Raw genomic sequence first — 113,835 nt, 5'->3', positions numbered from 1 at the left:
AGCCTTCGATCGAGGCATCGACGAAGCGCTGGACGACATCCGGCTTACTGTCGATCATCGCTTGCGTGGTGGTGATCATCGTCGAATAGGGAGAGTAGCCGTTGTCTGCGAGCAGGAAGACTTTCGGTTCGAATCCGGCCTGCTTCTGGATCTCGTAGGGTTCCGAGGTAAGGTAGCCCTGCTGCGCCGAATCCTTGTCGGCAAGGAAGGGCGCCGGGCTGAAATTATACGGCTTGTACTGCTCGTCCCTGAAGCCTTTGAAGTTCGCCTTCATCCACTCGAAATAGGTGAGATAGCCGTCCTTGCCGAGGAACAGCGTCTTGAGCTTCGCGAGATCTTCGAATTTCTCGATGCCGGCATCGGGATGTGCGATCAGCACCTGCGGATCCTTCTGGAAGATCGCCGCGACATCGACGAGCGGAATACCCTGCTCGACGGCCGAAATCTCGCCCTGCGGTCCACCCATGTAGAAATCGATTTTGCCGGAGATCAGAAGCGCGCTGTTGGCGGCGTTCGGGCCGCCCTGGACGATGGTGACGTCAAGGCCGTGTTTGGCATAGGTACCGTCGGCGACCGCCTGGTAGAAGCCGCCATGCTCGGCCTGCGCCAGCCAGTTGGTGCCATAGGTGACCTTGTCGGCCGCCTGAGCGGACGCGATGGAGGCAATCATGCCGCCAAGCGCGCCCAATGCGGAAAAGACCCTGTTCTTCTTTGTCATGGGCATGATCGACGTTCCCCTTCTGAGTTCGCAGCCGTCGCGGCGACGTTCGATTTTCTTCATAGGAGCCGTTGCTTTGCTCTTTGAAAAGCATCAAATTTCGTGCGCAATGATGCCTTTTCGGCATCTCACCGAAAGCTTGTGCCTAATTTACGCTGCGTGCCTGATTTTTGTGCGACGGGGTTCTGATGCTGCACTCAAGAAAACTTCTCTATATCAACGAGATTGCGCGTTCGGGCTCGATCCGCAAGGCGGCGGCACGGCTGAACGTGGCGTCTTCGGCGATCAATCGGCAGATCCTCGCGCTGGAGGAGGAAATGGGCGCGCCGCTCTTCGAGCGTCTGCCACGCGGCCTGCGCCTGACGGCCGCCGGCGAACTCTGCATCGAACATATTCGCGAGGTGCTGAAGAATTACGAGCGGCTGGAGGGGCGCATCCGCAGCCTGAAGATGCAGCAGGCGGGCAAGGTGCGGCTGGTGACAACGGTTGGCCTTGCTGCAGGGCCGCTCCCCGAAATCATCGCGCGGTTCCAGTCGGAGCATCCGCGCGTCTTCATGCAATTGCGCAACGACGCCGGCACGATGACGGTCAACCCGGTGCTTTCAGGTGAGGTGGATATCGGCCTCGGCTTCAATATTCCGGCAACGCCCGGCATCCGCACCCTCGGCAATTTCGACATTCCAATAGGCGTGGTTCTGCCGCCCGGTCACCATCTGATCGGTCCCGGCCCGATCAACCTGGCCGATATCGTCCAGGAGCGCCTCGTGCTGGCGCAGCAAGGGACCAGCCTGCGCGACGTGATTAATCTGGCCCTGGCGCGCCTCGACGTGCATGTCGAACCGGTGCTCGAAACCAATGCCTCGGAGATGCTGAAGAAGCTGGTCAGAACGGGGGCGGGGCTGACGATCCTGAACCCGCTCGATGTCATCACTGAATGCCGGCAGGGTGAACTGGTCTTCCGGCCGATCGCCGAGCCGCATGCGCGCCACCAGCCGATGAAGCTCTTTGCCCGCGCCCGCGCGCCGCTCGATTCCGCCACCAGCCTGTTCGTCGAGTACCTCCTGGCCGAACTGGCCGGACTCGTGCAGGAGCTGCAGGCCAAGGGTCACATTCCGGCCTATGCTTCCGCCGCGATGTGAGCCAATGCTCGGGACAAGGTCCTACTTCGAGTAGAGATTGGAAAGCGGGTAACGCTTCAGGTCATAGAGCAGCTCTATGAAGCCCTTGACCTGATGGCGGCAAATTGCTTCGCCCTTTTCGGCGGTCCCGAGCGAGGCGTCGCCGACCACGCCGTTGGGATTGAGATCGTGCGCGATCCAGGCGAGCGAATGCGGCGGCAGCGGCTGAATGTAATTCGATTGCTCCCGCATCCATTCCGCCTTGGAGGTGAAATTCTGCGCCTTCTCCATCCGCACCAGATCAGGTCGGAAATGCAGCATCAGCGACGTTTCCACCTCGCCGCCATGGATGCCGTATTTCAGCTCATGCTCGCCGATCATACCCTCGGGGTGGCCGAAGCGGCCCCATTGCGTGGAGACGACGGCCATCGCATAGCGCACACGCAGCTCGCGCGCCACGATGCTCATAATATCGACATTGCCGCCATGCGAGTTGACGATCACCATCTTGCGGATGCCGGCTTCGGCAACCTTTGCGCCGATCGCGGTCCAGACCGGAATGAGCAGTTCGGCGCCGAGCGACAAGGTTCCCGGGCCGTAGATATGTTCATTGGCCTTGCCGATTTCCTGTGTCGGCAGCACCAGACAATCGAGATCGATGGGCTTCTGCTTGCGCAACTCGACGAGCATGCCATTGGCGATAGCCACGTCGGTAGCGACAGGTAGATGCGGCCCGTGCTGCTCGGTCGAGGCGATCGGCAGAACGGCGATGGTGGTGTCGGGAGACAAGCCGGCGAAGTCGTCGCTGGCCAATTCGTTCCAGTAAAATGGCAGTGTCATTGCCGTTCGCCTCTCATTGCCGTTCGAGACTGTGAGTAGGGAATAACGCTACCTGCGAAAAGCATCAATTTGCGGCCGCACCGATGCCTTTTTGCGGATGATGGAGCAACGGCCCCGTCGAGGGCGCCTCTTGGCCGCAATGTCTCCGCGAATGTCTTGCCGAAACCATTGCGCAAGCGCGTCCGCAATGGTTCTCTGGCGCTTCTTCTATCACAACGCTCTCCGGTGATTCCCGATGTTCGATATCTTATGGCGCGGTCTGGCGATCGGCGCCGGCGCAACCATCCTCATGGACCTCTGGGCGATCGTGCTCACGAAGGTCTTCGGCCAGACGCCGCCGAACTGGGCGCCGGTCGGCCGCTGGTTCTGGCATCTCGGCCGCGGCAAGGTCTTTCATGAGAACATCGCCGATGCCGAGCCCTATGCTGGTGAATTAGCACTCGGCTGGTTCAGCCACTACGCCGTCGGCATTCTCTATGGCGTGATCTTCGCGCTCATCATGGGAGAGGGATGGTTGGCAGCCCCGACATTTCTTCCCGCCTGGATTTTCGGCATCATCACAGTCGGGGCAGGGTGGTTCCTGCTGCAGCCGGGCCTCGGCCTCGGCTGGGCTGCGTCCAAGCATCCGAAGCCGATGAAGGTCCGGTGTTTCAATCTGCTGGCGCATACGGTGTTTGCATTAGGACTTTATGGTACGGCGTTGATTCTGCGCTGAGATCGCCAAGACCCCTCCCCAACCCCTCCCCACAAGGGGGAGGGGCTAAGATGCCGCACCGCTTCACATAACCTCTGCCGTAGCAATCGTAGAACGGTAACAGCCCGGCACGACATCTTCTTTTAGGTCACTACCGGACACCGCAGCTTAGTCCCTCCCCCTTGTGGGGAGGGGTTGGGGAGGGGTTTTCAACTTCGTCTCACCGCGCCGCCCAATTCGCACCGCGCCGGAAGATCGTCTTCATCTCCGGCACCTCGAACTCCTTGGCCTGGTGGCCAAGTGAGGAGTAGAAGACGCGGCCCTTGCCGTATTTGCGCTTCCAGACGACGGGCATGACGACGCCGTCGATCCAGTAGGCGTGTTCGCCGGTAAACCGGGTCGTCGCCAGCACCTCGTTCGAGGGGTCGACATGCATGTAATATTGCTCTGACCTATAGGGGAAATCGGCAATCCCCTCCATCAGCGGATCGTCGGGTCGGGTGATGTTGACGGTATAGTCGATGATGTTGCCGGGATGGGCCACCCACTGGCCGCCGATGATGAATTGGTAGTCGACGGAGTCGCGGAAGGCATCGCCCGCGCCACCGTGATAGCCGGCGATACCGACACCGCTTTCGATTGCGGCGGCGAGGTTCTTGACCTCTTCCTTTTCGATCTTCGACATCGTCATGATCGGCACCACGAGGCTGAGATCGTGGACCGAAGGGTCGGCGAGCGCCTCGGTGCCGTGTTCGAGATAGACCTTGAAGCCGTCTTCCTCGAGCATGATCTTGATGATTTCGGCGCATTCCTGCGGCTCATGCCCGCTCCAGCCACCCCAGACGATCAGTGCTTCACGCATTCTCTTTCCTCCTGAAATTATTTCGCCAGCCGTCCGTCGACGATCGAATCGGACAAGGGGGCAGGGCGTTCGACCGCCGTTGATATCGTCACCGTCCGGCCGGTCTCGGACGCTATGTGGAAGGCTTCCATGATTTCGAGCACATGCAGCGCCAGGTCGCCGTTGGCGCGGTGCGGACGGTTGGAGCGGATCGCATGCGCCATGTCGGCGACGCCGAGCGAGCGGAAATTGCCTTCGGCATAGGGCGCGGTGACCGGCTGGTCCTCGAAGGCACCGCCCTTCTTCATATATTCGACCGGGCCGGCAAACTTGTTGGGGTCGGGCACGATGAGCGTGCCCTCGGTTCCGTAGACTTCGAGCGGCACATGCTTGTGGCCGGCGACATCGAAGCTCATGGCGATCTGGACGACGGCGCCGTTGGCAAAAGCCATCATGCCGGCGACATGGGTCGGTACATGCACAGGAATGCGCTCGCCGTTGCGCGGCTCGCTGGTAATCAGCCGTTCGGCCCGCGGCGTCGTCGCAAAGCCGGCGACCTGGGATACCGGCCCGAGAAGATTGACGAGATCGGTGATGTAATAGGGACCCATGTCGAGCATCGGCCCACCGCCGACTTCGTAATAGAAGGCCGGATTCGGATGCCAGCGCTCATGGCCTGGGCACATGAAGCTTGCCGAGCCCCCGACCGGCTGGCCGATGACGCCCTGGTCGATCAAGGCCCGGGCCGTCTGGTGGCCGCCGCCGAGGAAGGTGTCAGGCGCCGCGCCGATGCGCAGATTTCGGCCGCGCGCCGCCTCGGCCAATTTTTTCCCTTCCGCGAAATTAATCCCGAGCGGCTTTTCCGAATAGGTATGTTTGCCGGCCTCCAGCGCCTGCATCGCCACGGCGACATGGGCCTTCGGGATGGTCAGATTGACGATGATCTCGACCTTGGGATCGGCGAAAAGCTCTTCGACGGATTTGACGGGCATGTTGAATTCGGCAGCTTTTGCCTCTGCCAGTTCCCGGTTGAGATCGGCGACGCCGCGAATGTCGAGAATTGGGAAGGATGCCATCGCTGTGAGATAGGCGCCCGAAATATTACCGCATCCGATGATGCCGATACCGACCTTGTCCATGAATTCCTCCATTGATCTTGAGTGCGCGCTCCTCAGAGCGCCGGCCCTGTGGTGCTCCAGGGTGATTCGTAGAGTTCGTAGAGCGCCACGGCTGCGGCACCCTGCGCCCAGAAATCATCGCTCGAATCGTCGAAGACGAGTTCGCTGACCCCCTTCAGCGAGGGCGGGATGGCGAGCGCATAGGCGTCGCGCAGGCTGTTCAAAAACGGTTCGCCGAGCGCCAGGCTGGAGCCGACCAGAATGACGCGCGGCGGCGCAAACAGCGTGACGATGTTGGCGATGGTCAAGCCGACTGCCTCGCCGGCGCGCATGGCAGCGCCGATCAGCCGATCGTCATCAGCCTTGATCAGAGCTTGGGCATGGGTCATGCCGCGCCCGAGGCGGATCGCTTCGGCAAAACGCCCATCGGCCTGCTGTTCGCCGAGGATCGCGCTTTCGCCGGCCTGGCTGAAAAGCCGCACGATGCCGTTCGGTCCCATGCCGAGCACGAGGTCGCCGAGATTATGGCTGAGGCCGCCGGCGCCGCGGAACAGGCGGTTGCCGTGCAACACGCCAAGCCCCAGCGTCTGTTCCAGCGAAATCAACACCATATCCTCGAGATCCCTGGCTCTTCCGAACCAGTGATGGCCGAGCGTGATGGCATGGGCGTCGCTCTCGACGATGGTCGGCGTCGACAGCCGCGTCGACATCTCGGCGGCGAAATCGACATTGGTGTCGCGAAAGATCGGGCTGCTTCTGATGTAGCCGGTGCGGTGCTCGACGACGCCGGGAAAGCCGAGGCAGATGCTGTCGACATCTTCCAGCGACAGGCCGGCATCGACGACGCAGCGCCTGACCCCGTCCTCGACCAGATCGGCAATGACGCCGATCGGCTGCCGGTCGATGCGGATCGGCAAAGCCAGCTTCGACAGCACGTCGCCGCGAAAATTGGTGACGACGAACACCATGCGGCTGGCGGCGATCTTGCCACCCACGACGCGGGCGGCGTCGGGATTGAGCTCCAGCGCCACGCGCGGCCGGCCACGCACCGCCTCATTGCGGATATCGCCTTCATGCCGCGGCAGGATGAGCCCGTCATCGAGCAGCGAGGCGGTGATGGCCGAGACGGTTGTCGTCGAAAGTTCGGTCCGCTCGCTGATTTCGATGCGCGAGATCGGACCATGGCGCCTGATGGTGTCGAGCACGTTCAAGCGATTGATCGCGCGCATCAATTCTGGATCTGCAGTCTTCATGAAAATGTGCCGGCAGTCGTTTGGTTGGGCGGAAGCCAACATTTATAACGGGTTACGAATTAAATAGCAGGCAACTCCGCAGGGCTGTCAAGCGAATTTGGTAAAAATTAACGTATCGGGTTGACATCCGGCGCGAGGTCCGTTGAATTAATCCGCATAGGGGAAAAATTGTGAGGATAGGTCCCCTGGGAGGAAAATCATGAATTTCATGCTGAAGAACGCCGCTTTCGGCGGCAGGCGCATCGTATCCGTGGCCGCGGCAGCCGGCATGTTGCTGGCCGGAGCAGGGGCCGCCTCGGCGACGACGGTGGTCAAGTGGCTGCATCTTGAAACCGATCCGAAGAACGTCGCCGCCTGGGAAGAAATCGTCAAGAAATACGAAGCTCAGCATCCCGACGTCGACATCCAGATGCAGTTTCTCGAAAACGAGGCCTTCAAGGCCAAGCTTCCCACGCTGCTGCAGTCCGACGACGTACCGGATTTCTTTTTCAGCTGGGGCGGTGGCGTCCTGAAGCAGCAGTCCGAGACCGGCGCGCTGCAGGATGTGACGGCAGCCCTCGATGCTGATGGCGGCAAGCTGCGCAAGGCCTATACGCCGGCCTCGGTCGACGGCCTGACCTTCGACGGCAAAACCTGGGCGATCCCCTACAAGGTCGGCCTGGTCAGCTTCTTCTATAACAAGGCCTTGTTTGCCAAGGCCGGGGTCAAGGCCGAGGACATCAAGACCTGGGCTGATTTTCTTGAGGCGGTGAAGAAGATCAAGGCGGCCGGTATCGTACCGATCGCCGGCGGCGGGGGCGAGAAATGGCCGATCCACTTCTACTGGAGCTATCTCGTCATGCGTGAGGGCGGCCAGAAGGTCTTCGATGCGGCCAAGAAGGGCGAGGGCGAAGGCTTCCTCGATCCGGCCATCATCAAGGCCGGAGAAGATCTCGCCGAGCTCGGCAAGCTCGAACCGTTCCAGCCGGGCTATCTCGGCACGACCTGGCCACAGACGCTCGGCGTTTTCGGCGACGGCAAGGCGGCAATGATTCTCGGCTTTGAAGCGACCGAGGCCAACCAGCGCAAGAATGCCGGGGACGGCAAGGGGCTTTCATCCGACAATATCGGCCGTTTCGTCTTCCCGACGGTCGAAGGCGGCGCCGGCAAGCCGACCGATACGCTCGGCGGCCTGAACGGCTGGGCGCTCACCAAGAACGCCTCCAAGGAAGCGATCGATTTCCTCGCTTTCCTGACGAATGCGGAAAACGAGCGCGCAATGGCCAAATCAGGCATGCTCCTGCCTGTTGCCGTCGGCGCCGATGACGGCGTCGTCAATCCGCTGCTGGCCGAATCGGCCAAACAGCTTGCCGGTTCGACCTGGCATCAGAACTTCTTCGACCAGGATCTCGGTGCGGCCGTCGGCCGTGTCGTCAACGACGTCTCGGTGGAAATCGTCTCCGGACAGATGAACTCCAAGGACGGCGCCCAGATGATCCAGGACGCTTTCGAACTGGAACAATAACCAGCGCCGCAGAACCATCCGGCGCTCCTGCCAATCGGGAGCGCCGGCATCGCTGCCGACGAAATGCGAAAGCAGGAACCATGGCCAATATCTCAGTCTTATCGACACCGAGCGCCGCAAGGCCGGCAAGACGAGCCGCAAACCGGAAGAGCTCGGTCGCCCACGACCGGCTGACGGTGCTGTTGCTGTTTCTGCCGCCGGCGCTGCTGCTCTTCACGCTCTTCGTGATCATGCCGATGGGCGAGGCGGCCTGGTACAGCCTCTATAAGTGGAACGGTTACGGCACGCCGACGGAGTTCATCGCACTCCGCAATTTCCAGGTCCTGTTCCGCAACGCGGCGTTTACCCAGGCGCTGGTCAATAACGGCCTGATCATCATCATCTCGATCTGCATCCAGGTGCCGCTCGCCATCTGGCTGGCCACCATGCTGGCGCACCGCATTCCCGGTGTCGTCGCTTACCGCCTGATCTTCTTCCTGCCCTATGTGCTGGCGGATGTTGCCGCAGGCCTCATCTGGCGCTTCGTCTATGACGGCGACTACGGCCTGTTTGCCGCCGTTTCCAACTTCTTCGGCTTCGCCAATCCTTATGTGCTCGCCGACAAGGACGTGGCGATCTATGCCATCCTCGGGGTTATCGTCTGGAAGTATTTCGGCTTCCACATGATGCTGTTCATCGCCGGCCTGCAATCGGTCGACAAGAGCGTGCTGGAGGCGGCCGAGATCGACGGCGCCACCGGCTGGCAGAAATTCCGCTACGTCACGCTGCCGCTCCTCGGCTCCACCCTGCGCCTTTCAATCTTCTTCGCCGTCGTCGGCTCCCTGCAGCTCTTCGACATGATCATGCCGCTGACCGGCGGCGGGCCGTCGAACTCGACGCAGACGATGGTCACCTTCCTCTATACCTACGGTGTCATGCGCATGCAGGTGGGTCTGGGCAGCGCCGTCGGCGTGGTGCTGTTCATCATCTGCGTGACACTCGCCTTCGGTTACAAAAGGATCTTCATGCGCCATGACTGATATGAGCTCTTCCATCCGCATGAGGACATCCACCCGCATCTATCTCTACGTATCGCTGAGCCTGATCGCCGCGATCGTACTGGTGCCGCTGCTGACGACGGCGCTCGGCGGCTTCAAGACGCTGGGGGATCTCCGCACCAATCCCTTCGGCCTGCCGACCGAATGGCAATGGGCGAACTACACCGACATCCTCTTCGGCGAGCGCTATTGGCTGCAGATCGGCAATTCGCTCGTCATTGCGGCGCTGACCGTGCTCTTGACGCTGATCGTCTCGTCGATGGCGGCCTTCGCCTTTGCCCATGTCCGCTTCTTCGGCTCGTCCTTCCTGCTCAATTATTTCCTGCTCGGCCTGATGTTTCCGGCCGCCACCGCGATCCTGCCGCTGTTCATCCGCATTCGTGATCTCGGCCTGCTCAATACCTATTGGGGTGTGGTGCTGCCACAGGTCGCCTTCGGCCTCGGCATGAGCATTCTTTTGTTCAGGAACTATTTCCGCAATCTTCCGGAAGAATTGTTTCAGGCGGCCTTCGTCGACGGTTGCGGTTATCTCAGGTTCTTCTGGCATATCTCGCTGCCGCTCTCCCGGCCGATCGTCGCCACGGTCAGCATCATTTCCTTCGTCGGCAGTTGGAACAGCTACATCCTGCCGCTGATCATGCTGAACTCGGAATCCAAATATCCCTGGCCGCTCGGCATCATGGTCTATCGCGGCGAATTCGGCACGGAATGGCAGTTGGTGCTGGCCTTCATCACGCTGACCATCCTTCCCACCATCATCGTCTTCTTCGTCGCCCAGAGACACATCATCGCCGGATTGACCGCCGGCGCGGTGAAGTCCTGAGCCGAACCATTGGAGTGCAAGCATGGCATCCGTTGAATTGAACGACATCCGCAAGACCTATGGCGCCGTCGACGTCATCCATGGCATCTCGCTGCATATCGAGGACGGCGAATTCGTCGCCTTGGTCGGGCCGTCCGGCTGCGGAAAATCGACGCTGCTGCGAATGATCGCCGGCCTCGAGGAGATTACCGACGGCGAGATCGCCATCGGCGGCAATGTCGTCAACGCCATGACGCCGCGCGAGCGCAACATCGCCATGGTCTTCCAGTCCTATGCGCTCTATCCGCACATGACCGTCGCCGAAAACATGGGTTTCAATCTGAAGCTCGCCGGCGTTGCCAAAGCGGAGATCGAGGCCCGCGTCACTGAAGCCGCCCGTATGCTCGACCTCGCCAAGCTGCTCGACCGCAAGCCCGCCCAGCTTTCCGGCGGCCAGCGCCAGCGCGTCGCCATGGGCCGCGCCATCGTCCGCAACCCGGCCGTCTTCCTGTTCGATGAGCCGCTCTCCAACCTTGATGCGAAACTGCGCGTGCAGATGCGCTCGGAGATCAAGACACTGCACCAGAAGGTCCGGACGACCTCGATCTATGTCACCCACGACCAGATCGAGGCGATGACGCTCGCCGACCGCATCGTTGTGCTCAATCACGGCAAGGTGGAGCAGCAGGGAACACCGCTCGAACTCTATCGGAAGCCGGCCAATCTCTTCGTCGCCGCCTTCATCGGATCGCCGGCGATGAATATGCTGGAGGGCACAGTGGACGGTGAAAACGGCGAACCCGCCGCCCGCCTCGAAGACGGCACGGCGATCCGCATCGCGCCCGACCGCAAGGTCAAATCAGGTCAGGCCGTCACCATCGGCCTGCGCCCCGAACATCTGGTTCCCGGCATATCGGGCGGCACACCGCTTGCCGGCCGAACCATGCTGGTGGAACCGACGGGCGCCCAGACCCATGTGGTCTTCGACCTTGCCGGGCAGCAGGTAACGGCGATCGTCGACGGCGAATATCCCGCCCGCTACGGCGCCGTGTTCGAGGCCAGTATCGCCAGCGACCAGGTGCACATTTTCGATCGTGGGACTGGTGTGGCGCTGTAGGTGAGGGCGATAGGGCTGCGACATTTTCAGCCTGGGAGATTGCCGACATCAGCCCCTCATCCGCCTGCCGGCACCTTCTCCCCGCTCGCGGGGAGAAGGGATATGCCGCACCGGCTTCCTCTATCTCGACGTTGCTTTTGGCACGTCCCCTCTCCCCGTTTTTACGGGGAGAGGGTTAGGGTGAGGGGCACCAACCGGCGCGAACATCTCCGCTTTTATTCCGCCGCAATCCGTTCGACGCCGTTGGCCTGGACGATCTTTTCCAGGAGCGCCAGCTCTTCCTGGGTGAGATCCGTCAAAGGCGGGCGCACAGGTCCGGGATTCTGCCCGAGCACTCGCAAACCGGCCTTGATAATCGAGACGGCATAGCCCTTCTTGCGATTGCGCAGGGCGACGAAGGGGAAGAAGAAGCTCTTCAGGATCTCGTCGACGGTCGCCTGATCGCCGCTGCGCAAGGCGCCGTAAAAACGCTGGGCGAGCGCCGGGACGAAGTTGAAGACGGCCGAGGAATAGGTCGTTACGCCGGCGGCGAAATAGGCTTGGGCATAGACCTCGTGGGTCGGCATGCCGCCGACATAGACGAGACGGTCGCCAAGCCGCGTTGTGATCTCGATGACCTTGTCGACATCGCCGACGCCATCCTTGAAGCCGATCAGGTTCGGGCATTCCTCGGCAAGCCGCGCGATGCTGTCGGCGGTCAGGATGGCATTGTCGCGGTTGTAGACGATGACGCCGATGCCGACCGATTGGCAGACCGCCTTGACATGGGCGATCAGGCCGGCCTGTTCGGCAAACATCAGATAGGGCGGCAGAAGCAGCAATCCGTCGGCGCCGGCCTTCTCGGCCGCCTGTGCGATCTCGATGGCAAGCGACGTGCCGTAGCCGGTTCCCGAGATGATTGGCGTCTTGCCGGCCGAGGCCTTGGCGGCTTTGACGACCGCAGGGATCTCGCTCGGATTGAGGGAGAAGAATTCGCCGGTGCCGCCGGCGGCGAAGAGGGCTGCAGCGTCGTAACCGGCAAGCCACTCGACATGGCGGCGATACTTCGCTTCGTCGAATTTCAGCTGATCGTCGAAATGCGTGACCGGAAACGAGAGCAGACCACTGCCGACGGCCTTCTTCAATTCAATCGGGTTCATCATCAAGTCCTATTCCTTACGTGTTGAAAATCGTGTCAGGCGTTCTCGAGCACTTGCAGAAGTGCCGCGATGTAGCCGTAGCAGAAGGCAAATGCGGTGGCGGATGGATCCTGGCCGCTGACGGTCGGCACATGGTCGGGCATCAGCATGTATTTGTAGCCGACTTCCTTGTAGATCCTGGCCGAGCGGACCATGTCCATGTCGCCCTCGTCGGGAAAGGTCTCCATGAAGGACAGCTTGCCGCCGCGAATATTGCGGAAGTGGACGTTGAAGATCTTGTTGCGCTCACCGAACCAGCGAATGATGTCGTCGATCTCTTCGCGCGGATTTTCGAGCATCTCGCCGACCGAGCCCTGGCAGAAATTGAGGCCGTGATAGGGGTTTTCGCGCATCTGCACGAATTTCTTCAGCCCTTCCACCGTTCCCAGCACGCGCGTGACGCCGCGATAGCCGGGCGGCGTATAGGGGTCGTGCGGATGGCAGGCGAGCCGGACGCGATTGCTTTCGGCGACCGGCACGACCCGTTCGAGGAAATAATCGATCCGTTCCCAGTTTTCGTCCTCTGAGAGCACGCCGGCAAGGCCGGGGGCTGCCTGCTGATCCGTCTTCTCCCAGCGGAAGCTCGCATTCATCGAGCCGCCGCGTCCCGGTTCGTCCGGCGTGCGCGGAATGCCGATCAGGTTGAGATTGTATTTGACCGCCGGAACGCCGGCCGCCGCGACATCCTCGATCATCTGGCAGACCGCATCGATCTGCCGGTCACGCTCAGGCCCGGCAAGCAGGATGTCGGGATAGGAGGCCTTCTCGATCGGCTGCGAGGGCAGGGGCAGCTGGATCATGTCGAGGATCAGGCCAAAGCTCTCGACCTTGTCGCGATGGCGTTCGATATCGGCAAGCGTCCAGCTGCTCGGCTTTCCCGGCGGATCGGCGCTGATATGCTTCACCCCCAATTGCGCGAAGATCCGATAATCGTCATCGCCGCGCGCCGCCACCTGTGTTCCAAGATACATCAGAGACCTCTCCAAATTCAATAATGTCATATGACATAATATGAATTTTTGAGGGTGTCGAGCCCTATTGCTGTTCGGCAAGCATGCGATAGCGACGTTGGCTCGCCATCAGATGCGCGCGCATCGCCTGGCGGGCACGGTCGGGGTCCTGATCGGCGATCGCCGCCAGGATGTCCACATGTTCGGCATAGACCTTCTGCAGATACTCGCGGTCATTGGCCTCCGGCAGCGTCGGAAACTGCCCGCGGGGAATGGCGCGCGGGCCGAAATGACGGAGAACATCGACATAGAACCGGTTGTTGGTGGCCGCGGCGATCGCCATGTGAAAGGCATAATCCGCCTCGACGGTCTGCTGTCCCGTCTCGATCAGTTGCGCCATTCTTCGGTTTGCCTCGCGGATCGCCGCTTCTTGCTCAGCCGTGCGGCGATAAGCGGCAATCGCTGCCGCTTCACCCTCGGTAGCCATGCGAAACTCCAGCAATTCCAAGGTTTCCGGAATGCTTTTGATTTCCACCGGCGTCAGCGACATGACCGAATGAACCTTCGGATCCGCGACGAACACGCCTTTGCCCTGGATTGGCCGGACAAAACCCGCAGCCCTTAAATCCGCGATGGCCTCGCGCACCACGGTGCGGCTGACGCCGAAGGTCGATTCGAGCTGCGGCTCGGTCGGCAGCTGGTCGCCGACGCGCAATTTCCCCGTCTCGATTTGCGCGCGCAATTGATCGATGACCTGCTGCGCCAGTCTTTGCCGACCACGGCCAAGTGTCGTCATTCTCGTTTCCCCAGTTCCTTTGCCTCACGTCTTCCGCACGGGTCTTGCAAATCATATCGGAGTTCGATAGATCATAATACGACATACGGACGACATAATATGTCTCTTATAGTAATCCAGGGAGGAGTTACAATGAAGCATTTTTCGAAAGGCATGTTCGTCGGCGCCGTTATCGGCGCGCTGATGATCGCTGCGCCGCTCTCGCACGCCGCCACCCCTAGGGATCAGCTGGTGATCGGGACGTCACTGGCGCAGGTCCTGTCGCTCGATCCGCATCAGGCGACCGAGGGCAAGGCCGTCGAGATCATGTCGAACCTCTACGACCGCCTGGTCAACAGCACGCCGGATGGCAAGATCGTGCCGCAGCTGGCCGAAAGCTGGAAGGTCGACGACAAGGGCATCACTTTCACGCTGCGCCAGGCCAATTTCGCCTCCGGCAATCCGGTGACGGCGAAGGACGTCGTCTATTCGATCGGGCGGCTTCTGAAGCTCGACCAGGCCGCTGCGGCGAACCTCAAGCGCGTCGGCTACGACAAGACCAATGTCGACAAGCTCGTTACGGCAGTCGACGACAAGACCGTGCGCATCGACTTTTCCGGCCAGGTGACGGCCGAGATGCTGCTCTACCGGCTCGCGGCATCGACCACCAGCATTGTCGACAGCGTCGAAGTGCAGAAGCATGTCGCAGACAACGACTGGGGAAATGCCTGGATGCGCACGCACTCGGCCGGCTCCGGTCCGTTCACCCTGAACCGCTGGTCTCCCAACGAGCTGGTGATCCTGGATGCCAACAAGGATTATGTGGCCGGCGCGCCAAAGATGAAGCGCGTCATCGTTCGGCATGTTCCGGAAAGCCAGGTCGAGCGGTTGATGCTCGATCGCGGTGACATCGATATCGCCAGCGCCCTGACTGCGGCCGATCTCGCGACCTTCGAGGACAAGCAGGGCTTTACGATTCAACGTATTCCGACAGGCGGCTTCTACGTGCTGTCGATGAATGCCGGCAACCAGTACCTGTCCAATCCGAAGGTGCGCGAGGCGATTGCCTATGGCATCGACTATAAGGGCATCGAGAAGACGATCATGGGGCCCTACGGGCGGGCGAGAAACGTCCCGGTTCCGGAGAATTTCGAATCTGCGATCCCGAACCCCGACTGGCATCTCGACGTCGAAAAGTCCAAGCAGTTGTTGGCCGAAGCAGGGTTCAAGGACGGCTTCTCGCTGACTCTGAAGACGATCGCCCAGACGCCGCGCATCGATCTTGCCACGGCCATCCAGGCATCGCTTGCCCAGGTCGGCATCAAGGTCGACATCCAGCAGGGCAACGGCTCGGAAATCATCGCCGCCCATCGCGCCAGGGATTTCGATCTGCTGATCCCGCAGACCAGCGCCTACATGCCGAACGTGCTCGGCTCGATGGAGCAGTTCTCCTCCAATCCCGACAACTCGAAGGAAGCCAACAATGCCGGCAATTTCGTCTGGCGCTCGGCCTGGGACATCCCGGAGCTGACGGCTCTGACGGCCAAGGCATCGATGGAACCGGACGCCAAGAAGCGCGGCGAGCTCTATGTCGAAATGCAGAAGATGTTCGTGGAACAGAAGCCGGCGGTGCTGCCGATGTTCGAGCGCTTCGAGCCGATCGTCCTGTCGACCAAGGTGCAGGGATATGTAGGGCATCCGACCCAGCTGACGCGTCTCGAGAACGTCACGAAGTCTGAAGCTCAGTAATACTCCCGAGGCAGCCGATCATGAAGGAACTCTCTGTAGCCGAATTTGGCCGACGCCTGGCGCATCTGCTCGTCAGCCTGTTCATCCTCCTCTGTGTGACCTTCGTGATCGGCCGCGTCCTGCCCACGGATCCCGTGGGCGCGATCGTCGGCGAACTCGCCGATCCCGCCGCCTATGCGGCGATGCGGACGCGTCTGGGGCTCGATCTGCCGATCTATCAGCAGTTCTTCCTCTATCTGAACGGGCTCGCCCATGGTGATTTCGGCACGGCCGTGCTCACCGGCAATCCTGTCTCCTCGGACCTCGCTCAGGCCTTTCCGGCCACGTTCGAACTTGCGACGCTGGCGGTGATCATCTCGACCTTCGTCGGCGTCCCGCTCGGCCTGGTCGCGGCGCTGTTTCGCGACAGCCTGATCGACAAGGTCGCCCGCGTGGTCGCCCTCGTCGGTCATTCGATCCCGGTGTTCTGGTTCGGCATCGTCGGCCTCGTCATCTTCTATGCCGGCCTGAACTGGGTCGGCGGGCCAGGCAGGATCGATGTGTTTTACGAAGGTCTGGTCACGCCGCAGACCGGGCTGCTGCTGGTCGATAGCCTCCTGCAGGGCGAGACGGAAATCTTCTGGAATGCGCTCGGCCACATAATCCTTCCGGCCATCATCCTCGCTTATGCCGCGATGGCCTACATTACCCGCATGACTCGCAGCTTCACGCTCGAGCAGTTGAGCCAGGATTACGTCATTGCGGCCCGCGCCAAGGGTGTGAGCCCCTTCGGCACGATCTGGCGCCATGTCCTGCCGAACATCGCCGTGCAGCTGATCACCATCCTCGCCATTTCCTATGGCGGATTGCTCGAAGGCGCCGTCGTGACCGAGATCGTCTTTTCCTGGCCGGGCATCGGCCAATACATGACGAATGCGCTGATGATCGGCGACATGAACGCCATCGTGGCCGGCACCATCATTGTGGGATTCATTTTCATGCTGTTGAACTTCCTCGCCGACGTCGCCTACGCCATATTTGATCCGCGCATGCGGGAGGCGGCGTGATGAGCCCCAGCCCGATGAGCAACGTTATCCGCAGCGAGATCCGGATTCGTCCGCCGAGCGTGCCGAGCCGTATGGCGGCGTCGTTTGCCCGTGCCGGCCGCAAGCTGGCTGCCGAGCCGCTCGGCCTTGCCGGCTTCGTCATCCTCGGCCTGCTTTGCCTGATCGCGATCTTCGCGCCGTTATTGGCGCCTTATGACCCGGTCATCCAATCGCTTGGCGACGCCCTGCAGCCGCCGAGCCTGGCGCATCCGGCCGGCACCGACGAGTTCGGCCGCGACATTCTGAGCCGCCTCATCTTCGGCACGCGCATCACCATTCAGACCGTGCTGTCGATCTCCCTCATCGTCGGGCCGATCGGCCTGTTGATCGGCGTCGTCGCCGGCTTCTTCGGCGGGCGCACCGATGCGCTCTTGATGCGCGCCACCGATATCGTTCTGTCCTTCCCGTCGCTGATCCTGGCGCTCGCCTTTGCGGCAGCACTCGGCGCCGGCCTGACCACAGCCATCATCGCGATCTCACTCACCGCCTGGCCACCGATCGCCCGGCTGGCGCGCGCGGAGGCGCTTGTCGTCAGAAACGCCGATTACGTGGTCGCCGCCCGCCTTTACGGGGCTTCGCCGATCCGCATCCTGCTCCTCTATATCGCCCCCATGTGCATTCCGTCGGTCATCGTGCGCCTGACGCTCAACATGGCGGGCATCATCCTGACGGCGGCCTCGCTCGGCTTTCTCGGCCTTGGCGCCCAGCCGCCGGCACCGGAATGGGGCGCGATGATTTCCAACGGCCGCAAATTCATGCTCGATTATTGGTGGGTCGCCGTCATGCCCGGTGTCGCCATCCTGCTGACCAGCCTTGCCTTCAACATCGCCGGAGATGCTCTGCGTGACATTCTGGATCCCCGCCATGCAAGATCGTGATTTGCAGCCCGTTCTTTCGGTCAAGGAGTTGAGCGTCCGTTTCGGGCGAGGGGCCGTGCCCGCCGTTTCTAATGTCAGTTTCGATGTCGGCCGCGAACGGGTCGGGATCGTCGGAGAATCCGGTTCTGGCAAATCGACGACGGGGCGGGCGATCATGCGCCTTTTACCGCCGGCCGCGGTCGTCACCGCCGAACGTCTGGATCTCGGCGGCGATCCGCTGTTGGCAAAAAGCGAGCGGCAGATGGGCGCGCTGCGCGGCAAGGACATCGCGCTGATCATGCAGGATCCGCGCTATTCCTTGAATCCGGTGCTATCGATCGGCAAGCAGATCGCCGAGGCCGCCCGCCTTCATCTCGGCCTGCGCGGCAAGCCGGCGCAGGATGCGGCGCGAGCCATGCTGGAGCGGGTGCGCATCACCGATCCCGAGCGGGTCATGGCGCTTTATCCCCACCAGATCTCGGGCGGCATGGGCCAGCGCGTGATGATCGCCATGATGCTGCTGGCGCGGCCGAAGCTCGTCGTCGCCGACGAACCGACCTCGGCGCTCGATGTCAGCGTTCGCAAGGACGTGCTGCTGCTGCTCGATGAGTTGGTGCGTGAAAACAATTCGGGCCTGCTGCTGATCAGCCACGACATCCGCATGGTGGCGGCCTTCTGCGAGCGTATCATCGTCATGTATGCCGGACGGATCATCGAAACCCTGACCAGTCTCGAAGAGGCCCGTCATCCCTATACGCGCGGTCTGATAGCAGCGCTGCCCGATCCGAAAAACCCGGTTCGCCGGCTTGCCGTTCTCGATAGGGCGAAACTCGATCTGGAGGCGGCGCAATGATCAATGTCCGTGACCTCGATGTTGTCTTCACCTCGGGCAAATCAAGCAACCATGTCGTCAAGGGCATCAGTTTTCAGGTGGGCCAGGGCGAGACGCTTGGCATTGTCGGCGAATCCGGCTGCGGCAAATCGACGGTGCTGCGCTGCCTCGCCGGCATGGAGGCCGGTTGGACCGGTCAGATCGAGCTTCGCGGCAAGCCGATCGGCAAGAAGCGCTCCCGCGAGGAACTGACCTCAGCCCAGATGGTGTTTCAGGATCCTTACGGATCCCTGCATCCGCGCCACCGCATCGGCACCGCGCTTGCCGAACCGTTGCGCGCCATGCGCCATTACGACATCTGGTCGAAGGTCGAAAGGGCGTTGATCCAGGTGGGCCTGCCGGCAAGCTTCGCCAACCGTTTCCCGCACGAGCTTTCCGGCGGCCAGCGGCAGCGCGTGGCGATCGCCCGGGCGCTGATCCTGTCGCCGCCGATCCTGCTGCTCGATGAGCCGACATCGGCGCTCGACGTTTCCGTCCAGGCCGAAATCCTCAACCTGCTTGCCGATCAGCGTGAGGAGAAGGGGCTGACCTATCTGCTCGTCAGTCACGATCTCGCGGTCATCGCCCATATGTGCGACCGGGTGCTGATTATGAAAAACGGCGGCTTCGTCGACGAACTCACAAAGGCGGATCTGCAGGCCGGCACGACGCATGATGCCTATGCGCAGGAGCTGTTCGAGGCGAGCTTCATGGAGGCTTGACGGGTCGTTGCGCAGCCGAGCCTCAGGCTGGGCTGCAATAGCGTGCGAAAGCCTCGAGGAAATGGCGCATCTCCTCCTGATGCCGGGGCGCGGAAACATGCTCGGCAATTTCTTCCGGGGAAAGCTTCATCAGATGGAGGCGAAGAAAGAGCTGCTCGTTGAAGCGCTCGCTCAGCGTGGCGAGAACGGTGCGAAGCTGCTGCAGCATGTCATCGCCGCGATGCGACGCGTGCGCAAGCACGATCGGTTTGCCGATCACTTCGTTGCGGGAGACGAGCCAGTCGATGGCGTTCTTCAGCCCGCCGGGGATTGACCTGATATATTCGGGACTCGCCAGGATCAGTCCATCCGCGTCCGCGATCGCCTTTGCAAGAGCCGCCACTTCGGAAGGAGGCTCGGGACTTTCGAGATCGGGCGAGAAGACCGGGAGCTCGCCAACACGATCATAGACCGAGAGCGTATGCGCCGGCCCGGCAGCCGACTGGAGGGCATATAGCATGGCCGTATTGGTCGAGGCTCTGCGGGCGCTTCCGGATATCGCCAGAAATTTCATGACCGGCCTAACCTCATGTGATTGGCTTAATGTGATCCGCGGCAACCGGATGGCGGACGGCTGCGACGCTGCCTCTTTCGACGACATGGCATGCAAGCTCGACACGGCGGCGCGGCAAGGCAAGGCCGAGCATCATGTCGCGCAAGAGGTCGAGCGCGGTGGCGCCGAGTTCGCGCATCGGGATGTGCACCGTCGACAGCGGCGGATTGAGAAAGGCCGATTGCGGCAGGTCGTCTATGCCCATGACGGAGACATCCTGCGGCACGGCATAACCCATCGCCTGCAATCCGCGCACGGCGCCGTTGGCGAGACTGTCGCCCGCCGTCAGAACGGCGGTGAAGCAAAGACCCTTGTCGCCGACGAGACGGGTGATCGCCTCGGCGCCGAGTTCCGGCAACCAGTCATCAACCTCGAGCACCAGGTCGGCATCGGCCGTCAGCCCATGATGCTGCAGCGCGTCGCGCCAGCCCTCCAGGCGCCGCTCGATCGTCCGCCGTCCCGGCCGCAGCATGAACAGGATACGTTGATGCCCGGCCTTGATCAGCCGCTCGGCGGCAATGAAGGCGGCCGAGCGGTTGCAGGGCGTCACACTCGAGAGCCGCATATAGGGATCGTCGCTGTTGACGAGCACGACGGGCTTTCCGAGATCGGAGGCGGCCGCCAGCATATCCTCTTCGTCAACCGTCAGGATCAGCATGCCGCCGAAGCCCGCATCATTGCGCATCTCGGCGACAACGCGGGCTTCATCGGCCTTGTCGGCGACCGGGCGCATGGCGAGCTCGATGCCAAGGGCAGACGCGCGCGCGTTCAATCCTTCGAGCACGTGGAGCGTGAACTGGTTGCGGACATAGTCGATCATTGCCGCGCCGGAGGCGACGAGCATGACCTTCTTGCCGGCGACACTCGCCGGCAGCGCGTAGCTGACAGCGCTTGCCGTTTCCAACACCAGCTTGCGGATCTCGGGCCTGACGCCCTTTTCGCCGGCGAGCGCGCGCGACACCGTGCTGATCGATACGCCGCATCGGGCGGCGATGTCGTCGAGGCGCGTGCGCCTGCCCTTTTTCTGCTCCGCGGTCATCACATCTCCTCGCTCCCTCGTGAAGTATGCAAAAATCTTTCAGATTGCGCAAATGGAATGGCTATGCACAATTGAGGTGTCAGCGACAGGCGGCAGAGCAGGGAGGCTTTGAAGATGCGGTTTGACGGCAAGTCCATGCGTCGGCATTTTGCCCGGCGTGTTAAAGCTCAAGCGGGCTGAAGCATGGCCGCCGAAGAGTCTTATCTCCGCCGCAAGACCGCGAAACAAGGCCCGATCGTCTACTGGCAGCTCGGCCATCTCTCGCAGGCGCGCTACGACGTCGCCGATCGGTCGATGGAAGGCAAGATGGATCCGTTTTTCTTCGTCACTAAGACGAAGAATTTCATCCCGCATGAATATCCCTGCCGCACCGAATTCAAGGCATCCTTTTCCGGCCGAAGACCGCAGCCGGCGACCGAATTCGAGGCCGTCCGCTGGTGGCTTCCCTTTTCATCGCCGCGCGTCGATCTCTCCGGCTTCTGGTTTCGTCCGACGCGCATCGGCTGCTGGGCGCGCACCTTCCTCGATGCGCAGTCGGCGGGACCAGCCACGCTGCGCCTGACGACCTGCGGTGGCGCCGTCCTCTTCGTCAATGAGGCCGAGCAGGGCTTCATGGCGCCTTACCAGCGCAATCTGGAAGCCCAGCAGATTTTCGAGGTCGAGCTTTCCAAGGGTCTCAACGAGATCCGCGTTTATTTCGACGATCTCGCCGAACGCGACGCCCGCTTCTATTTCCAGCTGGATTATTTCGAAGGGCCGGAGGTCGAAACATCGGTGCCTGTTCCGATCGCCGCCAGTGAGGCGGACGGGCTGGAGGCAATCCTCGAAGGCATGCGCTTCGATCGCACCGCCTATCTCGGCGAAAACGTGACGATCCTGTTTCCCGCGCCGCTGCCGGTGGCGCTGAGCTGTCATGTCGAGATCGAAGGCGACTTCATGTCGGTCGAGCGCTTCGATTATGAATTCGCGCTGGAAGCGGGGGCGACGAAGCTGGAACTCGGCCCCTCGGCTGATATGCCCGCCGATTTCCGCCATTTCCGCATCACGTTCAAAACAGGCAAACTTTCGCTCGGCCGCACGCTCGGCGTCGAGATCTGCCATCCCCAGCGCCAGGGGCTAGCGCCCGCCGCGCTCGAGGCTCGCGTCGCAGAGGCGCTTGCCGAGGTCGCCGCCCATTCCGAGCCCGATACCGTTTGCGCCTTCGCGCGCTTGGCTTTGGGGCAGGGCGGCGAGGACACCGAGGCGATGATTTCGGCGATGCTGCCTGTTATCGAGGATTGTCACGACTGCGCCGATTTCGTGCTGGTGCCGCTGCTGTTTGCCTATACGCGCTGGAGCAATCTGCTGTCGCAGGATCTGCGGCAGAGAATCGAGCGCGCCGTTCTCAGCTATCGCTACTGGATGGACGAGCCCGGCAATGACGTTCAGTGGTATTTTTCGGAAAATCACGCGCTGCTCTTCCACACCGCCGCCTATCTCGGCGGAAGGCTGTTCCCCGATGCCGTCTTCGTCCGTTCCGGCCGCACCGGCGCCGAGCAGATGAGGGTCGGCGAAGAGCGGGTCCGCGCCTGGCTCGATCATTTCGAGCGCTGGGAAATGGCCGAATGGAATTCTGTTCCCTATTTCCCGATCGACCTCAAAGGGCTGACGGCGCTTGCTGCCTGCGCCCCGGATGAAGCTATCCGCAACCGCGCCAATGCCAGCATCGTCCGCCTGATGGAAATTGTCGCCCGCTCGGCCCATCACGGCATGCTGACCGGCAGCCAGGGCCGCTCCTACGAACACACGCTGCGCCCCGGCCGCTCGGTCGAGTTGTCGGCCATCGCCCGGCTGCTCTGGGGCCGCGGCTGGTACGGCCGGCGCGTCCATGCGCTGCCGCAGCTTGCCGTCTGCATCCGCGATCACGGGCTGCGTTTCCCGGAAGCGCTGGCGACGATCGCGGCGCATGACACCGACGACGCGCAGGAATGGACCTTTTCCCAGGGCGAGAACCGTTTTGCCGCCCTCTACCACTATAAGACCCGCGATACCGCGCTCGGCACCATCGCCCATTATCGCCCCGGCGCCTGGGGTTATCAGGAGACGGTGCTGCATCTGCGTTTGGGCGAGCGGCCGGAAGCGCAGATCTGGATCAACCATCCCGGCGAAACCATCCAGTTCGGCTACGGCCGGCCCAGTTTCTGGGGCGGCTGCGGAACGCTGCCGCGCGTCCATCAATATCGTGACCTCGCCATTCTCGATTTCGACATCCACGAGGGCCAGCCGGATTTCACCCATGCCTGGTTTCCGCTCGAAGCCTTCGACGAGACGGCGGTCGGCAGCAATCTGGCGCTTGCCCGTTCCGGCAACGGTCTGGCGATGCTGATCGGTAGCGGACCGCTCGAACCGGTGAAACACGGCCCGACGACGGATGTCGAGCTGCGCCTGGCCGGCCGCAACGGCCGCTGGATCGTCCGCCTCTCCGATCTCGGGCGAGAGGACGGCCTCGACGGCATGCGGGCGCGTTTCGCCACGCTTGCCGCCCGCCGCGTCAATGAGGGCGCCTTGATCATCGACGACCCAGACTATGGTCAGGTCGTCTTCGAAGAGGACGGTACCGTGCGCGCCGAAGGCCGTATTCTCAAGCCGTCGGACTGGTCAGTACGGGGAGACGCGGTACATCTTGAGATAGCGGGCAGGCAGCAGCGGCGCGCTGCCTCTTAAATGATATGTCCGGACAGGTGGAGGACCTGGCCGGATGCAGAAGTTCATCGGTCAAGAGGAGGAGACTATGACCAGAATGAAATCGATCGGCGCGGCTTTTGCTGCGGTTCTCTTGAGTTCCGTCGCCGCCCACGCCGGCGACGTGCGCATCATGTGGTATTCCGACGGCGGCGAAGGCGAGGTGATCAAGGATCTGCTGGCGCGTTTCTCCAAGGCCAATCCCGATGTCAACGTCATCCTCGATGAAGTCTCCTATGACGTCGTCAAGGAACAGCTGCCGGTGCAGCTGGAAGCCGGGAAGGGGCCCGATATCGCCCGCGTCACCAATCTGAAGGCGCAAGCGCAGCACTGGCTCGATCTCCGCCCGCTTCTCGCCGATGCGAAATATTGGGACGAGAATTTCGGCGCCCAGGCCGATTGGATGCGTCCCGACGGCTCGAACGCCATCACCGGCTTCATGACGCAGCTGACGCTCACCGGCGGCTTCGTCAACAAGACGCTGTTCGAGCAAGCCGGCGTCGAAATTCCCGGCCCGAAAGCCACCTGGGACGATTGGGCAGCGGCGGCCAGGAAGGTCGCCGACAGCCAGAAGGTCTTCGCCATGGCGATCGACCGCTCGGGCCACCGCGTCTCCGGCCCCAATATCTCCTATGGCGCCAACTATATCGCCGCCGACGGCAAGCCGGCGCCGATCGATCAGGGCGCCAAGGAATTCCTCAGCCGCTTCGTCAAATGGAACGAGGACGGCACCGTCAACAAGGACGTCTGGGTAAGCGCCGCCGGCAGTACCTATCGCGCTGCCGCCGAAGACTTCATCAATGGCGGTCTTGCCTATTATTATTCCGGCAGCTGGCAGGTTTCGGGCTTCGCGCAGAAGATCGGCGACAGTTTCGACTGGATCATGGCCGGGAGCCCCTGCGGCACGGTGGCCTGCACCGGCATGCAGGGTGGCGCCGGTCTCGTCGCCGTCAAATACACCAAGAACCCGAAGGACGTCGCCAAGGTGATGGACTACCTGGCAAGCGCCGACGTGCAGAAGGAATTTGCCGAGCGCAGCCTGTTCATTCCGGCGCATAAGGGCGTAGCCGCCGGCCAGGTGGACTTCAAGACCGATAATCCGCATGTGAAGGCGGCGCTGAAGGCCTTCGTCGAATCGGCCGGCCAGACAGCCGCTCCGGCGATGAAGCTGCCGGGCTGGAAGTGGTCGGACGCCTATTACAGCGCCATCGTTGCCCGCATCAGCCAGGTGATCGCCGGCGAAATGAAGCTCGACGACGCCTATGCCCGCATCGACGAGGACATCAAGGCCAAGGTCGGCGGCAACTGACGGAAGAGCGGATGACGGACGGGACAGTTTCTTCCGAACCGCCGGCGAAAGCCGGTCTGCGGCAGGCGCTCCTTGCGCCTGTCAGGCTCGCCATGGGGATCGTCGATATCCCGATGCGCGCCTGGCAGAAGCTGACGGGGCTGAATGGCATGGCGGGCGTCTTTCTGGCGCCCAACATGCTGATCTTTTCCATCTTCGTGCTCCTGCCGCTGGTCATCAACTTCATCTATTCGACGACGAGCGGCGGCGCCATTTTCCTGCCGAACAGGACCTATGTCGGCGCCGAGCAGTACCGCATCCTCTTTGATTGCCGCTCCTATCTCGACCCCTCGACTTGTGCTGCCGACACCTTCTGGGCCGCCGTGCGCAACACCGCCGTCTTCGTCGTCTTCCAGGTCTCGGCAATGCTGGTCGCGGCACTCGCAACGGCTTTGATCCTCAACCGCGAGCTTTCCAATCGCGGCTTCTGGCGCGCCGTCTTCTTCTTTCCGGTGCTGCTGTCCCCCGTGGTCGTTGGCCTGATCTGGAAATGGATCCTGCAGCGTGAAGGCCTGTTGAACTATGCGCTGAGCCCTTTCGGCTTCGAACCCTTCTCCTGGCTCAGCGATCGTTTCTGGGCCTTCTTCTTCGCCGTCTTCGTGTCGGTCTGGGCGCATATGGGCTTTTACGCGCTGATCCTGCTCGCCGGCCTGCAGGCGATCCCGAGGGATCTCTATGAGGCGGCGGCGATGGACAAGGCCAGCCCCACCCGTGTCTTCCGGCGCATCACCCTGCCGCTCTTAATGCCGAACCTCATCGTCGTCCTGGTTCTGGCGCTGATCCGCGCCGTGCAGATCTTCGACGAGGTTTTCGTGCTCACCGGCGGCGGGCCCGGCACCAGCACCATGTACATTACCCAGTTTATTTACGAGACCGGCTTTGCCAGTTCGCTGCGCAATCCCGGCCTGGCCTCGGCCGCCTCGATCCTGATGGGCATCGTGCTCGTCATCCTGACGCTGGTTCAGCTCGCCGCAAGCAGCCGCAACGAGAAGAAGGGCAAACGTCTATGAGCGCCGTCGCCACCTTCCTGCTTCGCCGCCGCGGCCGCGGCTGGCACTGGACCGACGTCGTCACCTGGATCTGGCTGATCTCAGGCGTCATCCTGATGTTCGGCCCGGCCATCTGGCTGGTCTTCTCCTCCTTCAAGACGCCGGCGGCGCTCGCCGAGTTCCCGCCGTCCGTCCTGCCCTATGTCACCGAGCAGGCCGTGGTGCCGGGCTACGACAAGCCTTTGCCGCTCTATAATGTGACGATGCCGGATGGCAGCACCCACGTGCTCGCCGAAGTCCGCCGCATCGGCATCATGGGTCAGATGGTCGATCCGAAACAGCCTGGCGAAATCGTCAAGGTCAACATCAAGGACCGCACGCCGGTCCGTGAGGTCGAATTCGCCGCGAATAACTACACCGAGCCTTTCCAGCGCTTCGACTTCTTCCTGTTCCTGCGCAACTCCGTCTTCGTAACGGTCGTGGCGACGGCCATTACCCTGCTCGTCAATTCCATGGCCGCCTTCGCGCTGTCGAAATACCAGTTTCCCGGCCGCACCGCCGTCATGCTGATGATCCTAGCGACGCTGATGGTGCCGCTCTCGGTGATCGTCGTGCCGCTCTATTCGGTCATCGGCAGCTTGAACCTCTTCGACAGCCTCTGGGGCGTCATCCTGCCGACTGTCGCCACGCCGACGGGCGTTTTCCTATTGCGCCAATACATGCTGACGATCCCCGATGAACTGATCGATGCGGCGCGCATGGACAAGGCCAGCGAATGGCAGATCTACTGGCGCATCATCCTGCCGCTGTCGGCCCCGGCGCTGGCGGTGCTGGCGATCTTCTCGGTGGTCTGGCGCTGGAACGACTTCCTCTGGCCGCTGATCGTGCTGTCGCGCAAGGAACTCTACACGCTGCAGGTCGGCCTCAATGTCTATGCCGGCGAGCTCAATGTGCAGTGGCACTATATTCTCGCCATGACCGTCGTCTCGATGATCCCCGTCGTGCTGATCTTCGTCTTCCTGCAGCGCTTCATCACGACTGGTATCGCCGGCTCGGGGCTGAAATAATATGAAACAGGAGAGTGCATGAGCGGACTCGAGCTCAGGAACATCGTCAAGAATTTCGGCGCCGTCGAGGTCATCCGCGATGTCTCGCTTGAGGTGAATGACGGCGAGTTCGTCGCTTTCGTCGGCCCGTCCGGGTGTGGAAAATCGACTTTGCTGCGCCTGATCGCCGGTCTCGACAAGCCCACCGGCGGCAGTATCGCCATCGACGGCAAGGACGTCACCGCAATCGGTGCGGCCGACCGCGGCCTTGCCATGGTCTTCCAGTCCTATGCTCTTTATCCGCATATGAGCGTGCGCGAAAACCTTGCCTTCGGCTTGGAGAACACCAAGGTGGCCAAGGCCGAGATCGAAGCGCGCATCGCTGACGCCGCCCGCATGCTGGAGATCGAGCCTTTCTTGCAGCGCCGCCCCGGGCAGCTCTCCGGCGGCCAGCGCCAGCGCGTCGCGATCGGCCGCGCCATCGTGCGCCGGCCGGATGCCTTCCTGCTCGACGAGCCGCTCTCCAATCTCGATGCCGAGCTTCGGGTGAGCATGCGCGCCGAACTCGCCGCCCTGCATGCCCGCCTGAAGGCAACGATGATCTACGTTACCCACGATCAGGTCGAGGCGATGACGCTCGCAAACCGAATCGTCGTGCTGAGAGGCGGCAGGATCGAACAAGTTGGGACGCCGCTGGAACTCTACAACAAACCGGCCAACCGCTTCGTCGCCGGCTTTATCGGCGCGCCGCACATGAATTTTCTGGAAGCCTCGATCGTCGGCCACGATGGCAGTTTCACGCAAGTCGAAACCGTCGGCGGCCATCGTCTTTCCGTCCTTGCCAGGGAGGCGCGCCCGACGGGCGAGAGGGTCAGCATCGGCATCCGGCCACAGCACATCAGCCTCGCCGATGCCGCCGCCGCAGGCAGGCTGGACACGCGGATCACCCTTGTCGAAGAGCTGGGTTCTGAAACCGTCGTCCACACCGAAACCGCCGGCAAGAGGTTGATCGCCGTCTTTGCCGGCCAGCAGCAGATGAAATCGGGAGACAGCCTGCCGCTCCATCTCGACCCCGCTGTGCTGCACCTCTTCGGTGAGGACGGCCGGCGTTTGTCTTGAAACAAAAAGCCCGCGCCGGAATGGAGGCGCGGGCCGAGTTTCATGTCATGAAAGCCTTAGTGGCTGTTCTTGTGGCTTTGTTGACCAGCCTTTACATGCTGCTCATGGCTGCCGCCGCGGGTTCCGCTGGACTGCGCGTCGCGACCGCCTGAAGAGGCGCTGCGGGTATTGGAGTCGTTCTTGTGACTCTGCTGCCCAGCCTTGACGTGCTGTTCGTGGGTTCCACCTTGGTTTGCCATTCGGTTTCTCCTTGGTTTTGAACTGAGGCCACGTCGACCTCGAGTTCACAACCTCGCTCCGGCGCATGCGTTCCGCATTTTAATATTTCGTGATCTCGCCGGAGAGAGGAGGATGAGGAAGCGGACCGGGCGGGTAGGGAGCTCGCCTGCCATTTCGTTGGCCACCGGGAGAAAGCGGAAAAATCCCGATGTTCTCTAGCGGCCCGCAGCCTCGCTTCGAAAACCGTCTCTCGGCAAAAAAGGTTCCAGGAAAATCAGCCGCATCCGCTTCGGTTGATGGCCCTGCCGAGGCCGCTCGAGTCTTTTCAAATAGATGGGCCGCTCTAACTTACAGGGAAGCTGATGAAAGGAGAAAACCATGACCGACGCACCGAAAACGGCGACCCCGGCGCGAAGAGTGTTGCGTGGCCGCCCCTACAGCATGAGCGAATTTGCCAGAAAATACCGGTTGGACGACAAGGAGGCCAAGCGCCTCTATGACAAGTTTGGCCCCTCCGCCACCGAGCTCGACCTGTTGATGGCGGCAAAGCGCCGTCCGCCGCGGCTCCCCACCAAGCTCGACTCCTGACGGCCGTCCATGAGGATCAGAACGGGAAGCTGCCTTTGCGGAGCGGTCGCCTATCGAGTGGAAGGCGAGCCGCTTCGCGTCGGCCTCTGCCACTGCGCCGATTGCCGGAAATCGAGTGGTTCCGCCTTCGTCTTCTTCGCGCTCTGGCCTCGATCGGCTTTCTCCCATAGCGGCGAAATTGCCACTTTCGCCGGCCGCAGCTTCTGCCCCGCCTGCGGCAGCAGGCTTTTCTGCCTGCAGGAGGCGACGGTGGAAATCCGCCTCGGCTCGCTCGACAGCCCGCCAACGGATCTTGAGCCGAGCCATGAAGTCTGGATCAAGCGGCGCGAAGCCTGGCTGCATCCGCTGCCGGATGCCGAGCAATATGCCGAGGATGCCGATTGACCGTCGGCAATTGTTGCCTGTCAGGAGTGCGAAAACGCTACGGATTTTTGCGCAATGGGCTCTGCCGTGCGGAAACTTGAGTTTTCTTACCAATATTTCATTTCACCTGTCCGCAATTCCGTGCCAGTTCGGCGGCAACGCTAATTCCCGGTTCATCTGCGGTGTGATTATTTCATTGCAGGCCGATGCGGCCACTGACTGATCGAGGATGACATGAACAAGATCGTAAGCGACGAAACCGGAGCAAAGGCCGGCACGACGCCCGACCTCGCAGCGGTTCTTGCCGCGTCGGCAAGGCAGAACAAGCGGGGCCGCTGGCGCGGGCGTCTGCTCGTTCTGCTGATCCTCCTCGCTGCCGCTGCCGCTTACTTCTACATCGGCCGCGGGCAAAGCGAGGTGAGCTACACCACGCAGCCGGCAAAACGCGGTGACCTGACGGTGCTCGTCACCGCCACCGGTTCGGTGCAGCCGACCGAGCAGGTGGATATATCGAGCGAACTTTCCGGCACCGTCCGCGATGTCAACGTCGATTATAACAGCACGATCAAGGCCGGCGACGTACTGGCGCTGCTCGACACCAACAAGCTCGAGGCGGATGTGAAGAGCTCGCGCGCCAAGGTCAATTCGGCCAAGGCGAACGTCGCCAAGGCCAATGCCGATCTCGAATCGGCAAGCACCTCGCTCGAGCGGCTGAAGAGCCTGGTCAGGAGCAATGTCTCCACCCAGCAGAGCCTCGACGACGCCACCTACAAATATGATTCCGCCGTCGCCGCCAAACAGATCAACGAAGCCGAGGTTCTGGCCTCGGAGGCCGACCTGCAGCTTGCCGAGGTCAATCTCGCCAAGGCAAAGATCGTCTCACCGATCGATGGCGTGATTCTCACCCGTTCCGTCAATCCGGGCGCCACCGTCGCCGCCTCGCTTTCGGCGCCCATTCTCTTCACCATCGCCGGCGATCTGAAAAAGATGGAGCTGCAGGTCGATGTCGACGAAGCCGATGTTGGCAAGATCGCCGTCGGCCAGAAGGCGAAGTTTACCGTCGATGCCTATCCCGACCGGTCGTTCCCCGCCGAGATCGAGCAGATCCGCTTCGCCTCCGAAGTGGTCAACAACGTGGTGACCTACAAGGCGGTGCTCTCGGTTGACAATGCCGACCTGCTGCTGCGCCCCGGCATGACGGCGACCGCCGACATCACCGTCGAGGCCGTCAAGGATACGCTGATGGTGCCGAACGCCGCGCTGCGTTATGCCCCGCCGCAGGCGGAACGGCGCGGCCGCGGCATTCTCGGGATCTTCGGGCCGCCACGCCGGCGCGGCGGCAGTTCCGGTGAGGTGCTGACGGGAGCGCAGCGCCGCGTCTGGGTGCTGCGCAGCGGCCGCGCCGCGCCCGTCGTCATCCAGGTCGGCTCGTCCGACGGCCAGTTCACGCAGGTGATTTCAGGCGAGATCAAGGAAAACGACCCCCTGGTGACCGACGCCACGGTGCGGACGAACTAGGCGGAGAGATGGATGACAAACCCGCCGCTGATCGAATTCAAGAAGGTCTCGAAGATCTATGGCGCGGGCGAGGCCGCAATCCGTGCGCTCGACCATGTCGATCTGGCGATCGATGCCCATGAATTCGTCGCGATCATGGGGCCGTCTGGCTCCGGCAAGTCGACGGCGATGAACATTCTCGGCTGCCTCGATGTGCCGACATCGGGCGATTACATCTTCCAGGGCATCCCGACCAGCGGCTTCGACCGTGGTCAGCTGACGCTGTTGCGCCGCCACATGCTGGGCTTCGTCTTCCAAGGCTTCAACCTTCTGTCGCGCACCTCGGCGGCCGAGAATGTCGAACTGCCGCTGATCTATCGCGGCATGGCGGTGCGCGAACGGCGCGAACGGGCGCGCGAGGCACTGGCGCTGGTTGGCCTGTCCGGCCGCGAGCATCACAAGACGCAGGAGCTGTCAGGCGGCCAGCAGCAGCGCGTCGCCATCGCCCGCGCCATCGTCACCGAGCCGGCACTGCTGCTCGCCGACGAGCCGACGGGCAATCTCGATACGAAGACCAGCGTCGAAATCATGGATCTGATGACGCGATTGAATCGCGAGCAGGGCATCACCATCGTCATGGTCACGCACGAGCCCGATATCGCCGCCTATGCCGAGCGGCTGCTGCGCTTCGTCGACGGCAAGCTGGAGACTGAGCTGGAGCATCGGAGGAGGGCGGATCATGTTCTTTGAGACGCTGAAGCTCGCGCTGCGCGCCATCAGCCGCAACATGCTGCGTTCGTTCCTCACCGTTCTTGGCGTCGTCATCGGCGTTGCCGCCGTCATCGCGCTGGTGACGATCGGCAACGGCACGACCGCCCAGGTCTCGACCGAATTGTCGCGGCTCGGCACCAACATGCTGTTCGTCCGTCCCGGCCAGTTCGGCCCCGGCCGGGCGAGTTCCGAGGCCAAACGTTTCAGCGTCAAGGATGTCGCCGCCATCCGCGACCAGATCGGCGGCTTGAGAGCGGTAGCGCCGCTCAACCAGTCGACGGCAACGGTGATTTTTGGCGGTCAGAACCATTCGACCAGTGTCTACGGCACCACCAACGACTACTTCGTCGCGCAGGACTGGAACCTGGCGCTCGGCCGCACTTTTACCCCCGCCGAGGAGCGCGGCCAGTCCCGCTGCATCATCGGCGAGACGGTGCGCTCGCAGCTCTTCGGCGCCGCCGACCCGCTCGGTCAGCAGATCCGCGTCGGCAAGGTTTCGTGCCCGGTCATCGGGGTGCTCGCCAGGCGCGGCCAGTCCGGCATGGGCACCGACCAGGACGACGTGGTCATCATGCCGGTCAAGGTGTTCCAGCGGCGTATCAGCGGCAACAGCAACGTGCCGCAGATCATCATTTCGGCGCGGGACGGTGTGTCCACGGCCAAGGTGCAGGCCGACGTCGAAAATCTGCTGCGTGAGCGCCGCAAGATCATTCCCGGCCGGCAGGACGATTTCAACGTCAACGATATGACGCAGATCGCCGAGGCGATGACCGGCACGACGACGCTCCTGACTGGCCTGCTCGGCGCCGTCGCCGCCATCAGCCTGCTCGTCGGCGGCATCGGCATCATGAACATCATGCTGGTCTCCGTCACCGAGCGAACCCGCGAAATCGGCATCCGTCTGGCGATCGGCGCGCTCGAAAACCAGGTGCTCACCCAGTTCCTCGTCGAGGCGGTGGCCCTCTCACTCTTCGGCGGCATCACCGGCATCGTGCTCGGCCTGAGCCTCGGTCTGGTGGCGGTCACCCTCCTGAAAGTGCCGTTCGTCTTCAGCCCGATGATGGTCGCCGTCGCTTTCCTCTTCTCCGCCGCGATCGGCATGATCTTCGGCTATTTTCCGGCGAGACGGGCAGCACAGCTCAATCCGATCGAGGCGTTGCGGCACGAGTGAAAGAAGTCGCCGGCATTGGTAATTGCAACTAGCGGCTGCGCCTTCGCCGCAGGTTCGACAGCCGGGCGATCACAAGCACACGGCCATTGATCAGAGCCGGGACAATGCCGGGTGATTGCGCAGCTACAGCGACGCGAGGGCGCTTGCCATGCGTGCCAGCGCTCCTTCGAGGACTGAGCGCGGACAGCCGACATTTAATCGGATGAACCCTTCTCCACCCGGCCCATAGACGCGTCCGTCGTAAAGGTTGACCCCCGCCTGTTCGACAAAGAATCGATGGACGCCTTCCACCTTTGCATCCAACTCTCGCGCGTCGAGCCAAATCAAATATGATGCATCCGGTCGCATAGGCGTGATGCCGGGGAGATCGCTCGCCGCTCTGCGCGATACGAGATCGACATTGTCGCGAACGTAGCGTGTAAGGCTGTCGAGCCACTGATCGCCGGAGCTATAGGCGACTTCAAGAGCCAGCCGCCCGAAATAGTTGGCGTTCAGCATGAACGATGCTTGCATGACCTGGAACAGCTCCTCGCGGCGTTCCGGGTCGGCGACGGACAGGGTAGCCGCAGGCACACCGGCGAGGTTGAATGTCTTGGTCGGTGCTGTGCAGATGAAGGATTTTGCCGCCGCGGCATCGCCGATCGAGGAGAATACGATATGAGGCCGGTCGTTCAGTCGAATATCGCAATGAATTTCGTCGGAGATCACCAGAATGCCGTAGCGCTCGCAGATGGCGTCGAGGCTGGTCAGTTCCTCGCGTGTCCAGGCCTTGCCAGCAGGGTTGTGCGGATTGCACAATAGGAGTGCGCGGGCACCATTTGCGGCTTGCCGTTCAAAATCCTCCAGGTCGAGCTCGTAGGCGCCGTCCGCAAGCCTCAGGCGATTGATGAGCAGGCGCCTGCCATTGGCACGGACGACTTGAAAATAGGGGGAATAGACCGGAGCTTGAACAATGACCCCGTCACCGGGTTGCGTGAAGGTCCGCAAAATAGCAGCGACGGAGGGCATGATTGCCGGCGCGGGGAGCAGCGTCTCGATATCCACGCTCCAGCCGTGGCGGCGCTGGAACCACGACCTTACGATCTCATAGTGGCGCGGATCACGCTTCGTATAGCCATAGATTCCATGATCGACGGCCTCGCGCAGGCGTGCGATCACCGGTTCCGGCGCACGAAAGTCCATGTCGGCCGTCCAGAGCGATAGCAGGCCGCTGCCGTCGACACGGGGAGAGAACTCGTCCCATTGATTGGCCCATTTCGCGGAACCGAATTGGCTGCGATCATGGACAATGTCAAAATTCGACTCCTCGGCGCCCAGTTTCCTGGTCGCCGGTGCACGGGATTGTGTCATCGGTCAGATCCTAATGGTCATGTTGGCGCAGGCAGCGCATCGGAAGAGCGGGGACGATCACCTCAGAATTTGTCGCAGGAACTGCCGTGCTCGGTCGGAACGAGGACTCCGGAAGAATTCATCTGGAGTGGCCATCTCGACAATTTGCCCCTGATCCATAAACACGACACGATCGGCGACCTCGCGGGCGAAACCCATTTCGTGCGTCACACAGAGCATTGTCATGCCTTCTGTTGCGAGCGAGGTCATAGTATCGAGGACTTCCTTGACCATCTCAGGATCGAGCGCCGAGGTCGGCTCGTCGAACAGCATGACCTTTTTGGCCTCGCGGTTTGGCGCGTACTTTGGATTATTCAACATCGACACTTCCTATGATTTGTGGCCGCGCGCGAGGTGACGTTCCACCGACATGGAATACCGAGACATCCCGAAGCAGAAGGCCCAGTAGACAATCGCGGCAAACAGGTAACCGGTTGACGAGATGGTGGGACCCGCCCAGGTCGGATCGACACGGGCGGTTTCGACCGCCCGCAGAAAATCTGCTATGCCGACGATTGCGACGAGCGTCGTGTCCTTGAACAGTCCAATGAACGTCGAAACGATGCCGGGAATCACAATCGTGAGCGCTTGAGGCAAGATGATAAGCCTCATCATCGTGAAGTATCTGACACCCAGAGCCTGAGCCCCTTCATATTGCCCGTTGGGGATAGCCTGCAGCCCGGCACGAATCACTTCCGCCATGTAAGCCGCCGAGAAGAGGGCAGTGCCGATCATTGGGCGCAAAAGCCTGTCCGGCGTAAACGCCTCAGGCACAAACAAAGGCATCATGAAGTTCGCCATGAAGAGTACGGTGATAAAAGGTACGCCTCGGACAACCTCGATGTAAAAGACGCAAGCGGCCTTGATGATTGGGAGTTCGGACCGTCTGCCGAGTGCGAGAACGATACCAAGCGGCAGCGAAAACACGATTCCTACGACGGACATCAAGAGCGTGATCATCATTCCGCCCCAAAGCGTGGTGTCGATGACCGGTAGACCAATCGTTTCCACGCCACGAAGCAGCGCAAACGCCACAATGGGATAAATGCCGAAAAACAGCAGCGCGGCTATGTTGCGGCGCGGGGCGCTCCGCCATAGGAGCCAGCCGATCAAGGCGGCACCGATCAGCTGCGTTAGGTCGACGCGCCAGCGCTCTGTCGGCGGATATGCCCCGTACCGCAGATAGCTCAGCTTCGCGCCGATAAAGGACCAGCATGCGCCGTCGGGATTGGCACGACAGACTTCGCTGTCACCGCTCCACACCGCCTTTACCAGCGCAAAGCTCAGGAATTGCGAAACGAGCCACACTGCCAGCCCGGTGAAGCACACGGTCAAAAGGCAGGAGAAAGGACTCGAAAACAGGTTCTTTCGCGCCCAGGTCACGGGGCCGGGCTGGATGTCCGGTGGAGGCGGGACCGAGGGAAGATAGTCGTATCGATATGTAGCCGGTGCATGAAGAGTGTCGTTCATCTCATCTCTCCACGAGCGCAAAACTCTGGTTGAAGGCGTTCATGGCGGCCGACGTGATCAAGGAGATGACGAGATAGACCGCGAGCGTTATGGCCATCACCTGCACCGCCGCCCCCGTTTGATTGAGTACCGATCCCGCAAAAACCTGAACGAGATCGGGATAACCAATGAAAACGGCAAGCGATGAGTTTTTGATCAAGTTCAGATATTGACTGGTCAGAGGCGGGATGATGATCCGCAAAGCCTGCGGGACTACGACCAAGCGCAAGGTTTTGCCCTGAGGGAGACCGAGTGCGTGGGCCGCTTCTGTCTGTCCTCTGGAAACAGCTTGAATGCCTCCGCGGACGATTTCAGCGATAAATGATGCCGTGTAAACAGAAAGACCGATGAGCAGGGCCGCGAATTCAGGGTAGACCTGTTGGCCGCCGCGGAAGTTGAAACCCCTCAATTCAGGATAGGTGAAGGTCCAGGGACTGCCCACTGCTGAATAAGCAAGCAGCGGCGGCCCGATGAGGGAGAAGATGGTGACCAGGAGGACTGGAAGCTGCTTGCCGGTTCGCTTCTGAAAGGCTCGGGCATAGACTGCGAATGCAACAGCGACAGCCACCCCGGCAAGGATTGCCACCGCGAAGCAGCCGGCTCCCGCCAGAAATTCAACCGTGGGCATTATGATTCCGCGATTGTTGAGGTAGATTCCCCCTGGAAGGGAGATCGATGCCTTTGGAGCGGGCAGCGGCTTGAGGACTGCGTTGTACCAGAACAGAAGCTGAAGCAGCAGCGGGATATTTCGAATGACTTCGATATAGGAGGTCGCAACCTTGGCTGCTATCCAGTTTCTTGAAAGGCGTGAAATGCCGATCAGGAAACCGATGATCGTGGCAAGCACGATACCGAGTGCGCTGACCAGGAGCGTGTTCGCAACACCCACCCAAAAGGCCTGTCCATAGGTTGACAGGGTGTCGTAGGGGATGAGGGTCTGATTGATCTGGAAACCTGACGTATGCGTCCAAAAATCAAAAGTAAGAGGAATGCCACGCCGTTTCATGTTCGAAACAGTTTGGGTTGCAATCGCTGCGATGACCACAACCAGACTTGCAGCCAATGCGGCTTGGTAGGCGATTCCGCGAATCCTTCTGTCATAGATCGAGAAGGTGCTGCGCACAGGCGCAGGCTGAGCCATGTCAACCATTCGTTCCTCTCAACTAGGAAGAGGCCGCCGCTTCTCGTGGCGGCCTCGGTCTATCAGCGGATGGGAGGTGCGTATTGAAGGCCGCCGGCGCTCCAGAGCGCATTCACACCGCGTTCTATCCTCAAGGGAGACTCCTTGCCGATCGAACGCTCAAAAATCTCGGAATAGTTGCCAACCTGCTTGATGATGTCCTGAGACCATGTCGCTCCGAGCCCGACATCCTTGCCGAAGCTTCCTTCCACGCCCAAGAGGCGGCGGATATTTGGATCACCGGAGTTCTTCATCTCGTCGACATTCTTCGAGGTGACGCCGAACTCTTCAGCAGCGAGCATGACATTGAGCGTCCACTTGGCAATGTTCAGCCACTGGTCGTCACCTTGGCGAACTGCAGGCCCCAGCGGCTCCTTCGAAATGATTTCGGGGAGCACAATGTTTTCGTCGGGCTTCGCCATACGGATACGCGCGGCGTTCAGGCTCGAAGTGTCTGCTGAGAAAACGTCGCAGCGCCCTTCTTCGTAGGCCTTGATAACGGCCTCTTCGTCCGCAAAACCAACGGCGCTATAAGTCATCCCGTTGGTGCGGAAATAGTCGGCGAGGTTCAATTCGGCAGTGGTCCCCTGCGACACACAGATCGATGCGCCGTCAAGAGCCTTGGCAGATTGAATATTCTCCGACTTGCGAACCATAAAGCCTTGGCCGTCGTAGAAGTAGGTGCCGGCGAAGATGATGCCGAGGGAGGTGTCGCGCGATGATGTCCACGTCGCATTATGGGCCAGGATGTCGATCTCGCCGGACTGCAGTGCAGTGAATCGATCCTTGGCGTTGAGCGGGATGAACTTGACCTTCGTGGCGTCGCCGAGCACGCCAGCAGCCACGGCACGACAGTAATCGACGACGAAGCCTGTCCACTTTCCGTCATTGTCAGGGACACTGAAGCCCGCCGTTGCCGGATTCGTCCCGCATGTGAGGACGCCTTTTGCCTTGACCTCGTCCAAGGTCCCCGCCCAGACAGGGCATGCATAAACGGCGATTGCCGCACCCAGAACGCCAGCCATTAATTTCTGCATAATAAGATCCCCTTTTTTGATTTCTGCAAAAGAGGGTGGCCGGCTGACGGTTAATCGTCAAATTAATTGTCATCATCCGGTTTATGAGAAAAATTCATGTACCGTTGGGCAGTAGAACTCGCGGACTGTGCGTCAAAGCCGAGCCTTCTCGTCGCTCACGCGACAATGTTCCTTGCCAAAATGACTTCGTTTTTTCTGATTTGAGCGGCATGATACAATTCAGTTATCAGCCGGCGCAGCCAGAGGGTCCCCTGATCGGTGACCATCTGCCGATGAATGACGAGGCTCGCGCTGACAGAAGTGATGGGAATGGGCGGCGAGAGGAGTGTCACCTCGCTTGTGCCATCAAGCATTTGAAAAATGCCGTCGCCGCAATGGGTAATCAGATCCGTCCCTCTCAATGCCCAAGGCATTACCAGGTAATTCGAAATGGTCGCGACGACCTTCCGCCGTAGGCCACGCTCTCCGAGTGCTCCATCGGCCAAACCCTCGGACAGCCCATCAGCGGAAATTTGAAGGTGAGATGCCGAAAGATATCTGTCCAAACTCAAGGCGCTCCTGGCGATTTCGCTGCCGCTCCAAACGGCGCAGAGTATCCTATCCTGCCCTAGTTCTGTCTTCGTCAGGTTGGGGTCGTCCTTCAGCCTTGCGCCCGTCAGAGTGCAGTCGACCTGTCGGAAATAATCTGCGCTTTCAGCTTCAGCCCGGTTGGCGGGTATGACATTTAGGGTGGCCTGTGGCGCCTGCTTGGAGAATTCCCGAATGAGACCAGGGATGAAAATCATTGCATGATAATCGGTCAGTCCCACGCGAAAGTTTCGTGTGGTTGTCAAAGGGTTGAAAACCCTGTAGCGCCCGATCGCCGCGCGGATTTTTCCGAGAGCTTCAGATAAGTCTCCGATAAGCTCTAATGCGCGAGGCGTGGGCCTCATCAATGCACCGTCGCGCGTAAACAGCTCGTCTTTGAAAATAATACGCAACTTCGCCAGTGAGTGGCTGACAGCGGATTGGGTCCGCCCCAAATGATCAGCGGCGCGCGTAACGCTTCTTTCCTGCATTAGCACATCAAATACGCGCAGAAGGTTTAGGTCGATGTCGTCGGGAGACATTGCGAGCTCCATGAAACTAACTCATGAACCTCATAGGACCATTTCGCGCTGTGCATGGCAATCGTCAAAGGACGGGGTTGCAATTCCGTTTCGCTGAGCAGAGCAACGATTTCTGGGGCACTCAATCCCGAGATACGCAAATCGTTATTCGCATACGGTATCAGTATGACTTGCCCTGCGTTTTTCAGCATGCGAGAAGTTGATATACCAGTCGCGCAGCGGATTTTCGGCATGCAGACCTCACAGAGTCATCTCGCCTATCTTGCGCTGGAACATCTGATCGTCACGCTGGCGCTGAAGCCTGGCGCGCCCGTCACCGAAAAGCAGCTGATCGATTTGGCCGGTCATGGACGGACGCCGGTGCGTGAGGCGATCCAGAAACTCGCCTGGCAGGGGCTCATCCTGGTGAAGCCGCGCGTCGGGCTGCAGGTTGCCGAGATCGCGCCGCAGGATCATGGCGATGTCATGCAGGTGCGCCGTGAGCTTGAGCCGATCGCAGCAAGCCTGGTTGCCGAACACGCGACGGATGAACAGCGCCAGCGCCTCGGCGATTGTGCCGATGCAATGGAAAAATGCGCTGCCACCGGCGATCTCACCGGCTTCTTCGCCGCCGACAAGACCTTTGACGAGATCCTCGAGGATGCCTGTCCGAATGGCTTCATAACGGCCGCGCTCGGCCCGGTGCAGACGCATTCGCGTCGCCTCTGGTATTCCACCGCAAGCCCTGAACGAATGGACCGCGCCATCGCGCTGCATGTAGCCGTCATTCGGCCCATCCAGCGGGGCAGACCGGATCAGGCGCATGCGGCAATGGCGGCACTGATCGACTATCTCGCCCGCAAATAAAAACGGCTCCGTTTCCGGAGCCGCTTCAAATCTGCTTGTCGCAAAAAAAACGTCAGCCGACGAAGGCCCGTTCGATGACGAATTCGGCGGGCTTGCTGTTGGCGCCCTCATTGAGGCCGGCCTTCTCCAGCAGTTCCTTGGTATCCTTCAGCATGGCCGAGGAGCCGCAGATCATGCCGCGGTCGATTGCCGGATCGAGGGGCGGCACGCCGAGATCGGTAAACAGCTTGCCCGACGAGATCAGGTCGGTGATGCGGCCGCGATATTCGAAATCCTCGCGCGTGACGGTCGCATAATGGCGCAGCTTGTCGCCGACCACTTCCTTCAGCAGTTCATCATTCTGGATCTCGTGCACGAGGTCGAAGCCGTATTTCAGCTCGGCGACATCGCGGGTTGTGTGGGTGAGGATGACTTCCTCGAACTTCTCATAGGTCTCGGGATCGCGGATCAGGCTGGCGAAAGGCGCGACGCCCGTTCCCGTCGAGAACATGTAGAGGCGACGGCCCGGCGTCAGCGCATCAAGCACCAGCGTGCCCGTCGGCTTCTTGCGCATCAGCACCTGATCGCCGGGCTTGATCGCCTGCAGATGCGAGGTCAGCGGGCCGTCCGGCACCTTGATCGAGAAGAATTCCAGCTCCTCGGCCCAGGCGGGGCTGGCGATCGAATAGGCGCGGAAGACCGGCTTGCCCTCGACCATCAGCCCGATCATCGCGAATTCGCCGGAACGGAAACGGAAGCCCTGCGGCCGGGTCATCGTGAAGCGGAAGAGCCGGTCGGTGTAATGCGTCACGCTGAGCACCGTCTCGGCATAGACGCCGGCGGGGATGGACGAGGCGAAGTCTTCGGTCTTTGCAGGCGCGTTCATTTCGGTAGCGGATCCCGTATTCGTCGGATGAACTGTCGGATTGGGAGCGAGATATTACAAATCCGGCCGGAATTAAAGGCATTCCATTCCACGCGACGCTTCAGAAGGGAAATATGCATGTCCTTGTCAGGATTCAATGACGAGCGGGGAATGTCTTATTTCCTGCTGGCGAAGCCGGGCAAAGGATGCATATTAGAGCGGCGGACCGCAGCCGAATGCTGATTTTCGGCAAAAGCGGTGCGACAACAAAGACCTACGGCGCCGAACCCAACCCGATTCAGGAACAGGGTCCGGTTATGATGGCGAAAAAACACGCTTGCCGGGGCGAGCGCGACAGGCGGTCGGGGGACTATGAAGATTTTCAACTACAAGCGCGTTCCTTACGCCGAGATGCGCGCTTTTTCCGTTCATATCCTGACGGCGTCCGGCTCGTTCCTTGCCTTTCTCGGCGTCGTCGCCGCTGCCGAGCATCGCTTTATCGACATGTTCTGGTGGCTGGGGCTGGCGCTTCTGGTCGACGGCATCGATGGGCCGATCGCCCGCAAGGTGCGCGTAAAGGAAGTCCTGCCGAACTGGTCGGGCGATACGCTCGACAATATCATCGATTACGTCACCTATGTGCTGCTGCCGGCTTTCGCCCTCTATCAGAGCGGCATGATCGGCGAGCCTTGGTCCTTCGTCGCAGCCGGCATGATCGTCGTCTCCAGCGCCATCTATTATGCCGATATGGGCATGAAGACCGACGAGTATTTTTTCTCCGGCTTTCCCGTCGTCTGGAACATGATCGTCTTCACGCTGTTCGTCATCGATGCCAGCGCCACGACGGCGCTCGCCGTCGTGACGATTTCGGTAGTGCTGACCTTCCTGCCGATCAATTTCCTGCATCCTGTCCGGGTGAAGAGGCTGCGCCCGCTCAATCTCGGCGTCTTTTTCCTGTGGTCGGCGCTCGGCGTCTATTCGCTGCTGATGCATTTCGAGATGCCGCAATGGGCTCTCGTTCTCTTCATCGTGACCGGGCTCTATCTTTACGTCATCGGCGCGGTGCTGCAATTCTTCCCCTCCCTTGGACGCGAAGCTTAGGACAGGCAACATGACGAAGACGCATGCGGTTTCATTCTCGCAGACGGGCGGACCTGATGTTTTCGAATATGTCGAGATCGATCTTCCGCCACCGGCGGCGGGCGAGGTGCAGATCCGGCAGGCGGCGATCGGCCTCAACTTCATCGATGTCTACTTCCGCAACGGCTCCTATAAGGTGCCGCAGCTTCCCTTCGTCACCGGCAAGGAGGGCGCCGGAACCGTGACGGCGGTCGGCCCCGGCGTTAGCGATTTCAGGCTCGGCGACAGGGTCGCCTATGCCAGCGCCGACGGCGCCTATAGCGTCGAGCGCAATATCGAGGCGCGCCATCTGGTGCATGTGCCTGATGGCATCGAGCTCGAAACGGCGGCGGCGATGATGCTGAAAGGCATGACCGCCGAATATCTCCTGAACCGCACCTTCAAGGTCGGCCCCGGCACCGTCCTTCTGTTCCATGCCGCAGCCGGCGGAGTCGGTCTGATCGCCGGCCAATGGGCAAAGGCGCTCGGCGCCACGGTCATCGGCACGGCGGGCTCAGAGGACAAGGTCAAGCTGGCACTCGCCCATGGCTACGACCATGTGATCAACTACAAGAGCGAAGACTTCGTCGGCCGCGTCCGCGAGATAACGGGCGGCAAGGGTGTCGATGTCGTCTATGATTCGATCGGTCGGGATACTTTTCCACAGTCCCTCGATTGCCTGAAGACGCGCGGCCTTTTTGCCTCCTTCGGCCAATCTTCCGGGCCGATCGAGAATTTCACCCTCGCCATGCTGGCCCAGAAAGGGTCGCTCTTTGCGACGCGCCCGACGCTCTTCACCTATATCGCCACGCGTCAGGAATTGGACGATAGTGCAAAGGCGCTATTTGATGTTGTGCAAAGCAACAAAGTGCGTATCAATGTCAACCAAACCTATCCGCTGCGTGAGGTTGGGCGAGCTCACGCGGATCTGGAAGCAAGAAGAACAACAGGAACGACGCTGCTGATTCCATGAGATCCGAACGGACCGGTCGGCAGAAGAAATGAGGGGAACGTGTCTGCATTGAATGTGCCGGATCCCGGTGCGTTGTTGTCCGTCCAGAAGCTGACGAAGTTTTTCGGTGGCTTTGCCGCCTGCAATGACATCGATCTCGAAATTGCGCCGGGCGAAATTCATGCGCTTCTCGGCGAAAATGGCGCAGGCAAGTCCACCTTGGTCAAGATGCTATTCGGTGTTCTCGAGCCGACGCATGGGCAGATCCTGTGGGAAGGAAGCCCTGTCGTCATCGCCTCTCCGGGCGAAGCCCGCAAGCACGGCATCGGCATGGTTTTTCAGCATTTCTCGCTGTTCGAGGCCCTGACAGTGGCCGAAAACATCGCGCTGTCGCTCGATGACGCCATTCCGATCGATCGGATCGCCGCGGAGTCGAGGGCGCTGTCGGTCGCCTACGGCCTGCCGCTCGATCCGCATGCCCATGTCGCCGATCTCTCCGTCGGCGAGCGCCAGCGCATCGAGATCGTCCGGGCGCTGCTGCAGAATCCGAAGCTGATCATTCTCGACGAACCGACCTCTGTGCTGACGCCGCAAGAGGCCGACAGGCTGTTCGAGACGCTGTTCAAGCTGCGGGCGGAGGGCCGTTCGGTTCTCTATATCAGCCATCGCCTGGAGGAGGTGCAGCGCATCTGCGATCGCGCCACCGTGCTGCGCCATGGCCGGGTGACCGGCGCCTGCGATCCCAGGCGGGAAACGCCGGCCTCGCTCGCCCGCATGATGGTCGGCAGCGAAGTGGCGATTGTCACCCATCCCGAGCGCAGCGACAGGGGCGAGGTGCAGCTTGCCGTTGCCAACCTGTCGGTTTCCGCGCGCACGCCCTTCGCCATGCCGCTGCGCGACATCTCCATGACGGTGCGTTCGGGCGAAATCCTCGCGATTGCCGGGGTCGCCGGCAACGGCCAGAGCGAGCTGTTCGACGCGCTGTCGGGCGAGTATCCGGTTGCCTCCGCCGAAGCGATTATCATCCGCAAGAAGCCCGTGGGCACTCAGGGCATTACCGCCCGCCGCCTGCTCGGCGCCGGTTTCGTGCCGGAGGAGCGGCACGGGCACGCTGCCGTTTCCACCATGAAGCTGTCCGATAATCTGGTGCTGGCCCGCAGCCAGTCGGATCGCAAAGCCTTTCTGGGCGTGCTCGGCATCATCAGGCAAGGCGCGGTAAAGTCTGCGGCGCGGCGCATTTCCGAAGCAATGGATGTCCGCAAGAGTAGTGATGATCCCGCCGCCGGCTCACTCTCCGGCGGCAATCTGCAGAAATTCATCGTCGGCCGCGAGCTCGACCGCCAGCCGGCCGTCCTCGTCGTCAACCAGCCGACCTGGGGCGTCGATGCGGGAGCCGCAAGTCGCATCCGCCAGGCGCTCGTAGATCTTGCAAAAGCCGGCTCCGCCGTCGTCGTCATCAGCCAGGATCTCGACGAAATCTTCGAAGTGGCAACCGATATCGCCGTCATCTCCGAGGGGCGCCTTTCCCGGCCCTATCCGGCCGGCGACCTCACCCGCGAAAAGATCGGCCTGCTGATGGGCGGCCTGCATGAAGGCAGCTCGGCCGCGGAGACTGCCCATGCGCATTGAACTGGAAAAACGTCCCGACGTCTCGAAGCTCTTCGCTTTCGTCTCGCCGCTCCTGGCACTTGCCCTGACGCTCGCCTTCGGCGCCATCATGTTCGCCATGCTCGGCAAAGACCCCGTCGAGGCGCTCGATGCATTCTTCGTCGAGCCGCTGCTCGAGGTCTGGTCGCTGCACGAGCTGGCGATCAAGGCAGCACCGCTGATCCTGATCGCCGTCGGCCTTGCCGTCAGTTACCGCTCGAACAATTGGAACATCGGCGCCGAGGGGCAGTTCACCATCGGCGCCATCACCGGCTCCTATCTGCCGATCGTCTTCTACGACTGGCATTCGCCTCTCGTCCTGCCGTTGATGCTGCTGCTCGGCGCGCTCGGCGGCGCGCTTTTTGCCGCCATTCCGGCGCTGTTGAAGGCGCATTTCAACACGAATGAGATCCTGACGTCGCTGATGCTGGTCTATGTCGCCCAGCTTTTCCTCGACTGGCTGGTCCGGGGCGCCTGGCGCGATCCGAAGGGATTCAACTTTCCTGTTTCGCGCGATTTCGCGCCGGAGGCGGTGCTGCCGGCGATCTGGGAAGAATCGGGCCGCGCTCATTGGGCCTTCATCGTCGCCATCATCGCGGCGATCGGCGTCTGGTTCATGCTGCGCTTTACGTTGAAAGGTTTCGAGGTCGTCGTCCTCGGCCAGTCGGAGCGGGCAGGGCGCTTTGCCGGCTTCTCGTCGAAGAAGATGATCTGGTTTAGTTTCCTCTTCTCGGGCGCGCTTGCCGGCCTTGCCGGAATCTCTGAGGTCTCCGGTTCGATCGGCCACCTGCAGCCCGCCATTTCGCCGGGCTACGGCTTCACCGCTATCATCGTCGCCTTCCTCGGCCGGCTCAATCCGCTCGGCATCATCGCGTCTGGCCTGGTGCTGGCGCTGACCTATCTCGGCGGCGAAGCGGCGCAGCTGTCGCTCGGCGTCTCCGACAAGGTCACCCGCGTCTTCCAGGGCCTGCTGCTCTTCTTCGTGCTCTCCTGCGATACGCTGATCTACTACAAAATCCGCATCGTCTGGTCGCGGATCAGGAGTGTGGGGGCATGAGCATTTTCGAAGCCATTCTGCTGACGGTCATCACCGCCTCGACGCCGCTCGTCATCGCCGCGCTCGGCGAACTGGTAGCGGAGCGCTCCGGCGTTCTCAATCTCGGCGTCGAAGGCATGATGATCATGGGCGCGGTCGCCGCTTTTGCCGGCGCGCAAGCGTCGGGCTCGCCCTATGTCGGGATCATCTGCGGCATAGCGGCCGGCGCGCTGTTCTCGCTGCTGTTTGCTTTCCTGACGCTGACGCTGGTGGCCAATCAGGTGGCGACGGGACTGGCGCTCACCCTTCTCGGCCTCGGTGCATCCGGCATGCTCGGCGAGCCCTATGTCAGCGTTCCCGGCATTCGCCTCGACGAGATCGTCATTCCCGTCCTGTCGGATATCCCTGTGATCGGCCATGTTCTGTTCAGGCAGGATCTGATCTTCTACCTGTCGATTGCGCTCGTGATCGGCGTCAGCTGGTTCCTGTTCCACAGCCGGGCCGGGCTGAAACTGAGAGCGATCGGCGACAGTCATACTTCGGCCCATGCGCTCGGCATCGGTGTCATCCGCACGCGCTACCTAGCGGTGATGTTCGGTGGCGCCTGCGCCGGTCTTGCCGGCGCGCAGCTCTCGCTCGTCTACACGCCGCAATGGGCGGAGAATATGTCGGCTGGCCGCGGCTGGATCACCCTGGCGCTTGTCGTTTTCGCCTCCTGGCGGCCATGGCGGGTTTTTGCCGGCGGGTACCTCTTCGGCGCGGTCACCATCCTGCAGCTGCACGCGCAGGCCTTCGGTCTCGGCATTCCCGCGCAGTTCCTTTCGATGCTGCCCTATGCCGCGACTATTGTGGTTCTCATCATCATTTCTCATAATCGGCGCACGACGTTGATCAACACGCCCGCGTCGCTCGGAAAAGCCTTCGTGCCGGAGCGATAAAGCAACAAGATCAAAGACGGGTTCCGCAATAACTTCAAACCAACAGGGGTTACTATGAAGAAGTTAGCAATCACACTCGCCGCCTCGGCTGCTGCCGTGATCGGCATTTCCTCCGCCGCTCAGGCCGCGGACAAGACGAAGGTCTGCTTCGTCTATGTCGGTTCGCACACCGATGGCGGTTATTCGCAGGCCCACGACCTCGGGCGCCAGCAGGTCCAGGCAGAATTCGGCGACAAGATCGAAACGCCTTATCTCGAAAACGTTCCGGAAGGCCCGGACGCCGAGCGCGCCATCGAGCGCCTTGCCCGCTCCGGCTGCAAGCTGATCTTCACGACCTCCTTCGGTTTCATGGATGCGACAGTGAAGGTCGCCGCCAAGTTCCCGAAGGTCAAGTTCGAGCATGGCACCGGCTACAAGACCGGCCCGAATCTCGCGACCTACAATTCGCGATTCTATGAAGGCCGCTACATCCTCGGCCAGATCGCCGCCAAGACCTCGAAGAATCACGGCGCGGCCTACATCGCCTCCTTCCCGATTCCCGAAGTGGTGATGGGCATCAACTCCTTCGAGCAGGGCGCCAAGTCGGTCGATCCGAGCTTCAAGCTGAAGGTCATCTGGGTCAATACCTGGTTCGACCCCGGCAAGGAAGCCGATGCGGCCAAGGCGATGGTCGACCAGGGCGTCGACGTCTTGACGCAGCACACTGACACGACAGCGCCGATGCAGGTGGCCGAGGAACGCGGCATCCATGCCTTCGGTCAGGCGTCCGACATGATCGCAGCCGGCCCGAAGGCGCAGCTGACGGCGATCGTCGACACCTGGGGCGCCTACTACTCCAAACGTGTGCACGCGCTGCTGGACGGCACCTGGAAATCCGAACAGAGTTGGGACGGCCTAAAGGACGGCATCCTGAAGATGGCGCCCTACACCAACATGCCTGACGACGTGAAGAAGATGGCCGAGGAAACCGAAGCCAAGATCAAATCGGGCGAGCTGCATCCCTTCACCGGCCCGATCAACAAGCAGGACGGCACGCCTTGGCTGAAGGCCGGCGAGAAGGCCGATGACGGTACGCTGCTCGGCATGAACTTCTACGTCGAAGGCGTCGACGACAAGCTGCCGGCGCAATAATCGCTTATCGGTTTTGCAGATGCGAAGGGCGCTCGTTGGGGCGCCCTTTTTTCTTCTCAAACGTTAAAAAAAGCGATTTACAAAAGTAATACTATATGATTTTTTGACCCTGCGCCGCGAAGGAGCGGCATTGGGAGGATATCATGAAATTGAAGACTGCACTTTTGAGTGCCACGATTTTGGCTGCCTGCATGTTCGGTTCGGCTTCGGCCGGCGGCTTGACGGTCGGCTTCTCGCAGATCGGCTCGGAGTCGGGCTGGCGTGCGGCTGAAACCACCGTCACCAAGGAACAGGCCAAGAAGCGCGGCATCGATCTGAAGTTTGCCGATGCGCAGCAGAAGCAGGAAAACCAGATCAAGGCTTTGCGCTCCTTCATTGCTCAGGGCGTCGACGCCATTCTGATCGCACCGGTTGTCGAAACCGGCTGGGACGACGTTCTGAAGGAAGCCAAGGAAGCCAAGATCCCGGTCATCCTTCTCGACCGCACCATCAAGGCTCCGGACGATCTGTACCTGACCGCTGTTACGTCGGACCTCGTTCATGAAGGCAAGGTCGCAGGCGACTTCCTGGTGAAGACCGTCGGCGATAAGAAGTGCAACGTCGTCGAACTGCAGGGCACGACCGGCTCGTCGCCGGCCATCGCCCGCAAGAAGGGTTTCGAAGAAGCTCTTGCCGGCCACGACAACCTCAAGATCGTTCGCAGCCAGACCGGTGACTTCACCCGCACCAAGGGCAAGGAAGTCATGGAAAGCTTCCTGAAGGCCGAGAACGGCGGCAAGGATATCTGCGCTCTTTATGCCCATAACGACGATATGGCCGTCGGCGCCATCCAGGCGATCAAGGAAGCCGGCCTGAAGCCCGGTAAGGATATCCTCGTCGTCTCCATCGACGCCGTTCCGGATATCTTCAAGGCGATGTCCGAAGGCGAGTCCAATGCCACCGTCGAGCTGACGCCGAACATGGCTGGTCCGGCCTTCGACGCGCTCGATGCCTATCTGAAGGACAAGAAGGCTCCGCCGAAGTGGATCCAGACCGAGTCCAAGCTCTACACGCCTTCCGACGAGCCCATGAAAGTCTACGAAGAGAAGAAGGGTCAGGGCTACTGATTTGAACCTGGAACCGCACTGGCCCATAATGGGCCGGTGCGGAATTGCCGGTGCCGGATCGGGCGTTATGCCCGGTCTTGGCGCGGGCGCACGGCGCAATATCAGGACACAGCAGCCCTCATGGTTCACAATAACGAGAATATTCTCGCAGCCTCGGCCATATCCAAGTTTTTTCCCGGCGCCGTCGCCTTGGACAAGGTTGATTTCACGCTGCGCCGCGGTGAGGTTCATGCGCTTCTCGGCGAGAACGGCGCCGGAAAATCGACGCTGATCAAGTGCATCACCGGCGCCTATCATCGCGACGGCGGCAGCCTGGTGCTCGACGGCCAGGAAATCAATCCGGCCAACACGCTCGCCGCCCAGAAGCTGGGCATCGGCACCGTCTATCAGGAGGTCAACCTCCTCACCAATCTGAGTGTCGCCGAAAACCTCTTTCTCGGACGTCAGCCGCGGCGGTTCGGCATGACCGACGTGCGCGCGATGATTCGCAAGGCGCGCGAACTGCTCACCGGCTACGGCATCGATATTGACGTCACCGCCGAACTCGGACGTTTCTCCGTCGCCGTCCAGCAGGTCGTCGCCATCGCCCGTGCCGTCGATCTCTCCGGCAAGGTGCTGATATTGGACGAGCCGACGGCAAGCCTGGACAACCAGGAAGTGGCGCTGCTCTTCCGCATCATCGAGGACCTGAAAAGGCGCGGCCTCGGCATCGTTTTCATCACCCATTTCCTCGAGCAGGTTTATGCGATCAGTGATCGCATCACCGTGCTGCGCAACGGCAAGCTCGTCGGCACCCGCTACGCTGCCGAGTTGCCGCGCCAGGGCCTGATCGCCATGATGCTCGGCCGCGAGCTCGCCCAGGCCGAAGAGACGGTCGGCGAACGCAGCATTGTAGCCGGCGAGATCCGGTACCGTTTTTCCGGCTACGGCAAACGCGGCAAGGTCAAGCCCTTCGATCTCGATGTCCGCGCCGGTGAGGTGGTCGGCGTGGCCGGTCTGCTCGGTTCCGGGCGCACCGAAACCGCCGAATTGCTTTTCGGCGTCGAACATGCCGATAGCGGCAGTGCGACGATCGACGGCCAGCCGGTGACCCTTTCCAGCCCGCGCGCCGCGATCGAGAAGGGTTTTGGCTTCTGCCCCGAGGACCGCAAGACCGATGGCATCGTCGGCGACCTGTCGATCCGGGAAAACATCGCGCTGGCGCTGCAGGCTCGCCGCGGCTGGACCCGGCCGCTGTCGCGCGCCGAGCAGAATGCGCTCGCCGACCGTTATATCAAGGCGCTCGACATCCGCACCACCGACCGGGAAAAGCCGATCCGGCTGCTCTCCGGCGGCAATCAGCAGAAGGCGATTCTGGCCCGCTGGCTGGCAACCAACCCCAAGTTTCTCATCCTCGACGAGCCAACCCGCGGCATCGATGTCGGCGCCCATGCGGAGATCATTCGGCTCATCGAACAGCTCTGCGCCGAAGGCATGTCATTGATCGTAATTTCCTCGGAACTTGAAGAGCTTGTCGCCTATAGTTCACGTGTTATCGTACTTCGCGACAGGCAGCATATCGCCGAATTGACGGGCGAGCGCATCACCGCAGCCGGTATCGTCGATGCCATCGCCGCCGCCGAGCACAAGAAGGAGGATGCATGAAGTCCTCCCGCTATGCGCTGGCCTATCGCCTGGCGCCGCAATTGATCGCGCTCGTTGTCATTCTTCTGTTGAATTTCATAACGTCGCCGCAGTTTTTTAATGTTGTTGTTCAAAACGGCCGCCTCTATGGCAGCCTGATCGACGTGCTCAATCGCGGCGCGCCGGTGGCTTTGTTGGCGATCGGCATGACGCTAGTGATTGCCACCAAGGGCATCGACCTCTCTGTCGGCGCGGTCATCGCCATTTGCGGCGCCGTCGCTGCATCGTCGATCGTGTCCGGAAATTCAGTCGCTTACACAATTCTCCTGACGTTGATGATCGGGCTTGCCTGCGGTGTCTGGAACGGTTTCCTGGTGGCGATCCTCAACATCCAGCCGATCATCGCCACGCTGGTGCTGATGGTCGCCGGCCGCGGCATCGCCCAGCTCATCACCGAAGGCGCGATCCTGACGTTCAACGATGACGGCCTGATCTTCTTCGGCAGCGGCTCGATGGCCCTCCTGCCGATGCCGGTCGTCATCTGGCTGCTCGTCGGCCTGCTCGTCATCCTGCTCGTTCGCCGCACGGCGCTCGGCATGCTGCTCGAGGCTGTCGGCATCAACCGCCGCGCCAGCACCCTCTCCGGCATTCAAACGCCGGTGCTGCTGATGGCCGTCTATATGCTGAGCGGACTCTGCGCCTCGATCGCCGGCATCATCGTCGCGGCCGACATCAAGGGTGCCGATGCCAACAATGCCGGTCTCTGGCTGGAGCTTGATGCCATCCTCGCCGTCGTCGTCGGCGGCAACTCGCTGCTTGGCGGAAGATTCAGTATTGTTGGGTCGCTGATCGGCGCGATGATCATCCAGGCGGTCAACACCGGCATCCTGTCCTCCGGATTTCCGCCTGAGTTCAACCTGATCATCAAGGCGGTCATCATCATCGTGATCCTCGTCATTCAGTCGCCGGCGGTGCAATCGCTCGCCATCTTCGCCAGCCGCCGGCAGGGCGGAAGGGAGTAGCCGAAATGAACTCCAAATATCTGCCGCTGCTCGCGACTATCGTCATCTTCGTGCTCGCCTATGCCGGCTGCACGCTGCAATATCCGAACATGCTGTCGACGCGCGTCATCGGCAATCTTCTGACCGATAATGCCTTTCTCGGCATCGCCGCCGTCGGCATGACCTTCGTCATCATCTCCGGTGGCATCGATCTGTCGATCGGTTCGGTCATCGCCTTCACCGGCGTCTTCCTCGCGGTGATCCTGCAGAACACTTCGATCCATCCGCTGCTTGCCTTCGCGCTGGTCCTCGTCATCACCACCGCCTTCGGCGCCATCATGGGCGCGATCATCCACTACCTCGAAATGCCGGCCTTCATCGTTACACTTGCCGGCATGTTCCTGGCGCGCGGTATCGCCTTCGTGCTCTCGATCGACAGCATTCCGATCAACCACGACTATTATTCGACGCTGACGAGCCTCTATTGGCGGCTGCCCGGCGGCGGGCGGCTGACGCTGATCGGCGCCGTCATGCTTCTGGTCTTTGCCGCCGGTATCTTCATCGCCCACCGTACCCGCTTCGGCACCAACGTCTATGCCCTCGGCGGCGGGCCGCAGACGGCGCGGCTGATGGGGGTGCCGGTCGGCCGCACCACGATCCAGATCTACGCATTGTCGGGTTTTCTCGCCGGTCTATCCGGAATCGTTTTTTCGCTGTACACATCTGCCGGATATTCTCTTGCGGCAGTCGGCGTCGAACTTGACGCCATCGCTGCGGTGGTCATTGGGGGGACGCTGCTGACCGGAGGAGCGGGATTCGTGGCGGGAACCTTGATCGGTATTCTGATCCAGGGACTCATTCAGACCTACATCACCTTCGACGGCACGCTGTCGAGCTGGTGGACGAAGATTCTGATCGGCCTGCTGCTGTTTGCATTCATCCTGATGCAGAAGGCGATCCTGTTCCTTTCCAGCCTGAACAAGAGGTATGCCTGAGGGGGGCGGGTCCTTTGCGCAACAAATTCATCGAGACACGCAAGACAGGGCGCCGAACCCGGACGAGCCATGCACAGGTGGTCGACGAGCTCGGCAAGGCGATTGTCGCCGGCACCTATCCGGTCGGTTCGATCCTGCCGGGCGATACGGAACTGGCGCAGCGCTTCAAGGTATCGCGCACAGTCTTGCGTGAAACGATGAAGACGCTCGCCGCCAAGGGCATGGTCGTCGCCAAGGCGCGAGTCGGCACGCGGGTGACCGAGAAGAATCTCTGGAACATGTTCGACAGCGAAATCATCGCCTGGCACTTCGACAATGGCGTGACCGAAGAATTCCTGCTGCAGCTTTACGATATCCGCCTTGCCGTCGAACCCTTCGCCGCCGGCCTGGTCGCCGAGCGTGCCAGTGCCGAGGAAATCGAGACGCTGCGCGAACTGGCACAGGAGATGGCGGCGAGCGGGCATACGGCCGATAGTCTGGCGCTCGCGGACCTGCGCTTTCACCTGGCGATCGCCGAAGCCTCGCACAATCCCTTCATGCGCACCCTCGGCAGCCTCATCGAAGCGGCCCTGGTCGGCATGTTCCGCATCAGCACGCCGCCCTCCGAAAATGGGTTCGCCAATATCGCCGATACCCATATGCGCATCGTCGATGCCATCGTTTCCGGCGACAGCGCCGCGGCGCGGCGTGCGATGGAAGTCGTCATCGTCGACGGCCGCGATCACGTGCACGAAGCCTTCGCGGCCCACGGCTCTCCTGTTGTCCTGGGGCCGATTTCGCCCGCGATCTAACCCTGAAATGGATTTCCGATTTCAGGATTATGCAGTATGAGGCAGAAAAGCCGCCTCATCGCGCGGATTCGCGGAGCAGATCATGGAACGTACTTGTCTTGCCGTCATCCTTGCCGCCGGTGACAGCACGCGGATGAAAGCATCGAAATCGAAGGTGCTGCATCCGGTCGCCAGCCGTCCGATGATCGCCCATGTGGTCGAGGCGGTCGCCTCTGCCGGCATCTCCTCCGTCGCCCTCGTCGTCGGCCGCAATGCCGAGGAGGTGGCAAAGGCCGCAAGCATCGGCGGCGTCGGCATCGAAGCCTATCTGCAGCAGGAACGCCTCGGCACCGGCCATGCGGTGCTGGCAGCGCGCGAGGCCATCGCCAGGGGCTATGACGACATCCTCGTTACCTATGGCGACGTGCCGCTGCAGACCGACGGGCCGCTCAAGGCCGCCCGCCAGGGACTCGCCGAAGGCAGCGACGTGGTCGTCATCGGGTTCCATACCGATCGGCCGACCGGCTATGGCCGGCTGCTCGTCAAGGACGGCGAACTCATAGCCATCCGAGAGGAGAAGGACGCCACCGACGCCGAACGCGCTGTGACCTGGTGCAACAGCGGACTGATGGCGATCAACGGCCGCAAGGCGCTCGATCTTCTCTCACGCATCGGCAACGCCAATGCCAAGGGCGAATTCTATCTCACCGATCTCGTCGAGATCGCCCGTTCGCTCGGCGGCCGCGTCACTGCCGTCGACGCGCCTGAGATCGAGATGACCGGCTGCAACAACCGTGCCGAACTCGCCGTCATCGAACGCTTCTGGCAGGAACGTCGCCGCCGCGAGATGATGTTATCAGGCGTTACGATGATTGCGCCGGAAACGGTGTTCCTCTCCTATGACACCGTCATCGGCCAGGATGCGCTGATCGAGCCGAACGTCGTCTTCGGCCCCGGCGCGGTGATCGAAAGCGGCGCCATCATTCATGCCTTCTCGCATATCGAAGGGGCCCATGTCAGCGAAGGCGCCACCGTCGGCCCCTTTGCGCGGTTGCGGCCGGGTGCCGATCTCGCCAACGGATCGAAGGTCGGCAATTTCTGCGAGGTCAAGAACGGCCGGATCGGCGAGGGCGCCAAGGTCAACCATCTCACCTATATCGGCGATGCGGTTGTGGGTGCCGGCAGCAATATCGGCGCCGGCACGATCACCTGCAATTATGACGGGGTCAACAAGAGCGAAACGGTTATCGGCGAAAACGCCTTCATCGGCTCCAACTCCTCGCTGGTCGCGCCGGTGACGATCGGCGACGGCGCCTATATCGCCTCCGGCAGCGTCATCACCGTCGACGTGCCGGCCGATGCGCTGGCGCTCGGACGCGCCCGTCAGGAGATCAAGCCCGGCCGCGCGACGCTGTTGCGCGAGCGCGCGCTCGCCATCAAAGCGGCAAAAAAGGCCAAGGCTTGAGGCCGCTTTCCGTAACCGGCGGAAATTGAAAGTGACCGCCGAGGCGATTGAGAAATAAGCGAAAATCGTTAGGACTGGCCTCGTTGTCAGAGGCTCATGGGGATATTGCATGTGCGGAATTGTGGGGATCGTCGGAACTCAGCCAGTTGCCGGGCGCCTAGTCGATGCGCTGAAGCGCCTGGAATATCGCGGCTATGATTCTGCCGGTGTCGCCACCATCCACGAGGGCGTGATGGATCGCCGCCGCGCCGAGGGCAAGCTCTTCAATTTGGAAAAGCGCCTCGACGCCGAGCCGTTGCCCGGCACAGTCGGTATTGCCCATACGCGCTGGGCAACACACGGCGTGCCGAACGAGACCAATGCCCATCCGCATTTCGTTGAAGGCGTGGCCGTCGTTCATAACGGCATCATTGAAAACTTCTCCGAGCTTCGCGACGAATTGAGCGAAGCGGGCGCGATTTTCGAAACCCAGACCGATACCGAGGTCGTCGCCCAGCTGATGGCGAAATATCTGCGCGAAGGCCTGGAGCCGCGCGCCGCCATGCTGAAGATGCTGAACCGGGTGACCGGCGCCTATGCACTGGCGGTCATGCTCAAGGCCGATCCTGGCACGATCATGGCCGCCCGTTCCGGCCCGCCGCTTGCCGTCGGCTATGGCCGCGGCGAGATGTTCCTCGGCTCGGACGCGATCGCGCTTTCGCCCTTCACCAACGAGATCACCTATCTGGCCGATGGCGATTGCGCCGTCATCACGCGCGACAGCGTTGCCGTGCTCGACTTTGCCGGAAAGCCGGTCAAACGCGCCCGCCAGATCTCGCAGGCGACCGCCTATGTCGTCGACAAGGGCAATCACCGCCATTTCATGGAAAAGGAAATCTACGAGCAGCCGGAGGTGATCTCCCACGCGCTCAGCCACTACGTCGACTTCGCCGAGAACACGATCGGCGCCAATGCCGCCGCAATCGATTTCAAGGCAGTGAGCGGCTTGGCGATTTCGGCTTGCGGCACCGCCTATCTCGCCGGCCTTGTCGGCAAATACTGGTTCGAGCGGTATGCCCGGCTGCCCGTTGAGATCGACGTCGCCTCCGAATTCCGCTACCGCGAAATGCCGCTCTCGCCATCGCAGGCCGCACTCTTCATCTCCCAGTCCGGCGAGACCGCCGATACGCTGGCATCGCTGCGCTATTGCCGCGACAACGGATTGAAGATCGGCGCCGTCGTCAATGTTCGCGAATCGACGATCGCCCGCGAATCCGACGCGGTCTTCCCGATCATGGCCGGTCCCGAAATCGGCGTCGCCTCGACCAAGGCCTTCACTTGCCAGCTCGCCGTGCTGGCATCGCTGGCGATCGGCGCCGGCAAGGCGCGCGGCACGGTGAGTGTCGAGGAGGAGAGGGCGCTGGTGCGCCATCTCGCCGAGATGCCGCGCATCATGAGCCGGGTGCTGAACCTCATCCAGCCGCAGATGGAAAGCCTGTCGCGCGAACTGTCGAAATGCAGGGATGTGCTCTATCTCGGCCGCGGCACCAGCTTCCCGCTCGCCATGGAAGGGGCGCTGAAGCTCAAGGAAATTTCCTATATCCACGCGGAAGGCTATGCTGCCGGCGAATTGAAGCACGGGCCGATCGCGCTGATCGACGAGAACATGCCTGTCATCGTCATTGCCCCCTACGACCGCTTCTTCGAAAAGACCGTCTCCAATATGCAGGAGGTCGCAGCGCGCGGTGGCCGCATCATTTTCATCACCGACGAAGCCGGTGCGGCGGCCTCGAAACTGCCGACCATGGCGACGATCATCCTGCCTGTCGTCGACGAAATTATCGCGCCGATGATCTTTTCGCTGCCGATCCAGCTGCTCGCCTATCACACCGCCGTCTTCATGGGCACCGACGTCGATCAGCCCCGCAATCTGGCGAAATCCGTGACTGTGGAGTAAGCCGGCAAGGTCGAATCCGGCGCCGAAACATATTGTGCGGCGCCTGGAATTCTGGCAATTTTACCATATGGACAAGGGGGAAGGGCCGGCGTTCCGGCCCGTCCAGGACTGAGATGGAGTTCATCAGGAAACGATGGCCGACAACGCCCCCAGAATGCCGGTAGCGACCCGGCTGAGGAACAATTTTCTCGCAGGCCTGATCATCTGCGCGCCGATTGCGATTACCATCTGGCTGACCTGGACCTTCATCCACTGGTCGGACAGCTGGGTCAGGCCCTATATCCCGGCGCGCTGGAATCCGGAAAGCTATCTTAATTTCGCTATTCCCGGTTTCGGCCTGCTGACTGCCGTCGTGCTGATCACCGTCGTCGGCTTTCTCGGCAAGAACCTCATCGGCCAGAGCATCGTCGGTTTCGGCGAATCGGTCGTCCAGCGCATGCCGCTGGTGCGCACGATCTACAGAAGCGTGAAGCAGATTTTCGAAACGGTGCTGAAGGAGCAGTCGAACTCCTTCAAAAAAGTTGGCCTCATCGAATATCCAAGTCCCGGCCTCTGGGCGCTGGTCTTCGTCGCCACCGACGCCAAGGGCGAAATCGCGTCTAAGTTTAATGCGATGGGTCAGGATATGGTCGCTGTCTTCCTGCCGCCGACGCCGGTGCCGACCGCCGGTTTCCTCGTCTTCGTACCGCGCGAGAAGATCGTCGTGCTCGACATGTCGCCGGAAGACGCCGCCAAGTTCCTGATTTCGGGCGGTCTCGTGGCGCCTGGAACCCCTCCGCCTGAGCCGAAACCGAAGCATCTGCCGCGGCCGAAGCCAGTGGCGATTTCCAAGGCCGATTAACCCGCCCTCAGGAAACGGATCGCCTCATCGCGGCGGAAGAGATAGAGCAGGGTGCGGATCGCCTGTCCTCTTTCGCTGGTCAGTTCCGGATCGCGCTCGATCAGATAGGCCGCATCCTTGCGGGCGATCTCGAGCAGATCGGCATGCGCCTCGAGGCTGGCGATGCGGAAGCCCGGCGTGCCGGATTGACGGGTGCCGAGCAATTCGCCTTCGCCGCGCAGCTTCAGGTCTTCCTCGGCAATGCGGAAACCATCTTCGGTCTCCCGCATGATCGACAGTCTGGCGTGACCGGTCTCGCCGAGCGGCCCTTTGTAAAGCAGGATGCAGGTCGAGGCCTCGTCGCCACGCCCGACGCGGCCGCGCAGCTGATGCAGCTGAGCCAAGCCGAAACGCTCGGCATGTTCGATCACCATGATCGTCGCATCCGGCACGTCGACGCCGACCTCGACGACGGTGGTGGCGACGAGAAGGCGGGTCTCGCCGTTCTTGAACGCCATCATCGCCGCATCCTTCTCCGCGCCGCTCATGCGGCCATGGATGAGGCCGATATCGGGACCGAGTGCGGAGACGAGCGTCGCATGCCGCTCTTCCGCCGACATCAGGTCGAGCTCTTCGGATTCTTCGACCAGCGGGCAGATCCAGTAGGCTTTCTTCCCTTCGGCGATCGCGCCCTGCAGCCGCCCGACGATTTCGCTCGTTCGTTCCATCGGCACGGTGATCGTCTGGATCGGCTTTCGGCCGGCCGGCTTCTCGGTGAGTTTGGAAACGTCCATGTCGCCGAAGGCGGCAAGTACCAGCGTGCGCGGGATCGGCGTCGCCGTCATGACGAGCATGTGCGGCGAGGTACCCTTGGCCGTCAGCCGCAGGCGCTGGTGAACGCCGAAACGGTGCTGCTCGTCTACGACTGCGAGCATCAGGTTTGCGTAACTGACGCTCTCCTGGAACAGTGCATGCGTGCCGATGATGATCTGCGCTTCGCCTGAGGCGATGCGCTCCAGGATGTCCTCCCGCTCGCGTCCTTTGGTGCGCCCGGTCAGCACCTCGATGCCGAGGCCGGCGGAGGCGGCGAATATCGAGATGGTCGCGTGGTGCTGCCGCGCCAGGATTTCCGTCGGCGCCATCAGCACGGCCTGGCCGCCGCTCTCGATCACCGCCGCCATCGCCATCAGCCCCACCAGCGTCTTGCCGGAGCCGACATCGCCCTGCAGCAGCCGCAACATGCGCTCGGCGCCGGCCATGTCCTTCAGAACGTCGGCGATCGCATCGTTCTGGCTTAATGTGAGGGAAAAGGGCAACGCCTTCACGATTTTGCTGCTGACCGCACCGGTCGCATGCACCGGCTGGCCCGCCACTTTGCGCAGCCTCTGGCGCACCAGGCTGAGCGACAGCTGGCCGGCCAGGAATTCGTCATAGGCGAGCCGCCTTCGGGCAGGGGCCTGCGGATCGACATCGGCGGGATCGCGCGGTTCGTGCAGCATATGGAAGCTGTCACGGATCGACGGCAGGCCCTGCTTCTGCGTCAGCGTGAGGTCGATCCATTCCGGCATCTCCGGAAAGCGCGGCAAGGCGGCGTCGATGATCTTGCGCAGCGTTTTTGGCGAAAGCCCGGCCGTCAGCGGATAGATCGGCTCGACGAGCGGCAGGCTCTCCGCTTCCTCCGCTTTGACGATATAGTCGGGATGCACCATCGAGGCGCGGCCGTTGAACCAGTCGATCTTGCCGCTGACCGTCACCTCGGTGTCAATAGGCAGCTGCTTTTCCAGCCATGCAGCCTGGCCGCGGAAGAAGACCAGCGTCAGCTCGCCGGTCTCGTCGTGCAGGAAGACCCGATAGGGGACATTGCTTTTGCCCCGCGGCGGCACCTGATGCCGATCGACACGTGCGGTGATGGTGACGATCGCGCCCTGCGGCGCCCGGGCGATCCCCGGCTGGTTGCGGCGGTCGATCAGCGAGAAGGGGGCGTGAAACAAAAGGTCGATGACCCGGCAATCCTCCGGTGTCTCGCGTCCGAGCAGCTTGACCAGCAGTTCGGCGATCTTCGGGCCGACGCCGGGAAGGCCCGAAATAGGAGAAAACAGCGGATCGAGAATGGCGGGGCGCATGCGGCCAAAATGCGATGAACAATGCGGCCTTGGCAAGGCTGACAAGCCGCTTTCCAGGGTCTATAGAGGCGCATCAACAGGAAGGTAATGCCATGACAGGTGTCACGCTCACGAGTGCCGGTCTCGACCCGCGCCGCCGCCGGATTCTTTTCCGTTGCTGGCACCGCGGCATCCGCGAGATGGACCTGGTCTTCGGCCAGTTCGCGGAAGCCGAGATCGCGAAGCTTTCGGAAGCCGAACTCGACGAGTTCGAGACGATCATGGCCGAAGAGGACAACGACCTGGTCCGCTGGATCATGGGAACCTGGCCGGTGCCTGAGCGTTTCCAGACACCGATGTTTGCCAGGCTTGCCGCCTACAAGCCCGATTTCGACAAGCCCCTCAGGACGCCGGAATGATCCCTGGTTTCGATGCGAAGAAGCTTGCGGCCATTGCCGAGCCGCTGACGATCGGCAATGTGCCCGCCGGCCTCGAACCGCTGCTGCTCGCCGATCTTGCCCGGGCGGGAGAGCCGGTGGCCTATGTCATGTCGGACGGCCACCGCATGGCCGATCTGGAACAGATGCTCGGCTTCGTCGCCCCAGACATTCCGGTTCTCACCCTGCCGGCCTGGGACTGTCTGCCCTATGACCGCGTCTCGCCGAGCGCCGATACCTCGGCCCGCCGGCTCGCCGCACTCGGCGGCCTCATCGCTCACCGGAAAAAGCCGCATGCGGCCATCGTGCTCGTCACCGCCAATGCCATGCTGCAGAAGGTGGCGCCGCATGATGTCATCGAAAGCTTGAGCTTTTCGGCCCGGCCCGGCAACCAGCTGCGCATGGACGATCTCGCCGGACGTCTGGAGCACAACGGTTTCGACCGCGTCGCGACCGTTCGCGAGGTCGGCGAATATGCCGTGCGGGGCGGCATTCTCGACGTCTTCGTGCCGGGATCGGAAGAGCCGGTCCGTCTCGATTTCTTTGGCGATACGCTGGAATCGATCCGCAGCTTCGATCCGGCAAGCCAGCGCACGACCGGCCAGGTGCGCTCCCTCGATCTCAACCCGATGAGCGAGGTGACGCTGACCCCGGATACGATCAGCCGCTTCCGCAAGAACTATCTCTCCACTTTCGGCGCGACCACGCGCGACGACGCGCTTTATCTCGCCGTTTCCGAAGGCCGGCGTTATCCCGGCATGGAGCATTGGCTGCCGCTCTTCTACGAGAAGCTCGATACCGTCTTCGATTACCTCGGCGGCTTCCGCATCGTCACTGACCACACCGTGCGCGAGGCGGCGGAGGAACGCTCCAAGCTCGTCCTCGATTATTACGACGCCCGCCTGAATTCCGGTCAGCCGTCCAAGGGCCAGATGGCGCAGGGCACGCCCTACAAGCCGGTGACGCCAGGCCAGCTCTATCTCGACAGCAAGCTCTTCGCCAAAACCCTCGACGCACTCGGCGCGATCCGCATCAGCCCTTTTAACGAGGTCGAGGGAGAGGCGAGGCGAGTCGTCAACGTCGACGCCCGGCAGGGCCAGCGCTGGGCTCGCTCCAATGCCGAAGGTAGCGGCGATGCCGAACGCATCAACATCTTCGACGTCGTCGTCAAGCATATCGCCGACCGCCGCGCCGCCGGCGCGAAAGTGCTCGTCACCGCCTGGACCGAGGGCTCGCTGGAACGCCTGCTGCAGGTGCTGAACGAACACGGGCTGGAAAAGGTCAAGCCGGTCGAGGCGCTGAAGGATCTCGGCTCGCTGGCGAAAGGCGAGGCCGCTGCTTCGGTGCTCAATCTCGAATCCGGCTTCGAGGCGGGCGAGCTCGTCGTGATCGGCGAGCAGGATATTCTCGGCGACCGCATGGTCCGCCGCTCCAAGCGCCGCAAGCGCGCCGCCGATTTCATTTCGGAGGTGGCCGGCCTCGACGAGGGCTCGATCGTCGTTCATGCCGAACACGGCATCGGCCGTTTCATCGGGCTGAAGACCATCGAGGCGGCGGGCGCCCCTCATGCCTGCCTCGAACTGCAATATGCCGACGAGGCCAAGCTCTTCCTGCCGGTCGAAAACATCGACCTTCTCTCCCGCTACGGCGGCGAGGGCACCGATGCCCAGCTCGACAAGCTCGGCGGCGGCGCCTGGCAGATGCGCAAGGCCAAGCTCAAACGGCGGCTGCTCGACATGGCCGATGCGCTGATCCGCATCGCCGCCGAGCGCCTGACGCGTCATGCGCCGATGCTGACGACGCCGGACGGCCTGTATGACGAGTTTGCCGCCCGCTTCCCCTATGACGAGACCGAGGACCAGGACAACGCCATCGACGCCGTGCGCTCCGATCTCGGCGCCGGCCGGCCGATGGACCGCCTCGTCTGCGGCGATGTCGGTTTCGGCAAGACCGAAGTGGCCCTGCGCGCCGCTTTCGTCGCGGCGATGAACGGCGTCCAGGTCGCCGTCGTCGTGCCCACGACGTTGCTCGCCCGCCAGCATTTCAAGACCTTCTCCGAGCGTTTCCGCGGCCTGCCGGTGCGCGTCCAACAGGCCTCGCGGCTTGTCGGCGCCAAGGAGCTGGCGCTGACCAAGAAGGAAGTCGCCGAAGGCAAGACCGATATCGTCGTCGGCACCCATGCGTTGCTCGGCGCCGGCATCAAATTCGCCAATCTCGGCCTGCTCGTCATCGACGAGGAACAGCATTTCGGCGTCAAGCACAAGGAGCGGCTGAAGGAGCTGAAGAGCGACGTGCATGTGCTCACCCTGTCGGCGACGCCGATCCCGCGCACACTGCAGCTCGCCATGACCGGGGTGCGCGAGTTGTCGCTGATCACCACGCCGCCGGTCGACCGCATGGCGGTGCGCACCTTCATCTCGCCTTTCGACAGCCTTGTCATCCGCGAGACGCTGATGCGCGAGCACTATCGCGGCGGCCAGAGCTTCTATGTCTGCCCGAGGCTTGCCGATCTTGCCGATATCAATGCCTTCCTGCAGTCCGATGTGCCGGAGCTGAAGGTCGCCGTTGCTCATGGCCAGATGCCGGCCGGCGAGCTCGAAGACATCATGAACGCCTTTTATGAAGGCCGCTACGACGTGTTGCTGTCGACCACCATCGTCGAATCCGGCCTCGACGTGCCCACAGCCAACACGCTGATCGTCCACCGCGCCGATATGTTCGGTCTTGCCCAGCTCTACCAGTTGCGCGGCCGGGTCGGCCGCTCGAAGGTGCGCGCCTTCGCGCTCTTCACCCTGCCTGTCAACAAGGTGCTGACGGCGACGGCCGAACGCCGGCTGAAAGTGCTGCAGTCGCTCGATACGCTCGGCGCCGGCTTCCAGCTCGCAAGCCACGACCTCGACATCCGCGGCGCCGGCAACCTGCTCGGCGAAGAGCAGTCCGGCCATATCAAGGAAGTCGGCTTCGAGCTCTATCAGCAGATGCTGGAAGAGGCGGTCGCCGAGGTCAAGGGTGTCGACGAAGTCCACGATACCGGCTGGTCGCCGCAAATCTCGGTCGGCACGACCGTGATGATTCCCGAGAACTATGTGCCCGACCTGCATCTGCGCATGGCGCTCTATCGCCGTCTCGGCGAAATCACCGAACTCAAGGAGATCGACGGCTTCGGCGCCGAGATGATCGACCGCTTCGGGCCGATGCCGATCGAAGTCCAGCATCTCCTGAAGATCGTCTACATCAAGTCGCTTTGCCGCACCGCCAATGTCGAAAAGCTCGACGCCGGTCCGAAAGGCGTGGTCGTGCAATTCCGCAACAAGGAATTTCCAAATCCGGCAAATCTCGTCGGCTATATCGGCAAGCAGGGTACGATGGCGAAGATCCGTCCCGATCACAGCCTGTTCTTGACCCGCGACCTGCCGACGCCTGAGAAGCGCTTGCAGGGCGCGGCAGTCATCATGACGCAACTGGCCGAGATGGCCAAGTAACGGAGGGAGATTGACATGGCGACACATGGCGCGAGAATCGCCTGGCAGCGCAACGACGAGATCTTCACCGACAACCGTTACAGCCGCGTCCATCGCTGGACCTTCGACGGCGGCATCGAGGTGAGGGCGTCCTCATCCTCGCATGTGGTTCCGTTGCCCTATTCCGCCGAGGATGCGGTCGATCCAGAGGAGGCTTTCGTTGCCTCGCTCTCCAGCTGCCACATGCTCTGGTTCCTGTCGATTGCCGCCAAACAGGGCTTTTGCGTTGACAGCTACACCGACGTCGCCGAGGGCGTCATGGAGAAGAACAGCGAAGGCCGTCTTGCCATGACCGTGGTGACGCTAAAGCCGCATGTCGTCTTCAGCGGCGAAAAGCAGCCTTCGCTCGGCGAGCTCGACGCCCTGCATCATCGCGCCCACCACGAATGTTTCATCGCCAATTCGGTGAAAACCGAGGTGCGCTGCGTTCCCGTTCTGGGCTGAGCGGCGCCAAACCGGAAGCCCCGGAGTTTCACCCTAGGATCAGTTTCGCCTATTGCGTAATCAGAATGTCTCTAGATCAAACGAACGTAGTTGATGCCATCGGTGTAGATGAGGCGACAGGCGAGCTGGTGCTGACTATCACGGATCACCTTGAGTGGACGGTAAGAGTTGATGAGCACCTTCTGTTGCTGCAAGAAAAGCTCAAGAGCTATTTGCGCTTTGTTGAGAGCGGTGAGATGTTGGAGGTATACTCTGACGCCAAAGGCCGGGCAGTGCTGATAGACGTCGTATGCAAATATCCACCTAGCCAGCTGGCCTTAGGCTTCTACAACCAAGTTGCAAAAATCGTTGACGGGGCAGGAATAAAGCTTCAACACCGCTTGTTTAGTGCAGATTAGCTACTTAGCGACGAATACCTCAACAATGCTAGTCCCCTGGCGGTTCTGACCAGCCGATCAGCTTTGCCCAGTCATTGGCGCCGTCCATGATGATGTCGAACACCGGGTCCTTGATGTCGTAGTAGAAATCGACGTCGTCGGGAAACCTTTGGGCAAGCCGCTGCTTGATCAGGGCGTAGGCGCCTGCCGCTATCGGATGGGCGCGCAGGAAGTCGCGGCAAAGAAGAGAATATCGCTGATTGAAACGACCTTTCTCGCGGATGTGCAGATTCGCCGGACGCCCCTTACTGCGATAGAAGGCCTTGCGCAGGTCGCCTTCCGGCAAATCAAGTCCCGGAGGGCAATGATCAATGAGGATCGGCCTGCGCTCGAAGCCCGCCTCTTCAAATGCGTCGGCGTCGACGTCAGCGAGATCGTTCACCGTCAGCTGAATATCGACGATATTTTTGGCGGGAAGCCCGGGAACTGCGGTCGAGCCGATGTGATGCAGGTATGCCCCGGCGGGCGCTGCTCCCATGATCGCGGATTTGAGGATCGCAAAATCCTCGACCCAGCTCTGCCGCGGCTCTTCGATCTCGATCCGCACAGCCAGCCTCAGTTGAGGCCCGATCGCGCCTCGGCCTTCGCCTTGGCGATATCGCGCAGCGCATTTGCCAGCACATCGGGCGTCTGGGCGCCGCTGACGGCATATTGCTGGTCGAAGATGAAGAAGGGCACGCCGTTGACGCCCATTTCCTGTGCCGCGGTGATTTCGGCGACGATAAGGTTGCTGTCGGCATCGGAGGCAAGCAGCGAGGCGATGACCGAGCGGTCGAGGCCGGCCTCTTCGGCAATGTCGAGCAGCACCGCGTGGTCGCCGACATTGCGGCCTTCCTCGAAATTCGCCTTGAACAACGCGGCAACGACCTTGTCCTGTTTTTCGCGGCCTTCGATCATCGCCCAGTGAATCACCCGGTGGGCGTCGAGCGTGTTCGGGCCGATTTTGATCGCCTCGAAATCGAAGGCAATGCCGACCTCGCGGCCGTAATCGGTCAGGATCTTGTGGGCCTGCGCCACGCGCTCCTCGCCGCCGAGCTTCTGAGCTAGCGCCTTCTTCTGGTCGACGCCTTCCTTGGGATAGTCGGGATTGAGCCGGTACGGCCGCCAGTTGATGTCGACGCCGATCTCGTCCTGCACTTCGGCAATGGCGAGCTCCAGCCGCGCCTTGCCGAGATAGCACCAGGGGCAGACGACATCCGAGACGACGTCGATGGTGATGCGTTCCATGATGATTTCCTTATTCTTTACGGATCGGGGCGGTTCGGCTCTTCTTACTGCGCGCTTGTGTCCCACCAGACCGGTAACTGGTAGCCGTAAAGCGGCGTCGTATCGGGACGGCCGATGCGCTTGCTGCGTGCGACCCATTGCTGGCCGATATGATAGAGTGGCAGCACGTAGTGGCCCGATAGCAGCAGCCGGTCGTAGGAGCGCACCGCTGCAGTGAAGTCGTCCGCCGAACGCGCCCTCAGCACATGATCGATCAGCGTGTCGAGATCGGGATCGTTGGCGCCGGCAAATGTGTCGTTACCGTCCTTTGTGCGCTCAGCGGAAGACCAACGGCCGACCTGCTCTATTCCAGGCGACAGCGTAGACACATAGGACTTGATGATCATGTCGTAATCACGGCTGCTCGTCCGGCTCTGATATTGCGAATCGTCGACTGTGCGGATCGAAACGGCGATGCCGATCGCCTGCAGCGAACGCTGATAGGCAACCGCGAGCTTCTCCTGGTCGGCATTCTGCGTCATGATCTCAAAAGCAAGCTGGCGGCCGGAGGCGTCAAGCATCTTGCCGCCCTGGATCGTGTAGCCGCCCTGTTTCAACAATCCGACCGCCTGCTTCAGCACATTGCGGTCACGGCCCGAGCCGTCGGTGACCGGCAGCTTATAGGTGCCATCGAGAATATCCGGCGCGATTTTGTCTTTGATCGGCCCGAGCAGGGCAAGTTCCTTCGCATCAGCGGGAAGGCCGAAGCTCGATAGTTCGGAGTTCTGCCAGAAGCTCTGCGTGCGCATATAAGCGCCGGAATAGAGGTTCTTATTCGCCCATTCGAAATCGAACACCAGCGACAGGCCTTCGCGCACCCTCGAATCCGCAAAGATCGGCCGCCGCGTGTTGAATACGAAGCCGAGCATGCCGCTCGGCAGTTTCGGCGTGAACACGTCCTTGATAACGGCCCCAGAAGTGGCGGCAGGGAAATCATAGGCACTGGCCCAATGGCCGGGATTACCGTCCGGATAGATATCGATATCGCCCTTCTTGAAGGACTCGAACAACGTCGTGTCCTGTAGGAAGTACTGGACGGTGATCTCATCGTAATTGTCAGTGCCGACCTTGGCGGGAATATCCTTGCCCCAATAATTCGGATCGCGCTCAAAGGTGATGCTCTCGCCCGGCTTCACCGTCTTCACCTTATAGGGGCCGGAGCCGACCAAAGGTGTCAACGAAGTCCGGTCGAAGGTTTCGGGGTCGACCGCATGTTTCGGCAGCACCGGGAAAAGGCCCAAAATCAAAGGCGTTTCGCGATTAGCTTTGTCGGTGAAGGTCAAGCGCACGCTCCGCTCGCCCACCTTCTCCATCTTGGCGACGAGTTTCAGAGGATTAGAAAAGCGCGGGAGCCCCTTGTCACGCAGCAGATCGAAGGTGAACATCACGTCTTCGGGCGTCACCGGCTGCCCGTCGGACCATTTCGCCTTTGGATTGAGGTTGAACTGGATGAAGCTCCTGTTGTCGTCCCATTCCACCGTTTCGGCCAGCAGGCCGTAAAGCGTGAATGGCTCGTCCCGGGAGCGCTGCATCAGCGAATCGTAGACGAGATTGCCATATTCGGGGTCCCACATTCCACGCGCCGTCGTACGCATGCTTTTCAGGATGAACGGGTTGAGGTTGTCGAAGGTGCCGACGACGCCATAGGTGATCTTGCCGCCCTTCTTCACGTCGGGATTGACGTAAGGGAAGTGTTTGTAGTCCGGCGGCAAGGCCGGCTCGCCATGCATTGCTATGCCGTGCAGCGGCTCGGCGGCAACAGCGCCGCACAGCAGCGAGAGGACGAGAGGGACGACGATCCGGAGCATTCTGCAATCCTTAAGACCACGAAAACGGGCATGATTCACCGCGGAGATTAGCATGGGGGCGCTCGATTCCAACACGGAGCGGCGATTTCTTCGGCATCGCGACGAAATTGCGCCTCGAATTGCCAAAGAAAAGCTGGATATCTTGAACGCTGCGATGTAACAGGTGAACCCGAAGTTTCGGGGTCATGCATTTGCCTTATTTTTCCATGAGGTGGAGTGCCGAACGACCCGATGGTTGGGGCGGCACGTCGCTGCTCCGAACGGATATCAGGAGACGGAATTCGTTATGATGTTCAAGTCTGAAAAGAAAATGCGGGCAGCACTGTCCGTTCTGGCAGTGATGTTCGGCGCCGCTTCGGCTCCGGTCTCCTCCTTCGCGCAGGACGCGGCGGCACAGGCTCCGGCCGATGCTCCGGCACAGGCTGCCGGTGCGCCGAAGCTTGGCTGGTACAAGACCTGCAGCAAGCAGGAAGACAACGACATCTGTGTTGTCCAGAACCTGATTCTCGCCAACGGCGGCCAGCTCGTCACGGCTGTCGGCCTGATTTCGGTCACCGGCAAGATCAACCGCAAGCTCCTGCAGGTCTCCGTTCCCACGGCACGCCTCATTCCTCCGGGCATCAGCATGCAAATCGACGGCGGTAAGGGCCAAAAGCTCGACTACGCCGTCTGCCTGCCGGACAAGTGCACCGCCGAAATTCCGCTGACGGACGCGATGATCGCCAGCCTCAAAAAGGGCAGCGACGTGATCTTCACTTCGATCAACTTCCGCCGCGCACCGAACCCGATCAAGATTTCGCTCGAAGGCTTCACCGGCGCCTATGATGGCGAACCGGTTTCCGAATCCAAGCTCGCCGAAAGCCAGCGCAGCCTGCAGGAAGGCATGCAGAAGAAGGCTGAAGAAGCCCGCAAGAAGCTGGAAGACGCCCAGAAGGCTGCCAAGGCGCAGTGATCCTGCCGCCATACTGAATAGAAACCCGGCTTCGAGCCAGGTTTTTGTTTCTCGCCAAAGAAAAAGGCCTCGCCGGGAGATGCGAGGCCTTGTTTATGTGATCGGTGATCCGATCTTAGTGGGCGAGGCTCATCTTGGGTTTGAGCTGGCCGGACGGCGCCTGATCGAAAATCTGGTAGATCTGCGGGTTGCGAAGCGGGGTGCCGCTTTCGTCATTCACCAGGTTCTGCTCGGAGACATAAGCGACATATTCGCTTTCGTCGTTTTCGGCGAGCAGGTGGTAGAAGGGCTGGTCCTTCCTCGGGCGCACCTCGGCGGGAATCGAATTCCACCATTCCTCGGTATTTGCAAATTCCGGATCAACGTCGAAGATGACGCCGCGAAACGGAAAATCCTTGTGCCGGACCACTTCGCCGATACTGAACTTTGCTAGTCTTTCTTTCATGGTACGACTTCCTTTCATCACCAAATTTGGTGATTGGTGCCGTGCAAATCAAGATTTTTGCACCAGCGCGTCACATGAACGTCATATCCTCCTTCTGCCGTTCATGACCAGGGAGGTGAAAGTCCCGACGAACCGGGACTTTCCGTGTTACGGCCGATCAGGCCGAATAATACATGTCGTATTCGACAGGATGCGGCGTCATTTCGAAACGCATCACCTCTGCCATTTTCAGCTCGATGAAGGCATCGATCTGGTCGTCGTCGAAGACGCCGCCTGCGGTCAGGAACTTGCGGTCCTTGTCGAGGCTTTCGAGCGCTTCGCGCAGGCTGCCGCAGACGGTCGGGATCTTCTTCAGTTCCTTCGGCGGCAGGTCGTAGAGATCCTTGTCCATGGCCTTGCCGGGATGGATCTTGTTCTTGATGCCGTCGAGGCCGGCCATCAGCATGGCGGCGAAGGCGAGATAGGGGTTGGCGGTCGGATCCGGGAAGCGGACTTCGACGCGCTTGGCCTTGGGGTTGGAGCCGAACGGAATGCGGCAAGAGGCCGAGCGGTTGCGGGCCGAATAGGCGAGCAGAACGGGCGCTTCATAACCCGGCACGAGACGCTTGTAGGAGTTCGTCGACGGATTGGTGAAGGCGTTGATTGCCTTGGCGTGCTTGATGATGCCGCCGATGTAGAACAGGCAGGTCTCGGAGAGGCCGGCATATTCGTCGCCGGCAAAAGTTGGCTTGCCGCCCTTCCAGATCGACTGGTGCACGTGCATGCCCGAGCCGTTGTCGCCGAAGATCGGCTTCGGCATGAAGGTCGCGGTCTTGCCGTAGGCGTTCGCCACCTGGTGCACGACATACTTGTAGATCTGCATCTTGTCGGCGTTGCGCACCAGCGTGTCGAACTTGATGCCGAGTTCGTGCTGGGCGGCGGCGACTTCATGGTGATGCTTTTCGACAACGACGCCCATTTCGGAGAGCACTGTCAACATTTCCGAACGCATGTCCTGGGCGCTGTCAACAGGCGGAACCGGGAAATAACCGCCCTTGATGCGCGGACGGTGACCGAGGTTGCCGGTTTCGTAATCGGTGTCGTCGTTCGACGGCAGTTCGGTCGAATCGAGCTTGAAGCCGGTATTGTAGGGATCAGCCTTGTATTTGACGTCGTCGAAGACGAAGAATTCGGCTTCCGGGCCGACAAAGATCGTGTCGCCGATGCCTGATGCCTTGAGATAGGCTTCGGCCTTCTTGGCGGTGCCGCGCGGATCGCGGTTATAGGCCTCGCCGGAAACCGGATCGAGGATGTCGCAGACGATGACCATGGTCGACTGAGCGAAGAACGGGTCCATATGCACCGTTTCGGTGTCGGGCATCAGCACCATGTCGGACTCGTTGATGGCCTTCCAGCCGCCGATCGAAGAGCCGTCGAACATCACGCCGTCAGCGAACATGTCCTCGTCGACGCTGGCAACGTCCATCGTGACGTGCTGCAGCTTGCCCTTCGGGTCGGTGAAGCGCAGATCGACGAACTTGACGTCATTTTCCTGGATCTGCTTCAAAATTTCGCTTGCGGTCGCCATTAAATACCTTCCTCCAATTTGTGATAACAATAGGTGGGCGCGGTGACGGTATCGGACTTTGCGCGCTTGGCAAAGTGGTCAGATGGCATCGATGCCGGTCTCGCCGGTACGGATGCGGATAACCTCTTCGACGTTGGAGACGAAGATCTTGCCGTCGCCGATGCGGCCGGTCTGAGCCGCCTTGCGGATTGCGTCTATGACGGCTTCCGCGTTCTCGTCGGCCAGCACCACCTCGACTTTCACCTTCGGCAGGAAGTCGACGACGTATTCGGCTCCCCGGTAGAGTTCCGTATGGCCCTTCTGACGACCGAAGCCCTTGGCTTCCGTGACTGTAATACCCTGCAGGCCGACTTCCTGAAGGGCTTCCTTCACCTCGTCCAGCTTGAAGGGCTTAATGATCGCTTCGATCTTTTTCATGAGAAAATGTCTCTCCGCTTCTCCTGTTATGGCAGGGATGTTCCCGCTCGCGGATATGATGCAGATATCGTGCCAGTTTGAAATCCATCTTCTCGAAAAAAGACGTCGATTTTGTCGAAAGCGGTGCGTCCGCGGCGAATTTAATGCCGATTTGGTGACGAGAGGGGTGGAAAAACGTCAGCTATTGAAAAAAATTAGCCGAAAACCGGAAAAGTCAGGCTTTCACTCGATTGCAGAACCAAGTTGCGAGTCGATTAAAATGTAAGCAAATGCACAAATTTAGTTCGCTTTCGCATTTCTCCAGACGGTTGTTTTTTGTGCGTTTTTTGAATTGAATAGGCTGATGAGCAAACATCTTTCCGACCTTCTGGTGACGCCTGCCGAAATGAGCGCCATCGATGCTGCCGCGGCTGCCTGCGGAATCGATTCCTTTGGCCTGATGGAAAGGGCAGGGGCCGCCGTTACCGCTGCAGTGCTCCGGCATCATCCCGGGGCGCTTCGTTTCGTCGTCCTCTGCGGTCCCGGCAATAATGGGGGCGACGCCTATGTCGCGGCAAGGCATCTGCGGGAGAGCGGGGCGACCGTGGCGCTTTTTCATCTCGGCGATGCCGTCAAGCTGAAAGGCGATGCCGCCCGCGCTCGGGCCGGCTGCCAGTTGGAGGGGCACGAGTTCGGCCTCTATCGGCCGCAAGCCCGTGACGTCGTCATCGACGGTCTGTTCGGAGCAGGGCTCGGGCGCGCGGTGCCTGCCGATGTGGGCACGTTGATCGAACGCGTCACCGAGGCTGATTTGCCTGTGCTTGCCATCGACCTCCCCTCCGGCCTCGATGGCCGCACCGGCAAGGTGCTGGGTGCTGCCTTCCAGGCGCGCAACACCATCACTTTCATGACCCGCAAACCCGGCCATCTTCTGATGCCGGGCAGACAGCTTTGCGGCGAGCTGGAAGTCTTCGACATCGGCATTCCCGCCCGGATTATCCGGGCCGAGGCGGGCGGCGCCATCGCCGAGAACACACCTGATGCCTGGAAAGGCGTGCTCCCGGCCGAGGAGCTGGAAACCCACAAATACAAGCGCGGACATCTAGTCGTTTTTTCAGGCGAGGCCGACAGGACCGGAGCTGCTCGCATGTCGGCAGTCTCCGGCCTGAAGGCCGGCGCCGGCCTGGTGACGATCGCCGCACCCGGTGCAGCGATGGCCGCCAATGCCGCGCATCTCACAGCCGTCATGCTGCATGCAGTCGACGACGAGGCGGATCTTACAGAGTGGCTGTCCGACAAGCGGCTGCAGACCTTCGTCCTCGGTCCAGGTTTCGGCATCGGGGCAAGAGCGCGCGGCTTCGTCGCTGCGCTTGCTGATCGCCGGCTCGTGCTCGACGCCGACGGCATCTCTTCATTCAAGGAAGATCCGCTACAGCTTTTCGACCTTTTCCAGGGTGAGCCGCGTCTGGTACTGACGCCGCATGAGGGCGAATTTTCGCGGCTCTTTCCGGATATCGGCGACGACGAAACACTGGGGAAGGTGGACAAGGCGGTGGCCGCTGCCCGCCGCGCCAATGCCGCGATCGTCTATAAGGGCGCCGATACCGTCATCGCCTCGCCGGACGGGCGCGCGCTCATCAATACCAATGCGCCTGTCTGGCTTGCCACCGCAGGTTCCGGCGATGTGCTTGCCGGCATCATCGGCGGATTGCTCGCCCAGGGCCTGCCGACTTTCGAGGCTGCGGCGGCCGGCGTGTGGCTGCACGGAGAGGCTGGCCAGCGCGCCGGCAAGGGGTTGACGGCGGAAGATCTCGCGGCCGAGGTGTTGCCGCTTTAGCCCGGGCTAAGTTTCAACCGCCTATTTCGCCAGCAACTGCTGCAGGGCGATAGCCCCGTGGGGCGCATTGACCTTGCCCTCGTGGATCATGAAGGCGAAGACGTCGCGCGGCTCGGCCTTCACCTGGCGCTCCCCGTCGATCAGCGGCAGATCGTCGGGGACCTTGCCCTCGGCCCAGGTCTCGAGCCGCTTTGCCCAGGCCTTCAGATCCTTGTCGGGATAGCAGGTCGGGATATCATCCGATCCCTTCTGCAGTCGGGCATAGACGAAATCGGCCGTCACATCGGCGATCATCGGATATTCGAAATGTTCGGCACAAACCGGCGCCACGCCATATCTAGCAAGCAGAGCAACGAATTCTGGCACCTTGAAGGAATCATGCCGCACCTCGACCACGTGACGGAGCGCCAGCCCATCCTGTTTTGCCGGCAGCAGCTTCAGGAAGGCCTCGAAATCTTCCGGATCGAACTTCTTCGTCGGCGCGAACTGCCAGAGCAGCGGCCCGAGATGATCGCCGAGCTCGCTGATTCCGGATGTGAGGAACCGCTCCATCGATTCACCGGCTTCCGCGAGCACCCGTCGATTGGTGACGAACCGCGTAGCCTTCAGGGAAAAGATGAAACCCTCTGGCACGTCGGCCGCCCATTTGGCGAAGACCGCCGGTTTCTGTGTGCTGTAATAGGTGCCGTTGACCTCGATGACCTTCAGCTGACGGCTGGCATAATGCAGCTCGTCCTTCTGTTTCAGGTCGGCGGGAAAGAAATGCCCGCGCCAAGGCTCGAAGGTCCAGCCGCCGATGCCGGTGCGGATAGTGCCGGATTTCGTCATGTCGTCCTCCCAGTTCGCGGCAGTCAGGCCGCATGAATCTCTTTCGTCATAGCGATGAGCGTCCATCCTGGCCGATAAGGGTTCGGCCGGCGACCCGTTTTCCGGAACCCGAAGACACTATAAAGCGCGATATTCCGTTTGGAGATCGTCGGGCGACGCCAACCTCATCGTCATTCCGCCGCGACCGCCTTCTTCGCCGGCCGCCGCTCCAGCAACTCCTTCAGAAACTGGCCGGTATAGGAGCGCTTTTCCCTGACGATCGCTTCCGGTGTGCCGGTCGCGACGATCTCGCCGCCGCCATCGCCGCCTTCGGGGCCGAAATCGAGCACCCAATCCGCTGTCTTGATGACTTCGAGATTGTGCTCGATCACCACGACGGAATTGCCCTGGTTGACGAGCTCGTGCAGCATTTCCAGGAGCTTTGCGACGTCGTGGAAGTGCAGGCCTGTCGTCGGCTCGTCGAGAATATAGAGCGTGCGTCCGGTCGAACGTTTCGACAGCTCCTTGGCGAGTTTGACGCGCTGGGCTTCGCCGCCCGAGAGCGTATTGGCCTGCTGACCGACCTTGATGTAACCGAGGCCGACATCTTTGAGCGATTGCAGCTTGTCGCGCACGGCGGGGACTGCCGCAAAGAAATCAACGCCTTCCTCCACCGTCATGTCGAGCACATCGGCGATCGACTTCTGCTTGAAGGTCACGTCGAGCGTCTCGCGGTTATAGCGCTTGCCGTGGCAGACGTCGCAGGTGACGTAGACATCGGGCAGGAAGTGCATCTCGATCTTGATGACGCCGTCGCCCTGGCAGGCCTCGCAGCGTCCGCCCTTGACGTTGAAGGAGAAGCGGCCCGGCTGGTAGCCGCGCGCCTTGGCTTCCGGCAGGCCGGCGAACCAATCGCGGATCGGCGTGAAGGCGCCGGTATAGGTCGCCGGATTCGAGCGCGGCGTGCGGCCGATCGGCGACTGGTCGATATCGATCACCTTGTCGATATGCTCGAAACCGTCGATGCGGTCGTGGTCGGCCGGAATTTCGCGCGCGCCCATGACGCGGCGTGCTGCCGATTTATAGAGCGTCTCGATCAGGAAGGTGGACTTGCCGCCGCCGGAGACGCCGGTCACAGCGGTGAAGACGCCGAGCGGGATCGATGCTGTGACGTTCTTCAGATTGTTGCCGCGCGCACCGATCACCTTGATTTCGCGGCCCTTCTTCGGCTTGCGGCGCCCTTCGGGAACGGGAACGCCGAGTTCGCCGGAGAGATATTTGCCGGTCAGCGACCTCGCGTTGTCCATGATATCCTGCGGCGTGCCATGGGCGATAACCTCACCGCCATGGATGCCGGCGGCCGGACCGATATCCACCACGTCGTCGGCCGTCAGGATCGCATCCTCGTCATGTTCGACGACGATGACGGTGTTGCCGATATCGCGCAGGTGCTTCAGCGTGTCGAGCAGCCGGGCATTATCGCGCTGATGCAGGCCGATCGACGGCTCGTCGAGCACGTAGAGCACGCCCGTCAGCCCCGAACCGATCTGCGAAGCGAGCCGGATGCGCTGGCTCTCGCCGCCCGACAATGTGCCGGAGTTGCGTGAAAGGCTCAGATATTCCAGGCCGACATCGTTCAAAAAGCGCAGGCGGTCGCGGATTTCCTTGAGAATGCGGACGGCGATTTCGTTCTGCTTGGCGTTGAACGTCGCCGGCAGCGCCTCGAACCAGTCGCGCGCGATGCGGATCGACATTTGGGTCACTTCGCCGATATGCAGCCTGTCGATCTTCACCGCCAAGGCCTCCGGCTTCAGACGGAAGCCGTTGCAGGAAGGGCAGGGAGCGGCCGACATGAAGCGCTCGATATCCTCGCGTGCCCAGGCGGAGTCCGTCTCCTTCCAGCGGCGCTCGAGATTGGTGATGATGCCTTCGAAATTCTTGTGCGTCGTATAGGAGCGGGCGCCGTCGGCGTAGTGGAACTCGATCTTGTCGTCGGTGCCGTTCAGGATCACGTCCTTGGCCTCGTCGGACAGGTCGTTCCAGCGGGTGCCGAGCTTGAAGCCGTAATGTTTGCCGAGCGCTTCCAGCGTCTGGTTGTAATAGGGCGAGGTCGACTTGGCCCAGGGCGCGATCGCCCCGTCGCGCAAGGTCCGCTCCGGTTCGGGCACGATCAAGTCCGGGTCGATCTTCTGCTGGGCGCCGAGACCGTCGCAGGTCGGGCAGGCGCCGAAGGGATTGTTGAAGGAGAAAAGCCGCGGTTCGATTTCCGGGATGGTGAAGCCCGAGACCGGGCAGGCGAATTTCTCCGAAAACAGCACGCGCTCATGCGTCTCGTTCAGCGACTTGTTGGCCGAACCGCCGGCCGAAGTCTCTTCCGGCGGTAGCGGCTTGTCGGCGAATTCGGCGATCGCCAGGCCATCGGCGAGCTTCAGGCAGGTTTCCAGGCTGTCGGCCAGGCGTGCCGAGACGTCGGAGCGCACGACGATACGGTCGACCACCACGTCGATGTCATGTTTGTATTTCTTGTCGAGAACAGGCGCCTCGGCGATCTCGTAGAACTGGCCATCCACCTTGACGCGCTGGAAGCCCTTCTTCATCAGCTCCGCCAGTTCCTTCTTGTATTCGCCCTTGCGGCCGCGCACGAGCGGCGCAAGAATATAAAGACGAGTACCCTCGCCGAAAGCCAGAATGCGGTCGACCATCTGGCTAACGGTCTGGCTCTCGATCGGCAGGCCGGTCGCCGGCGAATAGGGTACGCCGACGCGGGCAAAGAGCAGGCGCATGTAGTCGTAGATCTCGGTGACGGTGCCGACCGTCGAACGCGGGTTGCGCGAGGTGGTCTTCTGCTCGATTGAAATGGCAGGCGACAGCCCATCGATCTGGTCGACATCGGGCTTCTGCATCATTTCGAGGAACTGCCGTGCATAGGCCGACAGGCTTTCGACATAGCGCCGTTGGCCCTCGGCATAGATCGTGTCGAAGGCGAGCGAGGACTTGCCGGATCCTGAAAGCCCGGTCATGACGATCAGCTTGTTGCGCGGCAGATCGAGATCGATGCTCTTCAGATTGTGCTCGCGCGCGCCGCGGATGGAGATCGTCTTCAGTTCGCTCATCGTCTCTGCTTTGGTTTTCTGGATAACAGCCCTTATTTAGTGATGCCAACGGGCGAGTCGAGGCTGAATATCAGGGAAGGCTCAAGGTTTTCGATTCTGTTGACAGGATCATACGGATAAACTAGAACAAATAAAGAACAAAATTCCTGATGAATGCATGCGGCTTTCTGATGGATAAACATGTGGATTAAATGCCGCCCATGCGCATCGGCGGTCCGTGATGGTTTAAGGTGCGCCGATCGATTGAAACGCCGCCGGGCAGGGCGGCAGGCAGGGTGAGAAGCATGGCTGGTAGCGTGAACAAGGTAATTCTGGTTGGAAACGTGGGTGCAGACCCCGAAATCCGCCGCACTCAGGATGGCCGGCCGATCGCCAATCTCCGTATCGCGACCTCGGAGACCTGGCGTGACCGCAATTCCGGCGAACGCCGTGAAAAGACCGAGTGGCACACTGTGGTCGTCTTCAACGAAGGCCTCTGCAAGGTCGTCGAGCAATATGTGAAGAAGGGCGCCAAGCTCTATATCGAAGGCCAGCTGCAGACCCGCAAATGGCAGGACCAGCAGGGCCAGGACCGCTACTCGACGGAAGTGGTGCTGCAGGGCTTCAACTCGACGCTGACCATGCTCGACGGCCGCGGCGATGGCGGCGGCGCAAGCTCCGGCTTCGGCGGCGGCCGCGGCGGCAGCAGCAACAATGATTACGGCGACGACTACGGCGCCCCGGCTCCCTCCTCGTCGCCCAGCCGCGGCGGTGGCGGCGGCAACTTTTCGCGCGATCTCGACGACGACATCCCGTTCTGATCGATCATTTTTCTGGCCAGGAGAAGAGTTGAGAGCATGATGCCTTTGATGGCGTCATGCTCTTTTTCTTTGGTCTTGTGGCGTCAGCGCGGCGTCGCGCTGATGAGATTGAGCGCCGCTTTCGCGCCGTCGACGACGAACTGCACCGCAAGGGCTGCAAGGATGACGCCGAGGAGGCGGGTCAGGATCGCCCGGCCGGTGACGCCGAGGAAACGGTCGAGCGTTTCGGCGATCAGCAGCATGAGGAAGGTCAGGAGCAGAATGGCGGCGATGACGCCGATCAGCTGGGCCTTTTCGACCGAGGTCGCCAGCGTGCCGGAAAGCAGGATGGTGGCCGAGATGGCGCCGGGACCGGCGATCAGCGGCAGGGCGAGGGGAAAGACGGCGATATTCTCGATATGATCCTTGGTGATCGCCACCTCGGTCGTCTTCTCCTTGCGATCCTGCCGCTTCTCGAAAACCATCTCGAAGGCGATCCAGAAGAGCAAGAGCCCGCCGGCTAGGCGGAAGGCGCCGATCGAGATCCCGAGCACGCCGAGCACGCCTGCGCCGAACAGGGCGAAGACGGCGAGGATGATGAATGCGATGGTCGAGCCGCGCAGCGCCACCTGCCGGCGCTCGGCGCGGCTCATGCCGACCGTCAGCCCCAGGAAGAGCGGTGCGAGCCCCGGCGGGTCGATGGTGACGATGAGCGTGGTGAAGGCGTTGATCAACTGGTCGGCGCTTGCCATCGTCTCTCCGGAACATCATATGAATGCGTGGTTTTCATGATTGTGAAGCGCCGGTTCCGATTTGGCAAATATCCCGCGGCGGCATTTGCCCGGTTCGGCCGGAAAACTTGCGCGCTTTACCGTCTTTACGCCGCAAAAGCCTGTTCAAAACGCGCTCAGAAATTGGCGTGGGAACAGGCTTTCCGCTATAAATCTTCGAGTGATTCTAGAAGAGATCGTGATCTGTTTTGACTGAGCAAACACCCCCCGGCGGCGGGAAGCTCCCGCCAGGCATCGAGCCCATCTCCATCATGGAGGAAATGCAGCGGTCGTATCTCGATTACGCGATGAGCGTCATCGTCAGCCGCGCGCTGCCCGACGTGCGCGATGGCCTGAAGCCCGTGCACCGGCGCATCCTCTATGGCATGTCCGAGCTCGGCATCGACTGGAACAAGAAATACGTCAAATGCGCTCGCGTTACCGGCGACGTGATGGGTAAATACCATCCGCACGGCAATGCAGCGATTTATGACGCGCTCGCCCGCATGGCGCAGCCCTGGTCGCTGCGCCTGCCGCTGATCGACGGTCAGGGCAATTTCGGCTCGGTTGACGGCGATCCGCCGGCGGCCGAACGATACACCGAGTGCCGCCTGGAAAAGGCTGCTCATTCACTGCTCGACGATCTTGACAAGGAAACCGTCGACTTCCGCGACAACTATGACGGCACGCTCTCCGAGCCGGTCGTGGTACCCGCCAAGTTCCCGAACCTGCTCGTCAACGGCGCCGGCGGCATCGCCGTCGGCATGGCCACCAATATTCCGCCGCACAACCTCTCCGAAGTCATCGACGGCTGCATTGCGCTGATCAACGACCCGGCGATCGAGCTGCCGGAGCTGATGCAGATCATTCCCGGCCCTGACTTTCCCACAGGCGCCAAGATCCTCGGTCGTGCCGGCATCCGCTCTGCCTACGAGACCGGCCGCGGCTCCGTCATCATGCGCGGTGTCGCCACCATCGAGCCGATGCGCGGCGACCGCGAGCAGATCATCATCACCGAGATTCCCTACCAGGTGAACAAGGCGACGATGATCGAGAAGATGGCCGAGCTAGTGCGCGAAAAGCGCATCGAAGGCATCTCGGACCTGCGCGACGAATCCGACCGCCAGGGCTATCGCGTCGTCATCGAATTGAAGCGTGACGCCAATGCCGAGGTCATCCTTAATCAGCTTTACCGCTACACGCCGCTGCAGACCTCCTTCGGCTGCAATATGGTGGCGCTGAACGGCGGCAAGCCGGAGCAGCTGACCCTGCTCGACATGCTGCGCGCCTTCGTCTCCTTCCGCGAGGAAGTCGTTAGCCGAAGAACGAAGTTCCTGCTGCGCAAGGCGCGTGAGCGCGCCCACGTCTTGGTTGGTCTCGCGATCGCCGTCGCTAATATCGACGAAGTCATCCGCGTCATCCGTCAGGCGCCGGATCCGCAGTCGGCCCGCGAAGAGCTGATGACGCGCCGCTGGCCGGCCGAAGATGTCGAAAGCCTGATCCGTCTGATCGACGATCCGCGCCACCGCATCAACGACGACCTGACCTACAACCTCTCGGAAGAGCAGGCGCGCGCTATTCTCGAGCTGCGCCTCGCCCGCCTGACCGCGCTCGGCCGTGACGAAATCGGTGATGAACTCAATAAGATAGGCGAGGAAATCCGGGATTATCTCGATATTCTTTCCTCGCGGGTCCGCATCCAGACCATCGTCAAGGACGAACTAACAGCCGTTCGCGACGAATTCGGCACGCCGCGCCGCACCGAGATCGTCGATGGCGGCCTCGAAATGGACGACGAGGATCTCATCGCCCGCGAAGACATGGTCGTCACCGTATCGCACCTCGGCTATATCAAGCGCGTGCCGCTGACCACCTACCGCGCCCAGCGCCGCGGCGGCAAGGGCCGCTCCGGCATGACGACTCGCGACGAGGATTTCGTTAGCCGGCTATTCGTGGTCAATACCCATACGCCGGTCCTGTTCTTCTCCTCCCGCGGCATCGTCTATAAGGAGAAGGTCTGGCGTCTGCCGATCGGCACGCCGACCTCGCGCGGCAAGGCGCTGATCAACATGCTGCCGCTCGCATCCGGCGAGCGCATCACCACCATCCTGCCCTTGCCCGAGGACGAGGCTAGCTGGGATAACCTCGACGTCATGTTCTCGACGACGCGCGGCACGGTTCGCCGCAACAAGCTGTCGGACTTCGTCCAGGTCAACCGCAACGGCAAGATCGCCATGAAGCTGGAAGAGGAGGGCGATGAAATCCTCTCCGTCGAGACTTGCACCGATCGGGACGACGTTCTTCTGACCACGGCGCTCGGCCAGTGCATCCGCTTCTCGGTCGATGATGTCCGCGTCTTTGCCGGTCGCAACTCGATCGGGGTGCGCGGCATTAATCTCGGCGAGGGCGACCGCATCATCTCGATGACGATCGTCGGCCATGTCGATGCCGAGCCATGGGAGCGGGCCGCCTACCTCAAGCGCTCTGCCGCCGAACGCCGGGCGATAGGCGTGGATGAAGAGGACATCGCTCTCGTTGGCGAAGAGGTCACGGAAGAGGGGCAGCTTTCCGACGAGCGCTACGAAGAACTGAAAGCGCGCGAGCAATTCGTGCTCACCGTCTCCGAGAAGGGCTTCGGCAAGCGTTCGTCCTCCTACGATTTCCGTATCTCCGGCCGCGGCGGCAAGGGCATTCGTGCCACCGACACGTCGAAGACGGGCGAGATCGGCGAACTGGTTGCGGCCTTCCCGGTTGATGATGGCGATCAGATCATGCTTGTCTCCGATGGCGGCCAGCTCATCCGTGTGCCGGTCGGCGGCATCCGCATCGCCAGCCGCGCCACCAAGGGCGTCACCATCTTCTCGACGGCCAAGGACGAGAAGGTCGTCTCGGTCGAGCGCATCAGCGAGCCGGAAGAGGATGAGACGGAAGAGGCTGTCGAAGGCGCCGCTGGCGCCGATGAGACACCTGTCGCCGATGGCGATCCGGGCGGTGCTGCCGAAGAATGATCGAATGAACGGGGCGGCTTCGAGCCGCCCTTTTCTGTTAGAGCCCTGCTTCCAGGCTGAAGCACTCAGTTGGCTCACTCACTGCCCAAGAAAAAAGCCGGACGCTGGGTGCATCCGGCTTTGAAAGGCCCAGGCGGCGAACGGTGCCGCTCATGGGAGGGGAAGAGAGGAATGTCAGAACGCGCTATGCTTTTCGTTCAGCGCCTTCACCTCTTCGCCTTCGCGCCGCAGCGCTGATATCGTCGAGGCCACAGACACGATGAACATGACGCTGATGAGGGCGGTGAGCACTGTCAAGATCGTGAACATAGGCATTCCTTTCCTGGGGAGTGGCGTACTCGCTCCTCAGTACTGGCCCAGTACGGCTGTGCGAGCCGAAGCATAGGGGCCATAAACCTTGGAGGTATCGACCTTCTGATCATAGAGAGCGACAGTTGCGGTGAGCATGCCCGTGACCATGACCATCCAGAGCACGTTAATCATCGTAATCTTGCCGGGCATTATTAGTCCTTCCTGCCGCGCTTTGACGCATTTCTGTGTCGGTTGAGTGAACGCACCCGTTTAAGAATGGTTCCGTCGGATGTTGAGGGGTGTTTAGCAACGGCGATCTGAAGCCTCCTTGAATGTCTCGTTCATCTGGCGTTCAGATTCGCAGTCCGGTTTTTTCTTGCAGCCGGCCCTCATTTCCGCGCAGCCGGCCTTGGACACGCACGATCGCCGCATGTTCGGCAAGCTCTGGCCGCACCCAGTTCACCTCGTAGCGATCGGCGAAATAGCCATAGGCCACCTCGGCGACGAGGGAGGAAGTGACAGCAAACGCAACGAGCACGATCAGCATGGGTCTCAGTCATTCGGGAGCGCCGGCTGCCGGAATGGCATCGGCTGGGTTGATGATCCGAGTTAAGCAGATGCCGTCTGAAACGGCCTTGAATGGCACGTTCATCCGTTGTTCAGCCGGGCGGCGCGGCCGGGTAAATCACTTGCGACAAGTCCGCATCCGTGACAAAAGGCGTCAAACGAATGGCCGGGCCAGATGACGACAGCTTTTTATCCTGGGTCCTTCGACCCGATCACCAACGGACATGTGGATGTTCTGGTCCAGGCGCTGAACGTCGCCGAAAAAGTCATCGTCGCGATCGGCATCCATCCCGGCAAGGCGCCGCTCTTTTCGTTCGAAGAAAGAGCCGAGCTGATCCGTCTGTCGCTGGCCGAAGCCTTGCCCGGCAAGACCGGCGACATCACGGTCGTCGCCTTCGACAATCTGGTCGTCGATGCCGCCCGCGCCCATGGCGCCACGCTTCTGATCCGCGGTCTTCGCGATGGCACGGATCTCGACTACGAAATGCAGATGGCCGGTATGAACCGAACGATGGCGCCCGATATCCAGACCATCTTTTTGCCGGCCGGCACGGCGTCGCGGCCCATTACCGCCACATTGGTCCGCCAGATCGCCGCCATGGGCGGCGATGTCAGCGCTTTCGTCCCGGCCGCCGTCCTGCAAGCCCTCACATCCAAGCGCCCAAACTAGCAAGCGCAAAAGCCTAGGCGGATAACGCCGCAATGGAGCTCACATGAAACTCTTTTATCTCGCATTTGCCGGTGTGCTGTATCTCGCCTCCTTCGCGGGGGATGCGTTGGCCCAGTCGGCCGATCATTATCTCACCATTCAGCTGAAGAACGGCCCGGTGGTGATCCAGCTGATGCCGGATGTGGCGCCGAAGCATGTCGCCCAGATCGAGGCACTCGCCAAGAAGGGCGAATATGACAACGTCGCCTTCCACCGCGTCATCGACGGCTTCATGGCCCAGACCGGCGACGTCAAATACGGCAACATGGAGAAGGGCTTCGATGCCAGCCTCGCCGGCACCGGCTCCTCCGACATGCCCGACATCCCGGCTGAATTCTCCAAGACGCCGTTCGTGCGCGGCACGGTCGGCATGGCCCGCTCGCAGGATCCGAATTCCGCCAATTCGCAGTTCTTCATCATGTTCGCCGATGGTTCCTTCCTGAACGGCCAGTATACCGTCGTCGGCAAAGTCGTGTCCGGCATGGAGAATGTCGACAAGATCAAGCGCGGCGAAGGCCAGAACGGCGAAGTCAAAAGTCCCGACCGGATGATCAAGGTCACCCTGGGCAAGAAGTAAGTTACGAGAGAAACAAGAGGAGAAGATAATGGCCGAGATCAAGGATCCCGAGAACACCGTCATTCTGGAAACCACCAAGGGCAAGGTTGTCATTCAGCTTCTGCCGCAGGTCGCGCCGGAGCATGTCGCCCGCATCAAGGAACTCGCCCGCGAGAAGGCCTATGACGGCGTCGTCTTCCACCGCGTCATCCAGGATTTCATGGCTCAGACCGGCGATGTCGAATATGGCAAGAAGGGTTCGGAAACCTTCAATCCCGGCCGCGCCGGCATGGGCGGCTCCGCCAAGCCGGATCTGAAGGCGGAATTTTCCGCCACCTCGCATGTGCGCGGCACCTGCTCGATGGCGCGTTCGCAGAACCCGAACTCGGCCAATTCGCAGTTCTTCATCTGCTTCACCGACGCTCCGTGGCTGAACAAGCAGTATTCCGTCTGGGGCCAGGTGATCGAAGGCATGGACAATGTCGACAAAATCAAGCGCGGCGAGCCGGTCTCCGATCCGGACTCGATCGTCTCCATGCGGGTTGCCGCCGACGTCTGATTGTGATTTCTGCTGAAACCCGCCCTTGCGCGAGAGCGTGGGGCGGGTTTCGCTTTGCCTGGAAGTGCACTTATGCGCGTAGACCTTTTCGATTTCGATCTCCCCGAGGAGCGCATCGCCCTGCGGCCCGCCGAGCCGCGTGACAGCGCGCGGCTGCTCGTCGTTGACGCAAATGCGGCAAGCGCCCTCTCGGATCATCGCGTTGCCGATCTGCCGTCGTTCCTGCGTGCCGGCGATGCGCTTGTCTTCAACGACACGAAGGTCATTCCCGCCCAGCTCGAGGGCATCCGCCATCGCGACGGCGCCGGCGGCCAATTGATTTCCGCGACGCTGCACATGCGCGTCGGTCCGAGCCGCTGGAAAGCCTTCGCCAAACCGGGCAAGCGCATCAAGGAGGGCGATCGTATCGCCTTCGGCCACAGCGGCGAAAGCTGCATGATCGGCTCACTCGATGCGACGGTGGAGGAAAAGGGCGAAGCGGGCGAAGTGACACTCGCCTTCGATCTTTCCGGTCCGGTGCTCGACGAGGCGATCGCCGCCGTCGGCCATATTCCGCTGCCGCCCTATATCGCCGCCAAGCGCCCCGATGACGATCGCGACCGCACCGACTACCAGACCATCTATGCCCGCGAGGAGGGCGCCGTCGCAGCCCCCACCGCCGGCCTGCATTTCACGCCTGCTCTGTTCGAGGCGCTCGATAGGGCCGGCATCGAACGTCATTTCGTTACACTGCATGTCGGCGCCGGCACCTTTCTGCCTGTGAAGACCGATGATACAGATGACCACAAGATGCATCTCGAAAGCGGCTATGTCAGCGCGGAGGTCGCAGCCCGGCTGAACGCGGTAAAACAAAGGGGCGGGCGCATCGTCTGTGTCGGCACCACCTCGTTGCGGCTGATCGAGAGCGCCGCCGGGGAAAGTGGAGAAATCAAGCCATGGGCCGGGACCACGGGCATCTTCATCACGCCCGGTTACAGCTTCAAGGCGGTCGATATGCTGATGACCAATTTCCACCTGCCACGCTCGACGCTGTTCATGCTCGTCTCGGCCTTCGCCGGCTTCGAAACCATGCATGCGGCCTATGAACACGCCATTTCCACGGGCTACCGCTTCTACTCCTACGGCGACGCGAGCCTTCTTTTCCGGAAAGACTAGATGACAGAGAATTTCCAATTCACGCTCGAGAAGACCGATGCCGGCGCCCGTCTCGGTGAGATTTCCATGCCGCGCGGCACGATCCGCACGCCGGCCTTCATGCCGGTCGGCACGGTCGGAACCGTCAAGGCCATGTATCTCGATCAGGTGCGGGAGACGGGCGCCGACATCATCCTCGGCAATACCTATCACCTGATGCTGCGCCCGACGGCCGAGCGCGTCGCCCGTCTCGGCGGCCTGCACAAGTTGATCCGCTGGGAACACCCGATCCTGACCGACTCCGGCGGTTTTCAGGTCATGTCGCTGTCCGGTCTGCGCAAGCTCGACGAGCAGGGCGTCACTTTCAAGTCGCATGTCGATGGCAGCCTGCATCACATGTCGCCGGAGCGCTCGATCGAAATCCAGGGCCTGCTCGGCTCCGACATCCAGATGCAGCTCGACGAATGCGTGGCGCTGCCGGCTGAGCCGAAGGAGATCGAGCGCGCCATGGAAATGTCGCTCCGCTGGGCCGAACGCTGCAAGGTGGCCTTCGGCGAGCAGCCTGGCAAGGCCATGTTCGGCATCGTTCAGGGTGGCGATATCCCGGCGCTGCGCATCCGTTCGGCCGAGGAACTGACGAAGCTCGACCTCAAGGGCTACGCCGTCGGCGGTCTTGCGGTCGGCGAGCCGCAGGATGTGATGCTGAATATGCTGAAAGAGACGCTTCCCGTCCTGCCCGTGGAAAAGCCGCGTTACCTCATGGGCGTCGGCACGCCTGACGATATCCTCAAATCCGTCGCCCGCGGCATCGATATGTTCGATTGCGTCATGCCGACCCGCTCCGGGCGCCATGGCCTGGCCTTCACCCGCCGCGGCAAGGTCAATATCCGCAATGCCCGCCATGCCGAGGATATGCGCCCGCTCGACGAACAGTCGAACTGCCCGGCCTCACGCGATTATTCGCGCGCTTATCTCCACCATCTCGTCCGCGCCAACGAAGCCCTCGGCGGCATGCTGCTCTCCTGGCACAATCTCGCTTATTACCAGGAACTGATGCAGGGCATCCGCAAGGCGATCGCCGAAGGCCGATTCGCCGACTTCATGGCGAAGACGATGGAGGAATGGGCGAGGGGCGATCTCCAGCCGGTCTAAGCGCTACCTGAGCCTACGTGGCCGACTGGGTGGCCGCAGGCGGTGGATTCGGCGAAACCATCATTCTGAGTTTCTTGCGCACCGGTTCGTCAAAGCGAGTGGTGATAACGCCAGCCAGAATGAAAATCGCTATGACGACGATCATGCCGGCTGCTGGAGAGGCGGGAAGGTTGAAGCCCTGTTGCCGCAATCCATGCAGCAGGCTGAATATCGGTCCGTGCAGGATATAGATCGGATAGGAAAGCCGCCCCAACCATCCGAATATCAGTTCCACTCGGCCGGTCTGCGTCGTGCGCATTGCAATCCAAACGATAGCCGGGAAAATCACGAGGCATATTGAAAGATCGAAATACGGGAAGCCGAAGAATATGATGGCCGGTATGTTTGTGATCAGGATCAAACAACCGCAGATAAGAAGGCCCGTAATGTTGCCGTCCTTGACCGTGTTCGGTTTTCGGATGTCATATAACCTGTAGAGGCATATCCCGAGTGAAAACGAGAACAGCACTCGCGAAAAGCCAAATGCGAAGTAGCCTGCTTGGTGTCCAATATCGAAATTGCCTCCGACCCATGCCCCATATGTGGTGATACAGGCAGCCCCAAGCGCGATAACAAGCAAGGTTCTGAAAGACAGCCGTATCAGAAGAACGGCGAACAGCAGTCCGGCCCAGAGTTCGAAGAAGAGCGACCAACTGGGTCCGTTCAAAGGAAATGCCCCGTTCGGATTTCCGTTTGGAATGAGCAGGATCGCCCTGACAATGAGGCCTGCCGGCGACTCCAGGTCGTTTTGAAGCGCATAGCTGACAAAGCCGACAGGAAGCGAAAGAAGATAGAGCGGATAAAGCCGAATGATACGGTGCAGGAGAAATCCGGCGGGGGAAATCTCTCCCGCCGTCAGGCGCTTTTCATATGAATTTGCCAGAACGACGCCGCTCAAGAGAAAGAAGAGGTCTACACCGAGGTAGCTGATATTTGCCGGCATCGGGCCAAGCGTACCACCCGTATGCAGGAACATGACCATGATGGCCGCAATTCCTCGCAACGCTTCAAGAGCTGTAAAAAATTGCCTGCCACTGTTCACGGTTACAACCCTCCGTCGGCATTTTGATACCCCAGGAGGATTTCGAAATTGTTAGCGCAACGTGACCGTGCGCCTACCTGCTTGCGAGCGGGCGCAAAACTGGCGTCAAATGCCCTTGCTGTCTGCATCCGGCATGATCTGCACGCCATTGATCCGGTAGCTGCCGTCGGGCTGGCGGGTGACCTGGTAGATCGCGGTCCAGTCCTTGCCGTCGCGGCCTGAAATCAGCACCTCGTGATAGATCAGCGCGCCGTTGTCGATCGAGCGGCTGCGGCCGAAGGCGTAATTGCCGGGATGATAGACCGGTTCGTAGCTCTTCTTCACCATGGCGAAGAACAGGTTCTTGTCGGGATACATCGCCTTGATGCCGGGAGCGGCGAGGGAATAGGCGGTTTCGGCATCGTCCTTAAGGAAGGCTTTGATCTGTTCCTCGATCATCGTTCGCGTGGTGTCGATCGGATCTTCGGCATGGGCCGAGAGAGGAGAGAGGGCGGACGCGGCACACAGAATGAGAACTGCGAGAAAGGCGCGCATGGATTGATCTCCGGCTCCGTCGGGAAGCGAGCCCCGATAGAGCGGAAGTGTAGGCGAATTTCAGCACAAGGAAAGCGGACTTTACGACCAGCGGCGGAAGAGGGCGCTGGCGTTCACCCCGCCAAAGCCGAAGCCGTTGGTGATGGCATAGTCCATCGCCAGCGCCCGCGCCGTCTTGCCGACGATGTCGATGCCGTCGGCGGCTGGATCTGCTTCGTGCAGGTTGCGGGTCGGCGGCGCGATCTGGTCGCGCAACGCAAGAATGGTGAAGATTGCTTCCAACCCGCCCGCCGCCCCGAGCAGATGGCCTGTCGCCGACTTCGTCGCGCTGACGGCAATGGCGCCGTTGCGGCCGAAGACCGTGCCGATTGCAGCGATCTCGCCTTTGTCTCCGACCGGTGTCGACGTCGCGTGCGCGTTGAGGTGCCTGACCTCCGAGGCCGGAATCTTCGCCTGCCTGAGTGCGGCCTCCATCGCCCGGCGCGCGCCATCGCCATCTTCGGGGCCGGCGGTCATGTGGTAGGCATCCGCCGCCGTGCCGTAGCCGACGAGTTCGGCAAGCGGTCTGGCCCCGCGGGCAAGCGCGTGGTCGAGCGTTTCGATCACCAGGATGCCGGCGCCTTCGCCCATGACGAAACCGTCGCGCGCCGTGTCGAAGGGCCGCGAGGCCAGTTCCGGCGTCTCGTTGAAGCCGGTGGAAAGCGCACGCGCGGCGGCAAAGCCGCCGAGGCTCACCTTGTCGATGCAGGCCTCGGCGCCGCCGCAGATCGCCACATCGGCTTCGCCGGAGCGGATCAGCCGCGCCGCATCGCCGATTGCCTGGACGCTGGCGGCACAGGCCGTCACCGGCGCGCCGAGCGGCCCCTTGAACCCATAGCGGATGCTGACCTGGCCGGCGGCGAGGTTGACGAGGAAGGAGGGCACGGTGAAGGGCGACAGCCGCCGCACGCCCCGCGTCTCGCCGATTCGTACTGCTTCGGCGATCGCAGGAAAGCCACCGACACCCGAAGCGATGATCGTTGCGGTCCGTTCATGCGAACCTTCATCGGTCGGCATCCAGCCGGCCTGCTTCACCGCTTCCTCCGTCGCCGCCATGGCGAACTGGATGAAGCGATCCATCTTCTTCTGGTCCTTTGGCGTGATGTGCCGGTCGGGGTCGAAACCGACTTCGGTATCCTCGACGATGCCGGGAACGATACCGCCAACCTTGGCCGAGAGCTCGCCGACGACATCGTCCGGCAGCACCCTCAGACCGGAGCCGCCGCCGACGAGACGTTTCCAGGCAGGCTCGACGCCGGTGCCGAGTGGTGAGACAAGTCCCATGCCGGTGACAACGATGCGATCCATGGTATTTTCCTCTCTATGCGTCGATGCCGAGATACCAGGCGCGCATGCGGGCGATCCGCGCACGCACCTCGTCGTCGGCGGCTGGGCCAGCGAGCAGGCTGGTGTTTTCGGGCGTTACTTCTTCGCCGGTCCGTGCGTCCACAAGCACCGTCTCGCGCGCTTTGCCGGAGGCGGCGTCGCTGAGCAGAAAGGCGAGATCCTCTTCCGGAATGTGCCGGCTCCCCCAGGAAAACAGCGCCATCAGCACCGGAAAGAAATCGCGGCCTTTTTCTGTCAGCAGATATTCGTAGCGGGCAGGGCGCTGCTGGTAGAGCCGTCGTTCGAACAGGCCCTGGTCCGTGAGATGTTTTAACCGCCGCGTCAGGATGTTCGGGGCAACGCCGAGGCTTTTCTGAAACTCGTCGAAGCGCGACAGCCCCTGGAAGGCGTCGCGCAGAATCAGGATGCTCCACCAGTCGCCGACGCTGTCGAGCGCGCGCGCCGCCGGGCATTTGAACTGGCTGAAACTTGTCCGCTGCATGGCAGATGTCAGTACAGGAGTGACTATCATCATGCAAGTAACATGTGCGCAGCTCTAGATCCCGTCACCTCCGAAGAAGCGGGCGAGCAGGATGCCGGTGACCAGCATGCCGGCCGCGGCGAAAATCGTATCGCCCGGAGTGCCGATATAGAGCGGCCCGATATTGGCAAAGAGCAGGAAGGCGATGAGGAAATTCGCCCAGCCCCATATGACATTCACCACCGGCGAACTGGGATTGGCGAATGGGGTGCGGAAGCGCCGGCCGCTGGCGCCGTTGACGAAATGCGGGATGCCGTTAGCCAGAAATGCCGCGGCAATGAAATGAACGATGTAGGCAATCCAGGGCAAAGGCTTCTCCTGATCTGCAACAGTGGCGTTAAAGGAGAATGTGGCCGGGATTATCCGGCCGGCAAGAGGACGTTGTGGCCTTCCGCAGGCTGCTTAGACGAAGCCGAGCGGCAGTTTTTCCAGTTTTCTGTCGGCGCCGTAATCGCGCTCATGCGGCGAACGACGGCGGTCGTCGCGGCGCGACGAAAGGTCGATGCGGTTTTCGGCGAAGATCCCGTCAGGGTAGGTGCCGGTATCATGGCAGTCGACGTCGATCTTGGGAGCAAGGATTTTCAGGATCATCGAGGTTCCTCCACGGCGCAGTATCAACATGCGGAAAGGCCGCATGGTTCCAATCATAAACCCCGAATTATTAATAAATTAACCATAAATGCCGGCCGAGTTATCAGTCGATCTAACCCTCGGCGCGCCACGCATCCGCGTTGAAGTGGCGTTGGCGTGGAACTCCTGATGCTGATCGCCGTTGGTTTGGCATGAACACAGGAGGTTCCCATGCAGTTGATCGATACGCGCGTGACACAGTCCGGCAACTTCTTCACGGTGGAATTCCTGGGCGAGGGAGGAGAGTCGATTTCCGTCAAAATCGACAATTCCCATGGCGAGCTCGACAGTTCGACGGCGCTCGACCACGCCAAGGTAATGATGGTTCAGCTGACGGCCTTTCCCGGCCGCAACGCGGACGGCAGCATCAACCGGTATGATGCCTTGAGCAACGGCAACTTCGACGAAGGCAGCAAGGGCCTCATCGGCCAGCCGAGCGCGCGTTCCACCCACGATAGCGAAACGCTCGAAGAGGAGCTGAACGAAGGTCTCGAAGACACTTTTCCCGCAAGCGACCCCGTTTCGGCGACTGTATCGTCCATTCCCGCCAACGCGCCGCGGCATTGATCTCCATCCAATCCTGCAGGTTAGCCGGCCCTCCTCGGGGCCGGCTTGCGCCTGTGTGACGGATTGATGTCAAAACTGGAAAACAGCTGAAAACCGCGGATGTCTGATTGACATGGGAGCCTTCTAGAGAGGGCGCGAGAAGGGAGCGTCCAGGAGACGCTTCCGAGGTTCTCGGAGACGCGCGCGCCCATGAAAATCATTCAGATCACCGACACCCATTTCAGCCCCGGCAAACCGCATTTCAACGGCAACTGGGCGCCGCTTTTGACCTGGATCGAAGAGACCGGCGCCGATCTGATCGTCCATACCGGTGATCTCACCGTCGACGGCGCCGACAAGGACGAGGATATCACCTTCTCGATGGATCTCATGCGCCAGGTATCGATCCCGATGCTGATCGTTCCCGGCAATCACGATGTCGGCCACCTCAAGGGTTCGGATCAGCCTGTCAATGCCGAGCGGCTGGCCCGCTGGCGCAGCCTTGCCGGCCCCGATCGCTGGCTGGAGGATGCAGCGGGCTGGCGCTTCATCGGCTTGAACGCGCTGCTTCTCGGTCATGAGGACGACGAGGAGCAGGCGCAGTTCGAATGGCTCGAGCGGGCGCTTGCCGACAGGGCCGGGCGGCGCGTGGCGCTGTTCGCGCATAAGCCGCTGTTCGTGGATGCACCCGACGAAGGTGATACCGGCTATTGGAGCGTCCGGCCGGCTCAGCGCCAGCGGCTCTACGATCTGATCGCAGCCCATGACGTGGCTCTTTTCGCGAGCGGCCATCTTCATTGGGCCTGGCAGGGCGGCCTTGGCAATACGCAGGTGACATGGGGCCCGTCGGCCGCTTTCATCATCGATAAGATGGAGCGGGAAATGCCGGGCGAGCGCCTGATCGGTGCCGTCGTCCACGAGTTCGGCGCGGACGTGGCAAGCGCAATCGTCGCCGTGCCCGGCATGACCGCGCATGTGCTCGACGACGTCGTCCACGAGGTCTATCCCCAGGCGGTCAAGGAGCGGGAACCGGCGGAATGAGCGCGCTCTCGCTTCGCGGCATCGCCAAGTCCTTCGCCGGCAACCAGATCCTGAATGACGTCAGCCTCGATGTTGGCGCCGGCGAATTCATCGCGCTGGTGGGTCCCTCCGGCTGCGGCAAGAGCACGCTCCTGCGCGTGCTTGCCGGCCTCGACCACGCTGACCGGGGCGAGGTCCTGATCGGCGGGAAAGATATGTCCGGGGTCGCGGCCGCCGACCGCAACATCGCCATGGTTTTTCAATCCTACGCTCTCTATCCGCATCTGACGGCCTCTGAGAACATCGCCGTGCCCTTGGCGATGCGCCGGCTGTCGACGATGCAGCGGCTGCCCTTCATCGGCTCGTTGATGCCCGGCCAGCGCGCCACCCGCGCGGCGATCGCCCGCGACGTCCGGGAAATGGCGACATCACTCAAGATCGAACACTTGCTCGACCGCAAGCCCGGCCAGATGTCCGGCGGCCAGCGCCAGCGTGTGGCGCTCGCCCGGGCCATGGTGCGCCGGCCGAGTATTTTCCTGATGGACGAGCCGCTGTCCAATCTCGACGCCAACCTGCGCGTCCACGCCCGCGGCGAGATCGTCGATCTGCATCGGCGCGCCGGCGTGCCGACGCTCTACGTCACCCATGACCAGGCGGAAGCGCTGTCGATGGCGGATCGCGTCGCCGTGATGATGGGCGGCCGGTTGCTGCAGATCGCAAGCCCCGAGGTCATCTATGACGATCCCGCCCATGTCGAGGTCGCCCGTTTCATCGGCCAGCCGCGCATCAATCAACTGCCGGCGGAAGCCGAGGACGGTGTGGTTGCCTTTGGCGACCTGCGCCTGACGCTGGAAAACCCGCCCGCCGGCAAGATGCCGGTCACGCTCGCCATTCGCCCCGAGTTCGTCTCTCTCGACCGGAACCGCCAGGAAGGGCTTGCCGCCCGGGTCGAGCGCGTCGAGTTCCTGGGATCAGAGGTCATCCTCTATTGCCGCCTCGATGCGATCGGCGAGACCGTGATCGCCAAGGTTCAGCCGCCAGAAGCTGCGGGTCTCGCCGCCGGCGATGCGGTCGGGCTACGGCTCGCCATGGGGCGGACGATGGCCTTCGCCGAGGATGGCAGCCGGCTGGCTGCTCGCGCCGAGGCCGGCAATGGGCTCGCCGCAGGCGACATCGCGCGGGAGAGGGCGCATGGCTAGCGTCGTCTCCATGGCCATGCCAGCCAATTCCGCCGTTGCGCATCGGCGCAGCGAGGCCCACATCGCCTGGATGCTGGTGCTGCCGGCGATCGTCCTGCTGTTCCTCTTCGTGCTTTTGCCGGTCGCGGCTGTCATCTTCCTGGGCTTTACCGATTTCGAACTCGGCTACGGCAAGTTCCGGTTCGTCGGCTTTGAGAATTACGCGCACCTGATCACCGACCGTACTTTCCGCAAGTCGCTGGGGAATACGACGCTCTATACGGCGATCGTCGCGCCCGTCTCGATCATGCTCGGTCTCGGTATCGCCATGCTGATCGAGAGCGAGACCGCGGCCCGCAGCTTCTTCCGTACCGCCTATTTCCTGCCGGTCGCCTCACTGATCGTCGCTATGGCGACCGTCTGGCAATATATGTTTCATCCGACCATCGGCCCGATCAATGCGCTGCTGTCTCTTGCAGGGCTGCCAAGCCCGAACTGGCTCGGCAGCTCCGGCACGGTGCTATACAGCCTGTCGATCATTGGCGTCTGGCAGTCGGCCGGGTTCAACATGGTGCTGTTCCTGGCCGGGCTGACCGCGATCCCGCGCGAGCTTTACGCGGCGGCCGAAGTGGACGGCGCCAGATCCGCCCTCGATCGCTTCCTGCTCGTCACCTGGCCGATGCTCGGGCCGACCACGCTCTTCGTCATCACCATCAGCATCAGCAACGCGGTGAAGGTCTTCGAGACGGTCAAGACGCTGACGGAAGGCGGGCCGAACAAGGCGTCGGAGGTGCTGCTCTTTACCATCTACCAGGAAGGATTCGTCTACCTGCGTGTCGGCTACGCTTCGGCGATGACCGTTGTCTTTCTCCTGATCCTCGTGGTGCTGATGTTCCTGCAGTACCGCATCCTCGATCGGCGGGTGCATTACACATGACGAGCACTTTTTCCCTCAGCCGGATTATCCGCCTGACGCTGCTTTCCCTCGGCGCGATCATCTTCCTGTCGCCCTACGTCTTCATGATTTCGGCGGCGGGCAAGGCGCAGAGCGATATTTTCACCTCGTCGCTGTCGCTGATCCCGGCGCACCTCACCTATGCGGAGAATTTTGCCAAGGCCCTGAGCCGGGTGCCGATGGCGCGGCTCCTGTGGAACGGCGTCGTCGTCTGCGGGCTGATCTTTTTCTTCCAGGTGCTGGTGGCGATCCCTTGCGCCTATGCGATGGCGAAGCTGCGCTTCGGCGCCGCCCGCGCCATGATGGTGCTGGTCATGCTCGGCCTGCTGGTGCCGATCCATGCGACCGCCTTGCCGCTCTATGTCGCCTTCGACCGCGCCTCGCTGCTCAACGGCTACGCCGCCCTCGTTGCGCCCTTCACCATTTCGGTCTTCGCAATCTTCATGTTCCTGCAGTTCTTTCGCGCCATGCCGGATGATCTCATCCATGCCGCGCGTCTCGACGGTATGTCGGAGCTCGGCATCGTCGCACGCGTCATCGTGCCGAATGCCTGGCCGGCCGTCACCGCTTTCGCCATCTTCTCGGTCGTCGCGCATTGGAACGATCTCTACTGGCCGCTGGTCGTCATCAGCAAGCAGGACTACGCCACACCGCCACTCGGGCTGATGTATTTCCGCGCCGCCGAAGCCGGCGACGATTACGGCGCGCTGATGGCCGCCACCCTCATGATTACCCTTCCCCTCGTCGCCGCCTTCCTGCTTGCGCAGAAGCGTTTCGTCGAGGGCATCACCATGACCGGTCTCAAAGGCTGACCGGCTTCAACCCAGGAGAACGAGCGATGAAACATATCACCCAGCTTCTCGCCGCAGCGGCCGTATCCTTGGCAATCGCGCTTCCCGCGCATGCCGAGACGACGCTGACGGTTCATTACCCGATGCCGGGCTTCTTCAAGGACGTGATGGACACGATCTCGAAGAAGTTCATGGCTGAGAACCCCGACATCAAGATCCAGTTCGCCAGTCCGTCTGCGACCTATGAGGAAGGCATCCAGACGATCCTTCGCCAGGCCGGCACCAGCGAAATGCCCGACATCACCTTCATCGGTTTGAACCGCCTGCGCATGCTCGACGAGCGCGACGTCGCCGTTGATCTCGGCCCACTCGTCCAGAAGGACGGCAACATGGCCGAGCAGGGCTTCTCCGACACGATCCTCAAGCTCGCCCAGGTCAAGGGCAAGCAGGTCGGCCTCGCTTTCGCGACCTCCAATTCGATCATGTATTACAACGCCGATCTCGTGAAGGCGGCCGGCGGTAATCCCGACAATCCGCCGAAGACCTGGGACGAGGTCATCGCGCTCGGCGGCAAGATCAAGGCGCTCGGCAACGGCGTCGACGGTATCGACTTCCGCTGGCAGGGCGACGACTGGATGTTTTCCGCGCTGCTCTTCGGCGCCGGCGGCAAGATGCTGAGCGACGATGAAAGCAAGGTCGCCTTCAACGGTCCGGAAGGCCAGAAGGCCGTCGAAGTCCTGCATCGACTGGTCACCGAAGGCGGCATGCCCGTTTTCACCAAGCCTGCCGGTGAGCAAGCTTTCGCGGCCGGCAAGGTCGGTTTCGAATTCCAGACGACGGGCGCGCTGCGCAACACGATCAAGAATGTCGGCAACAAGTTCGATCTGCGCACCGCCAAGATGCCGCTGATCGATCCGGTGAATGGCCGCCTGCCGACGGGCGGTAACGCCGTCGTCATCCTGACCCATGACGCCGCCAAGCAGGATGCTGCCTGGAAGTTCGCCAAATTCGCCGCCGGCCCCTACGGCGCCTCGGTCGTCGTGCCGGGCACCGGCTATGTCCCCAACAACGAGCTTGCCGCCAAGTCGCCCGAATATCTCGTCGATTTCTACAAGCAGAACCCGCTGTTTCAGGCTGGCCTCAGCCAGATGCCGGTGATGATCCCCTGGTATGCCTTCCCGGGCTCCAACGGCGTCAAGGTCACGCAGACGATCGTCGATAACCTCTCGCGCATCGTCGACCAGTCGGCCGATCCGAAGGAGGCGCTTGACGATGCGGCCGCCGAAGTCGAAGGCATGCTGCCGCGCAGCTGATCGCCTTCCTCGTCAGACAAAGGGGGCCACCGTGTCGAGTGCGCGGTGGCCTTTTCATTGGTAGGCTCTCAGATGGCGCGCACGGTGCCGCCGCGGCGCAGCGTATAGGCGACATCGAGATGGCGGGCAGGGGCGGCATTCTCCGCCATGTCGAGAAGCAGCGAGGCGGCCGTCGCCCCCATGCTGGCATCCGGCATTTCAATGGTCGTCAGCGGCGGATCGATCAACCGGCCGATGGCGATGCCGTCGAAACCGGCGACCGAAACATCGCCCGGCACCGAAAGGCCCTCGCGCTTCAGCGCGCCGACGACGCCAAGGGCAAGCAGATCATTGGAGGCGATGATCGCCGTCGGCGAAAGCGAATTCATCGCCGTGCTGAGATCGAGCTGGTCATAGCCGCCCACGAAGGAGATCTGGATCGCATCAAGCGGTGTCAGCCCGTTCCCGACCATGGCGTCGAGATAGCCCTGGTAGCGAAGGCGGGCGCGGTCGGAGGCGGCGAAATTGCCGGAGAGAAAGAGAATATGACGATGGCCCATGCCGATCAGGAAGGTGGTGATCTCTCGGCCGGCACCGCGGTTGTCGGCGGTGACGGCCGCCGGAAACCGCGCCGTCGGCAGGTTGTTGAGAAGCACGGTCGGTGGCAGCCCGGCAAGCAGCGCTTCGCTCGTCGACGGATTGCAGACGGTGAGGATCAGCCCGGTCGGCCGGTCGTTCAGGAGGGCCGCGACGGCATCGGCCTCGCGTCCCGGATCGTAATTCGACTGGGCGATCAGAACCCCGTGGCCAGCCACCAGCATGCGATTCTGGATGCTCGACAGCGAGGAAGCAAAGACCGGATTGGTGATGCTCGGAATTAAGACGCCGATCACAGGCCTGCGTCCGAGCCGCCCGGCGGCATGATAGCCGAGTTCTGCGGCGGCGCGGCGCACCCTGCGCACCATCAGATCGCTGGCTGGCCCGTTGCGGTTGAGAACTCTGCTTGCGGTCGCCAGCGAACACCCTGCCCGGAATGCGACCTGCTGCAATGTCGCCATCGAAAGCGCCTCGCATCAATCCAATTCGTTGCGGGGCGCTTTAAACGATTTCGATGACATTGATCTGACACTTCACTGCGGCGATCGGGGAGGGCGCCGGTCAAGGGCGACGCCGCGCCGTTTCTCTGTCCACAGAAGCACCGCCAGGAGGCCGCTGAGCAGACCGAGGGATAGTGGCAGGCCCTGATGCCTGATCAGCTGCATTGCCAATCCGGCCGCCGGCGAGCCTGCCATGCCGCCGATGCCCCACGCGAAGGCGAAGGCCGCATTGCCGACGATCAAGGTCTGGCCGTTGAAACGCTCGCCGAGCTGGATCAGCGACGTGGTGTAGAGCCCGAAGGAGACGCCGCCCCAGACAAAAACCAGCGGCCAGACGAGCCGGGTGTTGAAGATGAACGCCAGCAGCAGGCAGCCGGTGAGGCAAGCCAGCACACAGAACAACATGGTCCGCGTCGCGCCGAACCGTTCGGCCGCCCGCCCGAGCAGGATCTGCAGCACGGCGTTGCCGGCGACGAAACAAGTGATGAGCGAAGCGATGCGCCCCTCGGCGCTGCCGAGTACCGTTCCATAGACGGTGAACAGGGAAAGCAGGATCTGCTCGAAGGCGGCGGCGGTGAAAACCGCAAACAGCAGCAGCGGCGCCAGCCGGAAGAAGCCGCCGACCGACATTGCCTCGCCTTCAACAGGCATCTCAGGCAGGCGTGGGGCAACGGCCAGCACGATCAGGCCGCAGGCAACGAAGGCTGTGATGCCGATCATGAAGGGGGGCCAGCCTTCCGTGCCGGCGAGGCCAAGGGGTAGCGGGCCCACACCGAAACCAGCCGAAACGATCGATGAATAGAGGCCGAGGATTCGGCCGCGGCGCGGTGCCGGCGTGATCGTGACCAGCCAGGTTCGCTGATCACGTAGAGCGGGTTGGAAAAAAAGCCGAGCAGGAAACGCAGCGGCATCCAGGCCCAGACCTGCTGGGTCCAGGCAATCGCGACCAGGGTAAGGGCAGCCAGGATCGAACAGAGGATGGCCAGCCGCGCCCCGCCTACGCCTCGCGAAAGCGCCGGAATGAGGGGCGCCGATATGATGAAACCCAGTGGCGTCATCGCTGCCGAGAGGCCGATCAGGCCTGTTGTTGTTCCCTGTCGCTCCAGGATGAAACTCAGCAGCGGGTAGGTCAGTCCTTGCGCCACGTCAAACGCCGTCACCGTCGCGATAATGCCGGCCATCGCAGTCCATGGAATCCGATCCTCGCTCTGTGATGTCGTGCTTGCGGCGGTCATGCAGATCTCCTCCTCGGTCAATGGTGGGTCGAGCCCATGAGTTGAAAGAGGATGGAATTCTGCAGGATAGGGGGAGCGGCGTAATTAAGCCTCGCCAAAATGCTCTCAAAAACTTCCAAACGGACTATAGATCCGCTTTATGCAGGGATCGCGCTTTGCCTTTGGTCCGTTCGTGCTTGATCCGGATGCGGGAACGCTGCTTCGGAACGATGATCCCGTTGCCATCAGCCACCGCGGGCTGAAGCTGCTTGCGGCGCTCGTCGGGCGAACGGGAGAAATCCTTGCGAAGACCGATCTGATGGACGCGGCCTGGCAAGGCATGGCGGTCGAGGAAGGCAACCTCACCGTCCAGATCGCGCAGCTGCGCAAGCTGCTCGGCCCGTCCGCCGGCGGCGGTGAATGGATTGCAACGGTTCCACGCGCCGGCTACCGCTTCACGGGAGCCGTGCATCGGCTGAGCGGCATGCGGCGAAAAACCTTGCCGCTGCCTGACAAGCCGACGATCGCTGTGCTGCCCTTCCTGAATATCGGCAACGATCCCGACCAGGAATCCTTCGCGGACGGGCTGACGGAAGACCTTATTACCGACCTCTCCAGGATGCCTGGGCTGTTCGTCATCGCCCGCAACTCGGTCTTCGCCTATAAGGGCAAGGGGATCGACGTGCGAGAAATCGCCGAGGAGCTCGGTGTGCGCTACCTGCTCGAGGGCAGCGCTAGGCGTGCCGCTGGGCGCGTGCGCATCAATGCCAAGCTGATCGATGCGGTCAGCGGCGATCATCTCTGGGCGGATCGCTTCGATCGCAGTCTGGGCGATATTTTCGCCGTTCAGGACGAGGTGACGGCTAGGATCGTCGAAGCGCTGCTCGGCCGGCTGCGCGCGCCGCCGCCGCGCAATCGGCCGAAGAACCTCGAGGCTTACGATCTTTGCGTGCGGGCGCGCAAGCTGATGGACGATTCCCCGCAGGCGGCTCAGGAAGCGCATTTGATGCTGACACGCGCTGTCAGCCTCGACCCGGACTATGCCGAGGCCTATCGCTGGCTTGCCATGAACCACTGGATGGGATGGGTCCATAGCGGCGGGCCGACGGAATCGAACCGCGACGCTGCTCTGGAACTGGCGCAAAAGGCTGTTGCGATCGATCCGAACGATGTCGGCTGCCGTTGGGTCCTGGCTTATCTGCTTGCTTATGCGCGCGATTTCGCGGAGGCGGATGCGCAATTCGCCAAGGCAATCGAACTCGACCCGAATGAGGCGGACACTTTTGCCGCATTATCCGACATCTCGGTCCTCGCAGGGCGGATCGACGAGGGGCTAGACTATATCGGCAAGGCATTCCGGCTGAACCCGTTTCCGGCAAGTTGGTATTATCTGGCGCTCGGTCAGGCGCAGTATGCGGCGGGGAAAAACGAGGCCGCTATCGAGACGCTGCGGCGGGAGGAGACCTATCGCACAAGCTCACGCCGGTTCCTGGCGGCCAGCCTGGCCCAGCTCGGCCGGCTCGAGGAGGCGCGTGCCGAAGCCGAACTGTTCCTCGTCGCCAACCCACATTTTTCATCCGGTCACTGGGCGACGACGGAGCCTTTTCGCGATGCGGCAACGCTTCAGCATTTCGTCGATGGCTACCGCAAGGCCGGTCTCCCTTAACCCATGTCGCTTGGTCGAGGGCTTTGAAAGTTAGGCAAGCCTTCAGCGTCGGGGCAGCTCTATTGATTTGAATCAAAGAGGTTACGACGATCGGGCAGATAATGGCGCTATCGCATCTGGCGTGCCCATTGTGCAGGCGCAACGCTTGATGCCGGCTTCGGATGGCCGCCGCCGCGGCGGCGCTCTCTTCAGTCGGTGGTACAGGCCGAGCGAAAGGAGAAACAACGGTGAGAACGACAAAAATTACAGCCGCGGTGCTGCTGTCTGTGGCCATTGCCGCCGGCGGTCCGGGACTTGCCATGGCACAGGCGAGCGGAGCGGATCCGCATCATCCTGCAAATGGATCTGGGGGCGCTTCGCCCGCGGGAACTGAGGTGACGACCGGACACGGCCAGGAAGTTATGCCCGGATCCGACATGATGCCCGGTGGAATGATGGGGCGGGGCATGATGGAAGGCATGCCGCCGATGGGCACGCGCGGACAGATGATGAAGACATGGTCGCAATTGCCGACGCGGATGGGGATGGGGCGCTGTCCTTCGAGGAAGTGACGGTCATCCACAAGCGCATATTCGACAGCGTCGACGCCAACAGGGATGGCAAAGTCACACGCGAGGAGATGCAAGCGTTCTGGCCGGCCGTAGGGGGCGGAGGTCGCCACCAACAGTCGCGAAGCGTCCTGGAATATGATAGGTTGAAAGGGCATTGACCACGGGAGGGGAGATGCGCCGGATCCTTCTGTCTCTGATACTTTGCCTTCAGTCCGCATCGATGTTGGCTGCATCGGGCGCCTTCCACACGACTGCGTTCGACGACAGCCGATTGGTGAGCCTCAGTTTGACGGAGGGCGGACCGGCACACGATCGCGCCTTCGATTTCGATGTCGTCATTACGCTATCAGAAATCGACCGCGACGGGGCCGTGCTCTATCAGGATGGGGGAAGGCACGAGGCGAGTGTGCGATGCGTTTCACCTGCCATGGTGCGCGTGAATTCCGCCGAATATGTAGTCGACGTTTCCGCCCGGCCGGGGACCGACTGGAAGCACGATCTCTGGGCGACGCTCTGCACCGCTCCTGCTTCCTGAACGTTAGCACGGCGTGGCCGGATCAGTCGCGGCGTCAACCCTTCCGCGGACGGACCTCCATGAACAGATAGGGTGGGCCGGCTCCCCAGGGAATGGCATAGACGTCATAGGACGCCTGCGGGTCGTCACCCATCCCGAGCGAGCCCGGCGGCATGCCCGGCACGGCGAGGCCGCGGAGCGGCGGTCGCTCCCGCAGCAGGCGCCGGATGACCTCGAGTGGCACGTGTCCTTCCAGGTAATATTCCTCGATCACGGCCGTGTGACATCCTTCGAGCTCGCCAGGCACGCCCAGCCGCGCCTTGACCGCGGCAAGGTCGTCGGTATCGCGGGTCTCGACAGAAAATCCTGCCGCCGCCATCGCCTTCGACCATTCATGGCAGCAACCGCAGTTCGGGTCCTTATAGACTGTCATCCTTACCGGCGCGGCGGCGAAGGTCCAGCTGCCGGGGAATGCCAGCGCGGAAGTCGCAAGTGCAATCAAGCTTCTCCTATGCATCGTCTCCACTCCTCGTCCGCTGCCGCCCGGACGCGCATCCGGGCGGCAGGAGTTCAGCTACTTGACTTCGGTGACCGTCAGCTTGCCGTTGACGCGTTCGGCGACGAACTCGACGCTCGAACCTTCCTTCAGCTTGTCGATCAGAGCCGCATCTTCGACCCGGAAGACCATCGTCATCGCAGGCATGTCGAGGTTCTTCAGGTCTTCATGCTTGATGGTGACCTTCTTCGCCTTCGCGTCGACCTTGTTGACGACGCCCTTGGTGAATTCCTCGGCGAACGCACCGAAGGCCGCGCTGGCTGAAAACAGGGCGGCAACGCCGATTTTGATCATTGCGGATTTCATCTTCGTGACTCCTTTTACTGAGGGTTACTTGCCAGAGACGGTAACGTCGCCGTGCATGCCGGCTTCGTAGTGGCCGGGAATCAGGCAAGCGAATTTGAACTCGCCATCGGTGGTGAACTTCCAGACGACCTCGCCGGATTGACCGGCCGGAAGGCGGATGGAGTTGGCGTCGGCATGTTCCATTTCCGGGAACTTCTCCATCACCTTCTTGTGTTCCAGGATCTTGTCCTCCTGGTCGAGCACGAATTCGTGGTCGACGGTGCCGGCATTCTTGATCTCGATCTTGACCGTCTGTCCCTTGCGGACGTTGAAGACCGCGGGCGTGAACAACATCTGCCCATCGTCGGTTTCCTTCATCGTGACGCGGATCGTCTGCGTCGCTTTGGCCTTTTCGCCAGGCTCGCCGACCGCCATTTTCTCACCGTGACCACCGGCATGGTTGCCCGAGGCGACGGCGGGAGTTGCCAGCGCCGCGAGTGCCAGCGCCAATACATAATTCTTCATGCGTAGATCCTTTTTGATGTGGATATTGAGCCTCAGCCATTCGTCGGCTTTGGCGTGATTTGTGTTTTTGCGTCTTTGGCCTTGGTCGCGTCCGGTAGCTCGCCCGTCCACTCCCAGGCCTGCGTCCCGGGCGGGTTTTCGTACCAGCCCGGATCGGAGTAATCGTCAGCCGAGATGCCCTCGCGGACCTTCACGACCGAAAACATGCCGCCCATCTCGATCGGGCCATGCGGTCCCCAGCCAGTCATCATGGGAATGGTGTTCTCGGGAATGGGCATTTCCATTTCGCCCATGTCGGCCATGCCCTTGGTGCCCATGGGCATGTAATCCGGTTGAAGTTTGCGGATCTTCTCGGCGAGCTTCGACTTATCCGCGCCGATGAAGGTCGGGATGTCGTGGCCCATGGCGTTCATCGTGTGATGCGACTTGTGGCAGTGGATCGCCCAGTCGCCGAGGTGTTTGGCGTCGAACTCATAGGCGCGCATAGCGCCGACGGGGATGTCGATGCTCACCTCCGGCCATCGAGCCTCGGGCCGCACCCAGCCACCATCCGTGCATGTCACCTCGAAGTCATAACCATGCATGTGAACCGGGTGGTTGGTCATGGTCAGGTTGCCGACCCGCACCCGCACGCGGTCGTTCACGGAAACGACCAGCGGGCTGATGTCCGGAAACACGCGGCTGTTCCAGCACCACATGTTGAAGTCGGTCATTTCCATGACACGCGGCACATAGGAGCCGGGATCGATGTCGTAGGCGTTGAGCAGGAAGACGAAGTCGCGGTCGACGCGCATGAACGCGGGGTCTTTGGGATGGACGACGAAGAAACCCATCATGCCCATCGCCATCTGCACCATCTCGTCGGAATGCGGGTGGTACATGAAGGTGCCAGACTTCACGAGATCGAACTCGTAGACATAGGTCTTGCCGACAGGAATATGCGGCTGCGTCAGCCCGCCGACGCCGTCCATGCCCGACGGCAGTATCATTCCATGCCAGTGGATCGTCGTGTGTTCCGGCAGCTTGTTGGTGACGAAGATACGCACCCGGTCGCCTTCGACCGCCTCGAGCGTCGGACCCGGAGACTGGCCGTTATAGCCCCAGAGATAAGCGGTCATGCCGTCCGCCATCTCGCGTTCGACCGGCTCTGCGACGAGGTGGAACTCCTTGACGCCGTTGTTCATCCGGTGGGGCAGGGTCCAGCCGTTGAGGGTGACGACCGGCTGATAATCCGGGCCGGAAGTCGGGTGGAGCGGCGGCTGCATGTCCGCCGATTCCATCGTCGGGGCGTCGGGCAGACCCATCGCCGAGGTTTTCGTCCAGGCGCCGGCCGCCAGCAGGGCTGCGCTCGCACCGAACAGTTGTCGTCTGTTGAACATGGTGGGTTCCTTTCTCAATGGCCGCTGCCGCCGCTGCTGCCCGGGGCAGCGGCGACTTCGGTCTCTGCCGACGCGTTGGTCGCGCCGCCGCCGTAGATCGCGGGCGCGAGATTGGCTTCGGCGAGCCAGAAATCGCGCTTGGCGTTGACGGAGAGCAGGATGGAATTGATCTTGTCGCGGGTATCGGTGAGCAGCTCGAAGGTGTTCGAGATCATGCCGTTATAGGTCAGCAGGGATTCCTCCTCGACCTTGGTGCGCAGCGGCACGACATTGTTGCGGTAGTGCCGCGCGATGGCGTAGTTCGAGCGGTATGCCTCGTATGCCGAGCGTGCTTCCGAGCGGACGTTGACGGCCTCCTCCGCGAGCTGGTTTGCCGCCCGCATATAGGCCAGCTCGACCTTGCGCATTCGCGCCTTGCCGGTGTCGAAGATCGGGATCGCGAATTCCAGTTCGACCTGGCCGGTTGTTCTGGTCTTCTTCTCGTCGTCCTCGATTTCGCGTTCCGTCTCGAAGCCCGTCAGGATTTGGAGATCCGTGACATAGCGCGTCGCTTCGGTTAGCCCGTAGGATTTGGCTGTCGCCTCCAGTTCCAGCTTCGCCACCTGAAGGTCGATGCGGTTCTTCATGGCCTCGGCCTCGATGGTGTCGCGTCTGACGACAGACTTGGGCAATGGCGGCAGGCTGTTCGGGACCTGGTAGCCCAGGTCGGATCCCCAGAGACCCAACAGCCGTGTCAGCTCCTCCTTGGCGAGACGAGCGGCCAGGCGGGCCTTCGCGGTCTCGCCGGCGAGTTCGGCGACGAACACATGTTCGCGTGCCTGGGCGCCTTTGGTCATCGCACCGGTCTCGCCAAGCTTTTCCGCAAGGTCGGAAGCGGCGTCCGCCGTTGCCTGGGCGCGCTGCAACTGCCCGACGTTCTCCCAGGCGGCCACCGCCCCAATCCAGGCGCGCCGCGTATCGGCGGCGACCTCAAGCGTTTTCACCGCGGCGGTCAGCTGCGCCTGCCGGAAACGGGTGTCGGCGATCGCCATGTCCCGGTTCTTCGTTACGAGCGCCAGGATGTTCGTGGTGATCATCCCTTCGATCGTCTTGAACGCCTCCAGTTCCGGCGTTCCCAGGCCCGTTGTGCCGATGGAGACGGTCGGATTGGTGAACATGGTCGACTGCCAGGCGTCGGCCGCGCTATCGCCGAGATCGGCGTAGGCGGCCTGGAGGCCCCTGTTGTTGAGGAGCGCGATCTGGACGGCGGTCTCGACATCGAGGGCCTTCTTTTGCGCGAGCAGGCTTCTGACCTGCGCGGCGGCGGACCGTGCTTGGTTCTGGTTCTGGATCCAGACGGTCTCTTTGGCCGTTACGGTGGCGGTCTTGTTTGCGACGGAGGTGAAGCCCGCCTCCTTGCTGGAATATTCGGCGCCTGTGACGCAGCCGCTCAGCGCCAGCGGAAATACCAGCACGGCCATCAGTTTTTTAGGAGCGATCACGAGTCATCTCCATTTGCTGGAGCCTGCAGATCGTTCTGTCTGCGCCATGGCTTTGGATCGACGGGCAGCCTGGAGACGTAGCCCGAGATCGGCGACCTGTAGGCGACCGGCCGCGGCGACGGCTGTTCGGCCGCGGCGGAAGACGCCACCACGTCGGGAGGAAGCGTGGATGCGCAGCCGCCGATGACAAGCGGCAGCCCCACCACGAAAAGCGAGGATTTCATTATGAAATTTCCGAATAAGAGATAACCTACGGGCGCTCGCCCGGAATCAGGCGGCGACCGAATGGACCCGATCGAGCGGGCGCGTCTCTGTTCAGATATTCGGAGGGCGGTGGAGCGGCGGCTGTTCGCCGAAGGTCGTGCGGTCGTCCACGAACTGCCGGATCGAGGCTACGACTGGCCCACCGACGTCGGGGCTTTCACAAATGATGCCGAGCCCGCCGCAGAAATCCTTGCAGCATTCCTGCTTGACGAGCTTCGCACCTCCGTCGTCATCGGGCATGTCGATGCGCGCATGGTCGTGATGGCCCGCCTCCGCCACTTCGTGGCCTTCATGGGACGGCATCGTCTCTGCGGCGGCGGCTTGCAGCTCGGGGAACGGTGAGCCATGCATCGCCGCGCTGGCGTTCGCCAACGAGTACCCCGCCAGTGATACGACGATCACCAGCCGCATCATCACGAGCAACGTGCTCACTGTGATTCGGTACATCTTGCCCATTCCCAACGAGCTACATGCAAAGCAGCTCGATTTCAATCGCGGACCTAGCTATCGCCAACATTCGAGTCCTTTATATGACGCACCCCGCCGGGTTGAGGCTGGCCACTTAGACATTTTTTGCCGACCGCTTCCGGTGCGGCAGCAGCATCCGGTCGACCGTCTCGTCACGGGCGACCAGCGTGTGCCAGGCCGCTGCGGCAAGATGCAACGCCACCATCGCCAGAATTATTTTCGACCCGATGACATGGTACGGCGCAATCCCAAACCAGAAGTAACTGGCGACGACCCCCATGCAGGCCTGTCCGATGATTGCGGCGTAGAAGGCGTGATGAAGCGCCGTCGCGATCCGTCCGGTCCATGTGCCGGGCGCGGCAGGCTCGGGCGGCTGAAAGATCCGAAGAACGAGCCGCACGCCCATCAGCAGGCCAATGCCAATCCCCGCGTAGTTATGGAGCTGATGCTGGACGACGTCCCACGAGGATGGCGTCATCCCATGTGGACTGCATGATGAATTCTCTCGATGCTGCCGCCAGTCAAATACTGCACCGGCACCATGAAGGCGACCAGCCAGTGAAGCCCTATCTGAGCGAGCGAATAGCCACTTTTCATTGATCCACTCCAAGCGAGAGCCGCAGATTATTCGGCAGCGGTTAACGCTTCCGCATCGGCCCATTGCCGAGAACCTCGGGGAGGGTGTCCGCCCTGTTGTTGCCCAGATGAGAAGGGATATGCGTAGAGGCGGAATCACGTCGGTTTGGGAAGCAGCTCTATGAGACGGACCTTATTCGTGGCGACTTTTGGACTGCTCCCTGCCGTGGGAGCCGCTCTCTTGACGACCGTCCCGTCGCCGGCCGCCGATGATGTCGTGGCGCTTCGACAGGCCGACATGAAGGCCATGGCCGCGGCGGCAAAGACAATTTCCGGCATGTTCAAGGATCCGGCGAGCTATAAGGCAGCCGAATTCCGATGGGCAGCAGACACCATCCGCGACAGATCCGGCGTCGTTCTTTCCGAACACTTCGCATCCGAGGCGGCCAGCCCACAATCAAAGGCCATGCCGAACATTCTCGAGGAGCGCGAGCGGTTCGACCGCATCGCAAACGACCTGCGCGACTATGCCGTCGCTCTGGACGCCGCTGCGCAGAATAATCCGGGACCAATGCCTGCCAGCATGCGCATGAAGCCTGGGGAGGCCATGGGCGGCGGCCCGCTCGGCACTCACGTCCGAGGCGAGCAGGAGCTGTCGGCAATGGCGGCGGAGCACGCTTTTCACCTCATGCTGCAGACCTGCACGACCTGCCACGCCCGGTTCAGGGCGCAATAAGCACAACAGGTGTCAAACAGCCATATTCGAAGCCGCCGACATTACATCGCGAGGGGCGGGACCGCCGAACAAGTTGCGGCCACCTTCCTCGACTTCCGTGAAACACCAGCGCACGACGCCATCGCGGTCGAGCAGGAATTCGCCGACAAGCTGGCCATGGCCGGTGGCGATCATCCGCGTGTCGTCCTCGGTGAATTCATAACCGTCGGCCTTGTCGAGATATTCCATTGCCGCCATCACACCCATGGGCTCCGGCAGCTCGCCCGGCATGTCGACCTGCATTGACGACATTGTGCTCATGCTGACCTTGTGCGGCCATTCGTTCTCGGATTCGGTGAACTCGATATTCGGCAGCCCGAACGCCCTGTGCGATACTCGGTCGGGGTCCGAGGCCGCAAGCAAATTGGGAAGCGGGTGGTAGCGGAAATAGAGGCGCGCTCGCTCGATCGGCGTATTGACGACCGTCAGGCTGTCGATGCCTTTCTCCTGCAATGCATCGGTGAGTTCGGCCATGGCGGCGATCTGCCGGCGGCAGAAGGGGCAGTGCAAGCCGCGAAACAAGCCGACGAGCACCGGCTTCTGACCGCGAAAATCATCGATGGCGATCTTGCCATGGCGGGTGATTGCATCCAGCACGACGTTGGGCGCGCGATCTCCAGGCTGTAAGGGTTTATCGGCGTGGTTCTCCTGCATTGTTAGTTCCTCCCTTTATGTTTTTGAATCGTTTGGTCTAATTGATGCAGAGCGAAATGCGAGGCCTTCAGTCGAGAAACGGCAAGACGACGAACGTGCCGGGGTCGAGCTTGTGGCGGATGCACACATCCTGCGCCAGCGCGAAATACCGTTCCGCTTCATCCATGTCGTCGTGTTCAAGGCTCAGTGTCGCCAAGCCATCATAGCACGGAAAGAGCAGCTGCGGCTCGTCAATTTCCTTCGCAACCTCAAGAGCTTCCTCGTAATACTTACGAGCTAGCTTCGGCTGCCCGTGGCATTGATGTATCTGCCCGAGCACGATCAGCGGTACGGAGAGATGGTCGCGCTGATCAAGCGCCCGGTCGATTTCCACCGCCTTTTCCGCCGCCGGCACGCCCTCGGCTCCGCAGCGATCGGTGAAGGTGCAGCAGGAGACCGCGAGATTGGCGAGAAGACGCGCCTGGAAGCCGAGATCGCCGATACGAGTGGCGACCTCCAACCCGCGCCGGCAGATCTTGATGGCGTTGGCAGGATCGACGATCGTGTAGAGAACGCCGAGATTGGAATAGGCGCGGCAGGCGGCGCTTTGCAGATCGGCCTGTTCGGCGACCGAGAGGCTGCGCTCCACTTCCTGCACGGCATCACGGCGGCGTCCGAGCCGCGCCAGCGCTGCACCCTTGGTGTTCAGCGCCTCTGCCATCGCCCGCGCTGCCTCCCGTCCGGCCTCCGTCGTTCCATCGATCGGCAGCGTTTGCAGGCATTGCAGTGCCTGTGTCGCCCATTCGGCGGCAGCAGCCTGGTCGCCGGTGCGGAAGGCGAGGTGGCCGCGTTCCTGCAGGAGATGGGCATGTTCGACCGGCGCATCGATCGGCGCGATCATCGCTTCGGCTTCGGCGCAATTGGCCTCCGCCTGATCGCGGCGTCCCGCATCGAGATGCAGACGGCTGATCTTGCGCAAGATCCTCGCCACGGCGATCCGATCATCTTTCACGCGGTGGGTCGCAAGTGCTCGCTGATAATGGTTCAGGGCAGCCTCACGGCGGCCGGCAGGACCGCAGAGATCGCCAAGGCGCTCCAGCAGTGCCGATTGCTCCGGCGTCACCTCCGGTTCGTCGGCAAAGGCGGCAAGAGCCTGGCGGTAGAGACGCATGGCATCGTCATTGGCGTAAATCTTGCGCGCTATATCGCCCGCCGCCATGAGATAGCTGGCGCCCTTGGCCTTTTCGGTGGTCAGGCTGAAATGATGGCCGAGCTGCGCCAGATGCTCCGCCCGATCCGGCGCCACGCCATATTGGCGTTCCAGCGCCCGGCCGATCCGTCGGTGAAGCTCCATGCGCCGTTGCAGCAGCAGATTGTGGTAGATGACATCGTGCATCAGCGTCTGGCTGAAGCGATAGCCTGGCGCTATCTCGGCGTCCGGCCCGCGCAATTCCTCGATGATATTGGCATCGCAGAGATAATCCAGCGCCGCATCGATGCCGGCCGGGTCGGTCGCGACGGTGCGGAGCAGGGCGGTATCGAACTTCGGGCCGACGACCGCCGCCTCCTGCGCCAGACGCCTGATCTCCTGGGGCAGCCGGTCGACACGGGCAAGCAACAGGGCCTGCAGATTGACGGGTATATCGACATCCGCATCTTCGGCCGCGACATGCCAGCGCTGGCCGTCATTGTGCAGCGTGCCCATGTCGATCAGCCCGCGCAGGATTTCTTCGATGAACAGCGGATTGCCGCCGGCGCGATCGAGGATGCGCTTGCGCATCGGCGCCGGCAACTTGCCGTGACCCTCGCCAAAAAAGGCGGCAAGCAGCTTCTGCCCATCGGCAGCGAGGAGGGGGCCGAGACGCTGGACGGTGACGCTGACGCGATTGGAGTCCAGCGGGTCCGTCTGCGACGTCGGCCGATAGATCGCAAGCAGCATCAGCCGGCTGCGCTCCAGCCGGTCCATCATGAAGCGCAGCACCTCCAGTGAGGCCGCGTCCGCCCAGTGGAGATCCTCGATGACAAGAAGGAGAGGGCCTTGCGCCAGCCGCCGCTCGAAAACGGTGCGGACCGCATAGAAGATCTGCCGCCGCAATTGTTCCGGCTCGATGTGCCGGAGCGCGCCATCCGGATCGCCGAAGCCGAGAACATGCAGAAAGAGCGGCAAAAGCGCCTCGATGTCGTCGGGCTTGAGATCGAGGGCACGGAACCCTGTTGTCAGCAGTTGCCGTGTCTTGTCGGGATCGTCGCGCTCGCCGATTCCGTAGGCGCTCCGCACGACCGCGGCGAGCGTGCCGTAGGATTGTTCGCCGAGGGGAGAGCAGCTGGCTTTGCGGATGGCAAGGCCGGGGAAACGGTCCGCATCGGCGGCGACCCCGACGAATTCGCTGGCCAGACGCGATTTGCCGATGCCCGCTTCGCCGATCAGGCGGACAAGCTGCGCGGCGCCACCACAGGCAAGATCGAGGCAGGTCAGCAGGCGCGACAGGTCGGCGTCCCGTCCGACCATCGGCGCCTGAAGGCCGAAACTTTCGAGCCCGCGTGCCGTATGCGGCGCTTCCAGCAGCCCGCTCAGCCGATGCACGAGCACGTTTCCACTCTTGCCGCGCAAGGACTGCGCGCCGAGGCTGTCGAAGGCAAAGGCGTGGCGGGTGAGGCGATAGGTCAGCGGACCGACGAGAATATCGTTTTCGCCAGCCATGGATTGCAGCCGTTGCGCAGTGTTTACCGTGTCGCCGGTCACGGAATAGGATTTCGCACCGGCGGCGCCGAAGCCGCCGGTGACGACCGGGCCGCTGTTGATGCCGATATGCAGACGCAGCGGCACGCCGGCGCGCGATTGCCAGCGTGTGCCGACCGCAGCGGCCCGGTCGATCATATCAACTGCGGCGCCAAGCGCCCGCACCGGATCGTCCTCATGGGCGACAGGCGCACCGAACAGCGCAAGAAGCGCATCGCCGACAAATTTATCGACGAAGCCGCCATAGGCTTCCACCGCCCGGGTCATCTCTTCGAACAATTCGTTCTGCAGCGCCCGCATGACTTCAGGGTCGATCTGCTCGCTCAGCGACGTGAACCCGCAGAGATCGGCAAAGAGCACCGTCACCGGCCGCCGGTCGGCGTCGCCATCGGATTCAGCCGGCACCGTCTCGATGGCCGGTTTCGCGGCGGGCTGGGCCTTCCCTGAGATCGATGCGCCGCATCTTGGGCAGAAGGCAAAATCAGGCTGACATGGATAGCCGCAGGCCGCGCAGGAGAGGGGTTGCCTTGCGCCGCATCGCGGACAGAAAGCAAAACCGCTCTGAATATCGAAACCGCAGCCGGCGCATTCCATCGCAGGCATCTCACGAAAACCCGATGTGCAACGGCGATGTCAGCCGCTGCCGGTGGGATTCTCAATGGGGATAGAATGAACCTGCCGACGAAGACCCGCAAGTACAAACAGCCGGCGGCCCAACCTTATCGGCCTGCCGCTCTTTTATCCTTCCTGCTGCAAAGTTCGATCAGCTGCTCTGAGGTCATTGGCCGTGCCAGAGCATAACCTTGCAGCAAATGGCAGCCGAGATCCTTCAGGATCTTCGCGTGCTCCATTGTCTCCACGCCTTCGGCAACGATGTCGATGTTCTGTGACCGCCCGATTTCGATAATCGAGGAGACCAGACGGCGTTGAGACGGAGAGTCGATGATCGGCTTGATAATCTCTCGATCGATCTTGAGCCTTCGGGGCTCAAATCGAAGCAAGCTGACGATACTGGCATGTTCCGTGCCGAAATCATCAATTTCGATTTCTATGCCGAGCGCCTTGATTGCTGGAATCACCTCATTGAGAGCAGGCTGAAGCTCGTCGAAGGAGATTGTTTCAAGCAGCTCGAAACACAGGCGACCTCTCGCTGTGGGAAGCGCTGAAAGCTCGGCAAGCAGATTTGCCTGCGCCAGTCGGCGCGCGGAGATATTGACCGATACCCGTGGGATCTGCAGTCCCAAGCTATCCCATCTCGTCAGTTCGAAGAGCGCCTTTTGCAGGATCAGTCTATCCATGTCGCCGCTGCGCCCGAGCCTTTCCGCAGCATCAAGAAACTCGGCCGGACCGAGCAGACCTCTTCGCGGATGATCCCAGCGGGCGAGCGCTTCGACACCTGCGATCGCCAATGTATTTGCGTCGAACTGCGGCTGGAAGAACGCAACGAGCTCATCGCGTTCGAGCGCTTGGTTGAATTCATCCGCCAGTTCTTTGGAATGAATTGCGGCGCTGCGAAGCTCTTCGGTGAAAATGGCCGCGCGACCGCGACCCGCCTTCTTCGCCTCGTAGAGAGCCAGATCGGCATTCAGAAGCAACTGACCAAGGTCCCGCCGAGAAGGGTCAGTCTCCCAGGCGACGCCGACACTTGCTCCGACCACATGTGCTGCTCCATCGATAAAGATGTTACGCTGAAGCGCGTCGACAATCTGCTTGGCCAATTCGGTTGCTTTAGGCTCCGGATTGGCGCTCCAGCTGGCGAAAATGAACTCGTCTCCACCGATGCGAGCCGCGACGTCGTTCAGGCCGGCCAAATCGGCGAGTCGCAAAGCCGTGGTCTGCAGGACAATGTCACCGCCGGCATGGCCTTTCGTGTCGTTGATCTCTTTAAACCGGTCAAGGTCGATATGAATGAGGATCAGGCAATCTTCCGGAGCGGGCCGCGGCGGCTGCGAGATCATCTGGTCGACGAATCGTCGATTGGGAAGTCCCGTCAGTGCGTCATGCAGTGACAGATATTCCAGGCGCTGTCGCGCGCGAACAAGCTTCTTCTTGTGCAGGCGAAGTTTTTCAATGGTTCTTTGGCGCGATCTAGTCAGAAAGCCGATCCAGACGATGGGGGCCACGACACAGAAAGCCAATAAGCTAGCATAGAACTCGAAGGCGCCGATCCCGTTATTTCTACCCCATCCATGCTTCGGACGCGCGGCGAGGGTCCAACGGCCGTAGGTCATATCCACATTTGCGACCACCGGTTTCCTTTGAAAGGTCTCCAGGCTGCCGAGAAAAACCTGTTTGGGCGATTCCGGCTCCGGTACGGTGCTGATGGCAATCTCAAGATCCGTCGAACGAAGGCCGCTATCTCCGTAAAGCCTTGGAATATCAATGATTCCGGAAAGCAGGCCCCAAAAGATCTCGCTATTTCCGTCGGTGATATAGACAGGGTACCTGACCACGAACGCCATTCCGCCTTGGACAAGCTCCACCGGGCCAGTCAAGACGATATTGTGGGTGTTGCGCGCCAGCATCGCGGCAGCCCGTTGCTTCTCATTCTTCCGGTAGTCGAGGCCGATGGCTCTTTCATTTCCTTTTTCCGGATAGACCCAGCTGACGACCATGTCCGGCGCCGCGGCGAAGCTTCGCAATTGTGAATCAGGCTGCAGGATCCGTGCTGCAAGTTTGGAAAATCCATTCTGACCCATTGCGGGATCGACGGAGATACCCGCCGCAAGCCCTTGCAACAGTTTCACATTGCTATTCAGGTTCGTCTGCAGCCGAGATGATATCGTGGCAAGCTCGCCGGCAACGACCGAGCGTTCGTCGGCAAGAGAGCGCTCCAGCCGCCAGTTCGTTGCCACCCAGACGACGATGACTGCAATAATGGCCGCAAATAACGCGGGCGCGAAGGCGCTTACATGGCCGGTTAGGCAGGCCGCGCGGCTGCGCGCTATCTCTGGGTCTTTTCGAAACTTCATCAGCTCGCCGGTGTGGTGGTCAGAGCGCATCCTTGCACAGTTTCTTTAAGGCAACGCTAAACCGACCACTCCGGTTCGAATGTCGTCAGTCCGGCATGCGCGGATGTCTAGATTTTTTTGCAGGGCCGGGGACACACCGCGCGGCGCAATCAGTCCCATCCGCAAACTCCCAAACGCCGTTCAAACGCGGGGAGAGTGACATTCCAACTTTGCAGAAACAGGACACTTTAACTTTGCGGCTACAAACAATGTCAAAGCTGATTAGGAATGCGACTCTGCCAACCGATTAGAAATGCGACGCTGGCACTGACGCTCAGCCCCCGATCCGACCGGCTGAGCCGGGTTGCAAGGGAGGAGCGGGGGCGGGTGAGACGCACCCCTTCGGCTTTAGCTTTGAGACTATG

104 protein-coding genes and 6 pseudogenes (1 of these 110 only partly in view) are annotated in these 113,835 nt (G+C 61.5%); 59 read left to right on the top strand and 51 right to left on the bottom strand.

The genetic code is table 11. The features are described 5' to 3' along the window. Positions 1-724, bottom strand: the 5' portion of a protein-coding gene (locus GGD53_RS13725; protein ID WP_184456811.1) for an ABC transporter substrate-binding protein. It extends 293 nt beyond the left edge of the window; 724 of the gene's 1,017 nt are visible here — the first part of the coding sequence; the start codon lies at positions 722-724; the stop codon falls past the left edge of the window. Between the two features lie 182 nt (positions 725-906). Between GGD53_RS13725 and GGD53_RS13720 the strand changes: the two genes are divergently transcribed. Beyond that, positions 907-1,857, top strand: a complete 951-nt coding sequence (locus GGD53_RS13720) for a LysR family transcriptional regulator (protein ID WP_184456809.1) — start codon at positions 907-909, stop codon at positions 1,855-1,857. A gap of 21 nt (positions 1,858-1,878) precedes the next feature. Here GGD53_RS13720 and GGD53_RS13715 read toward each other — a convergent pair whose 3' ends face one another. Next, complete coding sequence (locus GGD53_RS13715; RefSeq protein WP_184456807.1) at positions 1,879-2,676, bottom strand: creatininase family protein; 798 nt, start codon at positions 2,674-2,676, stop codon at positions 1,879-1,881. A 235-nt stretch (positions 2,677-2,911) separates the two neighbouring features. Between GGD53_RS13715 and GGD53_RS13710 the strand changes: the two genes are divergently transcribed. After that, complete coding sequence (locus GGD53_RS13710; RefSeq protein WP_184456805.1) at positions 2,912-3,391, top strand: DUF2938 domain-containing protein; 480 nt, start codon at positions 2,912-2,914, stop codon at positions 3,389-3,391. A gap of 199 nt (positions 3,392-3,590) precedes the next feature. Here the strand turns inward: GGD53_RS13710 and GGD53_RS13705 are convergent, their stop codons facing one another. Genes GGD53_RS13705 through GGD53_RS13695 form a run of 3 tightly spaced genes read right to left on the bottom strand, consistent with a single transcriptional unit; the run spans position 3,591 to position 6,582 of the window. Next, complete coding sequence (locus GGD53_RS13705) at positions 3,591-4,232, bottom strand: ThuA domain-containing protein (RefSeq protein ID WP_184456803.1); 642 nt, start codon at positions 4,230-4,232, stop codon at positions 3,591-3,593. Between the two features lie 17 nt (positions 4,233-4,249). Further along, a complete protein-coding gene (locus GGD53_RS13700; protein ID WP_184456801.1) occupies positions 4,250-5,350 on the bottom strand; it encodes a Gfo/Idh/MocA family protein in 1,101 nt (366 codons plus the stop codon). Between the two features lie 32 nt (positions 5,351-5,382). Then, positions 5,383-6,582, bottom strand: coding sequence for an ROK family transcriptional regulator (locus tag GGD53_RS13695; protein ID WP_184456799.1), 1,200 nt, complete (start codon positions 6,580-6,582; stop codon positions 5,383-5,385). Positions 6,583-6,781: 199 nt separating this feature from the next. Between GGD53_RS13695 and GGD53_RS13690 the strand changes: the two genes are divergently transcribed. The 4 genes from GGD53_RS13690 (at position 6,782) to GGD53_RS13675 (ending at position 11,042) form a co-directional block, all read left to right on the top strand. Then, positions 6,782-8,086, top strand: a complete 1,305-nt coding sequence (locus GGD53_RS13690) for an ABC transporter substrate-binding protein (RefSeq protein WP_184456797.1) — start codon at positions 6,782-6,784, stop codon at positions 8,084-8,086. An 80-nt stretch (positions 8,087-8,166) separates the two neighbouring features. Beyond that, entirely contained in the window at positions 8,167-9,105 is a 939-nt protein-coding gene (locus GGD53_RS13685) for a carbohydrate ABC transporter permease (protein ID WP_184456795.1), read from the top strand. Next, positions 9,098-9,946 (top strand): carbohydrate ABC transporter permease, encoded by an 849-nt coding sequence (locus GGD53_RS13680; RefSeq protein ID WP_184456792.1) that lies wholly within the window; start codon positions 9,098-9,100, stop codon positions 9,944-9,946. Before GGD53_RS13685 ends, GGD53_RS13680 begins: the two co-directional genes overlap by 8 nt. A gap of 22 nt (positions 9,947-9,968) precedes the next feature. Next, positions 9,969-11,042, top strand: a complete 1,074-nt coding sequence (locus tag GGD53_RS13675; protein WP_184456790.1) for an ABC transporter ATP-binding protein — start codon at positions 9,969-9,971, stop codon at positions 11,040-11,042. 215 nt (positions 11,043-11,257) lie between these two features. On the opposite strand, the gene kdgD is transcribed toward GGD53_RS13675, so the two are convergent. The 3 genes from kdgD to GGD53_RS13660 all read right to left on the bottom strand — a co-directional run bounded on the left by kdgD (position 11,258) and on the right by GGD53_RS13660 (position 13,966). After that, on the bottom strand, positions 11,258-12,184 hold the full coding sequence (gene kdgD, locus GGD53_RS13670; protein ID WP_184456788.1) for a 5-dehydro-4-deoxyglucarate dehydratase: 927 nt from the start codon (positions 12,182-12,184) through the stop codon (positions 11,258-11,260). A gap of 32 nt (positions 12,185-12,216) precedes the next feature. Then, the gene (locus GGD53_RS13665; RefSeq protein ID WP_184456786.1) at positions 12,217-13,191 is read right to left on the bottom strand and encodes a mannonate dehydratase; all 975 of its coding nucleotides are present in this window, start codon (positions 13,189-13,191) and stop codon (positions 12,217-12,219) included. Between the two features lie 64 nt (positions 13,192-13,255). Further along, the gene (locus GGD53_RS13660; RefSeq protein WP_184456784.1) at positions 13,256-13,966 is read right to left on the bottom strand and encodes a FadR/GntR family transcriptional regulator; all 711 of its coding nucleotides are present in this window, start codon (positions 13,964-13,966) and stop codon (positions 13,256-13,258) included. 132 nt (positions 13,967-14,098) lie between these two features. Between GGD53_RS13660 and GGD53_RS13655 the strand changes: the two genes are divergently transcribed. The 5 genes from GGD53_RS13655 to GGD53_RS13635 are packed head-to-tail and all read left to right on the top strand — an operon-like array spanning position 14,099 to position 19,229. Beyond that, positions 14,099-15,694 carry an ABC transporter substrate-binding protein gene (locus GGD53_RS13655; RefSeq protein WP_184456782.1) on the top strand — a complete coding sequence of 532 codons (1,596 nt, stop codon included), beginning with the start codon at positions 14,099-14,101 and terminating at the stop codon, positions 15,692-15,694. Between the two features lie 20 nt (positions 15,695-15,714). Then, positions 15,715-16,740 carry an ABC transporter permease gene (locus tag GGD53_RS13650; RefSeq protein WP_184456780.1) on the top strand — a complete coding sequence of 342 codons (1,026 nt, stop codon included), beginning with the start codon at positions 15,715-15,717 and terminating at the stop codon, positions 16,738-16,740. A gap of 14 nt (positions 16,741-16,754) precedes the next feature. Beyond that, positions 16,755-17,657: an ABC transporter permease gene (locus tag GGD53_RS13645; protein ID WP_184456968.1), complete on the top strand. Its 903-nt coding sequence runs from the start codon at positions 16,755-16,757 to the stop codon at positions 17,655-17,657. Continuing rightward, positions 17,644-18,489, top strand: a complete 846-nt coding sequence (locus GGD53_RS13640) for an ABC transporter ATP-binding protein (protein WP_184456778.1) — start codon at positions 17,644-17,646, stop codon at positions 18,487-18,489. The genes GGD53_RS13645 and GGD53_RS13640 overlap by 14 nt, the downstream gene beginning before the upstream one ends. Next, a complete protein-coding gene (locus tag GGD53_RS13635; protein WP_184456776.1) occupies positions 18,486-19,229 on the top strand; it encodes an ABC transporter ATP-binding protein in 744 nt (247 codons plus the stop codon). Before GGD53_RS13640 ends, GGD53_RS13635 begins: the two co-directional genes overlap by 4 nt. A gap of 22 nt (positions 19,230-19,251) precedes the next feature. Here GGD53_RS13635 and GGD53_RS13630 read toward each other — a convergent pair whose 3' ends face one another. Together GGD53_RS13630 and GGD53_RS13625 are read right to left on the bottom strand one after the other, a co-directional pair. Next, positions 19,252-19,782: an NADPH-dependent FMN reductase gene (locus GGD53_RS13630; protein ID WP_184456774.1), complete on the bottom strand. Its 531-nt coding sequence runs from the start codon at positions 19,780-19,782 to the stop codon at positions 19,252-19,254. A gap of 13 nt (positions 19,783-19,795) precedes the next feature. Then, a complete protein-coding gene (locus tag GGD53_RS13625; protein WP_184456758.1) occupies positions 19,796-20,860 on the bottom strand; it encodes a LacI family DNA-binding transcriptional regulator in 1,065 nt (354 codons plus the stop codon). Positions 20,861-21,043: 183 nt separating this feature from the next. On the opposite strand from GGD53_RS13625, the gene GGD53_RS13620 reads away from it, so the two are divergent. The 5 genes from GGD53_RS13620 (at position 21,044) to GGD53_RS13600 (ending at position 28,083) form a co-directional block, all read left to right on the top strand. After that, positions 21,044-23,563 carry a hypothetical protein gene (locus tag GGD53_RS13620; protein WP_184456756.1) on the top strand — a complete coding sequence of 840 codons (2,520 nt, stop codon included), beginning with the start codon at positions 21,044-21,046 and terminating at the stop codon, positions 23,561-23,563. 67 nt (positions 23,564-23,630) lie between these two features. Next, entirely contained in the window at positions 23,631-24,890 is a 1,260-nt protein-coding gene (locus GGD53_RS13615) for an ABC transporter substrate-binding protein (protein ID WP_184456754.1), read from the top strand. 11 nt (positions 24,891-24,901) lie between these two features. Further along, complete coding sequence (locus GGD53_RS13610; protein ID WP_184456752.1) at positions 24,902-25,939, top strand: carbohydrate ABC transporter permease; 1,038 nt, start codon at positions 24,902-24,904, stop codon at positions 25,937-25,939. Beyond that, a complete protein-coding gene (locus GGD53_RS13605; RefSeq protein ID WP_184456750.1) occupies positions 25,936-26,985 on the top strand; it encodes a carbohydrate ABC transporter permease in 1,050 nt (349 codons plus the stop codon). Before GGD53_RS13610 ends, GGD53_RS13605 begins: the two co-directional genes overlap by 4 nt. Positions 26,986-27,003: 18 nt before the next feature. Then, entirely contained in the window at positions 27,004-28,083 is a 1,080-nt protein-coding gene (locus GGD53_RS13600; protein WP_184456748.1) for an ABC transporter ATP-binding protein, read from the top strand. A gap of 56 nt (positions 28,084-28,139) precedes the next feature. Here GGD53_RS13600 and GGD53_RS32235 read toward each other — a convergent pair whose 3' ends face one another. Further along, positions 28,140-28,322, bottom strand: a complete 183-nt coding sequence (locus GGD53_RS32235; protein ID WP_004673791.1) for a hypothetical protein — start codon at positions 28,320-28,322, stop codon at positions 28,140-28,142. Between the two features lie 358 nt (positions 28,323-28,680). Here GGD53_RS32235 and GGD53_RS13590 point away from each other — a divergent pair, with 358 nt between their 5' ends. The 5 genes from GGD53_RS13590 (at position 28,681) to GGD53_RS13570 (ending at position 32,692) form a co-directional block, all read left to right on the top strand. Continuing rightward, a complete protein-coding gene (locus tag GGD53_RS13590) occupies positions 28,681-28,890 on the top strand; it encodes a hypothetical protein (protein ID WP_064708964.1) in 210 nt (69 codons plus the stop codon). 9 nt (positions 28,891-28,899) lie between these two features. Then, positions 28,900-29,274, top strand: a complete 375-nt coding sequence (locus GGD53_RS13585; protein WP_184456743.1) for a GFA family protein — start codon at positions 28,900-28,902, stop codon at positions 29,272-29,274. 213 nt (positions 29,275-29,487) lie between these two features. Then, positions 29,488-30,771, top strand: coding sequence for an efflux RND transporter periplasmic adaptor subunit (locus GGD53_RS13580; protein ID WP_184456740.1), 1,284 nt, complete (start codon positions 29,488-29,490; stop codon positions 30,769-30,771). 12 nt (positions 30,772-30,783) lie between these two features. After that, positions 30,784-31,500: an ABC transporter ATP-binding protein gene (locus tag GGD53_RS13575; protein ID WP_184456738.1), complete on the top strand. Its 717-nt coding sequence runs from the start codon at positions 30,784-30,786 to the stop codon at positions 31,498-31,500. Further along, positions 31,490-32,692, top strand: a complete 1,203-nt coding sequence (locus GGD53_RS13570) for an ABC transporter permease (RefSeq protein WP_184456736.1) — start codon at positions 31,490-31,492, stop codon at positions 32,690-32,692. Before GGD53_RS13575 ends, GGD53_RS13570 begins: the two co-directional genes overlap by 11 nt. A 123-nt stretch (positions 32,693-32,815) precedes the next feature. Here GGD53_RS13570 and GGD53_RS13565 read toward each other — a convergent pair whose 3' ends face one another. The 6 genes and pseudogenes from GGD53_RS13565 to GGD53_RS13540 form a co-directional block, all read right to left on the bottom strand. Next, positions 32,816-34,042 carry a MalY/PatB family protein gene (locus GGD53_RS13565; protein ID WP_184456734.1) on the bottom strand — a complete coding sequence of 409 codons (1,227 nt, stop codon included), beginning with the start codon at positions 34,040-34,042 and terminating at the stop codon, positions 32,816-32,818. 57 nt (positions 34,043-34,099) lie between these two features. Next, positions 34,100-34,360 (bottom strand): annotated as a pseudogene (locus GGD53_RS13560) (amino acid ABC transporter ATP-binding protein); the annotation flags it as partial. Positions 34,361-34,411: 51 nt separating this feature from the next. Beyond that, positions 34,412-35,551 carry an amino acid ABC transporter permease gene (locus GGD53_RS13555; protein WP_246717768.1) on the bottom strand — a complete coding sequence of 380 codons (1,140 nt, stop codon included), beginning with the start codon at positions 35,549-35,551 and terminating at the stop codon, positions 34,412-34,414. Between the two features lies 1 nt (position 35,552). Then, complete coding sequence (locus tag GGD53_RS13550) at positions 35,553-36,740, bottom strand: amino acid ABC transporter permease (protein WP_184456732.1); 1,188 nt, start codon at positions 36,738-36,740, stop codon at positions 35,553-35,555. A 53-nt stretch (positions 36,741-36,793) separates the two neighbouring features. Beyond that, the gene (locus tag GGD53_RS13545; protein WP_184456730.1) at positions 36,794-37,807 is read right to left on the bottom strand and encodes an amino acid ABC transporter substrate-binding protein; all 1,014 of its coding nucleotides are present in this window, start codon (positions 37,805-37,807) and stop codon (positions 36,794-36,796) included. A gap of 155 nt (positions 37,808-37,962) precedes the next feature. After that, positions 37,963-38,916 carry a LysR family transcriptional regulator gene (locus GGD53_RS13540; RefSeq protein ID WP_184456728.1) on the bottom strand — a complete coding sequence of 318 codons (954 nt, stop codon included), beginning with the start codon at positions 38,914-38,916 and terminating at the stop codon, positions 37,963-37,965. Positions 38,917-39,147: 231 nt separating this feature from the next. Here GGD53_RS13540 and GGD53_RS13535 point away from each other — a divergent pair, with 231 nt between their 5' ends. Beyond that, positions 39,148-39,762: a GntR family transcriptional regulator gene (locus GGD53_RS13535; RefSeq protein ID WP_184456726.1), complete on the top strand. Its 615-nt coding sequence runs from the start codon at positions 39,148-39,150 to the stop codon at positions 39,760-39,762. Between the two features lie 52 nt (positions 39,763-39,814). Here the strand turns inward: GGD53_RS13535 and GGD53_RS13530 are convergent, their stop codons facing one another. Then, positions 39,815-40,627, bottom strand: a complete 813-nt coding sequence (locus tag GGD53_RS13530) for a ferredoxin--NADP reductase (RefSeq protein WP_064806129.1) — start codon at positions 40,625-40,627, stop codon at positions 39,815-39,817. Between the two features lie 351 nt (positions 40,628-40,978). Between GGD53_RS13530 and pcsA the strand changes: the two genes are divergently transcribed. From pcsA to GGD53_RS13460, 14 genes are all read left to right on the top strand, one after another. Next, the gene (gene pcsA, locus GGD53_RS13525; RefSeq protein WP_184456725.1) at positions 40,979-41,707 is read left to right on the top strand and encodes a phosphatidylcholine synthase; all 729 of its coding nucleotides are present in this window, start codon (positions 40,979-40,981) and stop codon (positions 41,705-41,707) included. 10 nt (positions 41,708-41,717) lie between these two features. Next, positions 41,718-42,698, top strand: a complete 981-nt coding sequence (locus GGD53_RS13520) for a quinone oxidoreductase family protein (protein ID WP_184456723.1) — start codon at positions 41,718-41,720, stop codon at positions 42,696-42,698. A gap of 39 nt (positions 42,699-42,737) precedes the next feature. Continuing rightward, positions 42,738-44,306: an ATP-binding cassette domain-containing protein gene (locus GGD53_RS13515; protein WP_184456721.1), complete on the top strand. Its 1,569-nt coding sequence runs from the start codon at positions 42,738-42,740 to the stop codon at positions 44,304-44,306. After that, positions 44,296-45,381, top strand: a complete 1,086-nt coding sequence (locus tag GGD53_RS13510; RefSeq protein WP_184456719.1) for an ABC transporter permease — start codon at positions 44,296-44,298, stop codon at positions 45,379-45,381. Before GGD53_RS13515 ends, GGD53_RS13510 begins: the two co-directional genes overlap by 11 nt. Next, the gene (locus tag GGD53_RS13505) at positions 45,378-46,298 is read left to right on the top strand and encodes an ABC transporter permease (protein ID WP_184456718.1); all 921 of its coding nucleotides are present in this window, start codon (positions 45,378-45,380) and stop codon (positions 46,296-46,298) included. Before GGD53_RS13510 ends, GGD53_RS13505 begins: the two co-directional genes overlap by 4 nt. Before the next feature lie 54 nt (positions 46,299-46,352). Beyond that, positions 46,353-47,429 carry a BMP family ABC transporter substrate-binding protein gene (locus tag GGD53_RS13500; protein WP_184456716.1) on the top strand — a complete coding sequence of 359 codons (1,077 nt, stop codon included), beginning with the start codon at positions 46,353-46,355 and terminating at the stop codon, positions 47,427-47,429. A 143-nt stretch (positions 47,430-47,572) separates the two neighbouring features. Further along, positions 47,573-48,535 (top strand): galactofuranose ABC transporter, galactofuranose-binding protein YtfQ, encoded by a 963-nt coding sequence (gene ytfQ, locus GGD53_RS13495; protein WP_184456714.1) that lies wholly within the window; start codon positions 47,573-47,575, stop codon positions 48,533-48,535. Positions 48,536-48,655: 120 nt separating this feature from the next. Then, complete coding sequence (gene ytfR / locus GGD53_RS13490; RefSeq protein ID WP_184456712.1) at positions 48,656-50,179, top strand: galactofuranose ABC transporter, ATP-binding protein YtfR; 1,524 nt, start codon at positions 48,656-48,658, stop codon at positions 50,177-50,179. Further along, positions 50,176-51,180, top strand: a complete 1,005-nt coding sequence (locus tag GGD53_RS13485) for an ABC transporter permease (protein WP_184456710.1) — start codon at positions 50,176-50,178, stop codon at positions 51,178-51,180. Before ytfR ends, GGD53_RS13485 begins: the two co-directional genes overlap by 4 nt. A 5-nt stretch (positions 51,181-51,185) precedes the next feature. Then, positions 51,186-52,154, top strand: a complete 969-nt coding sequence (gene yjfF, locus GGD53_RS13480; protein WP_085778148.1) for a galactofuranose ABC transporter, permease protein YjfF — start codon at positions 51,186-51,188, stop codon at positions 52,152-52,154. A 14-nt stretch (positions 52,155-52,168) separates the two neighbouring features. Beyond that, the gene (locus GGD53_RS13475) at positions 52,169-52,945 is read left to right on the top strand and encodes a FadR/GntR family transcriptional regulator (RefSeq protein WP_184456708.1); all 777 of its coding nucleotides are present in this window, start codon (positions 52,169-52,171) and stop codon (positions 52,943-52,945) included. Between the two features lie 82 nt (positions 52,946-53,027). Then, the gene (gene glmU, locus GGD53_RS13470; protein WP_184456706.1) at positions 53,028-54,389 is read left to right on the top strand and encodes a bifunctional UDP-N-acetylglucosamine diphosphorylase/glucosamine-1-phosphate N-acetyltransferase GlmU; all 1,362 of its coding nucleotides are present in this window, start codon (positions 53,028-53,030) and stop codon (positions 54,387-54,389) included. Between the two features lie 109 nt (positions 54,390-54,498). Further along, positions 54,499-56,325 (top strand): glutamine--fructose-6-phosphate transaminase (isomerizing), encoded by a 1,827-nt coding sequence (glmS, locus tag GGD53_RS13465; protein WP_184456704.1) that lies wholly within the window; start codon positions 54,499-54,501, stop codon positions 56,323-56,325. Positions 56,326-56,458: 133 nt separating this feature from the next. After that, positions 56,459-57,166: a DUF502 domain-containing protein gene (locus GGD53_RS13460; RefSeq protein WP_184456703.1), complete on the top strand. Its 708-nt coding sequence runs from the start codon at positions 56,459-56,461 to the stop codon at positions 57,164-57,166. Here GGD53_RS13460 and recG read toward each other — a convergent pair. Then, positions 57,163-59,268 (bottom strand): ATP-dependent DNA helicase RecG, encoded by a 2,106-nt coding sequence (gene recG, locus GGD53_RS13455; protein ID WP_184456701.1) that lies wholly within the window; start codon positions 59,266-59,268, stop codon positions 57,163-57,165. The genes GGD53_RS13460 and recG overlap by 4 nt on opposite strands. A gap of 92 nt (positions 59,269-59,360) precedes the next feature. Here recG and GGD53_RS13450 point away from each other — a divergent pair, with 92 nt between their 5' ends. From GGD53_RS13450 to GGD53_RS13435, 4 genes are all read left to right on the top strand, one after another. Further along, on the top strand, positions 59,361-59,666 hold the full coding sequence (locus GGD53_RS13450; RefSeq protein ID WP_184456699.1) for a succinate dehydrogenase assembly factor 2: 306 nt from the start codon (positions 59,361-59,363) through the stop codon (positions 59,664-59,666). Beyond that, the gene (gene mfd / locus GGD53_RS13445; RefSeq protein WP_184456697.1) at positions 59,663-63,166 is read left to right on the top strand and encodes a transcription-repair coupling factor; all 3,504 of its coding nucleotides are present in this window, start codon (positions 59,663-59,665) and stop codon (positions 63,164-63,166) included. The genes GGD53_RS13450 and mfd overlap by 4 nt, the downstream gene beginning before the upstream one ends. 15 nt (positions 63,167-63,181) lie before the next feature. Further along, positions 63,182-63,649, top strand: a complete 468-nt coding sequence (locus tag GGD53_RS13440) for an OsmC family protein (RefSeq protein WP_184456696.1) — start codon at positions 63,182-63,184, stop codon at positions 63,647-63,649. 65 nt (positions 63,650-63,714) lie between these two features. Next, on the top strand, positions 63,715-64,047 hold the full coding sequence (locus tag GGD53_RS13435; RefSeq protein ID WP_184456694.1) for a DUF6572 domain-containing protein: 333 nt from the start codon (positions 63,715-63,717) through the stop codon (positions 64,045-64,047). Between the two features lie 28 nt (positions 64,048-64,075). Here the strand turns inward: GGD53_RS13435 and GGD53_RS13430 are convergent, their stop codons facing one another. The 3 genes from GGD53_RS13430 to GGD53_RS13420 are packed head-to-tail and all read right to left on the bottom strand — an operon-like array spanning position 64,076 to position 67,160. Then, entirely contained in the window at positions 64,076-64,633 is a 558-nt protein-coding gene (locus GGD53_RS13430) for a GrpB family protein (protein WP_184456692.1), read from the bottom strand. Positions 64,634-64,641: 8 nt separating this feature from the next. Further along, on the bottom strand, positions 64,642-65,313 hold the full coding sequence (locus tag GGD53_RS13425) for a DsbA family oxidoreductase (protein WP_184456690.1): 672 nt from the start codon (positions 65,311-65,313) through the stop codon (positions 64,642-64,644). Between the two features lie 44 nt (positions 65,314-65,357). Next, positions 65,358-67,160 carry an extracellular solute-binding protein gene (locus GGD53_RS13420; protein ID WP_184456688.1) on the bottom strand — a complete coding sequence of 601 codons (1,803 nt, stop codon included), beginning with the start codon at positions 67,158-67,160 and terminating at the stop codon, positions 65,358-65,360. Between the two features lie 286 nt (positions 67,161-67,446). On the opposite strand from GGD53_RS13420, the gene GGD53_RS13415 reads away from it, so the two are divergent. Further along, complete coding sequence (locus GGD53_RS13415) at positions 67,447-68,112, top strand: invasion associated locus B family protein (RefSeq protein WP_064691599.1); 666 nt, start codon at positions 67,447-67,449, stop codon at positions 68,110-68,112. A gap of 115 nt (positions 68,113-68,227) precedes the next feature. On the opposite strand, the gene hspQ is transcribed toward GGD53_RS13415, so the two are convergent. From hspQ to GGD53_RS13400, 3 genes are all read right to left on the bottom strand, one after another. Beyond that, a complete protein-coding gene (hspQ, locus tag GGD53_RS13410; RefSeq protein ID WP_184456686.1) occupies positions 68,228-68,557 on the bottom strand; it encodes a heat shock protein HspQ in 330 nt (109 codons plus the stop codon). Positions 68,558-68,714: 157 nt separating this feature from the next. Continuing rightward, positions 68,715-70,124, bottom strand: coding sequence for a type I glutamate--ammonia ligase (gene glnA, locus GGD53_RS13405; protein WP_184456684.1), 1,410 nt, complete (start codon positions 70,122-70,124; stop codon positions 68,715-68,717). Positions 70,125-70,202: 78 nt separating this feature from the next. Beyond that, positions 70,203-70,541 (bottom strand): P-II family nitrogen regulator, encoded by a 339-nt coding sequence (locus tag GGD53_RS13400; RefSeq protein WP_003539626.1) that lies wholly within the window; start codon positions 70,539-70,541, stop codon positions 70,203-70,205. A 343-nt stretch (positions 70,542-70,884) separates the two neighbouring features. Here GGD53_RS13400 and GGD53_RS13395 point away from each other — a divergent pair, with 343 nt between their 5' ends. Further along, complete coding sequence (locus tag GGD53_RS13395) at positions 70,885-72,357, top strand: NAD(P)H-hydrate dehydratase (RefSeq protein ID WP_184456682.1); 1,473 nt, start codon at positions 70,885-70,887, stop codon at positions 72,355-72,357. Positions 72,358-72,378: 21 nt separating this feature from the next. Here the strand turns inward: GGD53_RS13395 and GGD53_RS13390 are convergent, their stop codons facing one another. The 3 genes and pseudogenes from GGD53_RS13390 to uvrA form a co-directional block, all read right to left on the bottom strand. Continuing rightward, positions 72,379-73,185 carry a DUF72 domain-containing protein gene (locus tag GGD53_RS13390; protein WP_184456680.1) on the bottom strand — a complete coding sequence of 269 codons (807 nt, stop codon included), beginning with the start codon at positions 73,183-73,185 and terminating at the stop codon, positions 72,379-72,381. Positions 73,186-73,208: 23 nt separating this feature from the next. Beyond that, a pseudogene (locus tag GGD53_RS31685) lies at positions 73,209-73,325 on the bottom strand (GNAT family N-acetyltransferase); the annotation flags it as partial. 30 nt (positions 73,326-73,355) lie between these two features. Continuing rightward, the gene (uvrA, locus tag GGD53_RS13385) at positions 73,356-76,277 is read right to left on the bottom strand and encodes an excinuclease ABC subunit UvrA (protein WP_184456678.1); all 2,922 of its coding nucleotides are present in this window, start codon (positions 76,275-76,277) and stop codon (positions 73,356-73,358) included. Between the two features lie 284 nt (positions 76,278-76,561). Between uvrA and GGD53_RS13380 the strand changes: the two genes are divergently transcribed. Continuing rightward, entirely contained in the window at positions 76,562-77,077 is a 516-nt protein-coding gene (locus GGD53_RS13380) for a single-stranded DNA-binding protein (protein WP_184456676.1), read from the top strand. 83 nt (positions 77,078-77,160) lie between these two features. Here the strand turns inward: GGD53_RS13380 and GGD53_RS13375 are convergent, their stop codons facing one another. Beyond that, positions 77,161-77,808: a MarC family protein gene (locus GGD53_RS13375; RefSeq protein WP_184456674.1), complete on the bottom strand. Its 648-nt coding sequence runs from the start codon at positions 77,806-77,808 to the stop codon at positions 77,161-77,163. A gap of 227 nt (positions 77,809-78,035) precedes the next feature. Between GGD53_RS13375 and gyrA the strand changes: the two genes are divergently transcribed. Next, positions 78,036-80,834, top strand: coding sequence for a DNA gyrase subunit A (gyrA, locus tag GGD53_RS13370; RefSeq protein WP_184456672.1), 2,799 nt, complete (start codon positions 78,036-78,038; stop codon positions 80,832-80,834). Positions 80,835-81,008: 174 nt separating this feature from the next. Here the strand turns inward: gyrA and GGD53_RS32130 are convergent, their stop codons facing one another. From GGD53_RS32130 to GGD53_RS13360, 3 genes and pseudogenes are all read right to left on the bottom strand, one after another. Beyond that, positions 81,009-81,143: a hypothetical protein gene (locus tag GGD53_RS32130; protein ID WP_010056528.1), complete on the bottom strand. Its 135-nt coding sequence runs from the start codon at positions 81,141-81,143 to the stop codon at positions 81,009-81,011. A 36-nt stretch (positions 81,144-81,179) separates the two neighbouring features. Further along, on the bottom strand, positions 81,180-81,335 hold the full coding sequence (locus GGD53_RS13365; RefSeq protein WP_003539654.1) for a hypothetical protein: 156 nt from the start codon (positions 81,333-81,335) through the stop codon (positions 81,180-81,182). Between the two features lie 142 nt (positions 81,336-81,477). After that, positions 81,478-81,777, bottom strand: a pseudogene (locus tag GGD53_RS13360) (hypothetical protein). 90 nt (positions 81,778-81,867) lie between these two features. Here GGD53_RS13360 and coaD point away from each other — a divergent pair. The 5 genes from coaD to tgt all read left to right on the top strand — a co-directional run bounded on the left by coaD (position 81,868) and on the right by tgt (position 85,802). Continuing rightward, on the top strand, positions 81,868-82,362 hold the full coding sequence (gene coaD / locus GGD53_RS13355; protein ID WP_184456670.1) for a pantetheine-phosphate adenylyltransferase: 495 nt from the start codon (positions 81,868-81,870) through the stop codon (positions 82,360-82,362). A 43-nt stretch (positions 82,363-82,405) separates the two neighbouring features. After that, the gene (locus GGD53_RS13350) at positions 82,406-82,978 is read left to right on the top strand and encodes a peptidylprolyl isomerase (RefSeq protein ID WP_184456668.1); all 573 of its coding nucleotides are present in this window, start codon (positions 82,406-82,408) and stop codon (positions 82,976-82,978) included. A 28-nt stretch (positions 82,979-83,006) separates the two neighbouring features. Continuing rightward, on the top strand, positions 83,007-83,516 hold the full coding sequence (locus tag GGD53_RS13345; protein WP_184456666.1) for a peptidylprolyl isomerase: 510 nt from the start codon (positions 83,007-83,009) through the stop codon (positions 83,514-83,516). Positions 83,517-83,588: 72 nt separating this feature from the next. Next, on the top strand, positions 83,589-84,671 hold the full coding sequence (gene queA / locus GGD53_RS13340) for a tRNA preQ1(34) S-adenosylmethionine ribosyltransferase-isomerase QueA (RefSeq protein ID WP_184456664.1): 1,083 nt from the start codon (positions 83,589-83,591) through the stop codon (positions 84,669-84,671). After that, on the top strand, positions 84,672-85,802 hold the full coding sequence (gene tgt, locus GGD53_RS13335; protein ID WP_184456662.1) for a tRNA guanosine(34) transglycosylase Tgt: 1,131 nt from the start codon (positions 84,672-84,674) through the stop codon (positions 85,800-85,802). It abuts the gene before it with no gap. A gap of 13 nt (positions 85,803-85,815) precedes the next feature. On the opposite strand, the gene GGD53_RS13330 is transcribed toward tgt, so the two are convergent. The 6 genes from GGD53_RS13330 to GGD53_RS13305 all read right to left on the bottom strand — a co-directional run bounded on the left by GGD53_RS13330 (position 85,816) and on the right by GGD53_RS13305 (position 89,914). Beyond that, a complete protein-coding gene (locus GGD53_RS13330; RefSeq protein WP_184456660.1) occupies positions 85,816-86,883 on the bottom strand; it encodes an acyltransferase family protein in 1,068 nt (355 codons plus the stop codon). Between the two features lie 105 nt (positions 86,884-86,988). Beyond that, positions 86,989-87,417, bottom strand: a complete 429-nt coding sequence (locus GGD53_RS13325) for a DUF4864 domain-containing protein (protein WP_184456658.1) — start codon at positions 87,415-87,417, stop codon at positions 86,989-86,991. An 81-nt stretch (positions 87,418-87,498) separates the two neighbouring features. Then, complete coding sequence (fabF, locus tag GGD53_RS13320; RefSeq protein ID WP_184456656.1) at positions 87,499-88,764, bottom strand: beta-ketoacyl-ACP synthase II; 1,266 nt, start codon at positions 88,762-88,764, stop codon at positions 87,499-87,501. Between the two features lie 13 nt (positions 88,765-88,777). Continuing rightward, complete coding sequence (locus GGD53_RS13315; RefSeq protein ID WP_184456964.1) at positions 88,778-89,284, bottom strand: winged helix-turn-helix transcriptional regulator; 507 nt, start codon at positions 89,282-89,284, stop codon at positions 88,778-88,780. Between the two features lie 54 nt (positions 89,285-89,338). After that, the gene (locus GGD53_RS13310) at positions 89,339-89,632 is read right to left on the bottom strand and encodes a hypothetical protein (protein ID WP_184456654.1); all 294 of its coding nucleotides are present in this window, start codon (positions 89,630-89,632) and stop codon (positions 89,339-89,341) included. A 93-nt stretch (positions 89,633-89,725) separates the two neighbouring features. Continuing rightward, a complete protein-coding gene (locus GGD53_RS13305) occupies positions 89,726-89,914 on the bottom strand; it encodes a hypothetical protein (RefSeq protein WP_184456652.1) in 189 nt (62 codons plus the stop codon). A 210-nt stretch (positions 89,915-90,124) separates the two neighbouring features. On the opposite strand from GGD53_RS13305, the gene GGD53_RS13300 reads away from it, so the two are divergent. The 6 genes from GGD53_RS13300 (at position 90,125) to GGD53_RS13275 (ending at position 95,756) form a co-directional block, all read left to right on the top strand. Further along, positions 90,125-90,520, top strand: coding sequence for a hypothetical protein (locus tag GGD53_RS13300; protein ID WP_184456650.1), 396 nt, complete (start codon positions 90,125-90,127; stop codon positions 90,518-90,520). Between the two features lie 189 nt (positions 90,521-90,709). Continuing rightward, a complete protein-coding gene (locus GGD53_RS13295) occupies positions 90,710-91,540 on the top strand; it encodes a metallophosphoesterase family protein (protein ID WP_184456648.1) in 831 nt (276 codons plus the stop codon). Beyond that, positions 91,537-92,718, top strand: coding sequence for an ABC transporter ATP-binding protein (locus GGD53_RS13290; RefSeq protein ID WP_184456646.1), 1,182 nt, complete (start codon positions 91,537-91,539; stop codon positions 92,716-92,718). The genes GGD53_RS13295 and GGD53_RS13290 overlap by 4 nt, the downstream gene beginning before the upstream one ends. Further along, the gene (locus tag GGD53_RS13285; RefSeq protein ID WP_184456644.1) at positions 92,711-93,634 is read left to right on the top strand and encodes a carbohydrate ABC transporter permease; all 924 of its coding nucleotides are present in this window, start codon (positions 92,711-92,713) and stop codon (positions 93,632-93,634) included. The genes GGD53_RS13290 and GGD53_RS13285 overlap by 8 nt, the downstream gene beginning before the upstream one ends. Further along, positions 93,631-94,464, top strand: a complete 834-nt coding sequence (locus GGD53_RS13280; RefSeq protein WP_184456642.1) for a carbohydrate ABC transporter permease — start codon at positions 93,631-93,633, stop codon at positions 94,462-94,464. The genes GGD53_RS13285 and GGD53_RS13280 overlap by 4 nt, the downstream gene beginning before the upstream one ends. 26 nt (positions 94,465-94,490) lie before the next feature. Beyond that, a complete protein-coding gene (locus tag GGD53_RS13275; RefSeq protein WP_184456641.1) occupies positions 94,491-95,756 on the top strand; it encodes an ABC transporter substrate-binding protein in 1,266 nt (421 codons plus the stop codon). Positions 95,757-95,824: 68 nt separating this feature from the next. Here the strand turns inward: GGD53_RS13275 and GGD53_RS13270 are convergent, their stop codons facing one another. Together GGD53_RS13270 and GGD53_RS13265 are read right to left on the bottom strand one after the other, a co-directional pair. After that, positions 95,825-96,793 (bottom strand): substrate-binding domain-containing protein, encoded by a 969-nt coding sequence (locus GGD53_RS13270; RefSeq protein WP_184456639.1) that lies wholly within the window; start codon positions 96,791-96,793, stop codon positions 95,825-95,827. A 72-nt stretch (positions 96,794-96,865) separates the two neighbouring features. After that, a pseudogene (locus GGD53_RS13265) lies at positions 96,866-98,067 on the bottom strand (MFS transporter). A 139-nt stretch (positions 98,068-98,206) separates the two neighbouring features. Between GGD53_RS13265 and GGD53_RS13260 the strand changes: the two are divergent. From GGD53_RS13260 to GGD53_RS13250, 3 genes and pseudogenes are all read left to right on the top strand, one after another. After that, entirely contained in the window at positions 98,207-99,712 is a 1,506-nt protein-coding gene (locus GGD53_RS13260) for a winged helix-turn-helix domain-containing tetratricopeptide repeat protein (RefSeq protein WP_184456637.1), read from the top strand. A gap of 227 nt (positions 99,713-99,939) precedes the next feature. Next, a pseudogene (locus GGD53_RS13255) lies at positions 99,940-100,346 on the top strand (EF-hand domain-containing protein); the annotation flags it as partial. An 89-nt stretch (positions 100,347-100,435) separates the two neighbouring features. After that, positions 100,436-100,798 (top strand): hypothetical protein, encoded by a 363-nt coding sequence (locus tag GGD53_RS13250; protein WP_184456635.1) that lies wholly within the window; start codon positions 100,436-100,438, stop codon positions 100,796-100,798. A 34-nt stretch (positions 100,799-100,832) separates the two neighbouring features. On the opposite strand, the gene GGD53_RS13245 is transcribed toward GGD53_RS13250, so the two are convergent. The 8 genes and pseudogenes from GGD53_RS13245 to GGD53_RS13210 all read right to left on the bottom strand — a co-directional run bounded on the left by GGD53_RS13245 (position 100,833) and on the right by GGD53_RS13210 (position 106,332). After that, positions 100,833-101,294, bottom strand: a complete 462-nt coding sequence (locus GGD53_RS13245) for a DUF411 domain-containing protein (RefSeq protein ID WP_184456633.1) — start codon at positions 101,292-101,294, stop codon at positions 100,833-100,835. Between the two features lie 57 nt (positions 101,295-101,351). Beyond that, the gene (locus tag GGD53_RS13240; protein ID WP_184456631.1) at positions 101,352-101,639 is read right to left on the bottom strand and encodes a copper-binding protein; all 288 of its coding nucleotides are present in this window, start codon (positions 101,637-101,639) and stop codon (positions 101,352-101,354) included. 24 nt (positions 101,640-101,663) lie between these two features. Then, the gene (locus GGD53_RS13235; protein WP_184456629.1) at positions 101,664-102,143 is read right to left on the bottom strand and encodes a cupredoxin domain-containing protein; all 480 of its coding nucleotides are present in this window, start codon (positions 102,141-102,143) and stop codon (positions 101,664-101,666) included. Positions 102,144-102,175: 32 nt separating this feature from the next. Further along, a complete protein-coding gene (locus GGD53_RS13230; protein WP_184456627.1) occupies positions 102,176-103,522 on the bottom strand; it encodes a multicopper oxidase family protein in 1,347 nt (448 codons plus the stop codon). 14 nt (positions 103,523-103,536) lie between these two features. Further along, positions 103,537-104,982 (bottom strand): TolC family protein, encoded by a 1,446-nt coding sequence (locus GGD53_RS13225; protein WP_210303200.1) that lies wholly within the window; start codon positions 104,980-104,982, stop codon positions 103,537-103,539. Positions 104,983-104,999: 17 nt separating this feature from the next. Further along, on the bottom strand, positions 105,000-105,227 hold the full coding sequence (locus GGD53_RS13220) for a hypothetical protein (RefSeq protein WP_184456623.1): 228 nt from the start codon (positions 105,225-105,227) through the stop codon (positions 105,000-105,002). Between the two features lie 91 nt (positions 105,228-105,318). After that, positions 105,319-105,714 (bottom strand): hypothetical protein, encoded by a 396-nt coding sequence (locus GGD53_RS13215; RefSeq protein WP_246717767.1) that lies wholly within the window; start codon positions 105,712-105,714, stop codon positions 105,319-105,321. 115 nt (positions 105,715-105,829) lie between these two features. Beyond that, positions 105,830-106,332, bottom strand: a pseudogene (locus GGD53_RS13210) (cytochrome b). Positions 106,333-106,492: 160 nt separating this feature from the next. Here GGD53_RS13210 and GGD53_RS13205 point away from each other — a divergent pair. After that, positions 106,493-107,047 (top strand): cytochrome c, encoded by a 555-nt coding sequence (locus GGD53_RS13205; protein ID WP_184456619.1) that lies wholly within the window; start codon positions 106,493-106,495, stop codon positions 107,045-107,047. 12 nt (positions 107,048-107,059) lie between these two features. Here GGD53_RS13205 and GGD53_RS13200 read toward each other — a convergent pair whose 3' ends face one another. From GGD53_RS13200 to GGD53_RS13190, 3 genes are all read right to left on the bottom strand, one after another. Continuing rightward, complete coding sequence (locus tag GGD53_RS13200; protein WP_184456617.1) at positions 107,060-107,740, bottom strand: peroxiredoxin-like family protein; 681 nt, start codon at positions 107,738-107,740, stop codon at positions 107,060-107,062. A gap of 67 nt (positions 107,741-107,807) precedes the next feature. After that, on the bottom strand, positions 107,808-111,053 hold the full coding sequence (locus tag GGD53_RS13195) for an adenylate/guanylate cyclase domain-containing protein (RefSeq protein ID WP_184456962.1): 3,246 nt from the start codon (positions 111,051-111,053) through the stop codon (positions 107,808-107,810). A 125-nt stretch (positions 111,054-111,178) separates the two neighbouring features. Beyond that, positions 111,179-113,431, bottom strand: a complete 2,253-nt coding sequence (locus GGD53_RS13190) for a bifunctional diguanylate cyclase/phosphodiesterase (protein WP_184456960.1) — start codon at positions 113,429-113,431, stop codon at positions 111,179-111,181. Positions 113,432-113,835 lie beyond the last annotated feature (404 nt).

The sequence above is a fragment of the Rhizobium aethiopicum genome, from assembly GCF_014197535.1.
GTDB lineage: Bacteria > Pseudomonadota > Alphaproteobacteria > Rhizobiales > Rhizobiaceae > Rhizobium > Rhizobium aethiopicum_A.
This window is presented reverse-complemented; position numbering and strand designations above follow the sequence as displayed.

Coding starts and splice junctions, on each gene's coding strand:
- GGD53_RS13720 (WP_184456809.1), top strand. CDS start 907: ATGCTGCACTCAAGAAAACTTCTCTATATCAACGAGATTGCGCGTTCG.
- GGD53_RS13715 (WP_184456807.1), bottom strand. CDS start 2,676: ATGACACTGCCATTTTACTGGAACGAATTGGCCAGCGACGACTTCGCC.
- GGD53_RS13710 (WP_184456805.1), top strand. CDS start 2,912: ATGTTCGATATCTTATGGCGCGGTCTGGCGATCGGCGCCGGCGCAACC.
- GGD53_RS13705 (WP_184456803.1), bottom strand. CDS start 4,232: ATGCGTGAAGCACTGATCGTCTGGGGTGGCTGGAGCGGGCATGAGCCG.
- GGD53_RS13700 (WP_184456801.1), bottom strand. CDS start 5,350: ATGGACAAGGTCGGTATCGGCATCATCGGATGCGGTAATATTTCGGGC.
- GGD53_RS13695 (WP_184456799.1), bottom strand. CDS start 6,582: ATGAAGACTGCAGATCCAGAATTGATGCGCGCGATCAATCGCTTGAAC.
- GGD53_RS13690 (WP_184456797.1), top strand. CDS start 6,782: ATGAATTTCATGCTGAAGAACGCCGCTTTCGGCGGCAGGCGCATCGTA.
- GGD53_RS13685 (WP_184456795.1), top strand. CDS start 8,167: ATGGCCAATATCTCAGTCTTATCGACACCGAGCGCCGCAAGGCCGGCA.
- GGD53_RS13680 (WP_184456792.1), top strand. CDS start 9,098: ATGACTGATATGAGCTCTTCCATCCGCATGAGGACATCCACCCGCATC.
- GGD53_RS13675 (WP_184456790.1), top strand. CDS start 9,969: ATGGCATCCGTTGAATTGAACGACATCCGCAAGACCTATGGCGCCGTC.
- kdgD (WP_184456788.1), bottom strand. CDS start 12,184: ATGATGAACCCGATTGAATTGAAGAAGGCCGTCGGCAGTGGTCTGCTC.
- GGD53_RS13665 (WP_184456786.1), bottom strand. CDS start 13,191: ATGTATCTTGGAACACAGGTGGCGGCGCGCGGCGATGACGATTATCGG.
- GGD53_RS13660 (WP_184456784.1), bottom strand. CDS start 13,966: ATGACGACACTTGGCCGTGGTCGGCAAAGACTGGCGCAGCAGGTCATC.
- GGD53_RS13655 (WP_184456782.1), top strand. CDS start 14,099: ATGAAGCATTTTTCGAAAGGCATGTTCGTCGGCGCCGTTATCGGCGCG.
- GGD53_RS13650 (WP_184456780.1), top strand. CDS start 15,715: ATGAAGGAACTCTCTGTAGCCGAATTTGGCCGACGCCTGGCGCATCTG.
- GGD53_RS13645 (WP_184456968.1), top strand. CDS start 16,755: ATGAGCAACGTTATCCGCAGCGAGATCCGGATTCGTCCGCCGAGCGTG.
- GGD53_RS13640 (WP_184456778.1), top strand. CDS start 17,644: ATGCAAGATCGTGATTTGCAGCCCGTTCTTTCGGTCAAGGAGTTGAGC.
- GGD53_RS13635 (WP_184456776.1), top strand. CDS start 18,486: ATGATCAATGTCCGTGACCTCGATGTTGTCTTCACCTCGGGCAAATCA.
- GGD53_RS13630 (WP_184456774.1), bottom strand. CDS start 19,782: ATGAAATTTCTGGCGATATCCGGAAGCGCCCGCAGAGCCTCGACCAAT.
- GGD53_RS13625 (WP_184456758.1), bottom strand. CDS start 20,860: ATGACCGCGGAGCAGAAAAAGGGCAGGCGCACGCGCCTCGACGACATC.
- GGD53_RS13620 (WP_184456756.1), top strand. CDS start 21,044: ATGGCCGCCGAAGAGTCTTATCTCCGCCGCAAGACCGCGAAACAAGGC.
- GGD53_RS13615 (WP_184456754.1), top strand. CDS start 23,631: ATGACCAGAATGAAATCGATCGGCGCGGCTTTTGCTGCGGTTCTCTTG.
- GGD53_RS13610 (WP_184456752.1), top strand. CDS start 24,902: ATGACGGACGGGACAGTTTCTTCCGAACCGCCGGCGAAAGCCGGTCTG.
- GGD53_RS13605 (WP_184456750.1), top strand. CDS start 25,936: ATGAGCGCCGTCGCCACCTTCCTGCTTCGCCGCCGCGGCCGCGGCTGG.
- GGD53_RS13600 (WP_184456748.1), top strand. CDS start 27,004: ATGAGCGGACTCGAGCTCAGGAACATCGTCAAGAATTTCGGCGCCGTC.
- GGD53_RS32235 (WP_004673791.1), bottom strand. CDS start 28,322: ATGGCAAACCAAGGTGGAACCCACGAACAGCACGTCAAGGCTGGGCAG.
- GGD53_RS13590 (WP_064708964.1), top strand. CDS start 28,681: ATGACCGACGCACCGAAAACGGCGACCCCGGCGCGAAGAGTGTTGCGT.
- GGD53_RS13585 (WP_184456743.1), top strand. CDS start 28,900: ATGAGGATCAGAACGGGAAGCTGCCTTTGCGGAGCGGTCGCCTATCGA.
- GGD53_RS13580 (WP_184456740.1), top strand. CDS start 29,488: ATGAACAAGATCGTAAGCGACGAAACCGGAGCAAAGGCCGGCACGACG.
- GGD53_RS13575 (WP_184456738.1), top strand. CDS start 30,784: ATGACAAACCCGCCGCTGATCGAATTCAAGAAGGTCTCGAAGATCTAT.
- GGD53_RS13570 (WP_184456736.1), top strand. CDS start 31,490: ATGTTCTTTGAGACGCTGAAGCTCGCGCTGCGCGCCATCAGCCGCAAC.
- GGD53_RS13565 (WP_184456734.1), bottom strand. CDS start 34,042: ATGACACAATCCCGTGCACCGGCGACCAGGAAACTGGGCGCCGAGGAG.
- GGD53_RS13555 (WP_246717768.1), bottom strand. CDS start 35,551: ATGAACGACACTCTTCATGCACCGGCTACATATCGATACGACTATCTT.
- GGD53_RS13550 (WP_184456732.1), bottom strand. CDS start 36,740: ATGGTTGACATGGCTCAGCCTGCGCCTGTGCGCAGCACCTTCTCGATC.
- GGD53_RS13545 (WP_184456730.1), bottom strand. CDS start 37,807: ATGCAGAAATTAATGGCTGGCGTTCTGGGTGCGGCAATCGCCGTTTAT.
- GGD53_RS13540 (WP_184456728.1), bottom strand. CDS start 38,916: ATGTCTCCCGACGACATCGACCTAAACCTTCTGCGCGTATTTGATGTG.
- GGD53_RS13535 (WP_184456726.1), top strand. CDS start 39,148: ATGCAGACCTCACAGAGTCATCTCGCCTATCTTGCGCTGGAACATCTG.
- GGD53_RS13530 (WP_064806129.1), bottom strand. CDS start 40,627: ATGAACGCGCCTGCAAAGACCGAAGACTTCGCCTCGTCCATCCCCGCC.
- pcsA (WP_184456725.1), top strand. CDS start 40,979: ATGAAGATTTTCAACTACAAGCGCGTTCCTTACGCCGAGATGCGCGCT.
- GGD53_RS13520 (WP_184456723.1), top strand. CDS start 41,718: ATGACGAAGACGCATGCGGTTTCATTCTCGCAGACGGGCGGACCTGAT.
- GGD53_RS13510 (WP_184456719.1), top strand. CDS start 44,296: ATGCGCATTGAACTGGAAAAACGTCCCGACGTCTCGAAGCTCTTCGCT.
- GGD53_RS13505 (WP_184456718.1), top strand. CDS start 45,378: ATGAGCATTTTCGAAGCCATTCTGCTGACGGTCATCACCGCCTCGACG.
- GGD53_RS13500 (WP_184456716.1), top strand. CDS start 46,353: ATGAAGAAGTTAGCAATCACACTCGCCGCCTCGGCTGCTGCCGTGATC.
- ytfQ (WP_184456714.1), top strand. CDS start 47,573: ATGAAATTGAAGACTGCACTTTTGAGTGCCACGATTTTGGCTGCCTGC.
- ytfR (WP_184456712.1), top strand. CDS start 48,656: ATGGTTCACAATAACGAGAATATTCTCGCAGCCTCGGCCATATCCAAG.
- GGD53_RS13485 (WP_184456710.1), top strand. CDS start 50,176: ATGAAGTCCTCCCGCTATGCGCTGGCCTATCGCCTGGCGCCGCAATTG.
- yjfF (WP_085778148.1), top strand. CDS start 51,186: ATGAACTCCAAATATCTGCCGCTGCTCGCGACTATCGTCATCTTCGTG.
- glmU (WP_184456706.1), top strand. CDS start 53,028: ATGGAACGTACTTGTCTTGCCGTCATCCTTGCCGCCGGTGACAGCACG.
- glmS (WP_184456704.1), top strand. CDS start 54,499: ATGTGCGGAATTGTGGGGATCGTCGGAACTCAGCCAGTTGCCGGGCGC.
- GGD53_RS13460 (WP_184456703.1), top strand. CDS start 56,459: ATGGCCGACAACGCCCCCAGAATGCCGGTAGCGACCCGGCTGAGGAAC.
- recG (WP_184456701.1), bottom strand. CDS start 59,268: ATGCGCCCCGCCATTCTCGATCCGCTGTTTTCTCCTATTTCGGGCCTT.
- GGD53_RS13450 (WP_184456699.1), top strand. CDS start 59,361: ATGACAGGTGTCACGCTCACGAGTGCCGGTCTCGACCCGCGCCGCCGC.
- mfd (WP_184456697.1), top strand. CDS start 59,663: ATGATCCCTGGTTTCGATGCGAAGAAGCTTGCGGCCATTGCCGAGCCG.
- GGD53_RS13440 (WP_184456696.1), top strand. CDS start 63,182: ATGGCGACACATGGCGCGAGAATCGCCTGGCAGCGCAACGACGAGATC.
- GGD53_RS13435 (WP_184456694.1), top strand. CDS start 63,715: ATGTCTCTAGATCAAACGAACGTAGTTGATGCCATCGGTGTAGATGAG.
- GGD53_RS13425 (WP_184456690.1), bottom strand. CDS start 65,313: ATGGAACGCATCACCATCGACGTCGTCTCGGATGTCGTCTGCCCCTGG.
- GGD53_RS13420 (WP_184456688.1), bottom strand. CDS start 67,160: ATGCTCCGGATCGTCGTCCCTCTCGTCCTCTCGCTGCTGTGCGGCGCT.
- GGD53_RS13415 (WP_064691599.1), top strand. CDS start 67,447: ATGATGTTCAAGTCTGAAAAGAAAATGCGGGCAGCACTGTCCGTTCTG.
- hspQ (WP_184456686.1), bottom strand. CDS start 68,557: ATGAAAGAAAGACTAGCAAAGTTCAGTATCGGCGAAGTGGTCCGGCAC.
- glnA (WP_184456684.1), bottom strand. CDS start 70,124: ATGGCGACCGCAAGCGAAATTTTGAAGCAGATCCAGGAAAATGACGTC.
- GGD53_RS13400 (WP_003539626.1), bottom strand. CDS start 70,541: ATGAAAAAGATCGAAGCGATCATTAAGCCCTTCAAGCTGGACGAGGTG.
- GGD53_RS13395 (WP_184456682.1), top strand. CDS start 70,885: ATGAGCAAACATCTTTCCGACCTTCTGGTGACGCCTGCCGAAATGAGC.
- GGD53_RS13390 (WP_184456680.1), bottom strand. CDS start 73,185: ATGACGAAATCCGGCACTATCCGCACCGGCATCGGCGGCTGGACCTTC.
- uvrA (WP_184456678.1), bottom strand. CDS start 76,277: ATGAGCGAACTGAAGACGATCTCCATCCGCGGCGCGCGCGAGCACAAT.
- GGD53_RS13380 (WP_184456676.1), top strand. CDS start 76,562: ATGGCTGGTAGCGTGAACAAGGTAATTCTGGTTGGAAACGTGGGTGCA.
- GGD53_RS13375 (WP_184456674.1), bottom strand. CDS start 77,808: ATGGCAAGCGCCGACCAGTTGATCAACGCCTTCACCACGCTCATCGTC.
- GGD53_RS32130 (WP_010056528.1), bottom strand. CDS start 81,143: ATGTTCACGATCTTGACAGTGCTCACCGCCCTCATCAGCGTCATGTTC.
- GGD53_RS13365 (WP_003539654.1), bottom strand. CDS start 81,335: ATGCCCGGCAAGATTACGATGATTAACGTGCTCTGGATGGTCATGGTC.
- coaD (WP_184456670.1), top strand. CDS start 81,868: ATGACGACAGCTTTTTATCCTGGGTCCTTCGACCCGATCACCAACGGA.
- GGD53_RS13350 (WP_184456668.1), top strand. CDS start 82,406: ATGAAACTCTTTTATCTCGCATTTGCCGGTGTGCTGTATCTCGCCTCC.
- GGD53_RS13345 (WP_184456666.1), top strand. CDS start 83,007: ATGGCCGAGATCAAGGATCCCGAGAACACCGTCATTCTGGAAACCACC.
- queA (WP_184456664.1), top strand. CDS start 83,589: ATGCGCGTAGACCTTTTCGATTTCGATCTCCCCGAGGAGCGCATCGCC.
- tgt (WP_184456662.1), top strand. CDS start 84,672: ATGACAGAGAATTTCCAATTCACGCTCGAGAAGACCGATGCCGGCGCC.
- GGD53_RS13325 (WP_184456658.1), bottom strand. CDS start 87,417: ATGCGCGCCTTTCTCGCAGTTCTCATTCTGTGTGCCGCGTCCGCCCTC.
- fabF (WP_184456656.1), bottom strand. CDS start 88,764: ATGGATCGCATCGTTGTCACCGGCATGGGACTTGTCTCACCACTCGGC.
- GGD53_RS13315 (WP_184456964.1), bottom strand. CDS start 89,284: ATGCAGCGGACAAGTTTCAGCCAGTTCAAATGCCCGGCGGCGCGCGCG.
- GGD53_RS13305 (WP_184456652.1), bottom strand. CDS start 89,914: ATGATCCTGAAAATCCTTGCTCCCAAGATCGACGTCGACTGCCATGAT.
- GGD53_RS13300 (WP_184456650.1), top strand. CDS start 90,125: ATGCAGTTGATCGATACGCGCGTGACACAGTCCGGCAACTTCTTCACG.
- GGD53_RS13295 (WP_184456648.1), top strand. CDS start 90,710: ATGAAAATCATTCAGATCACCGACACCCATTTCAGCCCCGGCAAACCG.
- GGD53_RS13290 (WP_184456646.1), top strand. CDS start 91,537: ATGAGCGCGCTCTCGCTTCGCGGCATCGCCAAGTCCTTCGCCGGCAAC.
- GGD53_RS13285 (WP_184456644.1), top strand. CDS start 92,711: ATGGCTAGCGTCGTCTCCATGGCCATGCCAGCCAATTCCGCCGTTGCG.
- GGD53_RS13280 (WP_184456642.1), top strand. CDS start 93,631: ATGACGAGCACTTTTTCCCTCAGCCGGATTATCCGCCTGACGCTGCTT.
- GGD53_RS13275 (WP_184456641.1), top strand. CDS start 94,491: ATGAAACATATCACCCAGCTTCTCGCCGCAGCGGCCGTATCCTTGGCA.
- GGD53_RS13270 (WP_184456639.1), bottom strand. CDS start 96,793: ATGGCGACATTGCAGCAGGTCGCATTCCGGGCAGGGTGTTCGCTGGCG.
- GGD53_RS13260 (WP_184456637.1), top strand. CDS start 98,207: ATGCAGGGATCGCGCTTTGCCTTTGGTCCGTTCGTGCTTGATCCGGAT.
- GGD53_RS13250 (WP_184456635.1), top strand. CDS start 100,436: ATGCGCCGGATCCTTCTGTCTCTGATACTTTGCCTTCAGTCCGCATCG.
- GGD53_RS13245 (WP_184456633.1), bottom strand. CDS start 101,294: ATGCATAGGAGAAGCTTGATTGCACTTGCGACTTCCGCGCTGGCATTC.
- GGD53_RS13240 (WP_184456631.1), bottom strand. CDS start 101,639: ATGAAATCCGCAATGATCAAAATCGGCGTTGCCGCCCTGTTTTCAGCC.
- GGD53_RS13235 (WP_184456629.1), bottom strand. CDS start 102,143: ATGAAGAATTATGTATTGGCGCTGGCACTCGCGGCGCTGGCAACTCCC.
- GGD53_RS13230 (WP_184456627.1), bottom strand. CDS start 103,522: ATGTTCAACAGACGACAACTGTTCGGTGCGAGCGCAGCCCTGCTGGCG.
- GGD53_RS13225 (WP_210303200.1), bottom strand. CDS start 104,982: ATGGCCGTGCTGGTATTTCCGCTGGCGCTGAGCGGCTGCGTCACAGGC.
- GGD53_RS13220 (WP_184456623.1), bottom strand. CDS start 105,227: ATGAAATCCTCGCTTTTCGTGGTGGGGCTGCCGCTTGTCATCGGCGGC.
- GGD53_RS13215 (WP_246717767.1), bottom strand. CDS start 105,714: ATGTACCGAATCACAGTGAGCACGTTGCTCGTGATGATGCGGCTGGTG.
- GGD53_RS13205 (WP_184456619.1), top strand. CDS start 106,493: ATGAGACGGACCTTATTCGTGGCGACTTTTGGACTGCTCCCTGCCGTG.
- GGD53_RS13200 (WP_184456617.1), bottom strand. CDS start 107,740: ATGCAGGAGAACCACGCCGATAAACCCTTACAGCCTGGAGATCGCGCG.
- GGD53_RS13195 (WP_184456962.1), bottom strand. CDS start 111,053: ATGGAATGCGCCGGCTGCGGTTTCGATATTCAGAGCGGTTTTGCTTTC.
- GGD53_RS13190 (WP_184456960.1), bottom strand. CDS start 113,431: ATGAAGTTTCGAAAAGACCCAGAGATAGCGCGCAGCCGCGCGGCCTGC.